The organism is Metabacillus sp. 84 (genome assembly GCF_050107715.1).
Lineage (GTDB): Bacteria > Bacillota > Bacilli > Bacillales > Bacillaceae > Metabacillus_B.
In genome coordinates, this window is record NZ_JBNILN010000005.1 from 112403 (window position 1) to 227745 (window position 115343).

Here is a 115343-nt window from a genome sequence, read left to right on the forward strand (position 1 = left end):
GAACGGACAACTTTCCAAATATCCGCGTTGTTGCCGCTTGTCAGCTGATTCATGATGGGCTCATCAGCATGGACCAGGGCGAGCTGATGAACCTTGGTGACCGCTTTTGAGCTGAACGTTTTGGCTAATTCTTTAAAGCTCACAAGACCGGATACTGGAAAGCTCATTCGCTGAGTGTCCAGAACGACCGACCCTTTACCTTTTATCTTTTGGATATGGCCGTTTTGGGCAAGCAGGTTAAGCGCTTTGCGGATTGTTTCCCTGGAAGCTTCGTATTTTTCGGATAAGACGTTTTCGGAAGGAAGAACGTCGCCCGGATTCAGGGGGCCCTCTTGAATTGTTTCGAGCAGCTCCTGATACACCACTTGATATTTTGTTTTTGCCATCCTCTTCACCATTTTCTAATTTTTCTGTTTGGTTAGATGATAAACGATGGATTCATATGGCCGCAATGAAATTTTTTCAGCAAAAGCCGGACTGTCCTCATAATTTGTGATCAGCGTTTCTGCTGTGAACCCTTCATACGAAAGACTGGATGGCAGCTCGAACATCGTTTCTTTTCCATAAAAGTTGTTGATGCACAGCAGCTTTTCGTCTTCAGTATTACGGACATAGGCAAAAATGTCAGGATGGTCCTCTAAAATAAGCTGGTAGTCTCCGTCTGTAATTATGTCCTTCTCTTTGCGGAGACGATTCAGCTTTTGATAATGATAAAAAACAGATTCTTTGTCCTTTACCGCAGCTTCGGCATTGATCTCTTCGTAGTTCGCTGCAGCTGGAATCCATGGGGTTCCAGTAGTAAAACCTGCATGCTGTTCTTTGTTCCATTGAACGGGTGTACGGGAATTATCTCTTGATTTACTTTTCAGGATTTCCAGAATTTCTTCCTCACTGCGGCCTTCCTGCAGCATAATCTTGTGCATATTCAAAGATTCTACATCGCGATATTGACTGATATGCTCAAATTTAGGGTTGGTCATTCCGAACTCTTCGCCCTGATAGATGTACGGGGTTCCCTGCATCAAATGGATAACAGTTGCAAGCATTTTAGCTGATTCCGTGCGGTACTCGCCGTCGTTTCCATAGCGGGATACGATTCTTGGCTGGTCATGGTTGCACCAGAATAGAGCATTCCAGCCTCCGCCTGCGTTCATTTTGACCTGCCACTCAGATAAAATGTCTTTAAGCTTTAGAAAATCAAAATCCGCGAGTGCCCATTTTTCTCCGTTCGGATAATCCACCTTCAAATGGTGGAAGTTGAAGGTCATGCTGAGCTCCGTGCCCTCTTCATTCGAATAGCGGATACAGTGGTCAATGGTAGTAGAGGACATCTCTCCAACGGTCATCACGTCATATTTTGAGAATACTTCCCGGTTCATTTCCTGCATGTATTCATGAACCCGGGGACCGTCTGTATAGAAACGGCGGCCGTCTCCAGGAGCGATGGAGCCATCATCATCAGGGAAATCCTGATTTTTCGAGATGAGATTAATGACGTCCAAACGGAACCCATCCACCCCTTTATCAAACCAGAAATTCATCATGCTATACACATCTTTGCGAAGCTTTTCATTCTCCCAGTTCAGATCAGCCTGCGTCACGTCGAATAGATGGAGGTAGTTCTCGCCTGTAGCTTCGTCCAGCTGCCATGCAGATCCTCCGAATTTGGACACCCAGTTTGTCGGTGCGCTTCCATCTTCCTTGGACTCCTTCCAGATGTAATAATCCCGGTAAGGACTGTCTTTTGATTCGGCAGCTTTTTTGAACCATTCGTGCTCTGTGGATGTATGGTTGACTACAATGTCCATAATAATTTTCAAATCCCGCTTATGAGCCTCTTCCAGCAAACGGTCGAAATCCTCCATTGTGCCATATTCGTGGTGAATGCTGTAGTAATCACTTATATCGTATCCATTGTCCTTTTGCGGGGATGAATAGATCGGGGTCAGCCAGACAACGTCCACTCCAAGTTCCTTCAAGTAATCTAGCTTTTCTATGATGCCCTGAATGTCGCCCGTCCCATTTCCTGTCGTATCGTTAAAGCTTTTCGGATAAATCTGATATACGGTCGATTTTTTCCACCACGGATGTTTCATTTGTATGCACCACCATCAGTAAATTTTGTTGTAACCATAAGGTAAGGATGAAAAAAGCGAAAGGGACAATTGCTTGTCCCTTCCGTTTATTTTGCTTTTTTTGCTCTTGCCATGATGTACGTTAACACAAATGGAACCACTAGGGTAATGAGTACACCAATTCCAAATGACAGCCAATATTCTTTATCAATGGAAAGGAACGCAGGCAGCCCGCCTACTCCGATAGAAAAGGCTTTAACGCTGTTAATGCTGATAATAAGACCGCCGATAGCAGATGCGATTATGGCTGCGATGAACGGATAGCGGTATCGCAAGTTTACTCCGAACATCGCAGGCTCCGTTACTCCGAGATAAGCGGAAAGTGCTGCCGTACCGGCCAGTCCTTTTTGTTTCTCATCCTTTGTCACAAGCATCATGGCAAGGGCAGCGGAACCTTGCGCGATATTGGAAAGCGCAAGCATCGGCCATAAAAATGTTCCGCCGGCTGCTGCAAGCTGAAGGTCAACCGCAAGGAACGTATGATGCATCCCGGTGATAACCAGTACAGCATATAACCCGCCGTAAAGCAGTCCGCCTAATGCGGCAAAGTTCGCAAAAAGTGCAATAACGCCATCTGTTAAAAGATTTCCAAGAGCGAACGTCAACGGACCAATCGCAATAAACGAGGCAAAACCGGTAACCAATAGAGTAACAGGCGGTACGATCAGCATTTGAATGCTGTCGGGCACGCGTTTCGTCAGGAACTTTTCAATCACGGCAAGGAGATACGATGCGACTAAAATCGGGAGAACCTGGCCTTGATATCCAATTTTTTCAACGGTCAGACCAAAAATGTTCCATGCCGGTATTTCCTTCGTGTCCCCGTAAGCATAAGCACTAAGCAGGTCAGGGTGAACTAGCATTAAACCCAGGACAATACCAAGAAGAGGACTGCCCCCAAACCTTTTTACTGCCGACCACCCGATTAAAGCCGGCAAAAAGGTAAAGGCGGTATTGGCTATTAAGCTGATAATGCTTGCAAGATCCGCCCATTGCGGATAGACCACAATCAGCGGGTCATCAAAGAAAATCCCTTTTCCGGTAAGCAAGTTATTAATCCCAAGCAGCAAACCTGCGGTTACGATTGCAGGCAGGATCGGAATGAAAATGTCTGCCAGCATTTTGACAGCTCTCTGAAGCGGATTTAAATTTTTTTCAGAAGCTGTCTTCACCTCTTCTTTGGACGCTTCGCCAATGCCTGTTTGTTCAGCCATTTCGCTGTATACCTTATTAACCGTTCCCTGTCCGATGACGACCTGAAATTGTCCATTCGTTGAAAAAGATCCTTTAACGACATCGATACTTTCTAATTTTTCTTTATCTACTTTACTCTCATCCTTCAGAGCAAAGCGCAGCCTTGTTACACAGTGTGTGGCAGCTGAAATGTTTTCCTTGCCGCCGATTGCCTCAACAATCTCCTTTGCAGATTGCTTATGGTTGCTCATACCTTTCCCTCCCGTAATCGTTTTCAATATATGAGTTCTTTATCCATAGAGTGAGCTTTTAGCAGGATATTAATCCGCTTACATTCTTATTGTAACCTGTATGTACAAGTTACAATTTCATTATAAACATGTCTGTACACGTTTTCAAGAAAAATGCAAAAAAAATAAGCAGTTCACTGTCTGCTTATTTTTCCCCTGGATACAGCTGCTCATGCTCTGGTTCAAGATGAATGAGCACTTCCATCTTCTCGAATTGGCTGTGAATGTCCGCTTCAATCCGGTCGCAAAGCTCATGCGCCGATTCTATACTCATTCCGGACGGCACGACGAGGTGGAAATCCACATAATTTTCCGGACCGGCCTGACGTGTTCTGAAATCATGAAATTCAATATACTGATCGCTGTAAGAATTCACAATACGGATAACCTGCTGCTCATCCTCTGCAGAAAGCCGGGCATCCAGAAGCGGCGGAAAGGATTCTCTCATCAGTTTAAAGGCCTCGGTCATAATGTAAATAGCAAGGACAATTCCGATAAGCGGATCGAGGAAATACCAATCTGTCAGACTTACTAGCAGCAAGCTCACCGCAACTCCGAGTGATGTATACACATCCGTGAGCAAATGCAGCGCGTTGGATTTCATTGCTACTGAATTCGTTTTTTTCGCTATATTCCCTACAACCCTTGAAACCACGAGATTAATTGCAGCACCCAGGACCATAACCCCGATTCCAAGAAGAGGAAGATGAACAGGCTCTGGGTGTAACAGCTTGTGTACACATTCATAAATGATCCAGATGCCTGCGACGAAAATGAGCAGCGTTTCAATCGTGCCTGATACATTCTCTACCTTCCCATGTCCATAAGGGTGTTCTTTATCGGCAGGCCGGTTTGACAGCCTGACAGAAAAAAAGGCAATGAGTGAGGCGAGAAGGTCCAGGGACGAATGTATGGCTTCAGAGAGAACCGCTACTGACCCTGTAACGATTCCGACCGCTATTTTTAAAAGAACAATAAATGAATTGCTGATTACAGAAAGAAAAGCAATTTTAGGTGCATTCATCAAGTGACCTCCGTTTTTAATCCTGCTTTATCCTACCAGATCAAATTCGTGTGGGTCTACAGCAACCTTTTTTGAAGGTTACACGAATATGGGAGGTGTGTAAAAAAGTTTTCTGCAGCCAATATTAATGGGTTGTTACAATTTGTAAGATTTCTTAGCATAAAAAATCATACGGATGATGAGGAGGAGACTTTGGATAAATGAGTTTTGGAGCGGATCTGATCCAGTCTCTGACCGCCATCGCTGCTGCTATCGCATCGATTGAATGGGCAGATTCGGCTGCCTCTTCCGGAATCCCGTAAATGCTTTGCCGGGCGAACCAATTTACAACATAGGTTCTTGATTCAGCAGCGTTTTTATACAGGAGTCCGTGCTCTTTTTCACCGTCGTTTAGTCTTGTGAGTAAAGCTGAGCCCGGATGAACCTCAGCCATTTTAAGATTGGTCCCCATCCCCTCCAAAAGAGAAGCTACTTTCAGCCCCCTCACCGTCAAATACACCATCCTGGTCAATGTGGGCGGCATGATGGAGCTGGAGCGCAAACCATGCCTGGCCATTTCTTTCCTGAACCATTTATCAGAAGGCCTGTCCCCTCCGCCGTCATTATATGAAAGCGGAGCATCCAATCCGACAGCGAGTGAAGAACCATCCGTCTTTTCTGCAAGCTCTAAAATATTTGCATCACTCAAACCAGTTTGCAGCTCTTCAAGATGCATGGTTTCCCCCTCCAGCCTGAAAAGGGCGGCGGCTGTATCCTTATGGTTTGATGGACCGGACAAATCAACCCCCATAATAAACATTTTCTGCACCTCCTAATTCGACATGTTTCCCGTGGAACAACCTAAAAAATTCAAATTGTGCGTCCTTTCGCCGGAGGGCGGATCTGCCCGATAAAAAAGACAGATGCACTTAGCGCAATCTGCCTGGTTGGCCCTTTAACCGGCGTTCTATCTTTTGTTTGTAAAGTGCTGATGCAGGTGAAGAGAAAGCATTCCGTTTTTCAAGCAATTTTTCCAGTTCATATTCACGCTTAGAACGTCTTGCTGAAAGCTTTTCCCGCTCTTCGTTATCAGAGGAATTCTTCATGAGGTCATCTATGGTCATAAGTTCCTTCTTCAAATCCGTTTCCGAGAGCATGCCTGCGTTTTTCAGCATTTTGTATGCCATGCGAAGGTTTTCAGGCACACTTGAAAGGTCCTCTAAAACCAGCGGCTTTCCCAATCCATTCAGGTTCTGAAACTCCCCATCTTTAATCGCTCTTTTAATTTTATCCTCGGAAACAATTGCAGAAAAATCCATCCCCAGCTCTCCCCTCTGTTACCTTATTTCATTTATATAATCAGGGTAATCTGTAATCATCCCATCGACTTCCATCTTTTTTAGAAAAGACACTGCCTCTCTGTTTCTTACTGTATAGGGTGTCGTTTTCATTCCAAGAGCGTGGATTTTTTGAACAAGGGCGCGCGAAACCAGCTTTTTGCTGGGATTAAGAAAATGTGCATATTCAGATATATCCCTAAGCATCGCGGAAGAAATTCCAAGCGGACGGAATTTCATCAGGACTCCTATTTTTACATCGGGCAAAATCCGGTGCATGTTCTTCATCGACTCCTGCTCGAAAGACTGGACTACCTTGTCTGCAAGGGGATATTTCGCTAACTCAGCCGCTGTCTGCTGCTCGATCCCCGGATACAAAGAGGGACTTTTCAGTTCAATCAGCATACCAGCCTTCCCGTTGTACCGGTCGAGCACCTGTGAAAAAGTCAAAATGCGCTCCCCTTTAAATTCAGGTGAAAACCAGCTGCCCGCATCCAGTTTTAACAGCTCCGCTGCCTTCCTGTCACGGACCTCACCGCTTCCGTCAGTCGTCCTCTCCACGTTCGTATCATGAATTACGACCAGCACGCCGTCTCTGGAACGCTGCACATCAAAATCTAAATAATCGGCTCCCATTTTTATTCCTAAATCAAAGGATGCTTTCGTATTTTCCGGCGCATACCCTGACGCTCCCCGGTGAGCAATATTCAGCATTCCCGGTACCCCCTCCCATAGGGTTTCTAAGCCATTACAGGACCTGGATTGAACAGACCGGTGCCTGTATCAGCCTGTCCTGCTCTATTTTCATCATAAGATGAATAAGTCGAATAATCAATTCTGTGCGGGTTTACCAACCGATTGCTAAGCTTCCTGCCCGCTGCATATATCAGCCTAAGCGGCTGCGCCCATTCTTCAGCCGTCATATTTCTTATGAGCTTGCCATATGAATTTATAAACTGGCATTGAAGGGGGACAAGTTAGTGAGTATGGAGGAAAAAGCAGCCCGGTACCGGAAGATTTCTTTGCAGATTAAGGAGCTTGAGTCAGAGCAAAACCAGCTTAAAGAAGAGCTGAACGCTTATTTAGATGGCCGTTTCGGGGAAAATCAGAAGGGTAAAATGGAATTGGGAGAGTACGTGGTCCAGCGGCAGATCCGGTCTCTTGAAACCTATGCAGAGGATACCCTCATTGCCAGATTGGAAGCATTGAAGCTTGAAGACTGTATTCGAACAGTGAAGAAGCCGGATAAAGACAAAATCGAGGCTGCCTTAACCCTTGGGCTGGTGTCAGGGGATGACCTTAAAGATTGTATTAAACAAAAAATGTCTAAAGTGCTGATTATTAAAGAAAAATAGGTTTCCTGCCGGGTCTTACGAAGATCCGGCATTTTCGTATACATAAATTATTTTTGAAGGACTTTTCCGGTCTATTTTTCCAGTGTGCCGTGAGTCTTTGTCCTTAAATATGTTTTCAATATAAATCTTTTGGTTTGAATTTCTTCTGATTTGGTTATTTAAACAGTACGCTTTGAGCGAGATTAACTTGAACAGAAGGAGAGAACAACATGAGTGCAGGGAATCTCTGGTTTACACTTTTAACTTGTGCTTTATTTATGGGAATTGTTGCTTGGATTTCATATAAAAAATCCAAAGACAATGTAGGGGATTCCAACGGATATTTTCTTGCCGGAAGAGGCTTGAACGGAACATTCATTGCTGGTTCACTCTTGCTCACGAATTTGTCTGCCGAACAGCTCGTCGGATTGAACGGACAGGCTTACCGCACAAATTTAACGAATATGGCCTGGGAGGTTACAGCTGCCATCCCCATTATTATAATGGCGCTTTACCTATTGCCTAAATACCTGGGCGGAAACTTCACGACCCTTCCCGAATTTTTGAGTAAACGCTTTGATGAAGGCGTTCGATTGTATACAGTTATTTTATTTATGCTCGGCTACATATTGGTTACGAGTCCATCCATGCTTTATTCAGGCGCAATTGCTGTTCTTAAGCTGTTTGATGTTCCAGCCATTTTCGGCATCAGCTATGAACAATCCATCTGGGTGATTGTATGGGGGATTGGGATCATAGGAGCCGTTTATGCGATCTTCGGAGGACTGAAGGCGGTAGCAATCTCGGATACTCTGAACGGAATCGGATTGCTGGTTATCGGTGCCCTCGTCCCAATACTGGGTTTCATCGCACTTGGAGGCGGAAACTTTCTTGACGGCATCAAAGAAATCTCTACGAACCATTCAGAGAAATTGAACGCAATCGGCGGTCCGGAAGATTCAGTGCCATTTGGTACGATTTTTACCGGGATGATCATTGCCAACCTATTCTACTGGGCCTCTAATCAGTACGTCATTCAGCGTACGCTTGGAGCTCAAAACCTGGCTGAAGGGCAAAAAGGAGTAATCATCTCTGGGTTTTATAAGCTTCTGATTCCTCTTTTCATGATGGTACCGGGTGTCATTGTGTTCCATCAGTATGGAAATTCGCTCGAGTCTGTTGACCTTGCTTATCCTACCCTGATTGCAGAGGTACTGCCTACATGGCTTTCCGGTATTTTCCTTGCCGTCCTGCTTGGTGCAGTATTCAGTTCTTTTAACTCTCTATTAAACAGTGCGGCTACGATGCTTGCCCTTGATGTTTATAAAGCCCGTTTCAACCCGAAGGTCAGCGATAAAAAGCTCATCATGGTAAGCCAGTGGTTTGGTACATTCCTTGCACTTGTTACACTGTTTATCGCACCGCTTTTAATGTACGCACCAAACGGACTTTGGGATTTAATCCGTAAATTCACCGGATTTTTCAACGTTCCGATTATCGCTATTGTCTTAATCGGTGTTCTTACAAAATATGTGCCGGCTATCGCATGTAAAGTCATTATCGTCTTTCACGTCATTGCCTATTACATGCTCATCTGGGGAACCGATCAGCTATTCGGCTTTAAATGGGATATCAATTTCATTTACATCTATGCCGTCCTGTTTGCAGCAGAAGTAGCGATCATGCTTATGTTTGGTGTCTGGAAGCCAAGATCCACCCCATATGAATTTAAATCAAGGTCCGCTGTAGACATGGTGCCCTGGAAATATGCACTTTCTACATCCACCTTACTGATTGCTCTCGTTGTGATGACATACATTGTCTTCTCACCGCTTGGCCTGGCTTATGAACAAGCGATTGTGTCTCCTTACTTCTGGCCATCCATGTTTGGAGTAGCCGCCCTTGCCGTCTTCTTTATGGTCTGGTCAGTGAAGTTCTGGAATTCCCGCTATGCAGATTATGTGGCCAAGCAGCAGATGAACATTAAGGATATAAAAAAGAGAGCAAGGCTTGTACCGAAAGTAGAAACAAACTTTGTTAAATATAGAAAACAGGAAGTTTAATGCGTACCCCTTCTGTTCACTAATGCAGAAGGGGGTTTTTTATGAGTTCCTATCCCATGAATTTCTCCTCATTCAAAAAACTCCATATGCTCTTTTTCCTCTCTATAATAATCCAGCCGGTCCTGAAGAGTGCCCGTATGAAATTCAAATTTATGACCATCCGGATCTGTAAAATAGATGGATGTTTTATCTCTTTCATCTCTCGTTCTCCCCGAGAGAATCGTGACACCGAGTTGTTTAAGCTTCTCAAGCATGTTTTCTGCATCTTTTTCTTCTATTGAAAAGGCTGTATGGGTATAGGACAGATGAATGTCTGACCTTGGAATATTTTTTTCTTCATTGAGAGCGAGCCAGATCCCGTTCAAATCGAAATAGGCAGTTGTTTTTCCTTTCATCAATAGCTTTGCGTTTAATACGTTTTCATAGAAAGATATCGATCTCTTCAGATCTGAAACGGAATAAAGCAAATGATTGATTCCCGAAATCTTCATGTCCTTCCCCCTTTTACTTGCAGCATAATTTATTTCTATATAACCGTTCATGTTCCCTTCTTTTCAGGTTATGATTAGGGAGTGACTTTACAGGAATTGGGGATAAGGCCATGAAGATTAAAGAATGGGATTTTAACTTAAAGGTACGGCTTTTCGGGGAAGCGATGATGAATCTTACATTTTGGATGTTCTTTCCTTTCCTTGCTATATATTTTTCTGACGAATTCGGCAAGGAGATGGCCGGACTGTTTTTAATAGCGGCACAGGTATTCTCCGTTTTCGCTAACCTTCTTGGCGGATACAGCGCTGACCGTTTCGGGCGGAAGAAGATGATGGTCCTGTCGGCAGCCGGCCAGGGTATTTCCTTTATCGTTTTTGGAATTGCCGTGGCTCCCGCTGTAGATCTGCCATCACTTGCTTTCGTTTGTTTTGCGCTTGCAGGGGTATTCGGTGCTCTGTACTGGCCTGCGAGTCAGGCTATGATTGCAGACGTCGTCGCTGAGAAAGACCGTAGCGACGTGTTCGCCGTTTTCTATACGTCTCTGAATATAGCGGTTGTGCTTGGACCGATACTTGGAAGCATTTTTTATGTCCATTATAAGGTGCAGCTTCTGGTTGTGGCCGGGCTTGTCTGTTTTCTTGCATCTTTCATCCTGCAGAGGTGGACAAGGGAAACGGCGCCGCTTGTTCTTTCGACTTCTGCAGATCCGGAAAAGTTAAAATGGTATAAAGCGGTCAGCGGGCAAATGAAAGACTATGGAATCATCTTCCGCGACCGCACGTTCCTCCTCTATATCCTGGCGGGAATACTCGCGGCACAGACGTTCATGCAGCTGGATTTGCTCTTTCCTGTTTACATTAAGGAAGTCATCGAAAAGGAGACACTCTTTACCCTTTCGGATTGGACCTTATCTGTGAACGGTGAACAGTCTTTTGGAATGGTTCTGTCTGAAAACGGTCTGCTTGTCGCAGTATTCACCATCTCCATTACCCGGTGGATGACCAAATACAGAGAACGGAACGTTTTTATCCTTTCCTCCATTTTTTATGCCTTTTCCATCCTTTGGTTCGGTCAAATGGCGAGTACAGCCGGTTTTCTCGGTGCAATGGCGCTCTTCACATTTGCTGAGCTGATGACTGCAGGGCTTCAGCAGAGCTTTATTTCAAAAATGGCCCCTGAAGCCATGCGCGGACAGTATTTTGCTGCGGCGAGCCTCCGGTTTACAATCGGAAGAACGATCGCACCTATTTCTATACCGATGACTGTCTGGTTCGGATTTGACCTGACCTTTTTCATCCTCTGCCTGCTTGCGCTGCTGAGCGCCGCTCTATATTATGTCATGTTCCAGCGGTATGACGGCCCATCCGTAAATAGAGCAAAAGTAAGGGCATAGGCTATTAACCGGAACATTGGCATTCTCCTCCATTCTTATATATAGTAGAACGTGAGAAGATATACGGGAGGCTGTTCATTATGCTAAACGAATGGTTTAAGAAAGGCTTAACGAAAGAAGCCTATATTCAAAGAATGAGTGTGCATAAGGAAAACCTGCTTCATATCTACAACAGCTTTCAAATGAAAGAAGAAGACCGAGTGTTTCTGCAGACTCTTCAACAGGAAAACCTTCGTGCAATTATACTGACAGCTGACTGGTGCGGCGATGCGATGATGAACTTGCCGATTCTCATGAGGCTTTCCGGAGAGGCACTTATTGAAACACGCTACCTGAACAGGGACGATAATCTGGAGCTTATGGATCACTATTTAACAAACGGGACAGCCCGCTCTATCCCAATCGTTATTTTGATTAATGAAAATGGAGAAGAGACAGCAAGATGGGGACCGCGTACGGAAACTGTCCAGAATTGGGTAGATGAACAAAAGCAATACCTTCCGGACAAAGAAGCTCCGGAATTTAAAGAATTATTCGCTGTCTTCGCTGAAAATGTATCCAGGCGTTTTACTTCTGACACTGAATTTTGGGCAGACGTTAAAAATGATGTCATTGAAACCATAAAGAATCGCATTCAATAAGGAGGCGGTATCCGTGAAAACGAAACTGCTGGTGCATGGTCATGTTCAAGGAGTCGGTTTCAGGTATTATGCACAGACGAAGGCTATTCAAAGGAATATTAAAGGCTGGGCCAAAAACATGGACAATGGTTCCGTTGAAATTGTGGCAGCCGGCGAAAACCAGCAAGTGGAAGCATTCATTGGTGAAATGGAAAAAGGGAGTCCGCTGGCGAAGGTAGAAGAGATTGAGCAGATTGAATACGAAACGGAAGAAGCGTTCAGCGCATTTGATATTAAATACTAGACGAAAGACTGGTCTGCTATCCTATACATGATAGCAGACCAGTCTTTATTTGGAATAATAAGGAATTATACCCTTCCTTCATTTTCGAAAAATGTGTAGGATGAAATAGGTGCATGTGTTTACTAATCTCCTGCACAGGGTAATTACTATCGGGTTGGATTTATTAAGAAGCCGGGCAGCATGCTGTTGACTAGGAGCCGAAAAAACAGTAAAGTGTTAAAGTTGATTTCATTTTTGTAAATTATGAATGGATTCAGCTGATGCTCTGTAAAAAAACTGTAAGGTTTTCATGTATTTTTTGTTGAGATTTGGTTAAGAATTGGCTGAAGGGGTTTCGTTCGCAGGATTTAAAGATATATATTAGGAAATAAGATTAAAAATTAACTGTTATTGGGAATTTTTAGTTCTTATTCATGTGAATGCAATTCTTCACCTTATGCCTGAACGATTGAGGCAAGGTAAGAAAGAGGAGACTCATGATCAAATTAAAATTAGAGAATCTATTAGCATGGATTAAAGCTTACCATTTAGAGATTGGCGTTGGGCTTTGCTTCCTTCTCCCGCCGGTCGGAATTTTATGGCTTGTTGTTATTGGCTGGAATCACTTGAATCACGTTGTGTACAGGAGAGCTCCTTTTACACTGAATCTGACTTCATTCTTTTTCCTCTGCCTCCTTGTTTCATCAGCGGGAGCGAGCATCGTTCAGCAAAATGGAACTTATTTGCTGATTGTTGCACTGATTGCCGGATATTTAGGATTGTATCTATATATTAAAGAAACCTTAACGCTGGCGTTGTTTCAGCGATATAAACGAATCGTAATTGCAGGCGGGTTCTATTTATTCCTGTCGGGTCTTATGCTAAAGGAACACCCGGTAAACGGTCTGCTCGCCTTTTTAACCGGAACCCAGTTTATTGGCGGCTCGGCAGATAACAGTGAAGCCAGGCTGTTCGGAAGTGCGTACAATCCGAATTTCACCGCCTTCCTGCTGCTGCTGACCTTTGCTTTCGTGATCACCAGCATGCTCGGCCATATGAAAAACAAGGAACATCAGCTGCTCCTTTATCAAATTCCATTAATTCTCGTCATTGCTGCAGCGATCTTCCAAACAGGCTCACGTTCCGGAGTTGCAACGATGTTTATTATGACTTTGTTTTTGGTCATTAAACTTAACCCAAAGCTTGGAATAACCTGTTTAGGAATGCTTTTCGCAGTGAGAGATCAGCTGATTGCCCTCATTCCCCGGACTGAAGTAATCGACCACTCTGCTCTGGCCAGAAAAGAAATATGGCTGAACAGTTTAAGCATCTGGAAGGATAACACTTATTTTGGGACAACACCTCTTGGATTCTATGACTCCTACCTTGAGCTATCAGGGAAAGGTGTACCGCATGCCCATAATATGTTTCTGGCCTTTTTTGCCGAATACGGCACCATTGGAGGCTTAGCATTCCTGCTGCTGGCTGCCGGAATTGCCTTTAAATTTTGCTGCCTGTATTTTATGGAATCTAAAAGAAAACAGCTATTAAACCTATTTATGATTTCCATTCCGATTATTTTCCTTACCGGAATCCTGGATCATCCGCTCGTTTCACCACAAACGGCACTCATTGCCGTCATTCTTCTGGCAAGCTGGGACCGCTACACAGAGCCGGTTCATGTTCTGCAGAAATCGGTTGCCTACATCAAACGGGCATATCTGCGAATCAGCCTGCAGACCGATAATTCACACAACGTATCGAAGACCCAGAAGAATAAAAGCAAATATTAAAAAAAGCTTGCCGCTCTAAGTCGGCAAGTTTTTTTAGTTCCTTCAGGCTTTAATAACACGAGTAAGAGGGCCATACTCTGCAGGCAGGTCAGTTCTGCGCTGCGGCAGGACGCCGCGTCTTTAGCAGAACTTCCTTCGCAAGGCGCCTCTGCTTTTCTTTTTGTCCAGCTCCGGCGCCTAGCCCCTCGAGGTCATAAGCCTCTTCCCCTGCGAAAGGAAAAACACCTTTCTTCGGAGGCCTGCAGGAGGCAGGTCAGTTCTGCGTTGCGGCAGGACGCCGCGTCTTTAGCAGAACTTCCTCCGCAAGGCGCCTCCGCTTTTCTTTTTGTCCAGCTCCGGCGCCTAGCCCCTCGAGGTCATAAGCCTCTTCCCCTGCGAAAGGAAAAACACCTTTCTTCGGTGAAGATTCTTATGCTTGTCGGGGCTGAGCAAGGCGCCTCCGCTTTTCTATTAATAAGGGCTTTTTTGGTAAAAGTAGTTTGGTGTTTTAATTTCATTGTTGTAGTTTTTATGAAAAATATGTGTTGTTGCCGGAGATACAGGCGGGATGAGCCAGGTCCAGTCCCCTGTTACTTCTCTGCCGCTGCTCTCCTCTCTCTCCTCGAACCTTTTAAACTGCGAAGCGGCTGTGTGGTGATCAACGATGCTGACGCCTGCTTCTTTAAAGGAGTGCAGCACAGCTGCATTGAGTTCAACGAGAGCCCGGTCTTTCCAAAGTGTAGAATTAAGCTCTGTGCTGAGCCCCATTATCGATGCCACTTTCGGCAGCATATTGTACCGTCCCTCATCTGCCAGGTTTCTGGCTCCGATTTCTGTTCCCATATACCAGCCGTTAAAAGGAGCGGCTCCATATACAATCCCTCCAATTTCAAGGCTCATATCCGATATGATTGGAACCCCGTACCATTTCAAATACAGATCTTCAATCGCCGGAATTTCGGGGTGCCGTATGGGAACTTCCATAATTAGTGATTCCGGGATGGAGAACATTTTTGGTTTCCCTCCGCCTGCGGAGATGACTAGCGGAAGAACCTCAAAATCTGTTTCCTTCCCTTCCCAGCCGAGCTTTTGGCAAACCTTTGTAAATGGAATGGAGGCCGGGTCTCCGATTCTCCCGCCTGCCTTTTCATATCCTGCATAGCGGATCAGCTGATGATTCCAGATTCGGATTCTGTCATGCTCCTTTATTTTTTGCTTGAAGATGGTGATGACAGGTCTGATTTTACCGCCGTTGGAAGCATATTCGATATGGCGGAAGAGTGCTTCTGCCACTTGCTCCTCTGTCTCAAGGCTGCGCTCATCTATAACATGGAGGGATTGCCAAAAAAGCCGGCCTATGCAGCGGTTACTGTTTCGCCATGCCATCCTCGCTCCATATTCCAGTTCTTCCTCAGTGTGTTCATACTCTCCCGTTTTCACAATTTCTTCTTTTATACTGATCAGCCGATTCTCAATTTTATCTTGTTTCTCCAGTTCGTTATAACTGTTATAAATGAATTCCTTTGCCTTCAGGAACAGGTCATTTGCTTCTGTCACAGCTGTCCTCCTATAAGTCATACTAGACTTTTAACCACTTTAACAATAGTAGAAATGATTCACAATGTCCAACAGAACAATCAGGAAAAATCATCCATAAACCTTAGAGGACGGAGCATTCACCCGTTTTACCTCTCCGCATATCGGGTAATTTCGAGAGTGTAACTAAAAAGGAGGCTTTCGAACCATGAGTAATCAGATTACCTATACAAAACATTATATAAACGGTGAATGGGTTGAGGGATCCAGCGAAAAAACAATCCAAAATCAAAATCCATATACTGGAGACCTTCTTCTTGAAATTCGTTCAGCTGATAAGAATGACCTCGACCGGGCCTATACAGCTGCAAAAGATGCCCAGAAGGATTGGGCTGCAACCCTGCCGGGGGAACGTCGTGCAGTTCTTGAGAAGGTCGCACAGCAGCTGAATGACCGCAAAGAGGAAATTATTGACTGGCTTATAAAAGAGTCAGGCAGTACTCGGGTAAAAGCAGAGGCTGAATGGTCTGCAACATTAAATATCGTGAAGGAATCCGCAAGCTTCCCGTACCGGATGGAAGGCAAAATCCTTCCTTCTAATATCCCCGGAAAAGAGAACAGGGTCTACCGCTCACCTAAAGGTGTTGTAGGTGTAATCGGACCGTGGAATTTCCCGCTGCATCTGGCTATGAGATCTGTGGCGCCCGCTCTTGCTGCAGGAAATACGGTTGTTTTGAAGCCATCTTCGGATACTCTTGTTACCTCCGGATTTTTGCTTGCTGATTTATTTGAAAAAGCAGAGCTTCCAAAAGGCGTTTTGAATGTGGTTGCGGGCAGGGGCTCTGAAATTGGTGATGAATTTGTCCTTCATCCGATTCCTAAAGTAATTTCCTTTACAGGTTCAACCGAGGTTGGGCAGCACATTGCTGAGCTCGCAGGGAAGGGCTTGAAGGAAACTGCTCTTGAACTGGGCGGAAACAACGTGATGGTTGTATTGGAGGATGCCGATCTTGATCAGGCGGTGGACGCAGCAATTTTCGGGAAATTCCTTCATCAAGGGCAAATATGCATGGCTCTTAACCGGATCATTGCGGTAGAAGAGATTTATGATGAATTCGCGGAAAAATTTGCAGAGAAAGCCAAAAAGCTTGCTGCAGGAAATCCCGAAGAAGCAAAAACAGCTGTTGGACCATTAATAAACGAGGAAGCATTAGTACGCATACAGAAGGATGTCGAAAAAAGCATTGAGATGGGAGCGAAGACGCTTGTTTCCGGAAAAACAAATGGAAATGTTCTTCACCCAATCGTTCTCGGAGAAGTAACAAGTGATATGCCGATTGCTAAAAATGAAATTTTTGGCCCTGTCGCACCGCTACTTAGAGCAAAAGACGAAGCCGAAGCTATCGAGATTGCCAATAACTCTCCATATGGCTTAAGCGGTTCTGTTTTCTCAGGTGACCTGCACCGCGGTGTGCAAGTTGCAAAAGAAATTGAAACCGGTATGATTCACGTGAACGACCAATCTGTAAATGATGAAGCCCATGTTGCCTTCGGAGGCGAAAAGCACTCCGGCATCGGCCGTTTTGGCGGCGAATGGGCGATTGAGAAATTCACGACGGTTAAATGGATCGGGGTCATGGAAAAACCAAGAGAATTTCCATTCTGATCAACCGAGCCGCTTGATTCCCTAACCTTACCGGATGAGGAAAGCGATGCATGACTTCTACACGGGGAATGCATTATAGCCAATCCATCCCCTTTACCCAGTAAATGTGCTCTAAGCTATTAGCTTAGAGCACATTTTTATTTTCTGTCTTATTTAGGGTCTGATCGGCTGGCAGGGCTGGCAGGCAGGGTGTGCCCGGGCGCTTTCCACTGATGGCGGAAGCAAAACTGCCTCCGGCCCCCACTCTGCTAAAGCACTAAACCTCCGTCCCCGTTCAGAGCAAAGCCTTGCCGTATAAGAGATTCCAGAGTATCCTCTCTGTCCCCGAAAAGAAGAAAAATCGGGGACGGAGGATTCCTCCGTCCCCAATTATGTTAACTAGCCATCATCTGTCACCAAAACAGCAGAAGCGTTGGGGGAGTAAGGATCATTCTTTTCTGCCTCCGGCCCCTAATGCTTTACCGCAACGGGGGTCGGAGGCACCAAGCAACGCATTTCGTAGCGCCTCCCCCTCTCATACCTCAGGTCGGAGCCGCCACCGCTGAGAAACAGCGCCCCGGCTGCTGACCGAAACCCGGAAGCATCCGAGGCGCACTTGTTAAATCAGCCTCTTAAAGCTTCTTTAACCGTTCAGCCAGCGCTTCAGCAGCCGCTTTTCCTGAAAGAAATGCGCTTTCAAACCTTGTTCTTCCAGCCGGGTCATCTTGGTGCAGAAAAGCATCTCCGGCAATCAGCAAAGGATGCTTGTTTTCAAGCTCGATAAAAGGCTGGTAAATGGGGCGAACCGCTTCCGCAAATCTCCACCTCTTCAGCTGAACCGCTGCAATGTTCTCAGGATGGACGAAGGGTTCCGCCCGTTTAAGGATCTCTGCTATCACCTCTTCTGAAGGCTGGTCGTACCAGTTACGAGACCACTCCCCAGTCATATAAATACTGGCAATCGGCTCAGCAGAAATTCCTTTAAGTGAATGATCCGCTATTCTTTCCAGTCCATCCGGAAGGCTTTGGTCAATATGGCCTTCGTCTCCTATAATAAGTGATTCCTTTAAGGTTACCAGCGCTACAAAGCTTGGATTAAATTTTATGCTTTTTAACCTGTCTCCAGGATCCACCCCGCTTTCCTCCAGCAGCTCGATAGCCTGGGGCGCAGGAGTGGTCATAATCAATGCTTCTGACCGGATTTTCCCGCCTTCCTCAGTAACCAGCACATACCCATTTTCAGCTTCCTGAATACGGATCACCTTTGTTTCGGTTTTCACATCGAATTGTTCTGCGAGCTTTTTGGCGAGACTGTTCATCCCTTCAACCCCTGTGTATCTTGGATATGGGTCCCCGAACCACTTTTTAATCCAGCCTTGCTCAAGCCATAGGGCGGCCTCTTCCTTCAAAGCCTCTGTACGGACCGTGAAAAATTGGGCCCCATGATCTGCCTTGCCTTTTCCGATTCTTCTCGTAGCAAGCCGCCCGCCTGCACTCCGTCCCTTGTCCAGCAGCAAAACATCAGAAAATCCTTGTTCTTTTAACACCTTTGCAGCCGTCAGCCCAGACAGCCCTGCTCCAATAATCACGATTCTCAAACGTCATCCCTCCCTGCTTCCACTTTACCGTTAAAAGCCCGGAGCGGCCAAATTGAATAGGCTCCGAAAAGGTGTATTCTTTGAAGAAGTAAGCGCATGATGATAGGGTAGAAATAGTAGAAGCATATTTTAAGGAGGAATGAGACATGGAAACAACCACTCAAAAACAAATTGAGCTAGCTCAGCGTCCGAATGGAATGCCTGACAAGGATACGTTTCGATTTACAGAGGCAAGCGTGCCGGAACCAAACCAGGGTGAAGTCCTGATCCGCACCCTGTACTTATCAGTGGATCCATACATGAGAGGCCGTATGCAGGATACGAAATCGTATGTTGAACCATTCCCTTTAAATGAGGTCATTCATGGCGGCGCTGTCGGTGAAGTTGTTCAGTCCAAGGCAGACGGCTTCAGCCGCGGCGATACCGTAGTCGGAATGCTGGGCTGGCAGGAGTATTCAGCTGTACCGGCTAAGGCTATTCGTAAAATCGACCCTGATATCGCTCCTGTTACAACTGCCCTGGGAGTGCTCGGCATGCCGGGTCTTACAGCATACTTCGGTCTGCTTCACATCGGCCAGCCTCAGGAAGGCGAGACTGTTGTTGTATCCGGTGCAGCAGGGGCAGTCGGTTCCATTGTTGGACAAATTGCAAAAATTAAAGGAGCACGAGTGGTAGGAATTGCGGGTACAGATGAGAAAACGCAATACCTGAAAGAACTCGGCTTTGATGAAACCATCAACTACAAAACCGATCATGTCGAGCAGGCACTTGAAAAAGCTTGCCCGCATGGAATTGATGTGTATTTTGATAACGTCGGCGGTGAAATTTCGGATGCTGTCTACAGCCAGCTGAATAAATTTGCCCGCGTGCCGATTTGCGGAGCCATTTCTTCTTACAATAAAGCAGGCGAAGATTTGGGCCCCCGGGTTCAAACGAAGCTGATCAGGTCAAGTGCGCTGATGAAAGGCTTTGTTGTAGGAGATTATTCTGACCGGTTTGAAGAAGGCTCACGTCAGCTTGGAGCATGGGTTCAAAATGGAAGCCTGAAATACGAGGAAACCATTGTAGAAGGATTTGAAAATATTCCCGAGGCATTTCTTGGGTTATTTAAAGGCTCCAATCTAGGTAAACAGCTGGTTAAGGTCGCGGACCCGCTTTACGCAAACCTATAATTCGTCCAACCCCCTTTACGCATTCATGCTAAAGGGGGTTTTTTAACTGTGGCGGTCAAATTCTTTATTTCCCCGAGCACCGGCATCGCTTCCATTTCCGCTTGCGTTACTCTGCTCCAAACGATTCCCGTTGGCTTCGCCACAGTTGAACCCGTCTTGCTTATACCTGATTCTGTGGCGATCCAGTCTGCGGTCAAGTCAAATTCTTCAACCGGAATAGGATCCTCCACTATCTGTCTGCTGTGGACGGTGGTGATGACGGGAACTTCCCGATTGCCCAGCTCCCGGATGATTGCATATTCCCTGTCGGCATATCCCTCTCCTTTGCCAAGACGCCTGCCGTCCTGCGTCATCGCAACCGAACCAACCACAATCAGGTCAATGGGCGGCAATTCGGATAGGGGAAGAAGCTGGCCGTATTCTTTTATATGACTCAGGCTTGCAGCTCTCCTTTCCTCTCCGGCAGGCACCCATTCCGGCTTTACCTGGATGAAACCTGCTTTCAATCTCGGGGTTGGGACGAGAAGAATTTTCCCGTCCTTCAGCACCTGCGCCCTTAGCGGCAGCTGGGGAGCATCAGGGTTGACCTTGACTGTTTTTGCATCTTTATATTCCTTCATTTCGATGACAAAGGATGCAGCTTGTTCAGCCCCCTTGAAGTTTGGAATTCTTCCTTTAAGCGGAAACGGGAACCGGCCGAGTTTTTCATCCTCCAGCCTATTCCATACTTTTTCCCGTATTTCATTTTTCTTTGTCATTGTTTCGCATCTCCTAATCTGGATTTTTTCAGAAATCGCTCTTATTCGGGATGAGCCAGGCCCAGTCCGCTAAATTTCTTTCCTCCGGGCAATTTTTCCCGGGAAATAATCAAATAGTGCCGGGATTCTGCTTTGTTTTTCCCCAAATTCTATCTTTTTTTCCTTCCGCCTCTCCCTTTCGCATATCATGAGGTTTCGTTATAATCGGAGGGAGAGTAAAAAAATAGAATCCACTGAATTTAAGGCTTTGTTTAACACCTGTTGATTGGAGTGGAAGGCATGAGACTCCGTGCTAGGAGCAGCGGGAAAGGTCAGACCCCGCAGGCGCAAAACGGCGGGGAGGCTCACCGCCCTTATATTAGCGAATGCCTGCTAACTGCAATCAACAGCTGAGTTTAACAGAGCTTAATATAAAAGGAAAAGGTGTATGCGATGAGTGTATTATCAGTAAAAAACCTCAGCCATGGTTTTGGCGACCGGGCTATCTTCAATGATGTATCCTTCCGGCTGCTAAAGGGTGAACATATCGGATTGATCGGTGCTAACGGGGAAGGAAAGTCCACCTTCATGAATATTATTACCGGAAAGCTCGAACCGGATGAGGGCAAAGTCGAATGGTCAAAAAAAGTGCGAGTCGGATATCTTGATCAGCACACAAACCTGGAGAACGGACAGACAATGCGTAAAGTGCTGCAGGGCGCATTCCAGTACTTGTTTGATATAGAGGCTGAAATGAACAGCATCTATGATAAGATGGGCAGCGCCTCTCCGGAAGAGCTGGAAAAGCTTCTTGAGGAGGTAGGTGTTCTTCAGGATACGTTAACGAACAATGATTTCTACATCATTGATTCAAAAGTTGAAGAGGTCGCACGCGGTCTCGGACTGACCGATATCGGGCTTGAGCGAAATGTTCAGGATCTGAGCGGCGGACAGCGGACAAAGGTCCTGCTCGCCAAGCTTTTATTAGAAAAACCGGACATTCTCTTATTGGATGAGCCTACAAACTACCTGGATGAGCAGCACATTGAGTGGCTGAAGCGGTATCTTCAGGAATACGAGAATGCCTTTATTCTAATATCTCATGACATTCCCTTTTTAAATAGTGTAATCAATTTGATTTATCATATGGAAAACCAGGAATTGAACCGCTATGTCGGCGATTATGAGAATTTCCAAAAAGTCTATGAAGTAAAAAAACAGCAGCTGGAATCCGCCTTTAAAAAGCAGCAGGCTGAAATTGCGGATCTCAAGGACTTTGTCGCCCGCAACAAGGCACGTGTTTCTACAAGGAATATGGCAATGTCCCGCCAGAAGAAGCTTGATAAAATGGATGTCATCGAACTCGCTGCCGAAAAGCCAAAGCCTCAATTTCATTTCAAAGAATCCCGTGCCGCGGGCAGGGTCATTTTTGAAACGAAGGATTTAGTGATCGGGTATAACGAGCCTCTCTCAAGGCCTCTGAAATTGAGAATGGAACGGGGCCAGAAGATTGCCCTTGTCGGAGCAAACGGAATCGGGAAAACCACCTTGCTCCGCAGCATATTAGGTGAAATTAAACCGATTGGCGGCGAAGTGGAGCGCGGGGATTACCTTCAAATCGGCTACTTCGAGCAGGAGATCAAGACGAGCAATTACAATACGTGTATAGAGGAAGTGTGGAATGAATTCCCTTCCCTTAACCAGTCAGAGGTTCGTGCCGCCCTGGCAAAATGCGGGCTTACTACTAAACACATCGAAAGCAAGATTGAAGTGCTAAGCGGAGGAGAGAAAGCGAAGGTACGCTTCTGCAAGCTGATGAATAATGAAAGCAACCTGCTCGTACTGGATGAGCCGACCAATCATTTGGACATCGATGCTAAGGAAGAGCTGAAACGGGCTCTGAACGCATACAAAGGAAGCATTTTGATGATTTCTCATGAGCCTGAATTCTATCAAGGGCTGGCGACAGAAGTATGGAATTGTGAAGACTGGACCACAAAGGTGTTTTAATGTCGTGCAAGCTACAGGCTCAATGAAACTACCTAATATAAAGGAGACCCTGTCCGGTCTCCTTTTATAATTCTCCCTTTTTCATCATTTTTTTCACATCGCGTGCTCTGTTTAAAATCTGCTCTTTTTCTTCCTCGTCCAATTTCCCGAGATTTTTATAGTTAAATTTCATCCGCATATTGCCAGAAAGCTTTTCCTCATGCCGGCTCAGAAAGTCATAGTAAAGGGAATTGAACGGGCAGGCATCCTCCCCGGATTTCTTTTTAACGCTATAGCGGCAGCTTCCGCAGTAATCACTCATCTTATTGATGTAGTTTCCTGACGAAACATAAGGCTTTGTAGAAATTAATCCATCGTCTGCGTAAAGGGCCATTCCGAGAACGTTCGGCAGGACTACCCAGTCATATGCGTCAATGTATACCTCATTGAACCAGTCCGAAACCTGCTTTGGTTTTATTCCTGCAAGATTTGCAAAGTTCCCAAGAACCATCAGCCTCTGAATATGGTGGCTGTAGCCATTATTCTGTATGCTTTTTACAGATTGATGGACGCAATTCATGTTTGTCTCCCCATCCCAATAAAACTCAGGCAGCGGAAGCTGGTGCCGCAGGGCGTTACCCTTTTCATAGCCGGGCATTTTTTTCAAATAGACAGCCCGCATGTATTCCCGCCAGCCAAGAACCTGTCTGATAAACCCTTCCACAGCGGCAAGCGGCGCATCCCCATCACGGAAGGCCTTTTCTGCACGTTCGATCACTTTCATCGGCTGAAGGAGTCCGATATTAAGAGAGCCTGATATCAGAGAATGGGACATAAACGGATCATCTTCCAACATTGCATCCTGATAGTCTCCAAATGTCTTAAGTCTATATTTTACAAAATGCTCGAATACCTCTTCTGCCTTTTTTCTGGTGACAGGCCAGTCAAATCCATCAAGTGTTCCAAAATGGTCTTTATAGGTATCTTCCACTTTTCGGATCACATCTTTTGTGATTTGATCCTGCCTGGTGGATTTAGGCTTTTTAAAATTCAGTCCTTTTTTCGGAGGCTTGCGATTTTCCTGGTCATAGCTCCATTTCCCGCCCTCAGGATTATCACCGTCCATCAATACGTTAAACCGTTTCCTGAGCTCGCGGTATATGGGATCCAGCCTCCACTCCTTTTCACGATCGAGCAAGCTGTCCCAGTCCTTCTCCTTTGTTAAAAAAAGAGCTTCCTCTTCTAAAAAGGCAACGTCAGTCTTCTGATCGTTTTTCCACTTTTTCAGTATTTTTCTCATCCGATGATCGGCAGGGAGATGAACAATTACCTCATCCGGTTCATGCTGACTTTTATGCTCTTCCCAGCCCTTTTCAAAGGATTCAGATTCCCGATAATCCACCTTATAGCCTTTATCGCGGAGCTCCTCCGCAAAATGCCTCATCGCAGAAAAAAGAAGAACAAGCTTCTGTTTGTGGTAGTTTTGCCATTGACTGCGCGAGTCTGCTTCAATCATTAAGATGATGTCCTCCTCAGGATTCATCTGTTTAATACCCTCCATCTCCGGCGTCAGCTGGTGGCCAAATATCCAGATTGTTTTCATAGATTGTCCCTCCTGTCTTCAACCCCATTCCTGCTTGAAGGAGCTTTGAAACGGAAATAAGCATATTGGAGGGAAGGAAAAATTTTTCTTTACTCATTTGCTCACACCTATTAAAATAAAACAGCCGAGGGGGTGCAGCAATTGGATAAGATCGCTTTTCTTCTGGCTGCAATGCTCGTATTCTTAACGGCTTGCAGCTCTGAACAAAAAGAAATTGAAGCTTATATGGATTTAGTTACAAAGTGGAACACCGAGGAGTTTGAAATCATCAAAGATTATGAGGAAGCTTATTCGGATGAAACGACCACAAAGAAGGAATATTTGGAGATTCTAGACAAAACGCTCAGCCGCTACCCGGATTTTCTTAAAACGGCCGAAGCCTATCGTCCACAAACAGAACAGCTTCAGACGCTCCATGCCATATATACAGATTCATTAAGGAATTATTATGAATCCATGGTGCTTGACCGCGCTTACGGGAAACCAGATCAAGAAGATCAGGCGGAAATGGATAAAAAGTTCAGTTCCTATCTTGAGGAATCGGCCATGCTGGCTGAAAAATTTGAATCTGAGCTTGAAAAAACAGCTTCTATGTACAATATTGAGCTGGAGTGGGAAGAAATCCAGTAAACGCAAAAACCATTGGTTAAACTGAAATCACAGATGCAGCGAAACTGGATTCCTCCTCACTTACTTCATATTCTTTATCTTATTCAAACATTGAGATTTCAGGGTCTAGATCACAACAGTGAACAAGCATAGCATGCAATTGTCCCCTATGGTGATAAACGTGTGCGGCTATCTCTAATAGCCATTCATATCTCGTATAAGTCAAACCCCAATACGCAGTCGTTTCCGCTAAAAGTTCTTCATCGGACAGATTCATATAATTATTTTTTAATGCTTTAAAATTCGCAGTTAAACCTTCTTTTATCAAATTCAACGTTTTATACGATACCCCAGAATAGAACCGTTTCATCTCCTCTTCTGTTGCTTCATTGGAAATATGCCAGTCGGCTTCACAAATTACAGCTATGTGCTCCAGCAATTCTCCTATTGATTGCTTGCCTGCGGTAGGTCTCTTATGCAGATTTTCTTCATGCAATTTTCCTAGGATTTCAGTAATTGAATGGACAGCAAATTCAGTTTGATGCAATACACTTTTACAATTCACTCCCGTTGCCCCTCCACTGAATTTCATCAAAACCCTATAGGTCAGCCGCAGCTGGCTGAATCTCTTCATCAAGCTCATCTGCAATGAATAGTACATGTTTCAGAATGTTAAAAAAGCAGTCCTCTTTTGTTTTGAATGGGACTGCTTTTTGGCTTATTCATTTGCACCTTAATCATCCATCGGGTTTCATAAAATCTGGACAAAGCTTCCATTCCCATCAATAGGTGTATATTATACAAGATAGGTTTTAATCGCCTTCGGAAGAGTACTGACAGATGGAGCGTCCAGTTCCTCTCCGGATTGATTCATTGCTTTTACGTGGGCAGGCGTCAACCCGGTAAATACAGGTTCAACCCCCATCAGTCTGAATTCCGCAAAGAGCTTTCCCAGTTCTTTTATTCCGTTTTCAGTAAGTGAACCGATCCCGTGAAAATCAAGAATGGCATGTTCGAAATCCTCTTCAAAAAGATTGTTCAGCAGCCTTGACCGGTTTCTTATGATTAAGTCCGCCTCCAGATTCCCAAACAGCGGGATCAGCACCAGCTTGGGCGACAATGTGATGGCAGGACCGGAGAGCTCGGTGATTTTATCCAGCGATTTTTCTAATGCTTCCTTTTGAAACAGCAGCTCCATATCCGTTTCCGCGAGCCGCTTTTGCTGTTCGCTCACTTTTGAAACAAGTTCCTTCATATGAAGGTCCTGCGGGTGGCAAATGATGTGGCCTTCTCCGTCGACCCAATTAACCGAGAGCCTGAACGTTGCTACCGGCTCACGCAAGGTTTGAAGAGCGACCTCCGCCTCCTTCTTCCCGTAGCCCGTTAACAATTTTTCTGCTTTTACACGGCTTCCATCGTCAGCAAGGTCCAGGAACAAGGTGCCTTCTTTGAACGAAAAAAGATTCCTTGCTTCATGAGAGAAGTCAAGGATCTCAAGCTGGCGGTTTATTTTAAAGTAGACTATAGGCAAATGACTGCTATTTGACAACTCGTTTTCCTCCAGCGTGTTCCAACTGGAACCATTCTGACAGCATTGTTAATGAAGGGATGAACTTTGTCCTTTCAGAACCGTACTGAGTGAAATCATGAGTAGCCAGGAGCCGTCCGCCAAGTAAAACCGCAGGCTTTGTGCGGATGGATTCCAGTCTGTGAATGTATTCTTTAAGAAGCCCGACCCTGTAGTTCAGACTGAAAGAGATTCCGATCACATCCGGTTCCCATTTTTCTGCAGCCGAAAGCGCATATTCCAGAGGAAGATTAGGACCTAAAAACTTCGTGTCCCATCCATTTTCTTCAAAAAGAATATGGACCATTTTCAAACCAATAAAATGGTCCTCCTCCTGTACACATAAAAACAGTGCCTTGGACTGTTCATCTGATTTTGGTTTTTTTTCTCTCATGTAGTGCTGATATTTCGATAATATATAATCGCATGTAGATGTAGCCAAATGCTCATCTGCAACTGTAACTTCGTTATTTTCCCAAAGCACCCCTACATGACGCATTGCATTGGTAAAGAATTTCTCGAATAGATCAAGAGTGGAAGTCCCTGCGTCCATTTGGTGCTGGACCATTTCCCATACAGCTTCATGGTCTCCCTCAAGAAGTCTGTAAGCCATTTTTTCAGGAGTTTTCATCGTCTCACCCCTTGCTGGTAGATTCTCTGTCTCCTACCCTACCATCTTTTCTTCAATTGCACGAATAAAAGAGGCTGGTAAATATATCAACGTCTTTATAAGATGATACCATTTATATAGAAAAAACTGAATGTATACCTTTTGGCAAAGAGATTATGATGGTTTAATTGGATTTGGATTGCTCGATTTCCTCCAGAATCAGGGACAGCTCCGTCCAGCGGTCCATAGAATATTCCAGCTTCTCCTCCGCGGATTTTTGCTCTTCCATCAGCTTTTGTATTTTGCCGAAATCACTGCCTGCTTGATCAATGCTCTTCCGGATGTCTGAAAGCTTCTCTTCGAGTTCCGCAATCTGATCTTCAAGCCCGTCCCACTCCTGCTGCTCTTTATAGGAAAGCTTTTTCCGGGCAGTTTTAGCAGAATGTACGGGCTCAGATGGCTTTGCCTCTTTTTTTACGGCTGGCTGCTGCTTTCGTTCTTCCATGTATTCTGAATAGTTTCCAAAAAACTTTTCAATTTCTCCTTGTCCTTTAAATACAAACAGCTGGTCAATGACGCGGTCAAGAAAATACCTGTCATGGGATACGGTGATGACGACTCCGGGAAAATGATCTAAATACTCCTCGAGAACTCCAAGTGTCTGGGTATCCAGGTCATTCGTCGGCTCATCCAGGAATAAAACGTTCGGCTCCTGCATCAGGACCGTCAAAAGATACAGGCGTCTCCGCTCTCCCCCGGAAAGCTTGCGGATATATGTGTACTGCATGGACCTCGGAAATAAGAAACGTTCCAGCATTTGCTCTGCTGTAATAGCCGTCCCATCTGCCGTATGAACAATTTCCGCTGTTTCCTTAATGTAATCAATCATCCGCAGGTTTTCATCCATGTCTGAATGATCCTGTGTATAATAACCGATCTTTACTGTTTCCCCCGTTTCAATCATCCCGCTGTCCGGCTTTATTTTTCCGGCCAGCATATTTAAAAGGGTGGTCTTTCCGGTTCCGTTTGGTCCGATTAGGCCGAGTCTGTCCCCCGGTACGACGAGATAGCTGAAATCCCGGACAAGCTGCTGATCTCCGAAGCTTTTGCTTACATCCGTAAGCTCGATGACTTTCTTGCCGAGTCTGGTGCTTCCAAGAGCAAATTGAAGGTCATGCCTGGATGTATCAAACTTCTGGCCTTTCATTTCCTCTACCCGCTGGACGCGTGCCTTTTGCTTCGTTGTTCTTGCTTTCGCTCCTCTTCGAAGCCAGGCAAGCTCGCGTCTGAGGGTGTTTTGATGCTTTTGTTCACTCTGCGCTTCCTGTTCTTCCCGCTCAGCCTTTTTTTCCAAAAACATTTCATAGTTTCCTTCATATATAAAGAGCTTCCCTTTATCCAGCTCAAATATTTGGCTCGTCACGCGGTTGAGAAAATACCGGTCATGCGTCACGACGATAAATGATCCTTTATATTGACCGAGGAATGCTTCCAGCCATTCAATGGTATCCTGGTCAAGATGGTTAGTCGGCTCATCAAGAATAAGCAGATTGGCTGGCTGGATTAATGCCTTTGCAATTGCAACCCGCTTTTTTTGCCCGCCAGACAGCTCTTTGATTTTTCGTGAATAATCGGAAATCCCCAATCGGGTCAGGACGGTTTTAGCTGTGGTGATCGCATCCCACGCATTTAGCCCATCCACTGTTTGCTGCACTTTCATCAGTTCAGACTGATAAGCTTCGTTTTCGGGATGGCTTTCAAGCAGCACGAGAGCTTTTTCATAGTCCCTCATCCCCTTCATGATCGCCGCGTCCCCCTGATAAATCTGATCCAGAACGCTTAGCTCTTCATTCAGCTCCGGCGTTTGGGGCAAATATTCGATATGAAACTGATTGGCATGGAGCATGGTACCGGATTCAGCGGTTTCCAACCCCGCCAGGTATTTGAGAAGCGTCGATTTTCCAGTACCGTTTACTCCAATCAGACCAATTCTCTGCTTTTCTGAAATGGAAAAAGAAAGGTGGTCAAACAGCACCTTTTCTCCATATGTCTTATAAAGATTTTCAACTGATAACATGCTCATATCCGATCAACCTTTAGTTTTTATTGGAATCCTTTTTAATCCATCTGCTGATTCCCCATCAGCATTATTATCCGGAAGCTCTTATGCACTCCGGCTGTCAGCCGGCACGGTAAAGTTTTTATTTCAGTTTCAGCTTCGCCAGGGCGTCTGCTAATGCATTATTGGAAAACTCATCATCCTGTTTTTTCATATAATTTGCAACTTCTTTTTTGGATACTTTATGATTTTTTTCCTTCTGTTTCCTTTCGTTGAAAGCCGAAAGCTTCTCACGGTGGCCGCATACACACATAAACATTTGGCCTTCCCCTTCGCCCCGCAGCTCCAGCCGTTTATGGCATTTAGGACAACGGGCGTTGGTCGTCTTTGAAATGTTCTTCCTGTTCCCGCATTCGCGGTCCTGGCATACGAGCATTTTCCCCTTTTTCCCTTTTACTTCAAGCATCAGCTTGCCGCAATCCGGACATTTCGTTCCTGTCACATTATCATGCTTGAATTTTTGGCCGCTGTTTTTTATATCGGTCACGACTTTACCGGCGTACGTTTTCATCTCTGTAATAAACCGGTCTTTCGGAAGCTTCCCTTTAGCAATCGCAGCAAGCTTTTGCTCCCACTCGGCCGTGAGTACCGGCGACTTAAGCTCTTCCGGCACTAATCCGAGCAGCTGCTTCCCTTTAGATGTAACGGCAAGGTTCTTCCCGCGTTTCTCGATGACAAATGAGCTAAAGAGCTTTTCTATTATATCTGCACGGGTAGCTACTGTCCCGAGACCCCCGGTTTCCCCTATCGTTTTGATCAGTTCCTTGTTTTCACCGGCCATAAATTTCGCCGGATTTTCCATTGCTGATAAAAGGGTTCCTTCGTTAAACCGTTCAGGCGGCTTTGTTTCTCCGGTCGTTTGAGTCAGCTTCGGTTCAAAGCGGTCGCCCTCTTTAACAAGCGGGACATCTGAAACGGATTCTGTGTCCGAATCTTTTCCCGCTGCTTCTTTCCAGCCCATAGTAAGGACCCTGTTTCCTTTTGCGGCAAACTCTTCTCCGCCGATATCGGCCAGGATGGAGGTTTGCTCATATTCATACGGATCGGACAGAACAGCAAGGAACCGCCTTACAATCAAATCGTATATGTTTCGCTCCTGGCTGGTAAGTGAAGATAAGAGCGGTGTCTCTTCAGTCGGAATGATGGCATGGTGGTCGGAAACCTTGGCATCGTCCACAAACGATTTGCCTGCCTTGATTCCTTTTCTTAAAATTGCCGCTGCATATGGTGCGTACGGTTTCACCTCACATGCTTTCACCCTGTCTTGAAGGGTTGAAACCATATCGGATGACAAATACCTTGAATCGGTTCGGGGATACGTAACGGCTTTATGCTGCTCATACAGCTTTTGCATAATGGAAAGCGTCTGCTTGGCAGAGTATTCAAACCGTGTATAGGCATCCCTCTGAAGCTCGGTTAAATCGTACAGCGGAGGTGCAAAGCTTTTTTTCTTTGTCCGTTTAACCTCTTGAATAACAGCCTGTTTATTTTGGAGCTGCTGCAGAAGGCGGTCGGCCTGTATTTTATCAAACATTCTATTTTCATTCGTTTTTTTATGCCGCCATGTCAATTTCAGCCCATCCATGCCTGAAGCTGATAGACCGTAAAAGGTTTTGGGCTGAAACTGGCTGATCTCTTCTTCACGCTTTGCAATCATCGCCAGGGTGGGTGTCTGAACCCGCCCGCAGGAAAGCTGGGCATTAAACTTTGTTGTCAGCGCACGTGTGGCATTGATTCCTACAAACCAATCCGCTTCAGAACGTGCAACAGCTGAATGATAAAGGTACTCATACTCTTTTCCGTCCTTTAGGTTTTTAAATCCCTGACGGATTGCCTGGTCTGTGACGGATGAGATCCACAGGCGCTTCAGCGGTTTATTCACCTTCGCTTTTTCAAGGATCCAGCGCGCCACGAGCTCCCCCTCACGGCCGGCATCAGTTGCAATCACGATTTCCTTCACATCACCGCGTGTTAAAAGGGACTTTACCGCATGATATTGCTTGCTGCTTTGCTTAATTACGGTCAGCTTTAATTGTTCCGGCATAATCGGCAGCTCATGTAAATCCCACGACTTATATTTTTGATCATACGCTTCCGGATCCGCAAGCGTCACCAAATGTCCAAGCGCCCATGTCACAATATACTGGCCGCCCTCCAAGAATCCATTCCCTTTCCGTTCCGCCTTCAGTACACGTGCAATATCCCTCGCTACAGACGGCTTCTCAGCTAATACCACTGTTTTACTCATTTTAACATCCTTTCAGGCAGCATGAATCGTTGCCTTTCTTTATATAAATCGCATCATTCCGCGCGAAAATAACCTTCTTACAGTTTATCAGAAAATGGGGAGGGTGCAAGAAATGGGGGCCTGGCCCGTAATCCACCGGACGTTATAATCCGCCTTCGCATATCCGTTACTCTTAATGGAAGTTCTCCCATCCGCCAATAAAACCTCAATAAAGAAAAAAGACCCCTGCAAAGGGTCCTCATTCCAATACTATCTCTTTCTTCCATTCCTTCTTCGTTCTTCTTCGCTAAGGATATTTCCGCCGTATAGAACGTTCGGCTCAAGCTTAAGACCGAGCTTGCCCGCGTATTGTTTAAGTTCACGCTCTTCTCTTTCTGTCACAAGAGAGATGACGGTTCCGCTCGCGGATGACCCAAGTCTGCCTGTACGGCCGGAACGGTGTACAAATTGGTCGATGTCTTCCGGGAAGTCCAGGTGGATGACTTGTTCAAGATTTTGGATGTCCAGCCCTCTTGCTGCGACGTCTGTTGCAATCAGCAAAGGCGTGTCACCTTTCCTGAACTTCTTCAAGGCGGCTTCCCGATCCGTTTTCCCGCTTTCGCTGTGCAGGATGCTTACCGGCATGCGATTGTAGGCCAGTTTTTCGGCTGCCACATTTACGCTCCCGATGTCCTTCATAAAAGCAAGCGTCTTAACCGGGGCAGCTCTCATGATTTTTTCCAGAGCTTTCAGCTTGTCGCGCTGTTCACTGACAATATAAAGGTGGCGCACCTCTGATTTGATGGCTTCTTCCCGGGCTATATTGATTTTCACCGGTTCCTTCATCATCGCTCCGGCAAGCTCCTCGGTTTTCGTCGAAAGAGTAGCCGAGAACAGCAGCAGCTGGCGGTCCCGCTGAGTGCTTTTAATGATCTCCTCGATGATCTTCATATGCTCCGGCACAAGAAGCTGATCCCCCTCATCCAAAACAATCGTTTTTACTTCGTGCATTTTAAGTTTCTTCATTTTTATCAGCTCATGCACCTTGCCGGGTGTACCTGTAATGATGTGAGGATTCTTTTTCAGCTTCTCAAGCTGACGCTTCGGATTTGCACCTCCAATAAAAGAGGCGGTTCTTAATTCGCTTCCTTTAATCCATTCCTGGATAACGGCATGAATCTGCATGACGAGCTCATGAGAGGAGGCCAGTATAACAGCCTGGGGCTGCTTGCCTTCCGGGTTCAGCCTCTCCAAAACGGGGAGGAGATACGCCAGTGTTTTGCCGCTGCCGGTCGGAGATTTTGCCAGAACATCTTTATTTTCCATAATCGGCTCAGCCGATTGTGCTTGAACGGTTGTAGGAGCAGGAAAAGCAGAATGCTTCCACGCTTCCTGTATAAACTGCTGGAATGTTTGTATATACGATGCTTGGGACATTCCTTCAACACCTTTTCTGTTAGTTATTTTCGATCATTCAACATTGTAAATAATAGCATCAATTCAGCAGAAAAGCCATGACGCGCCCTATCTGTTGATTTCAGCAAAAAAGCATGCTAGAATAACTTACGAACGGTCGTAAGGAGAGTGAAGCCATGAAAGCAGATGAGTTAAAGCAAAAGGCACTGATTGTTTTTTCACAGCACGGGTATGAAGGAGCATCTCTTTCTTTAATCGCAGAGGAAGCAGGAATCAAAAAACAATCCATCTACTCTCATTATAAGAGTAAGGATGATCTGTTTCTTCAAACAGCGGAGGACGTGTTTCAGCATGAAATGGACCATGCCATTGCCAGTCTTAAAACAAAATCAGCCGAAGATATACATTCCAGGCTATATGCATATCTGACGGATTGCATGGAAAGATACGAAAAAAATGCGGAAACAAAATTTTGGCTCCGTACAGCCTTCTTCCCCCCGGAACATATGTATAAAGAGCTGATGACACAAGTATATAATCATTTGGATGTTCTTGAAGCCGCACTTTTCGAGCTGTTTGAGGGTGCTCGGATAGTTACAGATTCCAGACAGGCCGCGATTGCGTATTTAGGTGTGCTGGACAGCTTGTTTGTTGAAATGCTTTACGGAGGGAAAGACCGCAGTCAAAAAAGACTGGATGCATCATGGAGCATTTTTTGGAAGGGAATTCATTAGGAGGGATTTACATGAATTTTGGAAGGGAATTCATTAGGAGGGATTTACATGAATCGATATTGGATCTATGTCGTACTGGCCAGTTTTTTTGAAGTAGGCTGGGTAATTGGATTAAAGCACTCAGATAATGGGCTGGAATGGACTGGAACGATTATTGGCATTATCGTGAGCTTTGGAGTTATGCTTCTTGCTGCTTCCAAGCTTCCAGTCGGTACGGTTTATGCCGTATTCGTTGGACTTGGCACAGCAGGAACCGTTTTAGCGGAAATCATCTTCTTTAATCAGCCGGTAGAGCCCTTAAAGCTTTTAATGATTGGGATTTTACTTGTCGGAGTTATCGGACTTAAGATGGTCACTGATGATACGAAAGGAGAGACAGGCTGATGGCATGGATTGCTGTAGTATTTGCCGGATTGTTTGAAATGCTTGGAGTTGTTTCAATGAACAGGCTCACAAGAAAGCGTTCGATTGTAAATATGCTATTCTTTGCAGGAGCCTTTTCTGCAAGCTTCCTTCTCCTTTCAATCGCCATGAAGTCACTCCCTATGGGGACAGCGTACGCGATCTGGACCGGCATCGGCGCAGCCGGCGGTGCCGTTATGGGCATGATCCTGTACGGCGAGTCCAAGGAGTGGAAAAGGATTCTTTTTATCGCTTTGATCCTTGGGTCTACTATTGGTTTAAAGCTGATTGCCTGATGGCAGGCTGGAAGGTTTTTGAGAATAGAGAGCAGGGTTCCGCAGATGGGACCCTGTTTTCTTTTTCATTGAATCGTTTGGATGGAAGGGGATGTGGATAGTGGATATTTGGCTGAGAGTATTCAGGTACAGGTGCAGTTCTGTCCGTTGAGTTAGGATACGCTCGGCCGGCAGTGGTTCTGGTTTGGGTTTGGTTCCGGATATTTGGCTCGGGTGCTGGTTCCGGGTATTTGGCTCGGGTGCTGGTTCCGGGTGCTGGTTCCGGTTTCAATAATAGCTCTGGTTCTGGATTCCGGCTCTTTTAATCGTTCTGGTCCGATAATGGTCTGGTTCGCCTCCGACCCCCGATGCGTTAAAGCACCGGGGGCTGGAGGCACTAGTTCATTATTCTTACTCTCTCAACGCTTTTGACACCTAGGGGACGGAGGATAACCAGTTGCTATAATCGGGGTCGGAGGCAGCCTCCGACCCCTTTTTTCTGTATTTTCGGGGACAGAGGGAACCATCTCCAGTGCCTTGTCCTGCAAGGTTTCAAACTGCATAGGGACAGAGGTTTAATGCTTTAGCAAAGCGGGGGTCGGAGGTACCGGAGCTTTAATGCTGTAAAGAAACCGGGGACAGAGATACGGTGCTGTCAGCCCTTATGTACCGCGGATCGGCGGAGCTGGTGCCGAAGCTTTCGTGCGGCAGTGAAAGTGGGGTCAGGCGCGGTGCCTGGCCCGCACTGCTTTAACGCGGTGCGGGTCAGAGACCAGCACTAGTAAACCCTTGCGGCACAGCGGATAGGAGAGATGGTGCCAGAGCTTTAGCTCTTTAGCAAAGTGAGGGACAGACCCCAGCAGCGGACCGCAAAGCCCCGAGCGAGTGCGGCAGCTTTCATTTTGCGATGGGCAATTTTACGGTAGCCGTCGTTCCTTTTCCTTGTTGGCTGGAAAAGTGGATGGAGCCTTTATGCCGTTTGATGATGCTGAAGCAGACAGCAAGACCAAGTCCGGTCCCTTTTTCCTTAGTGGAATAAAAGGGTTCCCCGAGCTTTGCAAGCCTCTCTTTTTCCATTCCTGAACCATTATCCTTAATGGTAATTACGGCGCAGTTATCTTTTACGAAAAGCTTTATGGCAACAAAACCTGCCTGCGGAATGGCTTCAATGCTGTTTTTAACCAAATTCAAAAAGACCTGTTTAATTTGATTTTGATCACAGCAAATTTGTAGAAGGTGTTCCTGTTCCGCTTCAAGGCTGATCATGACGTTTTTCATATTTGCTTCGCCTTCGATCAGTGCAATGACATGCCTGATTATGAAATGCACATTTTCCTTATTAAAATGGACATCCTGCTTTTTGCCAAGGGCCAGCATTTCACCGGAAATAAGGTTGATGCGGTCGATTTCGGACATCATGATGCTCAGGTGCTGGTCATCCACTTGTTTGGAGGCAGACATCAGCTGGACGAACCCCTTAAGAGAGGTAAGCGGATTTCTGATTTCATGAGCAACAGATGCAGCCAGTTCTCCGATGATCGACATTTTTTCAGTTGTGATCATCAGTTCTTCGCTGGCTTTAAACTCGGTGATGTCCCTTGCGATTCCAAAAACACCCTGTATCTCTCCATCTACAATCATAGGGAGCAGGGAGCAGCGGAGAATGCGTTTCTGGTTCAGACGGGTGTTTACCGTGAGTTCGAATTTTTGAGGATTCCCTTCCAGGACTTTTTCAAACAGATCTTTCGCTTTTCTCTGTTCATCCATTTTAATGAAATCCACCGCGCTCCTGCCTTTTAAAGAGGATTCCTTCCATCCGATTATCATCTCGCCTTCAGGATTAAGCGCCATAAGCCTCCCGCAGCAATCCGCTTCAAATACGCCATCGGGGTTGTGGTGGAAGAGAGACCGGTAGTGTTCATTGCTCCGTTCAAGCTCCCGTTCCTTTTGCTTAAGCTTTTCTTTTGACCGGATAAATTCCCTTGTGCTCCTATGTACGAGTGCATACAAACAAACACTTGTAATAAAAATGTACATCCAGCCTTTATATTGCTGGAAAAAGCTGTATAAATGCAAATCTTTTCTGGCTATAAGCAAGGAAAGATAGTCTGTACTGAAAATCCAGATAACTCCTATAATGAGGTAAATTAGTGCAATTTTAAGTGCAATTTTTCTGGAGGGTTCCATAACCGGCCACCTACTATTATTTTCTTCTACTATTGTAACGAAAAGTCTGCTGGATGTGTGAAAAACCTTTTGGTAAAAGATTGCATTCTATTCTTTGCTCTTATTCCCATTTGTTTTAAATGCATTTCACGATAAAATAGTTTTAGAAACCTATCTATAACGGGTACATCATTTACATGAGGATTGACCGAGGAGGACCTATCACTTGAATGGAATTATCTTATTTGCTGTTGCTGCATTTTTATTAATGACTTTTCGTCTCATTACGGTTGTCCGCATGAAAAATGCCCCGAAAGGCAATAAACGAATGGCTTGGCTGCTTTACGGGATCGGAATTGGAGCGCTGGCAGGAGCTGTGCTTGTGCTGCTGAATACGGTTTCTGTTGCTCCTTAATAAAGAGATTGATAAAACCCAGCTGCTGATTTCCGGTGCAGGCTTTTGCTTATCAATGGGCTGGGAAGCTCCTCTAAGCTTTGCGCTTGCGGGTCCCATCCGTTCTGCTTCTCTCTCTCAGGAGGATTGCACCTTCCGCTCCAATCAGCAGGACTTACTAACAAAACCCATTAAAAAGAGCGGATCACTGGGATCCGCTCCTTTTTGATGACGTTATTTTGCGAATACATGGTCGCCGATTGTTGTGGTCACTTCTTTTCCGTTAAGAAAGCTTGAGCTGGCTTTATCAGGATTATAGAAGTAAAGAGCACCTTTGCTGATGCTGGAATAAGAGATTGCTTCATTGACCGCATCTTTTGATTCCTGGCTGGCAGGATTATTGATTTGGCCGTTTGCTACCGGTGAAAATTGCCCCGGTTCGTTGATTACCTCATTTACACTGTCGGGGAATTTATCACTTTCCACGCGGTTCATAACAACAGTGGCTACCGCTACTTTTCCTTCATAGGACTCACCCTTGGCTTCAGCCTCTACAAGGCGGGCCATTAACTCTTTATCTGCATCGGATACCGCGTATTCAGCACCCTTTACATCTTCTGCGCCTGCTACAGGAACCTGAAGGGTTTCACCTGTGTAAATCATATTATCTGAACGGCTGTTGGCTTCCTTCAGTGCATCAATTGAAACGCCGTATTCTTGTCCGATTTTATAATAAGAATCACCTTGTTGGACCTTGTAACTTTCAGCACTTGCTGCGTTCGCTTGCCCAGCAAAAGTAAGAGCTCCAATTGCAATGCTTGAGGATAATACTAGACCTTTGGCTTTCATATTTGTTTCCTCCCTTTGTGTTTGCTCCTAAACAACCCTAACAGAAAAAAAATATGGTTTCAAAGGATATGTATTCCCTGAAAAGAGTTTCATAGGCAATCTATCCACTTCTCGCCAACTCACGTACAGATTCTTTACTATTTCAAACTTATTCGGCTTATTTGATTGATTTTCGTCCAAAAAGGAGATAAAATACTTACTTAGGTAAATAAATGAGGTGAAAAAATGGAGGATTCTAGGAATATCATCCATAATCTGCATCAGCTCGTAAGGTACTTATCAAAGGAATCGAATGCCCGCCTTCAGGACCATGGAATTTACAGTGCCCAATGGTCTATTTTATATTGTCTGATCCGGTTCGGACCCATGTCGCAAACCGAAATTTGGCGTTACATGAACGTGGAAGCCCCAACCGTCACAAGAACGATTGCCAGATTAGAAGAAACCGGCTGGGTTAAACGGGAGCCCGGGGCCGATAAGCGGGAAAGAATTGTTTCATTAACGGCTGATGCGGAGGGAAAGCTTGGCAGCATCAAAGAAACGATGATTTCATTCGAAGAGGAAATGCTGCAGTATTTGGATGAGAATGAACGCCGTACATTAAGCCGTCTGCTCCAAAAAATCGGCAGCTGACAAATCATAGGGAATCCATCACGATTGGGCCCGTTTCTTCCAAAAAATTGACCGTATTAAAGGAGGTTCAACATGACTGCATCCACAAGTAAAGCTCCTATATGGACAAAAAGCTTTATCAGTAATTTTATCATTAACTTTTTTATTTTCATGACGTTTTATGCCCTGCTTACTGCTCTGCCTATCTATGTTGTAGAGGATTTAAACAGGTCAAATGCCGAGGCCGGACTGGTCATTACCGTATTCATGCTTTCCGCCATTCTAGTCCGTCCTGTCTGGGGAAAGCTTCTCGAACGGTTCGGGAAAAAAATCTGCCTGATCATCGGGATGATTTTGTTTATGCTCACCACTGTTGTCTATGTATGGGTTGATCAATTTGCAAGCTTGCTTGTCCTGCGATTCATTCACGGCATTTGGTTCAGTGTCATTACAACGGCAACCGGTGCGATAGCAGCTGATATTATTCCGAAAGAGCGGCGTGGAGAAGGATTGGGATATCATGCGATGTCAATGAATCTCGCCGTAGTTTTCGGTCCTTTTCTTGCGTTAACGCTTCTTCAGTTCACAACATTTACCGTCTTGTTCGTTCTTTTCACTGTCTTGGCTGTAGCGGGGGTACTGTTCAGCTTTGTTATCAAAGTGGAACATTCCGTACCGCCTGCTGCTGCACGTAAATTTACAGCCTCTGATTTGCTCGAGAGATCAGTGATACCGATAGCGGTGATTGGCGGCCTGATTGCATTTTCTTATTCAGGCATTATTTCCTTTATCTCCATCTATGCCAAAAGCTTGGGACTTACCCAGGCAGCAAGCTACTTCTTCGTTGTATTTGCTGTGGTCATGCTGTTATCAAGACCATTTGTAGGCAGGCTCTTCGACCGGAAAGGCCCTGCTATTGTCATGATTCCCTCTTTTATCGTTTTTGCAGCCGGGATGCTGCTGCTCAGCTTCACCGATACAGCTTGGATGCTGCTCATGTCAGGCGCACTGATCGGACTTGGATACGGCTCTCTCGTTCCCTGTTTCCAGACGCTCGCTATTCAAAGAGCCCATCCATCAAGGAGCGGACATGCCACTTCCACCTTCTTTACGTTCTTTGATATAGGTATAGCAGGAGGCTCCTATATTCTAGGCATGCTCGCAACCGACTTAGGCTACTCAAGCCTGTATTTATACGCCTCAGGGCTAATCATTCTTACCCTGTTTATCTTTACAGCTGTAACGCGGAAAAAACAGACAAGCTATCTGCCTCAGGATCACGCCTCCTGAAGAGAAAAGACCAAATCTTTGCGGATTTGGTCTTTTTTTATGTTAATTGGCCGCCTCCAGCTGCAGCTGCTTTTCCGCAAGCTTGCGGTATAAAGAATGGCTTTTCAGTAATTCCTCGTGTCTCCCCTGTCCTGTTAATTTCCCGTTTTCCAGGATGAGAATCTGATCGGCATCAACGACTGTGGATAACCTGTGGGCAATCACAAAGGTAGTTCTGCCTGTCATTAGATTTTTCAGCGCCTGCTGGACTAGAACCTCCGATTCGCTGTCGAGATTGGACGTAGCTTCATCGAGCAGAAGCAGCGACGGATTTTTTAAAATGGCCCTCGCAATCGCAATCCGCTGTTTTTGCCCTCCGGAAAGCTTGACCCCTCTTTCTCCTACCTCAGTTTCATAGCGGTCGGACATTTTTTCAATAAACTCCGCTGCATTCGCAAGCTCTGCCGCCTGCTTGACCTCTTCGTCCTGAACCTCACCCTCGATTCCGTAGCAAATATTATCCCGGATCGACCCCGACATAATAGGACTGTCCTGGGAAACATAGCCGATCTGCCTTCTCCAGCTTCGCAAATCAAAGCTGCTGATGTCCTGTCCCCCTATCTTCACACTGCCCTTTACCGGCTTATAAAACCGTTCGATCAGCGAAAAAATGGTGGTTTTCCCGCCGCCGCTCGGTCCGACCAGTGCCACCGTCCTGCTTGGAGAAACGGTAAAGGATAAGTCCGTTAATATCGGTTTATCCTCTGAATAACTGAAATGTATATGTTCAAACCGAAGCTCTTTATTTAAGACATCCGCTTTCTCAGCCCCATTCTCTTCGGCATTCATAGTAAAGAGCTCCTGAATTCTGTCTGTCGCGCCCATCGCTTTTTGAAAGGCCGTGAAAAAGGAGGCAAGCTGGGTAAATGGAACAATAATCTGAAACACGTAAATGATAATGGCAACAAGGGTTCCTGCCGATAAATCCCCTGTTGCAACTCTCACACCTCCGTAGCCGATTAAAATAACAAGGACAATCATCATGATTGTTGTCATGAACGGCGAAATGATTGCCTGAATTTTGGCTTCCCGGAGTCCGAGCTTAAACAGGTTCCCGATTCCATTCTTTCCTTTTCCTTCCTCAACATCTTCCCCGCTGTAAGCTTTGACAAGCCTGACTTCGCCGAGCACACGGCCCAAATCCCCGCTAAATGAAGCCATCCCATCCTGTGTCGCCTTTGAAATTCTATATATTTTCGTCCCCATCGGCCAGAGCAGCAGCATAGAGAGCGGAATGACCGCGAGCATGATGGACGTCATCTTCCAGTCCAGCATGAACAGGATAACGACCGAACCGGCTATTGCGATAATCCCTGAAATGAATGTTACAAGGTGGTTCGTAATCAATGTCTTGATTGTATCGGTATCCTGGGTAATGCGGCTCATCGTTTCTCCGGACTGGTGCTGGTCGAAATAAGAAACCGGCAGCAGCAGAATGTGGCTCCACAGCTGTTCGCGGATTCCTTTCACAATGGCTTCCCCTATGTACATCAGCATATAGTAGGAAAAACCGGCGCCAACGGACTGCAGCACGAACGCTCCTATTAAAAGAACAATTACATTGGAACTTAGTGAGGCAGCTCCTGCCTGGTCCACCAAATCCTTGGTGAAGATCGGCACAATCAGTCCAGCCCCTGTTTCAAGCAGGCTCAGGAACAGCACCGCCGCTATCATCCATGCTGAAGGCCGGTGTTTTTTCAGCAGTCTGATAAACGCATTAAGCTGATGTTTTTCAATTCTTTCCGTTTGTTCTTTCATGATTCAGTCCCCTTTTTTTCTCCCTTTGATTCACTCCAGTAAAATTCAAAGGCCCTTGCGATTAGCTTTTCCTCCTCTTCGGTGAACGGAGAAGCTGCAGGTATTTCTTCTTGAGCAATCGCTTCAAGCCGATCCCAGTTCTGGCCAAGATAAGTATGTTTGGTCATCATCTCCTCTTCCCCAAGCATTCCGGACAGGAGACGTAAACATTCCCTGATTAACATCTGAATTTCGTTTGATTCAGGGGTATACTCCTGCAGGGAATCCTTCATTTCCTGGAAAAGCAGCACGGTCTTTTTATGTAGAATCAGCCACTCTTCTTCTGAAAAAGTTTCCAAGCGGGCAGCGTATTTCTCTGGAAAATGAGTTTTTACCCACTCCATATGCTCATCTTCCTTTTGTATGCTTTCAATTACAAACGCAAGAATCTGAAGATTGGGCCGCTTCTCTTCTTCTAAAAGGGTAAGAGCATGATCCAGTGAGAGAATAACCCGGCTTATATGGCTCTGCTTATGCTTCATCAATTCCCTCTGCATTTCGAGGGATGATTTCAAATCACCGTCAGCCGCTGTCAGCAGTTTACGTATTTGTTTCAGGCTGAAGTCAAGAAACTTAAGTGAAAGAATCTGCTGGAGAATGACCAAGTCTTCATCCTTATAATACCTTCTGCCGGACTCGCTCACATAGCTCGGCTTCAGCAGCTTCTGCTGATCATAGTAGCGAAGCGTTCTTATCGTAACACTTGTCTTTTTGGCAAATTGTCCGATCGTGTACACTGGGATAACCTCCTTATGCCTCATTATATATCCTGACGTTACGTTAGAATCAACTTCTTATGCAGAAAATGGTATACTATTGCTCGAGGTGATCATGTATGTCAAAAAGCAAAGCCAGGAAGCAGCGGGAACACACAATCCGAAATCATGGATCCGATACGGCAAAGCTAAGAGGAGCCGCCCCCGACTACAGCTTGCATGAGCGAAAAACAATGACAAAGCAGGAAAAATGGAAGAAAACCTATTCAAAGCATAAAAAGCGATCCCTTCACGGAGCCAGTGATGAAGGAATCGCTTTTTTGTTTAGCCGGAGGACAGGTGTGAAAAGTTGGCGAATCTTGTCGTTTGGCCCGTATTTGGACAAAGTTGGCCCGTATCCGGGTAAACCTGGCCCGTATTTGGACGAAGTTGGCCCGTATCCGGGTAAACCTGGCCCGTATTTGGACGAAGTTGGCCCGTATCCGGGTAAACCTGGCCCGTATTCCTGCTAAGTTGGCCCGTATCCGGCTCTAGTCGGCCCGTATCCAACTCCACATTGACACCGAGTGGCTCCGTGTGTGCCTCTGTTTCACTTTTTTCCATCTATCTGACCGCTTTTCTGTCCGTTCCCGCTGAAAACCGCGACTGCTTTCCCACCCGCCAGTTCACAAAAAAAGCCAACCACCCATCGGGTCATTGGCCAATTCGGTTATCCTGTTCGAATTCGATCCAATTTTCGGACCAGTTTTCGATTTCCTTCAGTATAGGTTTAAGCGCTTGGCCTTTTGCTGTCAGCGAATATTCAATGCGTACAGGGGTTTCAGGGATAATGGTGCGCGTGACCACACCGTTTTGCTCAAGATCTTTGAGCCTGTCTGACAATACTCTTCCGCTTATGGAGGTAGATGCTTCCAGGACACTAAATCGTTTCGGACCATCGAGCAGCTGATGAATGATCAAGCCTGTCCATCTTTTGCCGAGCATTTTTATTGCCTGCTCAAACCGGGGACATATGTGTAAATGTTCCATTTTCATCACTCCCACCCTCATTATAGCGCAGGATTACTAAAAATAAAAAAGTTACATTTTACAACCAGCTTTTTTTCAGCAGAAGTCTTCATAGCCGGTCATTTGTATACTAAAGGGTCTATCTTGGTTTAGTCATGGGGCATCAAGGAAACACCTCCTATAAGGGGGGGCTTGATTTAAATGACCATAATAGCCGTGCTGCTTGTATCCTTGGGTTTGGTTCTTTCTCCGGTGATCGGATTTGTTTATCCATATTGGAGGGAAATTCAGGGAGAAGAAGATTTATCAGAAAAGCAGTTGTTTGGCGTTCGCGCTTTAGGAATAGGGGTATTGCTTCTCACGGTAATCATCGGACAATTCCTGCTTCAGCTATAAGCTGCCGAACAGCATTAAAGCCAATGGTTCATTCATGCGGTTCCGGAAATTGGATTCATCTGCTTGGATAAAATGGGCAAGCTATTAGTGAAAATCCGGAAAGGGGAATGTGTATGGCCTTATTTGACAAGCTTTTCAGTAATGAAAATAATGATAGCGCAGGGAAGAAAGACTTTCTGGCAGCGGTTGAGGAAAGGCGATCCTACTATGCCATCAGCAAAGATCCCGTTGGCCCGGACGATAGGATTAAAGAAGTGGTCGAACATGCTGTCAAGCACACACCTTCTTCCTTTAACTCCCAGAGCGCGCGGGTTGTGGTCCTTTTGGGAGAACAGCATAGCAAGCTCTGGAGCACCATCACGACAGAGGCGCTGAGAAAGGTTGTTCCTTCAGGCCAGTTCAGCCCGACAGAAGAAAAATTAGAAGGCTTCGCAAACGGCTATGGCACGGTATTATATTTCGAAGATCAAGCCGTGATTGAGTCTCTTCAGCAGCAATACCCTCTTTACCGTGAAAACTTCCATACATGGTCCGAGCAGTCCTCCGGCATGCTGCAGTTTGTCATATGGACAGCACTGGAGCTGGAAGGGTACGGGGCCTCTCTTCAGCATTACAACCCATTAATTGATGAAGCGGTTCAGAAAGAGTGGAAGCTTCCGGCAGGCTGGAAGCTGATTGCTCAAATGCCTTTCGGTAAGCCTGTATCGCCCCCTGGACCTAAAGAATTCAAACCGCTCGGGGAACGTGTACAGTTTCATAAATGACTTGGGAACCTGACGAATATTAACGGCCCGCGAGGCCGTTTTATTTATATATCCGTATGAATTTCTCTCCATTTACAGACAAGCTCTGTCCTGTGATAAAGGACCGTTCATGAGACGCCAGATATATGGCGCCACAGATCTCCTCCGCTCCTTTTACCTGCATCCTGACATCTTCCCAATTTGCAACATCTGCCTGAATGGCAGCTGCAGAACCCCCTGCAGCGCGAATTTCCTTTGCTGCCTGCACGGCCTGTACAGTATTCCTGTGATAATTCCCGGCGGCGAATGCTCCTTCTTCAGCAAGGGCATACAAATGGCAGCACCGAGCCCGCGTCACCCCCGGTAACGATAGCTAACTGATTTTTAATACTCAAATTAATGCCCTCCTTTTCCAGTATATTACTCAATAGAAAATCAGCATTATTGTGATGGAAAAAGCAGTGTGATAGGCTGATACTTGAAGTCTTCTGAAAGAAGGGAACCCGGTGAAAAACGCTCGCATTTATTTTACTCTAGTCGGCATTATGCTCTTGTGGGGATTTAATGTCCCTCTTCTAAAAATTATTGTCGGAACATTTCCTCCCGTCACGATTACCTCGTTACGGATTTTCACAGCAAGTATTTGTGTTTTTATCATGCTTTATTTTCTAAAACTTCTCCGGAGGCCCACTCTCCGTGAAACAGGTTTGATTATCGGATGCGGCTTATTGAACGTAGTGGCCCATCATTATTTTTTGTCGATCGGCCTTTCCATTACCAGCTCGACAAATGGCGGCCTCATTTTAGGGCTTGGCCCCATTCTGGTGGCCATTCTGTCGATTATTTTTCTTAACAAGAAATTAACGGTCATCCGCCTTACCGGCTTCCTGCTCGGTCTAGCCGGTGTTTCTTTTACCGTTATAGCCGGCGGGAAGGGCATCAGTGCCGTGAACGCCGGAGATGTATCCATTTTTTTCTCCATCCTTACCCAGGCATTCAGCTTTGTGATTATTAATAAATCCTGCAAAAATATGGACCCGAGACTGCTGACCGGTTATATGCTCTTTTTCGGATCGATCGTTCTTTTTGTCATCTCTCTTTTCACAGAGAAAGACGGCCTTTCCTCCCTTGCCGGCGGAAATCCGAAAGTATGGACAGCCTTTTTCCTATCCGCCGTATTTGCGACAGCCATTGGGCATATGACGTACAATTATGCCATCGGCCAGGTTGGAGCGGCAGAGTCCGCTATTTTTATGAATCTCAATACTCTTTTTGCTCTTGCCGGTTCGGTTCTCATTTTAAACGAGACCGTTTACCCTTCCCACCTGATCGGATTGCTCCTGATCATATCAGGTGTTATTTTAGGGTCAGGCGCTTACGAAGACTTGAGATCGAGATTGAGACGCAAGCATAGCCATTCTGCACAATAGGACAAAATTTTTGAGAATCAATGCATATAAAATTATGATGGAAAAAGAACAAGCTGAAGGAGGCAATACCATGGGGCAATCACTGCAAGGGAAAATAGCCTTAATTACAGGGGCAGGCCGGGGAATCGGGCGTGCCGCAGCCCTTCATCTCGCAAAAGAAGGGGTTCATGTAGGACTGCTCGGAAGAACAGAAGAACATCTTAAAAAGACTGCTGAAGAAGCCCGGGCATTAGGTGTAAAAGCGTATTACGCTTCTGCCGACGTGGCATCCAATGAGTCTGTGAAAAGAGCTGCGGCACAGCTTGAAGAGAATCTTGGTTCCATTGATATTCTCATTAACAACGCAGGCATTGCAAAATTCGGCGGCTTTCTTGAGCTTGCGCCGGAGGATTGGGAAAACGTGATCCAAGTAAATCTGCTTGGCTCTTACTATGTTACACGGGCTGTCCTGCCGGGCATGATTGAACGGAAAGCGGGGGACATTATCAACATCTCCTCCACCGCCGGCCAAAAAGGGGCGCCAGTTACAAGTGCCTACAGCGCTTCTAAATTCGGATTGCTTGGCTTGACAGAGTCACTTGCGATGGAAGTCCGCAAACATAACATCCGTGTTTCCGCCCTTACGCCAAGCACCGTTGCAACGGATCTTGCCATTGATAACAATCTGACGGACGGAAATCCAGACAAAGTCATGCAGGCTGAAGACATTGCGGAATATATCGTCGCCCAGCTCAAGCTCAATAACAGGACATTTATCAAATCAGCAGGGCTATGGTCTACGAATCCTTAATTGAAGCAGTCTGAAAAGTCCTGCTGCAATATGAAAAATCCCCGGTATGATGCCGGGGATTTCTTTGTACATCCTTTTAGTTCTTAAAGTATTAGGGGAACTCCTTCAGAAACAGAGTCTTGCCGGTGAGCAGCCCCCAAGCGGGAATCAGCCAGAGTAAAGGAAACCGGACTCGCCTGACAACTTCTTTGATCCTGAATGAGAGCTCCCATGAAGAATTCAGGAATTCCTTTTACGCCCGCCGCCATCTACTGTCAGTTCAATAATGGCAATTAAAGAGGCCGCGATTACTTGAGTGATCGTGTTTATATGTATAGATTGCATAACCATGCTTAGAAAAGAGAAGATAGACCATGTAACAATGAAGCTTGCCAGAAATTTAACAAACCTGGCAGCAAGACCATTTATGGCCGTTTTTGAAAGCAAGACAACAAATACCTTATTCACTATATCCCCTGCCAAACCAAGGAGAAAGTAAAAAATCACAAACTGAACCAGCGAGGACAGAGAATCATAGTGAACTCCTGCCAGATTGAAAATACCGGCTATCCCAAAAAAATAGGCAGCAAATACAAATACAATCGTAAGAATCACGATTAATGATAGCGCGGTCACAACAAAAATCTTAATACCTGCCGTTTCTTCTCTAAACGGCTTATCATCATGTTCCAGCATCATCCACCCCTATAATAGATATATCTTCCATCTTACCATGCAGCCAGGGTTATTTTGCACCCGTACAAATAACGATTCTTTTCCATAACAGCTTTTGAAAAAAAAGGAAAAGATCCCCCCTGCAAATCCTGGTTTAAAATTCCCTTTATTGCATTTTGTCGGATGCCCCATTCAAAAGTCCTGTTTTCTATTATTATTCTATGTTAGTTTTTTCTTTTTATAATATAGCCTTTTTCGTGAAAACCCTTTAAAATGCGTAGTTTCAGCTTATATGAACTGCCAGGTGTTCAAAAATTCAAACCTAATATTACTAGATGAAATGTTTTTGTAACATAAATAGAAACTATTTGATACACGATTGTCATATAAATCTAGTAATATTAGCCATCATATACATAAAGGGGACTAGGACTTTTGAAGAAGTTTATTTTGACAGTCAGTGCAGGTATGTTCTTGTCGTTTGGAATCTCAGCCGGTGCCTCCGCAGCCACATATTCCGTCAGATCAGGTGATTCTCTTTGGAAGATTGGTCAGAAGCATAATGTTACTGTGAGCCAGCTTAAATCATGGAACAGCTTGAAATCAGACTTGATTAGAGTGAACCAAAAGTTGACAATTTCACCGGCTTCCGCGAAAGCTTCTGTAAAACCGGCTTCCGCAAAACCCGGATCAAGCTATACCATTAAATCCGGGGACACTCTTTCAAGAATTGCTAAAACGTATAAAACGTCCGTCAGCCAGCTGAAAAAATGGAACGGCTTAAAATCTGATACAATCTACGTGAACCAAAAGCTGATTGTTTCCGCTTCTGCTTCAAAACCGGCCGTTAAACCAGCTTCTGTTAAACCAGTTGCCGTAAAATCCGGATCAAGCTATTCTGTTAAATCCGGAGACACTCTTTCAAGAATTGCTAAAGCCTATAAAACGTCCGTCAGCCAGCTGAAAAAATGGAACGGCTTAAAATCTGATACAATCTACGTTAATCAGATGCTGATTGTTTCCGCTTCTGATTCAAAACCGGCCGTTAAACCAGCAGCATCCAAACCAGCAGCAAAACCGGCGGCAAAACAATCATATAAAACGATGACTGTGACAGCAACTGCTTATACAGCCAGCTGCAAAGGCTGCAGCGGGATCACCGCTACAGGCATTAACCTAAAGAAAAATCCGAATGCAAAAGTGATTTCCGTAGATCCTAAACAAATTCCGCTTGGTTCTAAAGTTTATGTGCCAGGTTATGGAACGGCAATTGCAGGTGATACCGGCGGTGCCATCAAAAACGGTAAAATCGATATTTTCCTATCTTCCCGCAGCGCAGCTCTTAAATGGGGCGTTAAGAAAGTAACGATTAAAGTCTACAACTAAAAAACACTGGCTGCAAAACAAAAAGGAGCAGGTCCCATGGGATCTGCTCTTTTCATTTCAGAGGTATAATGGCGGAACTATTCAGTCAGCTGACCTGTTCTTCTTTTTTATAGATAATTAATGTATGGCCATCCCCATAAGCAAAACGGAGATCGTGCCCGATGCGGTTCAACGCAGGAATCAGGGTATTGTGATACTCTTCCTCTTTTATATCTTTAAAGTGCAGCCTTAATGCCTTGTTAATTCGGACATCAAGGTCCAGCTGCTCTGAATCCTCGATAGAAGCCCGAAGAAAATTTGGATTAAGGATAAAATATTCGTGAATATCATATAAGACCACATGCAGATTGCTCATTGGATTTCCTCCTATCCATCATTAGCTTATTTATTCCCAATAGCGGAGGACGCTATACAGGAAAGTAGTTGGCTAGAAAGGATCGTAAGTTCCAGCATTTTCTTTGGCTGTGTAAGGAAGTGAAATTTTCACCGTGGTTCCTATACCAGGCTGGCTTTTGTAAACGGTTTTGCCTTCCATTGCATCAATGATTCCAAGGGATACCATCGTACCAAGTCCTGTGCCTTTTTCTTTTGTTGAATAATACAGGCTGCCGAGCTTTGCCAGCTGCTCTTTCGTCATCCCTATGCCGGTATCGGCTACGGTAATTTCTGCTTTTTCTCCTTCCACTGACAGCAAAATGGCTACAGATCCACTCTCGGGAGTAGCTTCTATTGCATTTTTAATAAGGTTGATCATAGCCTGCCGCAGCTGGTTCCTGTCTGTTTCCAGAATAATTTTTGTTTCAGCCTGACAGGTTAATGTAACTCCCTTTTTTAGTGCCAGAGGGTTCAGAAGCTGTCTAACATCCTTCAGGAAATTGCTCAGCTCAAAGGTTTCCACTATCTCTAATTGTGGCTTGGCAAAGTTCAAATAGCTGCTGATAATGGATTCAGCTCTGTCCAGCTCACTTAATATGAGAGGCAGATAGGGCAGGTTTCCTTTTTTATCATCTGCTTTTATAAGCTGTAAAAACCCTTTTACAACTGTAAGCGGGTTCCTGACTTCATGTGCTATAGATGCTGCCATTTCACCCAGCGTATTCAGTTTTTCAGCTCTGAAGATTTCCTCCTGGAGCCTGTTCCTTTCAATGCTCGCTTCATGCAATAGTGCGGCAAATCCCGAGCCGAGCATTTGTATAGCCCCAAGGATGAAGATAAAATAGCTGACTTCCGCTGTATAAACGATGTCTGCATTCGAGGCAGTCATGTAGCTTAAAACAACTCCCTGCTGGATAATCACCGCCCAGAAAGCTGCTAAGACCGCCCACATCACTCTTTGCCATTTCTTTTCCGTTTTGTTAAAGCTTTTGCCGGCGAGCATGGGACCCGCAGCCGAAAGAATGGCTATTAAATAGCCGTACAGCAAGGCATCTCCGCCTACAAAGGGTCTCATAATAAAGATAGCAGCCAGTACAATAAACCCGCTGTGCAGCCCGCCGTAAAGAAAAGCAAGCACTAAAGGAACATATCGGAGATCCCAAAAAAACCCAAGACCTTCATAGGCAAACAAAATACAAAGAGCAGCTGAAAAGCCATGGAGGATTCCAATCAAGTACGAAGTTCTTCCAATGGAACGTTCAGAGAAAAAAACACTGTGGATCTGGATAGGAGCAAGAACAATCAGAACGTGCAGTAATAATTTTTCTACGATCATAATCTCTACCCCGCAGCTATTTTTTTATTAAATACGACATCTATTTCCATTATCCCTCTTTCAGGCAGGTATTTTTGTCGATTTTATAACCAGGCACTTCTTTTCATCCGCAGCGTATCGTAATGCATAAGCCTGATTAAGCGGGGTGGTGGATCAAGTATATGTGGAGAAGAAAACCATTTTACAATAACAAACTGGCCGAATTTTTACTTCATATGTGTGTGTATGCCTATCGCCAGTATATCAATAATGGGCCAGTAGAAATCGTACCCGGCTTTCAGTTAGTTAAGGCCTTTAAAGCCTCAAGCATCGGTGTACCCGAATGGTTTGGATTTATCCTGGAATCAGATGATGCAGCGGTGATTGCTTTTCGCGGTACGCAATCAGATGAAGACTGGATAGCTAATGCTGCCATCCGACAATCCCCTTACCTTTATCATCCCGGCGCAGGTCAGGTTCACCGGGGCTTTCAGTCAATCTATTCCACATGCAGAGATGAAATTTTAAAAGCGTATGAAGGCATATCGAAAAAAAAGAACCTGTTTATTACGGGCCATAGCCTTGGCGGTGCTTTAGCCGTTCTTCATGCGGCTGATGCAGCAGCAAACTCAGGATTCCGATCCATTGTCATGTACAGCTACGGCGCTCCACGGGTTGGAGACGGTTTGTTTGCGTCCGTATATGACCGGCTTGTACCGAATAGCATTCGCTTTGTTAATAAGACAGACATTGTTCCAAAGCTCCCGCCTATTATCGTTTACAATCCCATTAACCACTCCAAATCCTTTTACCAGCATGTTCAAACGTCCTATCCCTTCACTATTGATTCAGGCTCCATTTCGGCAAACCATATGCCCGGCACCTACTTCACGGGATTAGAGAGTTTGAATCGGCTCATCTATATGTAAAGAAAGCTGGTCTTCATTTTTTTCTCATAAGTAACGCACTTATTGCCTCAGTGAACCGGAGAGCATCAAAATGTGCTGAAGGAAAGTCAGAAATGCAAAAGGTTATTCTGAATCCTCATACATCTAAGCACCACCCTTCTTAATCGGGTAAGACCCGCGTCCCCTGCATCGGTCCTTCAGTCTATGTCCCTGTCCCGCTAAAATGTCCATGAAAAAACCCCCTTATCCAGAAAGGGGGGGGGGCAGTTTATTGAGCGGCCAGGACATCCGCGAATTCTTTAGCGTATTGCGGGAGATCCGGAGGCCTGCGGCTCGAGACGATGTGGCCGTCTGTAATGACTGCCGTGTCATGCCAGATTGCACCTGCATTGGTCATGTCATCTTTTATTCCAGGTGTGCTCGTGACGTTTCGGCCCTTCAGAACTCCTGCGGAGATGAGAACCCAGCCGGCATGGCAAATCTGTCCGATTGGTTTCTCATTCTGGTCCATGTGACGGACCATGTCCAATACTTCCGGGTAGCGGCGAAGCTTGTCCGGAGACCAGCCTCCGGGTACAAGGATCGCATCGTAGTCTTCAGGTTTTACATCAGAGAAAGCAATATCCGACGTAACGGGAATACCGTACTTTCCTTTGAAGGTTTGATCTGCTTTTTCACCAGCGATATGAACCGTTGCTCCTTCTTCTCTTAAGCGCAGAACCGGATACCAAAGTTCAAGATCTTCAAATTCATCACTTGCAAGCTGAATAATTTTTTTGTTTTCTAGACGCAATTAAAACACCTCCGGATTTAAGTATATCACGGAGGTAGCTATGAGCTGCACTGTTTGGATCGCAAGCCTTATGTCGTCCAATCAATCATCATTCTTATTGGCTGCATTTCTCAATCTGCGGATGATGGAAGCAATGACGCTGATCTCATCCTGAGAAACAGGTTGTCCATCAATTATGAGGTCATACTTAACGAATAGATGCTTGGATTGAAGATCGATCACTTCTTTATTTCGCTTTTGGGAAACGAGCAGATCACTAATCTCGACGTTGTATACCTCTGCAATCCTTTTTAATAATGAAATAGAGGGTACATAGAGACCCCGCTCTATTTTCGAAAGATTGCTGTAGTCATAGTTCACTTTTTTGGCAAGGCTTTGAAGGGTATCGCCATTGCATTTTCGCACTTCCTTAATACGGTTTTCCATAATAGGCACAACCTCACTTCTACCCTATTGTACCCATTGCATACGCTTGAGTGAATATTCGAATACTCATTTGGGTATACTAGAAAAATTTTTTTGTGTTTTTGGTCACAAAGACCAATTAGGTGAATAGGATAGTGCTGAGGACACCTTTTTTAGGGTAACCTCATCTCACTTCTTCTTCGCTCTGCTTTTTGAGGGTTTTGCTCTTCATTAAAGATAGAATAGCAGCGTTGTGCCGGGCCGGGAACTGCATTCCAGGACAGCTGCAGCATCAAAAAAAAGAACAGGACCGGGCGCTTTTATTTGCCCACCGGCTCCTGTTCTTTTGTGTGATCTTGTAAAAGTGGACTTGCACGGAAAATTGCCGGAACTGTTTTCCTCCCGAACCAGTTTGCAGCATGTTCCAGCCATACAATCATCCTATTCATTGATTTTTCCTCCGCCTCATCGTATTTGCTAATCTATTCCCTCATCCGCTCATTCTTAAGCCTATGAGAAAGCTTTAGCTAATATCCTCAGACGATTGATGCAATTGATAATAAGCTCTTCTACACCGGATCAGTTCTTCATGTGAGCCTTTTTCGATAATTTCCCCATGATCCAGGACGATAATTTGATCAGCCTGACGGATTGTGTTCAGCCTGTGGGCAATGACGAAGCTCGTCCTTCCTTCCATGAGCGTTCTTAAAGCATCCTGAATTTTCAGCTCCGTGATCGTATCAATGCTGCTTGTAGCTTCATCCAGTACGAGAATAACCGGATCAGACAGAAGGGCTCTTGCGATTGACAGAAGCTGCCTTTGCCCCTGGCTGATTCCGCTTCCTTCGTGTTTAAGGACCGTATCATACTTTTGTGGAAGCTTCATGATAAAAGAGTGGGCGTTAGCCTGTCTTGCTGCTTCCACTACCTCCTGGTCGGATGCATGAAGACGCCCGTAGCGGATGTTTTCACGAATGGTCCCTTCAAATAAGAAAGGATCCTGAAGAACAAAGCCCATATTCTTCCTTAAGTCTGCCCTTCTGATTTTGGTGATGTCCTCTCCATCCATTAAAATCGTCCCCTCCGTCGGGTCGTAAAAGCGTGAGAGCAGGTTAATGACCGTTGTTTTTCCCGCACCCGTTGCACCGACGAAAGCTATCATTTCTCCTTTTTCCGCCTGGAAATTTACGTCTTTGAGAGTCGTTTCACCTTCAGTATAACCAAAGGAAACACCGCGGAAGGCTACGTCTCCTCTTGTAATTCCATTTGTGAGATCCTTGCTGCCGTCTTCCCTTTCTTCTTTTTCATCCATAATTTCAAACACGCGCTCTGCACCTGCGACCGCTGACAAAATTGTATTAAACTGGTTGGCAAGGTCATTGAGCGGCCGCGTAAACTGCCTCGAGTACTCAATAAAGATGACAATGGTGCCAATTGTAATCCAGCCTTTGATAGCCATGAAGCCTCCTGCGGCTGCAATGATTGCAAAGCTTAGGTTGTTTAGAACGTTCATGAGCTTAGGGATGAAACCAGAGTAGGTCTGCGCCCAGAACCCTGCTTCGCGCAGTCTTAAGCTCCGGTCCAGAAACTCCTCCGTAACCCGGTCTTCCTGGGAAAAAGCCTTAACAATTTTCTGGCCGGAGAAGGTTTCTTCAATATATCCATTCAATGCTCCAAGATGCTTTTGCTGTTCTTTAAATTTTTTGCCGGTTCGCTTTGTAATCCATTTCATTCCGAACAGCATGAGCGGAATGATGGTCATTGCCAATGCTGTAAGCAAGGGGCTGAGGATGAGCATAAAAATTACAGTCCCTATCAGAGTCAGTACGCTTGACAGGATTTGAATAACGGAACTGTTCAGTGTTTGGCTGACGTTATCCATATCATTTGTAATCCGGCTCATCAGCTCGCCATGCTGCCGTTTATCAAAAAAGGCAATCGGCAGTTTTTGAACATGCTGAAAGAGCTGTACTCTCATTTTGTAAACCGCCTGCTGGGCGATGCCGGCCATCCAGAAATTCTGAAGCCACGAAGAAATGGAAAACCCTGCGTACACTAGAATCAGCAGGAACAGCTGGCGGGTAAGGCCATTTGTTTGCAAAGGAACGATAAACCGGTCAATTGTCTGTCCAATCAGATAAGGTCCAAGCAGCCCGAGCGCTGAGCTTGCAAAAATCATGAAAACAACAAGGGTGAGCAGTCCTTTGTTTCCATCCATATAACTCCATATTCTTTTAACTACTCCCGGCCAATTGTCAGGCCGCTTCTGTTTGGTTCCTTGAAGCTGATGGCTAGAGGGCCTCATAAACGTGCTCCCCCTTCATTTGAGACTCCCAGATCTGTCTGTATATACCGGAGGATTCAAGCAGCTCTGAGTGAGTGCCGGCATCCTTGAGCTCTCCTTCCTCCAAAAGAAGGATCTGATCCGCTTCTGAAGCTGTACTGATTTTCTGAGTGATGAGAAAAGTGGTACAGGAATAGGATTTCAGTGCTTTTAGCAGCCTGCCTTCCGTATTCATGTCAAGAGCGCTCGTGCTGTCATCCAGAAGCAGAATCGCAGGTGTTCGGATTAATGCTCTCGCAATAGACAGCCTCTGCTTTTGCCCTCCGGAAAGGTTGACGCCTTTTTGTCCGACCACTGTGTCATATCCAAGCGGCAGATTCTCAATAGTATCGTGGATCTGGGCATCTTTAGACGCTTGTATAATTTGATCCATCGTTGCTTCAGGGCAGCCCCACGCAATATTTTCGCGGACCGTTCCCGTAAATAAAACAGCTTCCTGCGGAACATACCCGATTTGGTTTCGTAAATCCTTCAGCCGGAACTCTTTTACATTTTTACCGTCAAGAAATACATCCCCTTCCTCTGCTTCATAAAGTCTGGGAATAAGCTGAAAGAGGGTCGATTTACCGGATCCGGTTGCCCCCATTAGCGCGGTCGCTGTCCCCTTTTCAGCACGCAAGCTGATCTCATGCAGAACCGGGGCTTCACTGCCCGGATAGGAGAACGTAACCTTTTTGAATTCCACACTCCCCTCCTCTAGCTGAGGGAGGGATTCAGTTTGAGGAGCCTCTTTGAGATGAGGCTCTGTTTCCAATACTTCTGAGACGCGGTGAGAAGAAGCCTTTGTTCTGGAAAAAGCCATGATAATAAAGGAAAACATCGAAATGGCCGCTGTAATTCTTAAAGAATAGTTCACGACCGCCACCACTTCCCCGACTTTGGCTCCGCCGCTGCTAGCCTCTGAAACACCAAACCAAAGGATTGCGATAATACCGGCATTCATCACAAAATAAAGAATGGGCATGGTCATTTCAATCAGGCGCAATACCGAGGTGGTCCGCTTTCTCAATTCTTCTGTAGCGCTTGTAAAGCGGCGGATTTCGTATCCAGAGTTTAAAAAAGCTTTAATGATGCGCATTCCTGCCAGATTTTCTTTCATGACCCCATTCACGTTATCGAGCCGTTCCTGAACGAGGCGGAACATCGCGCCCCCGGCCTTCAGCACCCATAAAAGAAAGAAAATAAGCACAGGAATAGCGAACACCAGGATGAGGGCCAGTTTCACATTGACAATCAAGGCCATCACTGTTCCCCCGATGACAAGGAGCGGGGCCCTGAGCATTATACGCAGACTCATAAAAACAGTCATCTGGATGGTATTAACGTCATTCGTTACTCTCGTAATTAAAGAAGAAGGCTGGAATTCATCAAGGTTGGAAAAGGAGAAGGACTGCACTTTTTGAAATAAGCTGCTCCGAAGATCGTAAGCAAATCCCTGGCTTACCTTGCTTGCCAGAAAAGAATTGGCCACACCTGCTGCGAAAGCAAAAACCGACATGGCGAGAAGCACGCCTCCCCAAAACCAGATGACCCCCAAATCTTTCTGCAAAATCCCCTGGTCAATCATCCGGGCAATAATAAGAGGCTGGAGCAATTCTACCGCAAGCTCTGTCAGCATAAGACCAAGTGCAAGGCCAGCAGGCAGCCGGTACGGTTTTAAATACGAAAACACCCTGTTCATGGTATCCCTTCTCTATGTATGGATTGTTCTTTCTATCATATCCTTATGCAGGAAATAATTTAATTATTTTGATTGGAAAATGGGCTGGAATCTGAAATACAGCAAGGGGGCTGAGCAATCGGCCCACCCCCGCAAGTTATTCTCCCAGGCCTTTCAGCTGCCTGCTTTTTTTAATAAAAACAAATGCACCGATTCCAATTCCATACACAACGATCTCTGCAGTAATCAGGTTGACCATTCCTGCCTGATAAAGGCCTGGAAAAAAGTCGATGAGCGCATGAATCAATATGGCGCCAAATATCCAGCCATATTTTTTGTTTTTAACGGCATAGAGGACCAGCAGGGATAGAGCAATCTGAATGAAGAAAGCAGCGGCCCTTTCCAAGCCTCCCATAAATGCCACAGGGAAAGTAAGCCCCGTTAACGCACCTGTCAGCTGCTGGATGACCTCCGGCGGCAGGCTTGCACCCATCGTTTCCTCAAGCCTGCCCGAATTTTGCAGAAGAGCCAGAGATATGAGCTGGATGCTTCCGAGAGTTCCGATTAAAAGCGCTTCAACTCCTCCGTGGCCCAAACCATAGGCAAGACCGTCCTTTCGCTCCTGATACATTTTCAGCACCCATGCAAAAGCGATAAACCGGCCCATTTCCTCGAAAAATCCTGCGGACAGGCCGCCATATATAGCAAACAGGATCGGCTGATCGACTATAGCGGAGGTCGATTCATTCGTTACTAGAATAAATTGGTTAACAGCACCGCCCAAAACATTAGAAAACACAAAAAATATCAGGATCCCAATTAAGACAGGACGGAAGGCAATCCGGTATTTTTTCCTTAGAAGGATGTATCCTGCAACTGGAAGGATGATGGAGATGATCATTTGAAATACAAGGCCAATAATGGCGGATTGTGATACCATGCGGACTTCCTCTTTTCTCTATTTTATCTGATGTTTATTTTACCATACTTTAAATTATCCAAATATTGAATGAAGATTAGAATGCACTCGGAAAAAGCTGGGAGGTCTTAAGGAGGGATGCTCTTATGGGAATAGCAATCGTTATGATCATGATCCCATTCTTCATTTTCGCTGCCGTTTTATCGAAAGGGAAAGGAGCTTTTCTGATTGCAGGCTATTATACAATGTCTGAAAGTGAAAAGGCTCAATATGACGAAGCAGCCTTGTGCAGGTTTATGGGAAAAGTGATGTACAGTGTCAGCTTTTGCCTGGCGCTGATGGCATTAGGGGAGATGCTGGAGATGGACGCTTTGCTTGGTGCAGGTGTTATTCTCTTAGCAGCTTTGATCATTTTTTTATTCGTATACTCAAATACATCCAATCGATTTAAAAGAACCCATTAATTTGGAACAGGGCAAGCGTAAAGAGCAGACTCCCAACCGGGAGTCTGCTCACCTTATTTCGCTTCTTCTTTTGCTGCCGATTCCACTCTTGTTCTTAAATCGTCCATGTTACGTCCAAGAAACATTTTCCCATTGACGAAAAGGGTTGGAGTTGATGTTACGCCAAGCTGTATAGCGAGGGCATCATCTTCATTGGCGGCAAGCTTACCTTCTTTATTTTCATAACTCTCAATCACCTTGTCCACATCTTCCTTCCCAGCCATCGTGCTTAGAAGATTTGTCAGGTAATCTTTTTTGTAGATATCCTTGTTTTCAGCTTCAGGATCTGACGGCTGAGCATCATAGAGCGCCTTATGGAATTCCCAAAACGTATCGTTGCCAAGCTCCAGATAGACGCTCTCCGCGAACTCTGCAGAACGGTAGGAGTCAACATTGATAAACGGATGCTGAAAAAAGAAAAACTGCACTTTTCCGGTTTGAATCAATTCCTCGTCGATCTGTTTAAAAAATGTGTCGTTAAACCCTTTACAGGCCGGGCATTTGTAATCGCCAAATTCAATTATTTTCACCGGGGCATCCTTATCTCCCAGGTACGGTTCATTTTCATAGGAAATGATGCCGGGATTGCTCAATGCTGACCGGTTATAGCCAACAAACAGCCCGCCGATTAGGATGGCCAGCAGGATGACAAATAAAAGCCCGAAAACAAAAGGTTTTTGAGAAAATGTATTCTTTTGCTCTTTTTCCATATACTCACTTCCTATTTCTTCATTTCATGTGAAAATCTCTTGCCTGCGTGTTACAGTCATACTCATTTTACAACACTCATCCCCCTGCTAAGCCAAAAGTTATGGCGAGAAAATGAACTTTCCCTGCCAGCCCTTTTACCTTCCCCGCTCCTTATTCAGCCGGTTAAGCTGAGTTTGCCTGATCGCCTGGTTGATCACCTCTGAAAATACGAGTCCGATGGCGATGGAGCCGGAAACCATAAAAGCTTTAGCTGCAAGACTTAAAGCGAGATCATAATTATTCTGGACAAAATTGCGCATTGCGTCATAAGCCATCCCTCCGGGGACAAGAGGGATGACACCGGCTACACTGAAAATGATTACAGGCGTTTTATATATTTTTGAGAAGACCTGGCCTGTTACCGCAATAACAAAAGACGCCACCACTGTAGAAAATACCGTATCATACCGGCTCTCAACCATGACATAGTAGATAATCCACCCAAGCATCCCTACGAATCCGCATTTGACCAGGGATTTTCTCGGTGCATTAAAAATCATGCCGAATGCTGCTGAGGCAATAAAGCTTGTAATGAGCTGTTCAATCATGAAGGATCCTCCTATCCGGCAAAAATGGAAAAGACGAGTGCAATACCGGAACCGATGGCAAAGGCGGTAAGAAAAGCCTCTGCTCCTTTAGAGAGCCCCGAAATAAGATGACCGGCCATCAGGTCCCTCACTGCATTCGTAATCAGAAGTCCGGGTACGAGCGGCATGACGGAGCCGATGATAATCTTGTCCACCTGATGGCCAATCCCGGCGTTAACAAACAGGAAAGCAAGGAGGCCGATAATAAAAGACGCAAGGAACTCTGAGAAAAATTTAATCGGTACAAGCCTGTGAAAATAAATCAGGCTGATAAATCCTGCTCCTCCGGCTGCTATAGCGGGCAGAAAATCCCCCCACTGCCCCATAAACATAATAAGAAAGCAGCCGCTCGCGACAGCGGCCGCGGCAGACTGAAGCCAGAATGGATACGTGTGTCCTGCTTTTTCAACGCTTTTCAATTCAGTGTAGGCATCGTCTGCATTGAGCTCGCCGCTGCTGATCTTTCTGGAGATGGCATTTACGAGGGCGACTTTTTCCAGGTCTGTTGTTCTTTCCGCAATCCGAATCAGTTTCGTCTTCGTCGGCTCTCTCCCTTCCACAGAAAAAATAATTCCTGTCGGTGTTACATAGCTGTGAGAAAGACGGAAACCGAAAGCGGAAGCCATACGGGTCATCGTATCTTCTACCCGATAGGTTTCCGCGCCGCTTTGAAGCATTATTTTCCCGGCGAGCAGGCAGACATCCATAATTTCATATGTAAAGGTCATTTGTTTATCCATAGCATTCTCCCAGCTTTGTCAATGTCGAAACAACTCTAGTGTAGCTGAAAAAAACAATCCGGACAATTTTAAGCTATATCCGTATTTTCGGGAAATCAAGTCTACAGCGCAGTACAAAGAATAAATGACGAGTAAATCGTTTTGAATTGACAGCTGCTCCATAGGAGACGGATGGGTGCCAGAGCCTACAAAGCTTAAGCTGACGGAGATTACCCATTGAAGCAAACATTAGTATTTTAACCTTCATGGAAGCCTGACTATACGAGACGATAAAGATCAGACATCTTCAGCGGGCGGCCTCAGTAATGTTATATCCATCCCCTTTCCGCCCAATTCAAGCTGTCAGCCCGGTGAGGAAAAAAGAAATAACAAGGAAGCCATTGACAACCTTCCTCTGGTTGCATGAGAATTAAAGGAAGAATGACTCATCCAGCAAGGAGATTTTTATGGAAACTAAAGCTAAGGCTCTCTACCAATATCTTGTCGACACTGCTCCTGAATTTACAGAAGTATGGTACACACATCAAACGGTCAAGCCGGGCTCTGACTACTCTTCCGATGCCCCGGAGCAGATAGTGGAGAAAATAAAAGAGCAAAACACCAATTACGTGAGGCTTGTTGCCAAATCCCTTGATCAGACAGAGGAAGAAATGAAGGAAAGCATTAGAGAATGGACGAAGAAAACCGCCGCCGACCGGGCGCAATCCAGGACTTCAATTGGAGAAGTCACCCGCAACTTCGGAGTTTTCCGCCGCGTATTCTGGCAGTTCATCGAGCGTTTTGCAAAAGAAACAAGTCTCCCAATCATGATCCAGGATCTTTTCTATTGGGAAAAAAAGCTGAACACCAGTCTTGATTATGTCATCGAATCTTTTACGAAGCAATTCATGAAAATCATGATTACCCGGCTTGAAGCGCAGTCCTCTCTCATTAAAGAGCTGAGCGCACCTGTCATTGAACTGCATGATCATATCGGACTTCTGCCAATTATCGGCGATATTGACACAGCAAGAGCAAAAAACATTCTTGAATCTGCCTTGGAACAAAGCATTGATTTAAGAATAACGGTCCTCATTCTTGACCTTTCCGGCGTCGTGACCGTTGATACGATGGTGGCAAAAGAAATTTTTCAGCTCGTAGAAGCACTCAGGCTGATTGGCGTTGAAACGGTTATAAGCGGGATTCGGCCCGAGGTCGCCCAGACAGCTATCCAGCTTGGCATTGACTTTTCCGGAATTAAAACAGAAAGCACTCTTCAAAAAGCAGTCAGAAAAATGGCCAGTGTATAGGAAAAGCAAAAGCCATCCGGTGAGGATGGCTTTTGTTCCGTTTTAAAGGCCGGAGTCATGGCGTAAATGGTGTTTAAAAATGCAGAAAAATGACTTTTCGATGATATTCTTAGCAACCCCAAAGCCATGCAGACCGATGGCTGCTTTTAGCCCGGGCCAGGCTTTATTAAGAGACGGTCTCTTTGCTCAGCAGCTCATTCAGCTCTCCCGGCGGCAGCGGCGGGCAAAAATAAAAGCCTTGAATAGACGGGCATCGCAGCTCGTCAAGAAAATCAAGCTGCTCTCTCGTTTCTACCCCTTCGGCGACAATTTCGAGGTCAAGGTCTCTTGCCATAGAAATAATGCTCGATAAAATCGCGTTGCTCTGTTTGCTGCTGTTGATTTTTTTGATAAAGGACCTGTCGATTTTCAGCACATCGATTGGCAGCTCCTGCAAATAACTTAACGAGCTGTACCCTGTACCGAAGTCGTCGAGACTGATTTTGATGCCGAGCGCTTTCAGCTCATTCAGCTTCTGAATCGTTTGTTCTTTATTTTCAATCATCGCACTTTCAGTAATTTCAATTTCTGCATATTCCGGGTTCAAGCCGGTCTCTTTTAAAACATTCTTTACCGTTTGAACAATCTCTTCATCATAAAAATGGTAATGGGAAAAGTTTACAGCCACCCTCTGCAAAGGATAGCCTCTTTCCCTCCACTCTTTCATCTGCAGAAAGGCGTTTTTCAGCACAAATTTTTCGAGCAATCGAATCAGCCCTGTTTTTTCGGCTATCGGGATAAAAACACCGGGAGATACCGGGCCGAGTTCAGGATGGGTCCATCTCACAAGCGCTTCCGCACTGTTGAAGCCTCTTTTTTCAAGACTGAACTTAGGCTGGTAATGCAGGGTCAATTCTTCGTTTTGAATCGCTTTTCTCAATTCATTTTCCATATAAAGCCCGCGGTGATAATGTTCGTTCAGCTCATTTGAAAAGATGATTTGTTCCCCGGGCTGCTTGCTTTTCGCTACATGAAGCGCCATGCTCGCATATTTGAACACTTCCTCATGATTGCTGCTGTGCAGAGGATAAGCTGCTGCGCCGGATGCTGCATTCAAATTAACTGATATTTCTTTATAGCAAACCGGCTTCTCCAGTGCTTGAAGGAAGGATCGATCGATTTTTGGGGGCTTCTTCCCATATAACACGATGGAAAAGACACCTTTATCTGTGCATCCGATCAGCGAACCCTCCGGCATGCAGCTTTTCACCCTTTCGGAAGCCGCTTTGATCACTTCATCTTCAGCATTTTCCCCATACAGCTCCTGAATGCTTAGAAGGTTTACTATACATAAAGACAAAAGCGTATAAGGCCTTTCTGTCTCCTTCAATAAAGTCTTAAACCGTTTCTCGTTCGGCAAACCGGTGAGATCGTCAAAGTAGGCAAGCTTTTGTATCATCTCTTCTGCTGTTTTAATTTCCGATATATCTTTTAAAATGGCATAAAGACCTGTCACTTTCCCGCCGGCGTTAATGGATATTATAGAGGCGATAGCGGTAATGGATGCTCCATTCTTTTTCATTACACTGACTTCTGCAGAAAACGCTTGACCGGCAATTGCTTTCGATACATTAAATCCAGAAATTTCCTTAGGCTTCCCGAGAAGAGTATAGCTTTCACCCTGAAGCTCTTCTTCGGAATAGCCTGTCAGCAAGGCTGCCGCCCGATTGCATCCGGTTATGATGCCGGCTGCATCAAGAGTAAAAACCGCATCCAGGTTATTCTGATAGAGCGAAGCATACTCTTCATTTTTTACATTAAGCTTCCGGAACGAATAATAGGAAGGAACAAACTCAAGTGCTGCCATTGAAATAAGCCCTACCGTATAAGGGAGCAGAACAAGCGGCTGATGCTGATCACCGATTGAAAGGACGGACAAAATGACCATGTACGGAAATACGGACAGGGCGCACCCAATCAGCACGCTTCCGCTGATGCTCCAATAAAATGCAGCCCGGTTTGATTCCTCATCCAGAATAAGGAACAGAAGCTGGGCTCCTGAAAAAACGGTACCGGTCATAATGGTCGCACACATAACGATAAGAAGGACATTCCACTCCATCTGATCTTCGTAAACCGGGTAGAATCCCGCATAATCCGCTGCAAGCAGGGCGATAGTCAGATAGACGCAGACTTTTGAATAGTGCCTTGCATTTCGCCTTCCTGCTTTTCTCCCGTCGATAAAATGCAGCAAAAGGTAAACGAGGAAAATAAAAACCGGCAAATACACCCCGTTTGTCAGATCAGGGCTAACCGAAAATCGCAAAGAGGTGTAAAATAGAATTTGAGTTATCCAGAACATCAGCCCAATTGCGGCGGATACGAGAATTTTTTCTGAATTGGAAGTCTGGGGATGGTTCTTAAGTTTAATGGAATAAGCAAGAATTCCGAAAACACTGATCATACTAATGATTGCACATGCTCCATAGACGACTGGATCTACAAAGCTTCCAATATGACTTACCCGATTCGGATCCACTGGCCATCTCCCTTTTCTCTCTTAATTTAAGCAGAGCCTGCTTAAAGCAAGGGTTATGTATTAGTTATCGGGCTGTTTAGATGTAATTTTTAGCTTTTAAGGAAAATATTTCACAGGAGGATGTATTATGAGTGAAGAAATAAACAATCACGCAGATGAAAAGCCGAAAGGCAAAATGTCGCTGCAGGAAGCGATGAAGCAAAGACTGGCAGTTAAGAAGAAAGAACAAGCCGGCGGACAGGCTGATAACGGTCTCGTAAAATCCACGAAGAAAATGACGAGCCAGCAAACAAAGAAACCAAATAATCAGCGCCGGCGTACCGGGGTCTGACCATGGATGGCCGTCAAAGAATCCATATTAAACCAGGTATCCGGGTAAATATTGTCCTGAAGGCCGATCAGCGCACAGGCAGGCTGACAGAAGGCAAGGTAAAGGATATTCTCACCAACTCTGCGAACCACCCCCACGGAATCAAGGTAAGGCTTGAGGATGGACAGGTTGGCCGTGTGCAGGAGATTTTGGAAAACTAAAAAAGGCTGTCCCCGCTGAACAGGTTGGGGCAGCCTTTTTGCTTTTAAGCTTATACATCTAGACTAGTGTGAGACGATGAACCTGATCTGTCCGTTACCTCGTTCCATACCGCCGGTAGCCTGGCTTTTTCTCCCCGTATTTCCCCATTGGCCTGCGGGAGAGAGCGGTTTTCAGGTAGGAAGCGCCTTCTTCATTTTTGCATTGAAGCAGAGCATGGAGCTGCATGACGTCATCGAGCGCCCGGTGCGTCTGTGAGGCCCCCAGTCCATGCTGCCTTATCAGATAGAGCAATTTGGATTGAAAAAAACCATACTCCTTCCACGGGATATGCCGGACACTGCAATGCCAGCGAAGATCGGCCGCTTCCGGATACATAGCGCAGACAAAGCTTCTGTCAAAGGAAGCATTATGAGCGAGGGCAAAGTCCGCCTTGCTGAACGCTTCCAGGACCCGATCATCCTGAAAAGCCTGTCCTTCTACCGCTTCGAACGGAATGCCATGAATTCTGTATGCCTGCTCATAGTTTGCAAGAGCCCCCGGTCCTTTCGGTTCCCTCAAATACGAATGCTCCTCTTCTATTCCAAGGAATTCATCATTCGACTGGTGATAACGAAAAAGGATGATTCCAATTTCAATCATTTCATCCTGCCTGGGTGATAGCCCTGTTGTTTCGACATCTACAATCATGCCGGTCAATATGTCCTTATTTCCAATCAACTGAATCCCTCTTTCTGTTAACGTTTCTATTCATCTTAAATACGATTCCCGGTTTTCTCCAGCTTCTGTGTGTTTTTTCAGAGCCGGGTTGGGGAAAGGGGTTATTATTGAGTACAAGGAGGCCATTTGATGACCATTTTTTCCAGTGATGCGTTAAAAAACCAGCACATTCTTATTACAGGCGCTACCGGCGGCATCGGATACGAAACAGCAAAGGCGTGCGCTGAAGCCGGTGCCAATCTCACAATAACCGGCAGAGATGAAGATAAGCTCGCAGCGCTTAAAGGGGACTGCGAAGAATTAAATCCCGGTGTCTCGATCCTGCTGTTCAGCGCGGACCTTGATGCAGCGGATGAGCGGGACAGCCTTTTGGATGCAGCTGTTTCCGAAAACGGTCCGGTCACAGGGCTTGTCAACGGTGCCGGGATTGCAGGAGGCGGTCCCCTTGAAGAGCTGACAGAAGAGGATTTAAGGCGGATTATGGAGCTTAACTTCACCTCAACTGTCCTGTTTACTCAATTGGTCTACAGACATATGCTCGTGTCAGGGCGCGGGGCTGTCGTCAATGTTTCCTCTTTATCCGGCATAAGAGGAACCCACGGAAACAGCGCATATGCAGGGTCTAAATTTGCCCTCATCGGATTCACCCAGTCTTTTGCAGTGGAAGCCATTGAGCACGGAATCCGCGTAAATGCGGTCTGCCCGGGATATGTAGATACGAAAATGGGTCGTGCAAGCATCGGGCGAAAAGGTGAAAAAACAGGCCGCACCTATGAAGAACAGCTGAAACAGGCGGAAGCCTCCATCCCCTCAGGGAGAATCAGTACACCAGAGGAAGTGGCAGCTGCTATTGTCTTTCTGCTGACCGATGCAGCAGCCAATATCGTTGGTGAATCCGTGAAAATTTCAGGCGGAAGTGTGATGTAGCATTTTTTATCCGTTCGATGCCTTTTGCATCGTTTGGAGAATGCCCATATAAGCTTTTGCCTCCTGTGCCATCCCCATTTCCTTATAGGTTTTCGACAGCCATTGCACAGGTTCGGGGTTAGAAGGATTTAATTCCATTTCCCAGCTGAAGCAGTCAATCGCTTTTTGATATTGCTTCATTTCATGATAAAGACGTCCAAGAGCGAGCTGCTGTTCCGGGTCATCCTGGTAGGCAGCCATTTTTTTGAAGTTTTCCGTCATTAGAGACGGAATCGGATGCAGCCAGTTCAGGACTGCAGCAAAATCCTGATGCTTCAGCATGTTCGGTATGATTATTTTTAACATCCGTCCGCATTCCCTCTGATCCTCCATGCTCAGTATAAATTGCTGGAGCTTTTCCTCATCAAGCTTTTTATAATCAAAGGCAGGGTCTGACAGCAGAGTGATCAGCTGCTCTGCCCGGCATTCATCAGAATCCATCAGCACAGCAGCGGCATCCTCCAGCCTGCCATCGCTCATCAGCGCTTCAACCAGATCCTGTCTCGCCTTCGCGTCCCTCATTAATCCGCGGCAGGAGTCCCATAAAATGACGGCCCGCTCACTTGCTGTGAACCGGGCTGCCAGAAGCTTCGAAAACTCCTCATACAATTCAGGCGCCGGCTCCTTTTCATTTTTAAAATAATGAATATACTGCGCAGCCTGATCCATCCAGCGTTTTTGCTCAGCCAGCAATTTCTGAAGGCTTTTGAAAGAGGCTTTTCCTTTCTTCATACAAAGCACCTCAGCGTGCAGCGGGTCGGCCGTTTTCATTTCTGAAAAAGAACCCTCGTATATGAGCCTGTATTTCAAATAGTCCATATGCTGGGATAATTCATGAGCCCATTGATTTTTCGGATCCGCATCCAAAAGGGTGATCAGAACCTGATAAGCCATACGAAACTGTCCGCTTCTGCGGTATTGGAAGAAGAAAGACTTCGCTGCTTCTGTAATTTTCTCTTTTGAAACAAAGGAGTCAAAATGCGATAGAATATAAACCGTTTCCTGGGGAGTAAGCTGCTTGGACAGCGTTTTAAACAGCTGGGTCACCGTTCTCAGCTGCAGTGTCTGCGAGGGCGTAAAGAGTGCATCAATCAGAGGATGGGGAGCATCAACTACAATTCCCTTCCGGAATGCTTTGCTTAGCATAGAACCTTTTTTTATAGAAGTATACTTTCCAGTCAGAAACTGATTTTGATAAAAGAACAAGTAGCAGGTGCCTTTTTCCGGGTGGGATGCTTCAGCAATTCTCATCCGGTTGTAGAAAGCCAGTCTTTTGATAGGAAGCTGGTATGGCTTTTCTCCGCTTTGAGCAATCGTCGCATGTTCAATGTGTCCGCCCAATTGAATCCCTCCATATGTTCTTTTCTTTAAGTTTAACACTAAATAGGCAATTCCACAGAATAAAAGAACAAACACCCTGAAGAATATAGGCCGTTTCAGACGATGGAGCCGGACGAAAACACGCGAGCCTGACCTGTATGTGCTCTCTTCCTGTTTTTTAAATCCAAACGATTTTCATAAAGAAAACCCCCGGTATACCGGGGGTTTTCACTCATCAGGATTTTAGGACACTTCAGCGATCGGCCTCCTGACTCATGCGAGACAATGGATGGCTCACCTAGCGGGTGCCGAGGAGCATCCATTCGTACTGGCGCAGACGCAGTTCAAATAAGGTCAGAGACTCCTTGAAGGTACTTAAATGGTTTTTCATATCCAGCAATTTGCTTTGTTTAGCTGAAATGGCGGTATGAGTTTCTTCAACCGTCTGCTTCAGGACACTGAACGGATGGCTGAAGAAAATGGTAACATCCCGGTCAATGCCTTTTTCAAACACATCAAACGGAAGGAGGAACTTAGAGATGATATCTTCTGTCAGCTCAGAGTAATCCTCATTTTCAATATATTGTGTATATCGGTTAACCATCATTGTTTTGTTTTGTGCAATGGCATTAATGAGCTTTCCGGCACTTTTCAGAAGAAGCTGGGAAGGTGTATGACGCATCAGAATATTGACTTCATCAAGCTGGAAGCCGCTTGTCATGCGCTGTACATCCCGCCTCCAGTCATCTGCAATTTTAAAGTCACATGATAGCTCGACTCTGTCTGATTCAAACAGCTTATTAAAGCCGCTGCTCATTTCATCAAGGTGGGCCTGGCTCACCTTCAGTTCATCATGTGAGGAGGAGATCCATTCGTGAAGTGAATCCCGGTACATAGGCAGGACGGTATCATCGATGTAAATTTTAATCCGGCTGTTCATCTCTTCATTCAGCTGCAGATGAATTTTGCCAAAGTCACTGTCCTCCCTCACAAGCTTAGCGCAGCTGCGGAGCATTTCCGGAATTTTCATCCTCATATCCTGCCTGATTTCTTCTTTCACTGTATGGAAATAGCGGCGGATTTCCACTGTTTTTTCCTTTTCCAGATCTTCAAGCTGATGAATCGCCCCATTCAGCTTTGAAACCATGTCCTCATTCCAGACTATGGATTTCTCTAGGGAGCGCTCATGCTCCAGACGAGTATCCAGCAGATTGGTTATCGTCGTGCGAATGACAAAGAGAAGCTTCGCCACTCTGTCATCGAGTCTCGCCGGGCTGAAGTTCTTTTCAATAAAATCATCAAACAGCTCCAGCTGACGGCTGCTCTTATAATGAGAGGAGTAAGCGAACACCTTAGCCTCAGGGAAAACGGTGTGAATCCTCTCCTCGGTATCAAGGAGCACCCTGTTTGCTTCTTCCTCTCCATACACCGTATCCATTTTGTTCAGCAGGAAGTGAATCGGCATATCGGGTGCAAGATCTCTGATTCTCAGAAGGAATTCAGACTCCTGCGCAGTGAATGGCGCGTTGGCAGATAGAATAAAAAGCATGCTGTCCGCCAGATTAATATAATGATGGACTTCATTTCTTCCGCCTAATCTGCTATTAAACCCGGGGGAATCAATCATCGTCATCCCATGCCTGCTCAGAAATTCCGAGGGCAGTCTGTATTCAATAAAACGGTCATTTGCTGTAAGGCCGCCGGGTTCCCGTATTGCCTTCACTTCGCTGATTTCTGTTTCTGGATGTTCTCTTACAATGACAACGGTCGAGCTCTCCTCGCCCAGCACCGGTTCATCCAGGACGGAATTAATGAAAGACGATTTGCCTGAGCTTGCGGCGCCTGCAACGAGAAGATGCCGTGTATGTAAATCAAGGAGCTCCTGCACCATCCAATTTGACTGATCACCGATTTCCACCTCATTCTCAAGGCTCCACCTCTTCACGGAATCAAACAGCTCGAGACTCTCCTCAAGTCCGGCTGTTATGTTCTGTTTCCAGCTGACCAGATTTTCCGCCCGGTAAACCTGTTCAGCTGATATGCTTTCAGGGAAAAGATCATTCCAGGCAAGCACGGCAGCCGCTGAAAGAATGGCATGATTCGCTTCAGACATGCTAAGCCAGTTAACCAGAAAGCCGGGCAGAACCTTCGACAGCTCTTTTACCGAATATGCGCCGCCCGTCAGCTGAAGGTATGTCTCCTCATGACGCTTGGACAGCTTCCTCCAGGAGTGGGACTGCTCGCCATCAAGAGACTGGTAAACGTTATTAACATTCATCAGCCAAGGCATGTAAGAGGGTTGTCCCTCATACGAATGCCATAATGAGAGCACAAGCTCTTCAAAATGAGGCGGGCTCACATGATACATGGCGGCAAGAACTTCATTAAAATAAGACGGTTCAAATCGGTTTGTATATCCGTTCGTTATGTACGCCTGCAAAACTTCCGCCCAATCAAGAGATTGCGTTCGGATGGTTTCATTTGCAGCAAGCTCTACAGCATTTTCCCAATCCTGATGCTCCTCAAAAAATGCCCGCGCAATCAAGGCGATATTTTGATAATCGGGATCAAGCGCCACCGCTTTTTTAATAGACAGAACGGCTGCATCCTGCTTTTCCTGCTGCAGATAGAGCGAAAACAGCTGCAGGGCAACCTCAATCTTTAATACAAGACTGTCCGTTTCAATGCTCTTATACAAATCCAGAGCTGCCGCTTCCATCCCAAGCTCCATATAAGCATCGGCCATGTTTTTCCTGGCCCACTGATCCAGTTCGCTGGTAATGTGCTCCCACTTAAAGATCGCAGCTTCATAATCCTTATGGTGAAAATAAACTTCACCCTGGGCAAAACGGATATCCGATGCATCCCCGTCTTCCTTCTGATGCTCATCAAGGAGCAGGCTTCCAAGCACCTGAACAGGGTGTTCCCCTGACTCAGGGGCCAGTAACTCATAAAAGGTTTTCTTGCTTAACTTCGTTTCTGCAGTCATGGTCGGCCTCCAAATAATAGAGTATATATATGTAAATTCCCCGTCTATAGTCCCGTTACACCTAATGGGTATCTAATTTCATATTTTAACAGAGTTTTTTGCCGGGTTATTGCAAAAGGATGTCAGTTTCAATACAGATTAGACACAAACGTAAAATTAGAGGATTCATTTCCCATGGGTTTTTATGGTAGAGTAATAAAAAACCGCAAGCTTTTGTCTAAATAAGAGAAATCCATTCAATTACATTAAGCTTGGGGATGAAACCTTTATCCCAAACTCGCCGGTCTTCGGCTTTTATTTGGACAAGCACATAACAGCGAAATTCTATCTGCAGGAGGAAACATGCACATTGTTCAAAATCGGTTTGCCGCCACTTTTCACATCATTCTTCTTATTGTCTCGATCAGCGCCGCTGCATCCATTTTGCTGACCGACCCGAAACTTGAGTCCCAGCTTCTTCAGTTTATGGCAGCATGCATCATCGGAGGCGGAAGCACATTAAAGCTGTACCGGGCACATACAGCCAAATCAGGAAAAAAGTCAGATGAGCCCCGCTCACTCTGACTTTTTTTAGTCCTCATCCTTTACATCCGGATCTTCCGGCAGCGGCTCACTCTTCCACTCATCAAGCTGCTTCTTCGCCTTCTCCAGCTGATCCAAATGCCCGTTAAACTGCTCCTTATTGATCAAATAAACCTTCCCGTCAAACAAATACCGGATCCGGTTTTGGTGAATCAGGGTCTCGACATAGGTCTCCGGAAGGGAAAGATACTCAGCCGTTTCTTTAATCGTTAAATACACACGAAATTCCTCCTCTATACGGATGATTATAACGAAAGAGGGGATGATGGGTAAACAAGGGGACGCCAGGTTATTATTGGCGCAGGACCCGAATGGGATTTTGTTGGTTATTGTCCTCCGTATTTTGGTTTTATTGTCCGTACTTTGGTTTTATTGTCCGTATTTTGGTTTTATTGTCCGTATTTTGGATTTATTGTCCGTACTTTGGTTTTATTGTCCGTACTTTTGTTTTATTGTCCGTATTTTGATTTTATTGTCCGTACTTTTGTTTTATTGCCCTCCGTATTTTAGTTTTATTGTCCGTACTTTGATTTTATTGTCCGTACTTTTGTTTTATTGTCCGTATTTTGATTTTATTGTCCGTACTTTGGTTTTATTGTCCGTACTAACGCAGATAAAGACTTTTCGAGATAATTCGACATTAATAGACAACGCCTTCGCCCCGCGTAACGATTACATTCCAAACCGCCACACAACATACAGATGCGCGAACCAACGTCCTTGCTCATACTAAATGTTTACAAATCCTCTTTTTCATACTATAATATCTACTTTCGAACGTGGTTCGAGATCCTCCCACGAAAAAAAACTAAGGAGTAGAGAAAATGAATATCCGAACACTCGCAGCTAATGGGATTTTGGCTGCCATTTATATTGTTGTGACCACCCTTGTTCAGCCAATCGCATTCTCAAATATACAGTTTCGCATTCCTGAGATGCTGAACCATTTAGTCGTTTTTAATAAAAAGTACATTTTTGGAATTGTGCTTGGAGTTTTTATTTCCAATATGCTTTGGTCGCCAATGAAGGCATACGATGTGATATTCGGAACTGGCCAGTCGGTTATTGCTCTTCTTATAACGATCGCAGCTGCAAAATATATCAAAAACACATGGGCTTTGATGGCTGTAAACACGCTTGTGTTTACATTTACGATGTTTATCATAGCCTGGGAGCTGCATTTGGCTCTCGGCTTCCCGTTCTGGATTACATGGGCTGTAACAGCTGTCGGTGAATTTGCAGTGATGGCTGCCGGAATGCCGATTATCTATGCTTTGAACAAACGGCTTAAGTTTGAAAAACACGCTTAAGCCCTCTGGATGAAATCTCTATGATTTCATCCTTTTTTATTTCAAATTTCCAGGATATCCCGCTTCCTTGCAGAATAACCTCCATAAAGGAGGGGAACCGCTATGGAGATCCGCATTCTAGATGTGAATGACGCATTTGTTTTTCAAACACTCCGACTGAAAGGCTTAATAACAGAGCCAGAAGCATTCGGCTCCACCTTTGACAGAGAAGAGCGGTATTCACTGGAAACAGTCGCTCGAAGGCTGAAGCCCACTGACAGCAAGTTCACACTGGGAGCTTTTGACGAAAACCATTCTCTGGCTGGAATGGTCACTTTCATTCGGGGAGAGAGCCCTAAAACCGCTCATATAGGAAATGTATACGGCATGTACATAGAACCTGTTCACCGCAGACAAGGCTTGGGAAAAGCACTGCTGCTGGACCTTCTAAAAAAAGCAGGCAAAGAGAATGTGGAGCAAATCCATTTATCCGTTGTTTCTGGGAACGCAGCCGCCAAAAATCTATATAAATCTATGGGGTTTAAAACCTATGGGGTGGAGAAACATGCGTTAAAGTTTAATGGGAAGTATTATGACGAAGACTTAATGGTCTTATTTTTGCGCACATGAACTTGACAAATACAGGATCCGATTGCCCGATTGAGACCGATAAATATCCAAAACCGGCTGACAAATATCGGAATACGGCCGATATACGGGGCTCTAAACGATAAAACGCCCAAATCGTTAAGTACATGAAAATCCAGCTAATCATAAAAGCTTGCCGGCCGATTTGTCTCCCAAATCGGCCGGTCAGTCTCAATTCATATGAACAATCCGCTTGACCGGTCCATTTTGCTTATGTTCATCTGTTTTATCCATCAAATTCAGCAGGTGCCTTTTGTATAGATACATCACAATGATGTGGATTTTTGCCTGAGACAGCCTGTAAATAATCCATGGCAGGGAAGGGCGGTATTCATGAATGGCGATGATGCACTCCTGTGTATCAGGAATCTGCCTGAATTCTATCCTTCCCCTGCCGCCTTCCACGATTTCAGCGAATGATCCGCCGGTGATATAGTAAAGGGCCCGGTTTGAAGAGCTTCGATCCGGTGCGTAGCTAAGTTCCATAATGGGCTTCTCCCATCCAAAAAGGTAAAACCGGCTCACGCGGCTGCTGTCAGCTTCTACCCTAAGAAACGGCCGCGCCAGTTTTGACAGCCAGTTCATATAATGGTCTCCGGCCCAATCGGCATCTTTTCCTTCTGGAAGCAAGATGCGCTGCACAGAGCGGACATCTGCAATGCCCGATTGTTTAGAGGATGAAGATTTGGAACTTTTTTGTTCCTTCTTTTCTTTTTCCTCCTCGTCAAGAGCATACTTCGCCGCTTCTTTAAACGGCGTCCGGCCATAGCTGATTTCATCGTCCATGTTTTCTTTTTGGGCTACCATTGGATGCTTCAGGCTCTCAATTAGCGGATAGGCAATGGATTTTGGAGATTGGGTAATCAGACTCACCCATAATCTTGAGAGGGTTACCGTCATAAATGGGACATCAAACGTTCGCGTATTCCTTCCCATAACTTCGGCGGTCTGAATCATCATCTCTTTGTAGGTCATGACTTCTGGTCCGCCTACGTCAATGGATTTTCCGGATAATCGCTTATTTCCAATGCTTTTTTTCAGTGCTGTCAGGACATCCTTCAAGGCGATTGGATGAGTTTTCGTTCTTGTCCATTTAGGCAAAAGCATGGCGGGCAGACGTTTGACCAGCTTGGTAAGAATGGGAAACGAGGATCCCTTCGGACCGACAATGAGTCCTGCACGGATTGTCGTTACCGGTGTGCCGTATGCACCAAGCACCTTCTCAACCTCAAGCCTGCTCTCAAGATGCCTGGACAGTTCTTCTGTATCTTCAGGAATGATTCCGCTCATGTAAATTATTTGTTTAATGCCATTTTTCTTGGCAGCCCGGGCAAAATTGTCGGCAAGAATTAAATCCATATCCTCAAATTTAGCCTGCGTCAGTTTGGCAGAAGGCATCATTGAATGAACGAGGTAGACAGCATAGTCCGCTCCTTCCAATCCCTTCTCAGCAGAATCCAATGAATACAAATCACAGGAACGCCATTCTACATGATCGCTATTCTCCCGTGAATCCCCGTTTCTGGACAGGGCGATGACGTCTGAGTATCCGGTAAGCTTTTGCAGCAAATTATTCCCTATATATCCGCTTGCCCCTGTAAGGGCGATTACTTCGCGTTTTTCCATAGTTAACAACTCCAGTCCTGAAGAAATCAGTATATGGTCTTTTTATTCCTTCAACACGGTTCCGGTAAACGTTGGGAGAACATTGGAAAATCTTTATTTTCTCAAAGAAGAATTCAGAGACGATTCCATTTTTTTCATGTACGAGTAAATGCTGAACCAAATAATAAAGTAGACAATGACGAAGCTAACGAAAGCAATGACTGCGCCAAACCATGTTAAAGGGAACCATCCCGAAAAAACGGCCACTGTAAAATAGGCAGCAACGGAAAGAGTGAAGTGAATGACCATCTGTTTCAGAAGGCTCCATTTTTCGAACTCAAAGATGAGGGATGAAACCCCGAAGTAGATTCCGACCACCATACTCCCAAGCATATGCTTCCATAGCCCGGTTACGGTTATGCTGACATCCATCCCCATAAAAACACTTAATGCCGCAAAGGTAAACAAGCTTGAGAAGCCTAGTCCAGTTAAGGATCTCTTCACTATTTGAATCATCATTTCTTCATTCCTCCAGTCAGTTTATCTTTTACTGCGGCTACAAAGTTACGGGATACATATTCTTTTCGGCCGCTGTAAAAATAGACACATAGATTCCCATTAAAGGAAAGTTCAAACTTTTCAATGGCCTTCAGATTTCCTATGACTGATTTTGAAAACCGTGTGAACTGGCTGGATTCCAGCAATGCTTCTACTTCATAAAGCTTCATTTTCAACTCGATCCGCCCGTTTGCTGTTACGGCATAGTTCTTTCTCTTTTCAGAGAATACATAATCAACATTCTCCGGCTTCAGCAAAATCGTTTGCTCATCTTTCATTCCAATGAGCCGCTCAGGTCTTGGTGATTTCATACGTTTCATGAGCTCTTCAAGCTCGTCTGTCCACTCCTTTGCCTGAATTGTAATCAGTGTTTCTTCTATTTCCTCATTGATATTTACATGAACTTTCATCGCAGCACCCCTGATTCCTTTCTTAACTGAATTATGTACTCTAAACGCTTTTTTTCTATTAAAAGTAGCATAAGATGCCTAAAAATGGGGATGTGAAGTTCATTTCCTTTCATAAAACAAATGCGAGCTGCAGCCTGCGATGGCTTCGTCTTTGCGAAGCCCCGTCTGTCCCAATGCTCTTAGCCCGGATTTCCCCGCCATTAACAGGTATTTAACAAAGCCTTGATAAAAAAAAGAACAGCAATCCGCTTAAGGATTCTGTTCTTATATACTATAGCAGTCCATCCGCTTCCATTTGATCCTTTTGATCCGTAAGGGTTGTTTCGAGGGAGCGGTAATCCATTCCCAGATCGCGGACGCTTTTGCTGTGGTCGAATTTCGCTTCAAATCCGACATTTCTGGACACATACGGACGTGTGAGGCCAATTTTTGGTGCTATAAGCCATAGCAGCGGCTTTGGAACTTCACCTTTTGGAAGCTTGTATTGGTGCGGATAGTTTTTCTCAAGAAGCTTTGCCATATCGAGCAGGCTGGCTTCTTCATTGGAGATCAAGTAGCGGCCGGAAGCAGTGTTTGTAAAGGCAGCGAGCTTATGGGCTTTAGCGACATCTCTCACATCTACTGTCCCGTTGATTAAACGGGGAACTCCGGTTTTATACTTACCTTTTAATAGATCGAGAATAGTGGCAATGCTTGTAGAATCCTTCCTTTTTGCAAGGGACGGCCCAAGTATAAAGGTTGGATTGATGGTTACGAGGTCCCAGCGGTCTTGCTCTCCGGCAAGCCTCCACGCTTCTTTTTCGGCTGCTGTTTTTGAGAAGCTGTACGGCTGGTGGGCTGGTGAGCTTGTCGTATTCCAGTCTCTTTCGGTAAAAGCCGGTTTCCCGTTCATATCCGCGTTGTCTCCAAACACGGCAACTGCACTGCTTGTCAGAACGACCCTTCTTACGGAAGGAGCCTTGTTGACAGAAGACAGAACGTTTCGGGTCCCTTCCAGCGCGGGTTTGATTAAATCTTTGTTCGCATCCCTGAAGCCGCTGATGAAAAACGGGGAGGCGGTGTGAAACACATACTCACACCCTTCAACCGCTTCATCAAAGCTGCCTTCTCTTAATAAATTGGCCTGATAGACTTGGAGTGTGCCCGGGGACGTTTTTTCTACTTCAAGTAGGTGGGCGTACTGAATGGTTCTCGATTGGTCACGGACGGTAATACGCACTTCATGCCCTTCCTGAAGCAGTTCTTTCACAAGCCACGCTGCAACGTATCCCGTTCCTCCGGTGACTAATACGGTTTTCTTATTCATGTTTAAATCCTCTTTCTTTTTTAATTGAACGTTCATTCAATGAATCATTATAGACGTATCGCTTCCCAGCATGCTTCTGTTACTTTTTCTATAAGCTCTGGCGTTATGCTCAGCATACCTGCTGCATGCTGTTTCGCCAGGGAAACAGCTACATCCAGTGTCAGCGCAATGATGACAGGATCGGGAAGAGGCTTGATCATTTGCTCATGCTTTGCCTTGTTGAATACATTCATGATCGGCTTATAATAAATCATAACAGCCTTCTGGATTTCCAGCTTGTTATACGGAGACTGCAAAAACTGCTCCATGAACATGACTTCATCCGGTATGCGGACGGAAACTTCAATGGTTCTTTTCACCAGGTGCCGGATCTGATCTCTCAGGGGCTGATCCTCATTGATGCCTTGCACAATCCATTGGGAAAAGTCCTTTTTGACCCTCATGTATAATTCATCGATCAGTTCATTCTTATTGCCGAAATAATGATAAATAATTCCTGCACTTACTCCTGCCTTCCGGGCGACCTTTGACATGGACGTCCCGTGAAAGCCATGTTCTGAAATCAGTTCAAGTGTTGCTTTAAGAATGGAGGCTTGTTTTCCTTCTATCAATTCCAACGAATCAAAAACCCCCTCTTAATTGAATGTTCGTTCAATATTTTACTTGAAGCCGAACATTCTGTCCAATTGATGGCCGAAAGACCTCTTGGATATGGGAAAAGAATACCCCGGAGTTTTCTTCCTCCGGGGTACATGCCTTAGAGTCCTTTGCCTCCGAGCGGCTTAAGAGCAGTGATTCTGTCCATATCAGCAATAATGGGCCTTGCCTGTTTTATCAGCATCTGGGTGGCTTCATTTCCAAGAGAAGCCTGATGTGCTTCTTCATTACTCCAAACTTCATAGATATAGACGCTTTCCCGTTCATCCTCTGCCAAGCTGACGACATACAGCTCGCAGCCAGGCAATTCATTCATAGCTTCGGCGGCTTCCAGCAAAATAGCCGCAAGCTCCTCCCGCTTTCCTTCCTTTGCTGTCAGCCTGCCATATAATCCGAATTTCCCCATCTTACTCCCCTGCTTTCTCCATTCGTTTTTTGGTTAAAAAAGCTTTGATCATAAAATAGCTTATCTCTTCCGGAAGCAATTCTTTAATCGGCTTCAGTTGATTCGCTCCCGCTTCCTGAACTGCCTGCTCGAGCGTGATTTCATAGGAAGGCGGCACCAACTCTTCATAATGCAGTCCTCCTTCTTCGGCTTCAAGACACTTTAGCAGGTGATTTTCAATGGTCTGAATGGAAAGGCTTCTTTCTTCCGCTATTTCTTTAAACGTTTTTCCTTCCTGGTAAAGCTTTAACGATTCAAGGTGGGAATTGGGTACCGGCTTCGATGATGCTTTTACTGCCGCAGGTCCCGCTGGCTCTCCGCTGCCTTCGTATTCCGGATACGCTTCCTGGAATTCTAGGATCGCTTTCAGAAATGCTTTCCCGTATTTTGCGGCTTTGTGCTGCCCAACACCGGATACCGCTAGGAATGCCTCTTCTGTCAGAGGCTGCTTTACACACATGTCCTTAAGGGCCGTATCCGAGAAAATGACAAACGGCGGAACGTTTTCCTTCTCAGCAAGGGTCTTTCTGACGGTACGGAGCTCTTCAAACAGCGGATCCCCTGCAGCGACCTGTCTCGTCTGTACGGCTTCCTTGCGCCGAACGGACGTATTTCCGAGCAGCACTTCCTTTCCTGCCGGGTTGACGTAGATGAGCGGATACGCGCCGTGCTCTACCCCAATCAGATCCTGGGATATAAGAAATTCGATAAAGGACGTCGTTTCTTTTGCACTCTTATCCTTCATGATTCCGTAAGTTGGAAGCCGGTTTAAGCCGAGCTCTGTTATTTTCTTATTTTTGGAACCTGTCAGCACCTGGGCTGTAAGTGCCTTCCCAAACCGGTTCTGTCCCATTCGGATGATGCAGGAAAGCACCATCTGCGCTTCCTTCGTTACATCCCGGCTTTCCCGTGAGTCCGTACAGTTGCCGCAGCGTCCGCATGGCTCCATGTCCATTTCGCTGAAGTACTGAACTATTTTGCGCTGCAGGCAGCTTTCGGTATGACAGTAATCCACCATAAGCTGAAGCTTCTCAAGCTCCTGCGGCATTCGCATTCTGTCACTGGACTGGTCAATTAAGAACCTCTGCACCTGAACATCCTGAGGAGAGTAAAGCAGGATGCATTCACTGTCAAGACCGTCCCGTCCCGCACGCCCAGCTTCCTGATAGTAGCTTTCCATGTTCTTGGGAAGCTGGTAGTGAACGACGTACCGGATGTTGGATTTATCAATTCCCATTCCAAAGGCGGAAGTAGCCACCATGACCGTTGTCCTGTCCAGCAGAAAGTCCTCCTGCCCGCTTATTCGGTCTTCATCGTTCATCCCGGCGTGGTACTTGGATACCCGGATTCCGCTCTTGTTTAAATGATCATGGAGCTGATCAACGTTTTTCCTAGTCGCAGCGTAAATAATGCCTGATTCTTTTTCATTTTTTTTCAGAAATTCCTTCAGAAACCGGAGACGGTCCTGACCTTTGATCACGGAAAAAGACAGGTTCTCTCTCGCAAACCCTGTGAGAATGGAGTATTTTTCATCTATTTTAAGAGAGCGGCAAATATCCTCGCGAACCTTCGGAGTGGCAGTAGCGGTTAAAGCCATCACGGCCGGTTTCTTCGGAAGCTGCGATATCATGCGCTGGATGCGCTGGTAGCTGGGCCGGAAATCGTGGCCCCACTGGGATATACAGTGCGCTTCATCTACCGCGGTAAACGGGATATCAATCTTTTTTAGCTGGCTCATAAAGTCATAGCTCTCGAGTCTTTCAGGAGCAATATAAAGAAGCCGGTACTCTCCATTTTTCGCACCCTTCATCCTTTCATAAACCTCAGATGCGGACAGCGAGCTGTTAATATAAGCAGCCGGAATACCTGCCTGGAGCAAGGCATCGACCTGATCCTTCATAAGGGAGATCAGCGGGGATATGACAATCGTCGTTCCCTCCATCATTAATGCAGGGATCTGATAGCATATCGATTTCCCGCCCCCAGTCGGCATGACACACAGTGTATCGTTTCCTGCAAGGATCGAGGCAATCGCCTCTTCCTGCCCTTTCCGGAACGACGTATAGCCGTAATGCTTTTCAAGCAAAGCTTCCGCCTGCTGCAGCATTGTAATCATCCTCTCTCCAATTCTTCTTACTCTATTATAAAAGGAGCCGCCCCATCACGCAAAAAGAAGAAAATGAGATTTAACAGGAAATAACCGCAAAGTTTGCGTTGAAAAAAATGCCAAAATCAACTAAACTAGCTTTAGTAAAATAGTACTAAAAGGAGAATCGCCATGTACTGCAAAAGCTGCGGAACAGCCATTACTGAACGCTCTAAATTTTGCCCAAACTGCGGAAAGCCATTACGAAACAACCCCTCCAAGCTGCTGATTCTGCTTACGGTCTCTCTTTTTCTCTGTGCAGGTGTTTTCACTGCCCTCTATCTGGAACTGACTAAAGCTGCCCCTGCAGCAAAAGAAGTTCAGGTGAAAGAAAAGATTCAGCCGAAGAAAACAGTCAAAACTGAAGAAGTTAAAAAGACAGCCACAAAACAAGAAACCCCCGCTGAAGAAAAAAAAGCAGCAATCAAGCCTCCAAAAGAACCATCTCAAATTATCAAAGATGCACAGCCGAAGGTTTTTACAATCGTAAGTGATTATTCACAGGGCTCCGGATTTCTCATAAACAGCCAAGGCGATATTTTGACTAACGCCCATGTAGCGGAGGGCAGCCTGAATGTAACGATCCGCGATTATGAAGGAAACGAACATAGCGGAAAAGTAATCGGCTACAGCAATGATACGGATATTGCTGTAATCAGAGCTTCAAGCCTGGCCGGAAGAACGCCACTCGGCCTTGAACAAGAGAAACCTTCTAAGCTCGGGGATGAAGTCATTGCCCTTGGCAGTCCGCAAGGCTTTGAAAACACAGCTACAATCGGAAACATCAGCGGCATTGACCGCTCTTTTACAATTGAGCCCCATACGTATGATGGAATTTATCAAATCTCCGCTCCTATTGCACCAGGGAGCAGCGGCGGACCGCTCCTGGATATGAAAACGGAGAAGGCTGTCGCCATCAATTCTGCAAGGCATGATACCGAAGCAACAATCGGTTTCAGCATTCCGCTTTACAAGGTAATGCCTATCATTAACGGCTGGGTCAGCAGCCCTATGTCTGAAGAATCCATCTCCAGTCTTTTTTACAATGACGAAGGCCTGTACTTTTATGAAGATCTATACGATGACAGCGAATATTACTTCGACGGCGGAGACTACAGCGATGAATATGAGGACTACAGCTACGAAGAGTACGAAGAATTTCCTTATGAAGATTACGAGTGGGAAGATCCTTATATCGAAGAGCCGGATGCAGACGTTCCGGAACATGATTATGAAGAACCTATTACCGAGGAAGGCAGCGAAATTCCTGCCCCGGATATCGCTGATGAGAACAGCGGCAGTGAATCAGAGCAGCAAGAGGAATCTCCGGAAGAACTGCCTGAACAGGATCTCCAGCTGGAAGAACCTGCCCTTGAGGTCCCGGAAGCTGAAACTCAAACTCCCTGATGCTTGCGGACTTTGTGACTCTCTAAAAGAAGGATGGACTGACGCAATCTTAAAGGTGCTGCGAGCCTGGCTCGGAGCACTTTTTTCTATACGCAGGTCCCTTGCACTTCCATTAACTTCTCCGCTTTTTGAGGCGCCATTCCTTCCTTTTCCAGCCACCCATTCCGGACTTCATTCAACTTTGCCCGCAGGCATTCTTTTTTAAGAAGGAAAATGACTCCTTTTGTCGAATACCCTTCTTAAACTAATTATTCAGAAAGTAATAGAGGGACTATTCTGCGAAATGAGGAGAAATATGGAACGAACATTGCTCGAATCTCATAAGAAACGTCTAATCTCTTTTTTTGAGGAACGGCAGTCTGTCTTTTTGGAGGAATGGCAGCAGACGATCTTCATCGGTCAAGTAGATCCTCACAAGGAAAAAGTGAAGGAGAACGGCGAAAATATGTACCTTTTAATCAAACATGCCATCGGCAGCGGCTTGTCGGAGGAGGAAATAAAAGGACTCGCCTTTAAAGTCGCAAGCGAACGCCTCGAAGCCAATATCAATATCGGAGATTTCGTATATAATGTAAACGCCGGAAGGAGCATCATCATTCGGAACATCTTCAAATCGGAAATACCTGTTAAAGACCTGGAATTCTTTATCAGCCATATCAATCAGCAATTCGATTTGTTCTGCTACCATGCTGTTACAAAATACACGAACTTAAAAAACCTGGAATTAAGCGAGAAAAACACGTATATTCATGAGAATCATAAGGACAAGCTTGCGCTGCTCGGACAGATGTCCTCAAGCTTTGTACATGAATTCCGCAATCCGCTTACTTCTGTCATGGGCTTTATTAAGCTTTTAAAAAATGATTACCCTCAATTCGAGTACCTTGATATTATCAACCATGAGCTCAATCAGCTGAACTTCCGGATTACCCAGTTTCTCCATACATCCAAAGCTGAGTTTAACGGGACGGAAAAAGAAGAAACATCCATAGCTAAGCTTTTTGAAGACATCCGCGAGCTTACCTACCCGAGTATTGTAGATACCGATGTGAATGTCATCAGCCGGATGAATGAAGATCTGGTAATATCAACATACCGTGAAGAATTAAAGCAGGTATTGCTTAACCTCTTTATGAACTCAATCGATGCCCTTAAGCACAAGGAAAAACCGCGCAATCTGTTAATCAATGCGTATATGGAACATCAGCAGGGCGTCATTTCAATATCCAATAACGGCCCGGCCATTCCGGCTGAAAATATTAAAACCATTTTTGAACCTTTTTTTACGACAAAGGAACTCGGTACAGGAATTGGGCTGTTTGTATGCAAAAAAATCGTGGAAAAACACGGGGGTTCCATTGTTTGTGAATCTAATGAGGAACAAACAACCTTCTTTATCTTTCTTCCTGCCTTATCACAGGAAGCATAAAAAAATCGAGAGAAATCATCATTCCTGCTTTCCGCTCGATTTTTCATTGTTTTATTTTTTCCGTTTCTCAGCAGCAGACAGGCCTTGTTCTGCAGTCAGTCTATGCAATTGGCCCTCCTTCTGCAGTTTCAGCGAATCTGCCGCATCGCGCTTCAGCTTTTGCCCGGTTTCTTTCAGCCTGGCTTTTTCCTCAATCATGCTCATCTGTTTCTTCGTACCTCCCGCTTTTTCCTCTTTCAGCATAGTAGAGGCCATGGTTACCTGGCTTTTCCAAAGCGGGATGGACGTCAGGACGGAGGATTGAATTTTTTCCACAAGCATTTCGTTCGTCTTCTGAATCATGCGGATTTGCGGGGCTGCCTGAAGAGTCATTTCCCTGCTTATTTTCAAATCATACAGTCTTCGGTCGAGCCTCTCGGCAAAGCGGCGGACTGTTTCCTCCTTTTCCTTGCTCCCTATGCTCCCAAGGCTTTCCGCCCCTTGCTGCAAAGAAGGGATTATCTTCTTTTGGAGCTCATCCAGCTTCCATTCGGCAGCAGCTATATATACGTTCAACTCTCCATGGAATTCTTTATTTTGCTCATAAAGATTCTCAAGCATCGCATTGTCTGAAAGCAATATCTGTTTGCTGTTTTCAAGCTTTAGCACCACCCGGTCCATTTGCGCGCTCATTTTATGATACCGGGAAATCAGTTCGGATGCAGAACGCTGGTTTCGAGCGAATATCCGCCTCAATATTCCAGAAGACCGGGCTGGTTCGGGGTCTGCCTCCTCGAGCTTTCTCATCAGGTCCTCCATAATGACTCCGGCGCCTCCCCGGTCTTTCTCCTTCACATACTGCATCAGCCTATCGGATAAAGAGAGCAGCTTGGATTGAGCAGGAACGCCAAAGGAAGCAACCTCTTCCTCCATCCCCGGATTAATGGATTCAGCCGCCTCCCGAATTCTCTGAAGCTCTTTTTCTGAGAATGAACCGTGCAGCGTCATTTTAAATCCTTCGCCTGATTGATGGATTTTTTTGCAACATCCATTTCAAATTTGAGCTCACTGACATCATCCTTAAGAATAAGGTACAAATCTTCTTCAATGGTAAAGAGCAGCTCTTTAAGGGTTCGGTTTGACTCCTTTAAGGAGGAACTGATTTCACTGTTCTTTTTAGGCTGGGAGGATAAAAATGCAAATCGTTCGGTCAGTTCAACGGCAGAGTCCAAATGCTTGTAGAAAAACGGCTCTGCCCGGTAAAAACGCTTTGGATCCTTTTCAGCAAGACGGTAAATCTTTTTGACAACACGCAGCAAATCGACGCGCTGTTTTAATTGAGAGATGCTGCGGACAGAGAATAATGCCCGGCTAAGACGGTCAATTTTCCGTTTAGCTTCTTTAAGATTTTTCTGTATATAACGGTACTCGCTCCTTGAAAGCTCGTGTTTTTTCAAATATCGTGAGTGGACAATTGCAGCAGCTGTTCCATACGCAGCAGCTCCGCCAAGCAGGGAAATCCCTGAAGCAGAAAGGTACGGCTGGGATAGAGGGAAAAAGCTAACCAGCCAAACGGCAGTTGTGACAGGCATAGCAGTAAAAAATCCGGCAGCATGCGGAATAAACCGATTCATCTATAATCGACTCCTGACCTAAGATCTTAATCTTCCTACGGATGGGAACGCTTTCCGGTTTCATCTTTCTTATATTCATCGTACATGATTTGCCTCTGTACTTCCATAGACCTGAAATGTACCGGATTTTAAGACCTGAGGCTTATATTTGCCATTATAGTCAGGATTCACCTGCATCATGCCCCTGTTATATAATTAGATGATACATAGTTCAGGAGGGATTAATTTGATAATAAGACCAGAGAAGCACGAGTTTCATCCTCACTATCAGCCTTATATAGATCTTATTCCATCCGGAGACCTTATTATGATCCTGGAGCAGCAGATAGAGGAAACCCTCAGACTTCTTGAAGGCTTAACGGAAGCAGAAGGAGTGCGTCACTATGCCTCCGGTAAATGGACTGTTAAAGAAGTCATTGGCCATATCGCGGATACCGAGCGCATAATGGCTTATCGGCTCCTCGTCATCTGCCGCGGTGAGCAGCACGAGTTTCGAGGCTATAATGACGAAAGCTATGTGAAGCAAGCAGGTTTCAATGAGCAAACCATGGCCTGGCATATGAAGAATCTCCTAGCTGTGCGGCAGGCAACAATTATGTTAATGAAAGGGCTGCAAAGCAGTGCGTGGACCCTGACCGGGAGAGCAAATGGTTCTTCAGTAACCGTCCTTGCTCTGGCAGCCATCATCGCGGGACATGAGAGGCATCATGTAAAGATTTTAAGAGATCGATATCTGTAAGGGAACAGCTGAATGGAAGAACGGAATGGTTCTTCGGAGTCAGCTTTTTAGCCTCCTCCCAATAACGCAGGCGATTTGGATATCAGCTTTACTGGTTATCGTAACGATACGCCGGCTAGCCAGACGAATAACGGCTCCCGGTATAACTTCACAAACGACTTGATAAATGCTATAGGCATCGTCAATCTCTTAAATTGTAGTTTATTGGAAATGCAGCGGGGATGTGTAATTTATTACTAACATTGTTGTCCTTAGAGCCGAAAATTCCGTTAAAAAACAGCATATATAACAATAAAACCGAACTATTACGATGCTCTATACCAGAGTTTCAAATAATAGTTCGGTTTATTTATTAGCCGGAAACCTTTAAAATTCCTGGGGATGAACGAGTTCTGAAGCCAATTTACACTCTTAAATTTCCGTCCTCAAATCCCACAGCTCGGGAAAAAAGCGCTGATCGAGCACTTTCCTCAAATAGTTGACGCCGGACGACCCTCCAGTCCCCTGCTTGAAGCCGATAATCCGTTCCACGGTTTTCATATGGCGGAACCGCCACTGCTGGAGCCAGTCTTCGATATCGACAAGTTTTTCGGCAAGCTGGTACAAGTTCCAGTATCGATCAGTATGCCGGTAGACAGTGAGCCAGGCTGCCTGTACGGAGTCATCCTTCTGATAGGGCTTTGAGTAATCGCGGCTGAGAACGTCCTGATTAATCGATAAACCTGCTTTTGCAAGAGCCTGAATCGCAGCATCATAAAGCCCCGGCTCCCGGTATGCCTTAGCCAGCCGGGCATGCAGCTCCTGGTCCTTTTCATAAATTTTCAGGACGTGCGGGATCTTGTAACCGAGGGCGAACTCGATCAGACGGTATTGATAAGACTGAAACCCTGATGCCTGCCCGAGCTTTTCACGGAACTCCATGTACTCGGACGGTGTCAGCGTTGAGAGGACATCCCACGCCTGGATAATTTGAGATTGCGTCTTAGACACTCTGGCCAGCTGCTTAAAGGCTGTCGGCAAATCCTCCTTTACAACCGCGGCAATTGAGGATTCCAGTTCGTGCAGGATGAGCTTCATCCAGAGCTCGCTCACCTGATGGATGATAATGAACAGCATTTCATCGTGATGATCGGACAGCCTCACCTGTCCCCCTAAAATTTTATCCAGATGTAAATATTCCCCGTAGGTCATGCTGTTTCGAAAGTCGGTATGGATTGCTTTTTCCGTATCAGCAGCCTGTTCATGATTCTTCATTCAACCCCTCCTCTTCTGCGGATAACGGCCCGCACCGGACTTCCGTCAGCCCCCTCAATCAGGAGCGGAAGCGCAATGAGTTCGTAGTCTCCCGGGTTAATTTTTTCAAGCACGAGGTTTTCAAGAATCTGGACCCCGTTCTCATAAAGCGCATGATGGGCAGCCATGTCCCTGCTGTCCAGCTGGTCGACAGACGGTACCTCCACCCCGATGAGGCAAATTCCTTTTTCCTTGAGATACGGTCCGCAATCTGGGTGAATGGCGGTGATTTTCTCCGGAAAAACTCCGGGATTGCTCCTGACGGCTGTTTTCAGAAGCAGCCTTTCGGCACCGTCCAGATGAAAGCGGCTTAATGCTTCTTTATTGATTATACTTTCAGCTGAAACATCGATCACTCTGGCCTGGCCGATAAAACAGTGGATGTCGAGCTCGCTGATTTTGGGTCCGCTGTCCAAGAAATGAAACGGGGCATCCGCATGTGTCCCGGTATGGAGGCTTGTGGTAATTTTCCCTATGTTGACAGAACCCGTTTGCTGTTTGGTAAAGGCTGTTGTATAGGAAAAGGGGGTATCCCCAGGCCAATGTCCGATTGTTGGGCCTAGCGGCTGGGTAATGTCCATCCACGTCATTTACGCCACCACTCCCCGCTTATTTTCAAATTTTTTGTAGGTTTCTTCCTTCATGATGGCTTTGAGCTTTTGAACCATAAGCCATATTTCCTCAAATGTATTGTATAAGGCCACCGGTGCCAAACGAATTCCACTTGGAGCACGGAAATCAGGAATCATTTTTTCCTCTTTTAATGCCTTGCAGATCCTGGCTGCCTCCGCATGCTCAATGAAAAGATGGCCTCCCCTCGTTTCGTCCTCCGGATTGCGGATCGTGAATCCAAAATCGGCCAGCTCATGACTGATTACATCCATCATGTACCCTGTCATCTTTAAGGATTTCCTGCGCACAGCCTCTATTCCCGCCTCATTAAACATTGCGAGGGAGCCAAGCAGCGGGGCCATGCTTAGGATATTCGGCGTCCCCATTTGGTAAGCACCGGCATGGTCTGCTGGTGTAAGCTCATGAGCCATGTCAAACTGCTTGGATTTATCCGAACTAAACCAGCCGGCAAGACCCGGCGTTGCTCCAAAATGCTGTTTGTTCACGTAAAGCGCTCCGACCGCACCCGGTCCCCCATTTAAATGCTTATAGGTGCACCAAAAAGCAAAGTCTGTCTTCCACTCTGAAAGACTATGAGGAATGGACCCGACAGAGTGGCATAGATCAAAGCCTATCAGAATTCCGCGCTTATGAGCTTCCGCTGTCAGTCTATCCATAGGGAGAATTTGGCCGCTGCGGTACTGGACACCTGATAAAATGACCATCGCGACATCCTCAGTCATCGCTGAAATAAGATCCTCAGCTTCCAGCGTATGCCCATCCCGGCTTTTGACTTTCACGAGATGGGTCTCCGGGTCATAGCCCTTTAACCGCAGCTGACTCTGCAGAGCATACACGTCAGTCGGAAAGGTGATATCGTCCGTAACTATTTTTGTCCTTTTCCCTGAGGGCTTGTAAAAAGTAGAAACAAGCTGGTGCAGGTTAGCGGTCGCAGACCCTGTTACGATCACTTCCTCCGGAGACGCGCCAATTAGCGGAGCCATTTGCTCCCCAAGCTGCTCCGGCAGATAAAACCATGGGTGTTCCCCCTCTGTCCAGCCATCGATACCGAACGTTTTCCAAGATTCAAGGACAGAATGGACCGTCCTCTCTGAACGTTTTGACAGCAAGCCAAGAGAGTTGCCGTCCAAATAGATGGTTCCTTCGTTTATGTAAAATTCATTCCGGAAGCAGGCGAGCGGATCCGACTGATCCAAAGTACGGGCATATTCAAGCGAAAAACGATCAAGCTGTGCGGCCATTTTTGTACCGTCCTTTCCAGGTTGAGTCTACTAGAATTATATTTTAGAAATGAGAGCGCTGTCAAAGGGAGGGGGGAGGGCTCTGACTGGGGATGGAGAATATGTGCGAAAATTTGATTTAGCAGCGGAAATTTGATTATTATTGCAAAATCTTAATTCTATTGACTTGCCGGCAAACCCCTCTTCCTTCACCCGCAGCAAAAAGCGGCCTCCCCAGGAAGACCGCCAGCTGCTGTTCAATTAGACGATTTCACGATCCCAGTGACGGTGCACCGAAATCGCTTTTTCGAACGCTGCAGCGAATTGATCCGAAGGCTGTCCGCTGACCACGCCAGGCATATTCGCCATTTCCTGAGCCTCAATCCACTTCTCGCCTTCATGAGTGGCGCCGATTGGTTTAAAATGCTCAAATGCTTCCTGAAGAAAGGCAGCAGCTTCGCGGTAGAATCGCTTGCTTACATCATTTCCGCCAACTGCATAGATTGCATCAAATAAGACGGAGTCGCTTGTTAAAAAGGTATGTTCAACTTTAAGCTCCGTTCCATCCGTGGCTTTCAGCTTCCCAAGCTTGTTGCTCACGATTTCAGGCTGGATGCCGGCAGCCTTCAGCTTTTCCAGAATCGCTCCGACTTCCGCTCCATTAAACCCGTCATCCACGAGTACTCCAACCTTGCGGGTAGCCGGACTTTTCACCGTATTTTCCTGGCTTAAAGCCGGAGACGATTTCGTTACCTGGGATCCGCCCTGCTGAGGAGGCTCCACTCCGATGTTTTCTGCAAAGCCTTGAGCAAGCTCCAGGCTTACATTTGAGAACATGTCAACAACCTGCTTCTGAACGGATTCGCTTTTCACTTTACCAAGCTCAAAGCTGAACGCATCGATCAAATGCTGTTTTTCAGGCTTGCTCATGCTATTCCAGAAGAGAGCAGCCTGAGAGAAATGATCCTTAAAGCTATCGCTTCTCGCCCGGACTTTATAGCCCTCCACTCTTTCCTGATAGTGAGCATAGCCGCCCTCTTCCACACTTGCAGGAGCCGGTGTGTTCGCTGCAAGGGAATTTTTATGATAGGCAACCTGGCCGCGGTTTATTGTATGCCTGCCATAGCCATCACGCTGATTGTTGAAAAACGGACAGACCGGCCGATTGATCGGCAGTTCATGGAAATTGGGACCGCCAAGACGGATTAGCTGGGTATCGGTATAGGAAAACAATCGTCCCTGAAGCAATGGATCGTTGGAAAAATCGATGCCGGGAACAACATGGCCCGGATGGAACGCCACCTGCTCCGTCTCTGCAAACACGTTGTCCACATTGCGGTTCAACGTCATTTTCCCAATCATTTTAACCGGGATCTCTTCCTCCGGCCAAAGCTTCGTCGCATCTAATATATCAAAATCAAATTTGAATTCTTCCTCTTCCCCGATCATCTGAACACCAAGCTCATATTCCGGGTAATCGCCATTTTCAATGGAATCATAGAGATCCCGGCGATGGAAATCCGGATCCTTGCCGTTGATTTTCTGTGCTTCATCCCATACAAGTGAATGCGTGCCGAGAACAGGCTTCCAATGGAATTTAACAAATCTCGATTTTCCTTCTTCATTTACAAACCGGAACGTATGAACACCGAAGCCTTCCATCATGCGCAGGCTTCTAGGAATCGCACGGTCGGACATCGTCCACATGACCATGTGCGCTGCTTCCTGGTTGTTGGCGACAAAATCCCAGAATGTATCATGAGCCGAAGCAGCCTGGGGAATTTCATTATGAGGCTCAGGCTTTACTGCGTGGATTAAATCCGGGAACTTAATTGCATCCTGAATAAAAAACACCGGAATGTTGTTTCCTACCAAATCATAATTGCCCTCTTCTGTATAAAACTTCGTCGCAAACCCCCGGGCGTCACGGACCGTTTCAGCTGAACCGCGGGAACCTGCGACGGTTGAAAACCGGACAAACACAGGGGTTTTAACGGATGGATCCTGTAAAAACCCTGCGCGGGTATATTCTTTCATAGACTCATAGACCTGAAATTCACCATGAGCCGCAAAGCCGCGCGCATGGACGATCCGCTCTGGTATCCGCTCGTGGTCAAAATGCGTCATTTTTTCACGAAAATGGAAATCCTCCAGAAGCGTAGGTCCGCGTTCTCCAGCCTTAAGTGAAAACTCATCCTCCGAAACCTTGAGTCCCTGATTTGTTGTTAGCTTTTTGCCTTCATCATCAACCCGGTACTGCTCCAGCTGTTCATCCTTGCGATTGCTCAAATTTGCCACCCCTTTAGGTAAGTATGTAAAAAAATGCGTTTTATACAGTACCCTTTGCCGGGAGAGGGGAAACAGGGAATTTTTCGTAAAGGGGGCCCTTATTGGGGGTTCGAATGGCTTTGAACCCGTCCCATACGGAGTTCTAGAGAGATGGCGGCAGGCGAATACGGTCGAATTGTGTCGAAAAGTCGATATCTTCTTCAATTCGGTCGATATATATATAAAATAGCCGATATATTCTTATTTCGGTCGATATATTGTCCGAATCGGCTGATAAACTCTCAAAATAGCCGATATCCTCTTCTGTAGGGCCCCACCGCGCCCTCTAATACCTCACTCCTGACCATTTAGGGACACTGCTCTACATTTTACTGAGTTTCCTAATAAAAAACTCGTCCTTCACACTCAAAGGACGAGTTTGGGCCGGTCATTCCCACTTAAATGTATAACTTGCCACAATAAATGCTCCTACAAGCCAGCATCCAAGGATGAGCGCTTCGCTCCCGAGTGTCATAAACGAGGCTCCGACGTTCATTACTTCTCTCAAGGCATGAGAAAGATGGGAGATCGGCAGCGCGTAGACGATCGGCTGCAGAAAATCCGGCATATCCTGAATAGGGAAAAAGACACCCCCGAGAAAGAGCATTGGGAAGGACAGGAAGCCCGCAATGGGTGCAGCGCTTTCCGGTGTTTTCGCAATTCCTGCAATGATAAAGCCAACAGCCATGAAGGCGAGTGTTCCCAAAATGACGAAGCCGACCAGCACCAGCCAGGAGCCGCGGACTTCGACGCCAAAAACGAGCTGGCCGATTAAAAGGACAAGCAGCGCCTGCAGACCATTCAAAAACAGGCGGGCCGTTATCTGGGCAGCAATGAATGTGGAGGCTTTCAGCGTCGTTCCCTGCATCCTTCTCAAAATGCCGCGTTCTCTCCAGGCTGCAATCTGCCCGGCTACTCCGTTCATATTGTTGCTCATAATCATCATGGCAACGATTCCCGGTACAAGGAAGTCAATGTATTTCAGGTTTAGTGTTTCGACTCCTTTTGGTTCTGTTACGATAACCGGTTTGTAGTCCGCCTGCTCTTTGCTGATCTGGTCGACTGCGCCGTTTACAAGCTGTAGGCCTATTTGGGAAACGTTTGCGTTCGTTTCATCATAGTAAACCGGAAGCTTGAAAGGGGCGCCCTGGCCAAGTTTTTCCCCATACCCATCAGGTATGACAATCGCAATCTGCAGGTTCCCGTTTTTCACTTCATTAAATGCTTTTTCTTCATCTGTTTCTTTTTCCGTTTTCATTGCGTCGTTTTTCTGTAAAGCTTCCATAAATGCTTTTGATTCAGCGGATTGGTCTTTATCTATTACACCGACTGCAACGGACATGCCTCCCCCATTTCCAAGGAAAGATCCGAGCATCACCATGAGGAAAATCGGAAAGGCGAGTGTCCAAAACAAGACCTGCCGGTTCCGGATAAAAATCCGCAGCTGGGTTAACGTTAATTGCCAATAAGCCTTCATGCCTCCCTTAAACTCCTTCCCGTCATATGTATAAAGACATCCTCAAGCGTTGCGGTCCGAATCTGCAGATCAGCAAGCTTCAAGCCGCGTTCATCAGCCCTCTGGATAAGGCTTGTCAGCGTTGCCTGCAGCTGATCGGTGTATAGGATGGTCGCATCCTTCTGAGATCCCACCTGTTTCACACCTTCAATCCGATCGAGGTCCAGTTCGGCCCCCTCTTCTTCAAAACGAAACTCCACTGCGTTCTCGGAATGAAGGCTGCGAACAAGCTCCTCAGGAGTGTCAAGCGCAATCAGATTTCCCTGATCCATTATGGCAATCCGGTCACAGAGTACATGTGCTTCATCCATATAATGAGTCGTCAGCACAACCGTCTTTCCCTTTTCCTTCAATTTAAAAATAATATCCCATAACGTTCTTCTCGCCTGCGGATCCAATCCGGTTGTCGGTTCATCCAGGAAAATGATCCACGGATCATGGACGAGCGCCAAAGCAATCGCAAGCCGCTGCTTCTGGCCTCCTGAAAGGCTTTTAATCCGGCTGTTCGTTTTATCTGTCAGCAGCATGTCTTTAATTAATGGCTCAATCGGAATGTGTTTTTTATAAAAACTCGCATACAAATGAAGAATCTCTTCCACCGTCAAGAGCTCAAAAAGCGTTGTGGACTGAAGCTGCACCCCAATGACTTCCTTCACGTTTTTCAAATCCCGTACCACATCAAATCCGCCTATATCCGCTGCCCCGCGATCCGGCTTCCGGAGCCCGACGAGCATTTCAAGCGTTGTCGTTTTTCCTGCCCCATTCGGACCGAGAACGCCGAAAACTTCTCCCTTATGCACTTCAAATGTTATTCCATTCACAGCCGTGAAATCCCCGTACGTTTTCACGAGGTCCTTTACGCTGATGATTGATTCCTCCATTTTTCACACTCCAAAATGGGACAGTTTTTTGCTGCCCCGAAGATCTTTTCATAGATAAGTATTCTTTCTTATATCGGCTTATCCCTCTATTTTTTATTTTTCAACGACATCCCTTTTTCGTGAAGCGCTTCCTGAATCAGTCCAATTGCTTTTGGCCCCATTCCATGAAGGGTTGACAGCTCTGCTTCACTGACTCCGTTCAGCTGTTCGAGTATTGTATACCCTGCTCCTTCAAGAGCTCTTACTGCTGGTTTGCCAATCCTCGGGAATTCCTTCTCCTGACTCATTGTACAGTCTCCTTTCCTTTATCTGTTCTAAAAGCATCTTCAGGAACTTATTAAAAGCCGGGGCTATTTCCGTATAAATCCACGAATGGTCCGTGTAATCTTCTGTCACCTTTAAAACCGGGGGATCTTTTTTTGTATGACGATAATCAAGGACTATCCAGTTATGATAATCACTCCAGAGCGGGACGATCCCTTCCGGAAGAGCTGCCTCATGGAAAGCCTCTCTTAATGAAAGCATGCTTGGATCATCGTTCATCATGTGAATCGGGTAAATGCCGGGGAGGGAATCTTTTTCTCCTTTATCAGGAAGCACAAAATTCGGATAAGCGAGACTGCCTCCATTCCTGATTTCCATCAGCTGAATGAGCTCCCGAGGAAGCTTAACTTTTAATAGATCTTCCGCCTCTTTCAGTACCTGATCGTTGAATGGGTAAACAGGTTCGGAATGACACCCATTCTCTATCCAGAAATTTTGTCCGTGGTAATATTCTATAAGCATTCAGCCACGCCCCTTTCCCTTACTATAATTCAAAAAGAGCCGGGCAGTTAGTATTTTTTAGCCTTTTAAGGTTTGGTGTTCTGGCTGGCTTCCGCTTCATTCACCCGGACATATATCCTTTAGATCGATACGATTATACAAAGAAAACCCCCGGTATGCTTCAAGCTAAACCAGGAGTTTTCCATTCCGCTATTCTCTTTCAGCCGGACTTTTTCAGACAGCAGCCTTCATCCTTTACTTCCGAATCTTTATCATTTCATCTGCTACAAACTGCACAGAGGTCCCGACGATCACCTGTATGCTGTTGGCACCGACAATATTAATCCCGGGCACACCGGTCGATTTGATTTTTGCCTGATCAACCGCCTTCATGTCCTTCACTTCAATGCGGAGACGGGTCACACAGTTATCAATGGACGTGACGTTTTCGTCTCCGCCCAGTCCTTCGTAAATGCGTGCTGCCTGGATGGCAAATTTGTTTCCTGCTGCAGCTTCTGCAGATGGAGCTGCCTCGGCAACCGCTCCTTCCAGTTCCTCATCATCCTCACGGCCAGGTGTCTTGAAATTAAATTTGGTAATCAGGAAGCGGAAAACGAAATAATAGACAGCTGCAAATGCAAGTCCCTGAATAAGCAGCATATAAGGAAGGTTCGCCAGCGGCAGCGTGGAACTTAATAAAAAGTCAATCAATCCCGCACTAAAGCCGAAGCCTGCTGTCCATTGAAACAGGGACGCAATCGCCAGGGAAATCCCAGTCAATGCCGCGTGGACGAGATAAAGAGCAGGTGCTGCAAACATGAACGCAAACTCAATCGGCTCCGTAACCCCTGTTAAAAATGCAGCAAAACCGGCCGCAAGCATTAGAGAAGCGACTTGCTTTTTCTTCTTCGTTTTAGCGGTATGATACATAGCAAGCGCCGCAGCCGGAAGCCCGAACATCATCACCGGGAAAAAGCCCGCCTGATACATGCCGGTTACACCCTTCGTCCCTTCCCCGGACCAGAAATTTCCGATATCATTAATCCCGGCAACATCAAACCAAAACACAGAGTTCAGCGCATGATGAAGTCCGAGCGGGATGAGCAAACGGTTAAAGAACCCATAGAGTCCGGCCCCAATGAACCCTAGATCACTTATGGATTTACCGAATGAAACCAGTCCGGAATACACAACCGGCCAAACAAATAAAAGCACCAAAGAAATGACAAGCATCGACAATGCCGACATAATCGGCGCCAGCCGCCGTCCGCTGAAAAAGGCAAGGGCATCAATCAGCTTCACCTGGCTGAATCGATTATACATAATAGACGCTATAAGTCCGGATAAAATCCCGATAAAAGCATTATCAATTTTTCCAAAGGCAGCATTCACTTCCTCAGGAGGAATGCTCTGAAGCATCGCGACAGAATCGGCTGATAAAACAGTCGTTACAACGAGGAATGCTACAAGTCCGCTTAAAGCCGCCGCCCCGTCCCGGTCCCTCGACATTCCCAAAGCAATTCCGACCGCAAACAAAATTCCCAAATGGTCAAGGATTGCCCCTCCGCCCTTAATCAGAAACGCTGCGATCTGGTTACCTGCTCCCCATCCATCGTGATCAATCCAGTATCCTACACCAAGCAAGATTGCCGCAACCGGCAGGACAGCAACCGGAAGCATCAATGACCGGCCTATTCTCTGCAAATATTTCATCATGCTCCTTCTCCCCCTATTCTTCTCTATTGTTTGTTATCGCATGATCCTCCACTTTCTCCCTCTAACCTGTAAGCTTTTGTCCCACCCCCTTATCAGACTATGCTTAAGGTTTATACCATTATGTAAGCGTATACATATTTTATCATATTAATCTTTACGTTTTCGGAATACGGAGAGAAAGTCCTGAAAAAAAGATCCGGCCTGTATTTTTCAGGAGGTTTTCATGAGGTGGTCTCCAGTTTGCCGGCCGGGTTGTCCTTACGGAACAAACGGCCCTCGCTGATCGTTTCCTGCGTTTTTATCTTTTATCGCCACGTTTTTCCCCGATATCATTACCCTCCCGTTTGGAAGTCATCGCCGCAATTCACCTGTCGGACTGGCGGCAGCGGCCTTTTAGAGAATAGGAAACTCAATGAGGCTGCTTCAAATCCATCTTCTAAGCTGAAAGACAAAGATTGTCATCACTGTACTTAAAGAAACGAAAATACGAATAAGACTATTTAGGGAAATCACCCCAGAAATAAAAAGCGTAAGCAAACTAGTCAAAGCGTACAAAGGAATTCATGCTTTTAATACAACTACAGTAATAATGAGAGAGAACATGGAAATAAACGAAAACGAAGAAATAACAGAGATGACATCCTGACAGGTTGTGAACCAGTAAATGTATTTTTTTCTTTTCGTACGTTCTCCTCATCAAATTGTTCTAATTGCTTACCCATCATAGAATGAGAAAGGGAGCCGCTTCCATTTATTGTCTTAGGCTGGACACCAAAAAAGCCAGGAAAAACAAAATGTCTCTCCTGGCCCGGATTACCCTTCCGTTCTATATCGGTCATGCGCCGGACTGAAAATGTCCTCGCTCGTTTCCCGTACAATTGAAAAATTGTCAACGTTATAATGCCCGTGGAGCACCTGATTGTGATGCTGAATAATCTGTTCCCCTGTTAATACAGCCGAATCCCTGGTGGAATGCCCATCTTTAACGAGCGTTACATCAAATCCTGAGACGGTTGCGGTTCTCACTGCAGTGTCAACGCAATGCTCAGTCTGGCACCCCATAATGACGAGGTGCTGAGTCTCTTTTACTTGCAAATACTGCAGTAAGGGGGTGCCGTAAAAGGAATTGGTCGCTTGTTTATCAAAGACGGCAGCTTGGTCGGGCACGCGAATTGCCGGATGAATGTCAAAGCCCGGACTTTCCCCCTCGGCTACATCCTTATCCCGGATGAAAATAAGGTCGATGCCCAGCTGCTCTGCTTTTCCAATGAGAGTGTTTATGTTCTTCAGCAGGATCTCTTTGTTAACCACACTTTTCTCGTTCTCATTTCCTTCAATTAGTTCTGCTTGGGCATCAATGATTACTAGTGCTTGCTTCACTGGGCAGACCCCCTCTTTTAAGAGATTCACAGAAGCTGATTTCTATATAGAACCCAGTTTCTCCTTCAATTGCAGCCGGTTATCTTTTATTTTATCAAAGTACTTTGTAAACTCAGACTCACCTGAATAGGAAATATACAGGTAATCCTTGGACCGGGTCATCCCGATGTAAAGAAGAGAGACTTCTCTTTCTTTGTTTTTCTCCAGAGCAAACGGCATGTTTTCAGCATTCACGACAAAGACCGCCTGGAAATCAAGGCCTTTGCTGCTATCGATCGTACTGATCATAACTCTCTCCTGTTCTTTCTCATATCCTCTTTTGCTGTCGGCATTTTCCGTCAGCCAGAAATTTGGGATGCCTGCGGCTTTTAATTCCTGCTGTATTGTTTCAATGATATTCTGGTTAAATGTTCGTTTCACCCGATAGAGAATAAGCATTTCGGAATATGGCACACCTTTTTCAGCATGCAGTCTTTTCATCAGCTTCGCAGCATGTCCCATTTCCTCTTTTAAATTCCTGCATTTAGCAATAATCGGCTCTGGCCCTTTTCTTCTCGTACTTTGCGGGGATATGATTTCTTCTCCCTCGATGGAGCCTTTCACCACTTTATTTTTCAGCGCCGAATGATTTTGGTAAAAGTTCCAGGCGAACTTTACAATCTGGGCTGTATTCCGGTAATTAATGGAGAGAATTTTAGACCGGCCCTGGAAGCTCAAACCCGTGTCCTGTACATAGGAACGCTTCCGGGAGTAAATGTTTTGAACGCGGTCTTCGACCAACAGGAGCATTTGAGTATCCGGATTTAGCATAGAACTTGCAAGCGCGAGCCATTCCGGTTCAAAGTCCTGCCCTTCATCGATCAGGATGGCATCATATGCAGGAAGAATGGTCTCCCCCGCTGCAAGCTTTTGCGTAAACATAGGAATTTGTTTTTCACTGATCTTCAGTTCCTGCTTCAGCCATGCATGAAAATTGTACACTTCGATATTTTTCATAACACTGTCATTAGATGCGCTGATCTGGTCAAAATCAAACAAGCTATCCGGCTCATTCATTTTAGCCTGAATCATATGGCGAATTTCCTGTGCAAGGGAGATGTTGTAGCACAGCACAAGTATTTTCCAGTCAGGATGCTGCTTGGATAGATACTTTGCTCTCGCAGATAAAATCAACGTTTTTCCGCTTCCTGCAACTCCGCGGATCAGACGGTTTTTATCCCCAATCTGCCTCGCCAGATTCTCCTGATGCAGATCCATCGTCTTGATCTCATGCAAGGATAGAAGGAGCTGGTCCTGATAGGGAACAGGTGCTTTAAACTCTGCGCTGATTCGCACTTCAGGGAATAAATGATAGCGGATAGCATCAATCTCTTCTTTACCTAGAGGTTCTTTCAGGCGAAAAGGTACGACAAACATTCCCATAATTTTTTCAATGAGATTCTCCTCAGAAAACCCCTCTTTGTCCGGATCGATTTCGTCCCTGGTAAGCACTAGATTCGGGTCACAAACCGAGTATAGGCTTTCCCTTACAAAGAAATCCTGCTTTAGTCTAGTAAAAACCGCCCCATATCCAGTCGGAAACTTTAATTTAAAGCGGTAGGGACCTTCCGTTTGGATTAAGTTCTTATCCTTTTGAAGCGCATTTGTAATATGGAACATATAGTCCCTTGCCTGTTTAAGCGGGCTCTTAACAGAGGCCTGTTCTCCTTTAGTGTTTACAATCGTCCAAGTATCTGTGTTTACTTGAAAAATAGTCGACTGTGTATAATCCTTAACTTCAAGAACCACTAACCCAAGGTCCGGCCCGATAATAACAAAGTCCGGGTGCCTCCCATGTATTTCTGGTTCATAATAAACGATATAGTCATCAGGAAGGTATGTCTTCAAGGTCGTAAATAAAAGCCTCTCACCGGCTGTGGCAGTTGATCGGATCGTTTCGGGTACGGTATAAGCCAATGCATTTCACCCCAGCATAATCAATAGTTACATTTATCATATACCATTTTAACCAGTAATTGTCGTTTATTGTAAAAATTAAGCCAAGTTTTGGATACCGTTAAAAAGAAAGCCGGTAAATGATAAATTTTTCAGCGGGATTTAGTTCATAGAGCTCGGGTACATACACTTCCTCTTTCAATTCATAGGCTGTCTGGTTTTCTAAAAAAAGGATGTATTCCTCAGATGGATAATACAGGACTAGCTCCGTTTCCCTTGGCGAATTCTCCACAGATACCAAGATATTATTCACGATTTTAATAAACACCTGAATTGAGAACGGATTAAAAAAGTAGAAGCGGTTATCTTCTTCAGTGATTTGATACTCTTCTGCCAGGCAGCAATGAAATTGGATGCTGCCTTTGTTTTTTTTCGTTTTCTTCCCATAGCGCTCCAGATTTTCCAGCGCGTTTTTATATAAGCCTTCATTCATTTCGATTCCGGTGACGGCCGCGTTAAAATGATAATGAATATAGAAAATCAGCCGGCCCATCCCGCAGCCGAAGTCGACAACGTGATCGCTGCTTTCAAGCTGATAATACTCAAATAATGCATCCAGTGCCCGATATGGGGTAGGCTCGTAGCGATGATAATGGTAATGGACGGCTTGAAGGATTTCTTTTTGATTTCTACCGGTTTTTACATTCATGATGTGATCATAGTACGCTTCCTTCATCGGGTCACTCCTATTAAACCTTAGTTCCCATATTATCTCCCTGGATTGCCCTCAATGCAATGAACGTCCACTGCCTTGGGAGTGTTTATTTTAAAGGATTCAGACCGATATCTTAAAAAAATTCTTCGTCTCGGTAAACATAAGGAGGTTCCCGGAAGGCATCAATTATTGCCTGTACAAATCGAATGATGATAAATTTCTACTTCATAACTGCAGTCACCTTATGGAGAAGTCTGCACCATTATTCCGCTTCGGATGGAGGAGCAGAGCCGATTGCGACCATTCCGCTGGATTCCTTTTCTGGAGATGCAGCGGTTATAGGGGTTTTTTCACTTTGGGGATTGTCCCAGCTGATTGTTGGACTTATGTGGGGTGACCCTGTTTCGCTACAAGTCACTCATCCCGCTCATGTATGCACTTCTCGTCGTGGAATACACTGGCCGGCTGCATATGGAAGCTTTAGACCGATTCCTGCTGCTGGGACCGCGCCAGGAGGGGTCGTGACTTTGCCTATGATTCTGATCGGAAATCTCATGCTCGTTTTGTCCATTTGTGAACGCAAGGCACTTAAGGAAAACAGTGAGCTTGAGGAGCAGCAGCTTACAGAGACTTCGGCACTGCGGATTTTGTCGATTTTCCTCGAAAAGTCGATATATAAAAATAATGGCCGATATAACCGAATAATGGCCGATATCCTGAAAAAATAGCCGATATCTATAAAACTTGACCGATAAATTGAAAAAATGGCCGATAACCTTTCTCAGTCCCTTAAAAACAGTCTGCAAAAAGCAAGACAGAGACTCATATTGGGTTCCAGTGAGTGAATCGCAATGCCAAATATGTAAACTACGTATTTAGTCGTTTAATAGGCTCTCAAACTGCCTCAATTCCTCCTCAGCCGGTGCTCAACCGATAATGTCCCCATGCTTTTTCAGCGCCTGGTTCCTTTTTTCTGTGAGACTGACATGAAACACCCGCTTATCCTCCATGGATTGCACCTTTTTGACATACCCCATTTGTACCGCAGGATTCCCTAGCTGGTGCACTGCATCGATGGAATGTTGAATGTGAGTTTTGAGGTCCTCTCTTTTACTTCTTAAGGTATTCCTACAGATTCCAAATGAAGCCATTGGAATCTGTATTTCATCCACCTGCTAAATAATAAAAAAACAAGCTCCACTAATTTCAGGAGCTTTCCACCTTCGGCAAAAGAATAACAATTTCCGTGCCACTGCCTTTTTCGCTGAACACGCTAATTTTCCCTTTAAAGGAGCGGACAATCTGAAAACTTACCATCATTCCAAGTCCTGTTCCATTTTCTTTTAAAGAATAGAACGGAGAACCAAGCCTGTCGATTTGTTCCTGGGTCATGCCGATTCCATAGTCCTTAATAACAATCCTGATCTTTTCATCATCCTCAGCCGAACAGGTAACCACGACGATTCCGCCATCTGGCATGGACTCGATCGCATTCTTTAGGATATTGATAAAAGACTGATTCAATTTTTGCGGATTAGCATAAATCCAGCAGTGATCAGGAATATCCGTTTTCATTTCAACATTATGAGTAAGCGAGTAGCTTTGAAGAATATTGATTGCACGCTGCAACTGAAGACCTGCGTTCATCCTCACACTTGTATCCATTAATGGTTTTCCGAAGGCTAGAAAATCATTTATGATTTCATTTGCCCGGTCCAATTCTTCAATGGATATTTGAAGATATTCCCTCTTTTTATCAGGCAAGTCCGGTTCATGTAAAAGCTGCAGAAAGCCCCGGGTAACCTGCATAGGGTTCCGGATTTCATGGGCAAAAACACTAGCCAGCTCACTTATTACCCTCAGTTTTTCAGCATTCAGCATTTCCGACCGGAGCTGGTGAATCTCCCTGACTGTCTCATATAAGACAGTGAGAAACCACGCAGACCCAACGGCAAAAACAAGATAAATCAATTGCACTTGAAGATCATTGATGGAAAAACCCCTTAGCAATCCGAATAGGACAGAGCCAATTAGGCTGTAATATAAGGAAAGCCCCACTGCAATTTTAATCCTCTTATCCTTCTTCGCAGCTGCAAACGATTTTTGGAAATACAAGAGGGCCGGCAGCGCGAACAGTAAAACCAGAACAGTATTGTAGAATCCTAAACTGATTCCAAAAGAGAGCCGGTAAAGGATGATGAGGGCTGATAAGAATAGAGATGTCCAAAAGCCGCCATATAAACTCCCGAATAACAGAGGAATGATTCTTAAATCCAGTCGGGCATTTTGGCCAAAATAGACCGGGTAAGTCATGCAGCATAGAATGGATATCCCCCATAAAACAGCCATGATTATCTTTCTGTTCCTATCACTCTTTATTTTTTCTGTAACAATCATAAAATAAGAAAAAATAGGAATGACCATGAGGGTAAGCTGAAATAAGAAATCCTTTATTATACTCATATCGGGACCTTCTCCATTCGTTATATAGGAACAATAGTCTATGAAAGTTTCATACAACTAAGCTGAGGATATATCAATAAGGCTGATTTACAGGAAGCTGCGCATCAGGATAATCCTGAGGGCTGGCCCCTGAAGATCCTGCTGCACTTTAAAGTTATCACAATTTTCCGTCTGGCAATACTATCAGGGAGGGATTTATTTTCAACTCTCTCATTTTCCTTCATATAGAACACATAAATTCGACTTCCTTTTCACAGCAAAATAAAAAAGCATAGAATGCATTCCATGCTTCTTAAAGCCACTACCTCACGTATTCTTCCACACCGCAGCATATTTCTTTTGATACTTGATGTCTTCCTCTTTTGCGATCAGGCCGTGGGCTGATTGTTTGATCTCTTCTCTTTTGACTTCATCATATAAAAGCCTGAGGCCTTGAATGATATCAAACCGGATCAGTGTGTGGTTTTTTTCTTCCCTGCAGCTTGTAAACCGGTCAGTAAAGTGCTCCAGAACTAACCTTTGCTGCTCTTTGCCGGCCAGCCCTACTCTCCAAATGACCTGGAGGCTGTGCCTGGCCGTAACAAATTTCGGATCCTTCGCTGCTTCCCACAGCCTTGAAAAATCACGGAGCATTCTTTTTTCCGGATCACTGATGGCCAGGCGGGCAAGGAACTGGGCAGCACGGGACCTGCTGTGAGGATCAGGGCTGGATAGATCCTGCAGCAGCTGTTCCCAGACTTCATATGCCCAGTCCACTTCTTTTTCTGTCTCGGACAGCAGATTCTGATAGGCAGCGTATTGAACTTCCTTGTCCTTTGACTTTAAATCATGAAAATACTTCTGGATGGATACGTCCATCTGATCATCACCTGCCTGTATACGTTTGCAAAAACACTTTCGCCGGTCACCGCAAACCCATTTCCCTCTTTCTAATCAGTATACCATTCAGGCTGTCCCCGCGGCTTTCGCTTATCTTTCCATCATCTATCGAATCTACCTATACCTTCTTTCCCTTCTATGAATACAGTAAAGAGACATGTAGTCATAAAATACACAACATGGGGAAGTTAGAACATGAAAATCATTTGTTTCGGTGATAGTTTGACAAGGGGCGTCTCTTTTGTGAAGGGAAGGCTAAGAATCATACGCAGGAATTACCCCCACTATCTGGAGGAAACCCTTCTCTCTTCTGGAAAACCACCACGGACCGTCATCAATAAAGGGGTGTTCAACGATGACTCCGACTCTCTATTGAAACGGCTGGAAAAAGATGTGCTTGAAGAAGAGCCCGATTACGCCATCATCGGGATTGGAGGGAACGATTGCAATTTTGATTGGAAGGAGGTGACAAAGAATCCGGAGGCCGAACATCTGCCCATCGTACCGCTCAGCCGGTACCTTAGCAATGTAAACATGATGATAAGCAGACTGCAGGAAGCCGGAATCACTCCAATCATCCTAACCCTTCCTCCGCTGGATCCCGTTCGCTACTATTATTATTTATACAATCAATACGGAAGCTCAATCGGCCACCTGATCAGTTTAAAGGGCGGCATGGAATATTGGCATGGCATGTATAACCTCCGCTTAATCGAGCTTGCCCAAGAAAGGAAGGCTGCGGTTATAGATGTCAGGACAGCATTATATCAAGCGGGGCCTCTTTCTGAACTTATCAGCGAGGACGGCATCCACTTAACATCAGCGGGGTATAAAGTCGTTGGGAGGGAGATTGCGAAGTTTTTTAATGGCAATCCACAGTAAACATTTTTGAGATGACCTCAATAATTCATATAAAAATAGACCTCAGGCATAGAGGTCTATTTGCTGGTGAAAAAATTATGCATTACTTAGTGCAGCTTCCTTTAGTTCTGACTGAATCGTATCGTAGTAAGGTTTGTCGCGGAAACGCTTCATATCTCCAACGACAAAAAACTTTTCCTTCGCTCTCGTTACAGCGACATTAAGCAAGTTCGGCTTTGAGCATGACCAGTCAGCAGCACCTTCAGAATTTTCATCCGTTCCACAGACGAAGTAGACTACATCCGCTTCTTTTCCCTGAAAAGTATGAACCGTTCCAACTGAACGCTTCAGCCACTCTTTTATTTCCTTCTCCTCATAATCCTTTAGCAGGCGTTCTTTTATAACTCTTTTCAAATTATTCTTTACTGCTGTGAAAGGAGTGATAATATACACTTCTGGACTCTTGCCCTTTTCCCAGTGTTCAAAAACCCTTTCAGCAACCAAAACACCTTGCTCTCGGACGTATTGTTTGTCAACAGCGTTCCCTTTGCAATCGAGCCAGTATCCTTGCCCGTTATCTTCTGTTTCTGCTGCCAGCACCATTTTTTCTTGATAGGCAATTTTATTCGCTATCGTAAACATAGGATTCAGGCACCTTCTATGAACCCATAATGGTGTGCCGATCCAGTTCCCGTCTTTAAACGTTCCATATGGATTGGCCTGGTCTGCCAGCACTTGAACCGATGAGGAATACCCTGCGTATTTCTCATCCACCTGATAAATCTTTCGAATATCAGCTAAGATGGTTTTATCCGTTGTGACAACAGGCTCGATTTGAATAGGGTCTCCAACTGCTATCACCTGCCTGGATCTCCAAATTACCCCCGCAGCCTGCTGAGGACTTGCTTGTCCAGCTTCATCTATGAACAAGTAGCCAATTCGATCTGAGCCGATCCCTCTATACATGTTTCCTGCGCTCGCAAAGGTCGTACTTATTACCGGGGTAATAAAATGCAAGGTTTGCCACATCTCATCCATCAAATCCAGATCATCTTTTGTATTAAGGTCTAATTCTTTGCGGTTAAACAGGACCCTCACCATTGAACGGACTTGATTATAATTTAATGCCAGAAAGATTTTATGGACCTTGAGCGCTTTAATAAAAAGCAGGCCTCTCTTGAGCAACAAATCATTTGTCAGCCAAGGTGTTGTGTTTTGACGAAACGCATAGGCACCGGGATCCCAGTAGGAATCGTCAGACAGTACCACACCTTGGTTCTTGTAATTGGAAAATGCCTGTTGATACACTATCTGTTTCCTGCTAAGTGATTCAACCTTTTTCTCCAGGCTTGACACTGTACTTTCCAAACTACACTTTTGCTTTTCTTTCGCTTCCATCTCTTCCAATACATTCAACAGGCCAGCCCTAATTGATGTTTTTTGGGTTGTCTCTTTTCCAAGCAGGCGCTGAAACAATCCTTCCTTAGGAATCAGATCAAGCTTCTTATATAATACATTTTGTTCTTTGGACAGCTTTTCAATTTGCAGGTCCATTTCAAGAAGAGCATTTTTTGATGTGGTCAGCTCCTCTTCCAGTTTATCTCGATCATTATTATCCCTGTTGGCCTTATAAAAGAGCTGGCTGAATTCCTGCAGTTCTGCCTTTTCTTGCTCAATGTCAGCTAACAGATCCTTAAACTCTTTAACTGCTTCATTCCAGGAATTTTCCTTCAGTGTTTTGCGATAGGAATCTAATTGAGAGATAAATGTTTTTCCATTTTTCCCTGTCGGATCGAATAGAGCACTCGCATATTTATCAATGTTGCTGCTTCTGCCTAAAGCAGCAGAGAATAAGCCCCACACATCATTACTGTCTATTAAAAGCTCGGAAGTCTCAGGAAACAGGTTCAGCATCTCTGCTTCTTGCCTGTAGGTTTGTTCAAAGTCATTGAGTGTTTTAATCTTATCCTCAGATTTAATGAATCTTATCATATTCTTCTTCTCTGGAAGTTCTTTCGAAATATTTTCTACTGCTCCATTGTTGCTTGATGCGACTACAATGGAGTAATTTTTTAATGTATTGCTTACTTTATAGGTTTGCAGCGGATAATTATTCAGTTGAATTTTGCGGTCTTTAATAAAAGCCTCTGAGGGATCTCTGTATTTAACCATCTCTTTTGTTCGTTTGACGATAATATTTGCGATAACATCCTTTAATAGAGTCGTTTTCCCCGTGCCTGGAGGTCCATTTACGGAATGGATGGGCTGACTGCCGTTCAAAATCTGATTAACCGCTGACTGCTGCATTAAATACAACCGATGCTCGACCGGAGAAGGCCATCTAGCGGGAGGAAGATTTTTTGGCTGGAGAACTTCCTCTAAATATGCCCTATTTTCATCAATATCCTGCCGTTCAGTTGTACCCGTTAAAAAGGCTGTAAGAGCTTCATTCAAGCGATCTTCTTTAAGCAGGTTCTCTAAATCTTCTAAGTACATACTCGTAGAATTCAAGTTATTGGGCTTTTGACCTTCCTTGAAAATGGACAGTTCAACATAAATCTTTCTTTCATCTGAAAGGAACATAAAATCTTTCTCAAGCATTTCTATGAATTGATCCAGGCTTTCTTTAGTAACTCCATTTAAAAATAGCCGCTGTGCCTCTTCATTTACATCAGCAATAACACTGCGATAAATTTCACTTAAATGCTTGTAATCGATCGCTTTGCCTTTTTCCATGTTAGAAAGGACATGAACCAATAGCGGGATAAAAGCAGATTCCTTCTCAAATTCGCCATTCTGTCCCACCTTAATTGAACAGCTATAAAACTTATTAGGTTCTTTATTGATTACTTCCTCATTACTGTTAAAATAGGTGCGAAAGGATTCAATCATCTTATATTTTGGAAAAATATTAAAATAGACCTTAAAATCCCATTGGTGATTTTTTTTAATTCCTATTTCTTCTGTATGATTCCAATTAAGCCGCTCAAGATCCAAAGGAACAGTTTTAGATACTTTTTTCTTATCAATAAATAAATGCTCAGATAAATGTTCATCCAATTTAGGCAGTTCACCAGGATTTAATGACTCAATCAGATGCCAGGATTGCAAAATACGTGAGGTGTCCATTCATTCTCCTCCAACAGTTTCTTATTCCATCTTTACCAGATCTTTCTTTCTAAATTTTAACATAGCTGTATAATAGATTCGTTATGAACTTTCATTCCAGTTTCAAGAAAGGGAGGAATCATTATGACAAACATACCGAAAAATTTCCTATGGGGCGGAGCATTAGCTGCTCACCAGTTTGAAGGCGGATGGAATGAAGGCGGCAAAGGACCGAGCGTGGTGGATGTGATGACGGCGGGTGCCCATGGCGTCCCAAGGAAAATCACCGACACAATTGAAGAAAATGAGTTTTATCCGAATCATGAAGCCATTGACTTTTATCATCATTATAAAGAAGACATCGCCCTGTTTAGTGAAATGGGCTTAAAATGCCTGCGCACATCGATTGCCTGGAGCCGGATTTTTCCTAAGGGAGACGAACCGGAACCGAATGAAGAAGGCTTGCAGTTTTATGATGATGTATTCGATGAACTTCTTAAATACGGTATCGAACCGGTAATTACACTCTCCCACTTTGAAATGCCGCTTCATTTGGCAAGAGAATACGGCGGCTTCCGAAACCGGAAAATGGTCGATTTCTTCGCAAAATTCGCAGAGGTCTGCTTTAAACGGTACAAAAACAAAGTGAAGTACTGGATGACCTTTAACGAAATTAACAATAAGATGGACGTTAACAATCCGCTGTTCCTCTGGACCAATTCAGGCGTTCAAGTAGAGCCGGGTGAAAACGCGAAAGAGATCATGTACATTGCCGGCCATCACGAGCTGCTGGCGAGCGCCCTTGCTGTAGCAAAAGGAAAAGAAATCAACCCCGACTTCCAAATTGGTGCGATGGTTTCTCATGTCCCGATCTACCCGTATTCCTCAAATCCGGAAGACATCATGCTCGCTGAAGAAACGATGAGACAGCGTTATTTCTTCCCGGATGTACATGTCCGCGGGTATTATCCAAGCTATGCCTTGAAAGAATTTGAACGCGAGGGCTACCAAATTCCGATTAAAGAAGGCGATGACGACATCCTGAAAAACGGAACCGTTGATTATTTAGGCTTCAGCTATTACATGTCCACCACCGTCAAAAGTGATGTCGTTCAGGACAATGCGGGGGATATCGTAAACGGCGGCTTGCCAAACGGTGTCGAAAACCCGTACATCAAATCAAGCGACTGGGGCTGGGCCATTGATCCAACCGGATTGCGGTACACGTTAAACCGGTTCTATGACCGCTACCAAATTCCGTTGTTTATCGTAGAAAATGGATTCGGCGCCGTCGATACGGTAGAAGAAGACGGCACCATCCATGATGACACAAGAATTGAATACTTGAAATCCCACATTGAAGCTCTAGAAAAAGCGATAACATACGACGGCGTAGACCTGATGGGCTACACACCATGGGGCATCATTGACATCGTCTCCTTTACAACTGGCGAAATGAAAAAACGATACGGAATGATTTATGTAGACCGGGATAATGAGGGCAATGGAACGATGAAGCGGCTTAAGAAGGATTCGTTTTACTGGTACAAAAAAGTAATGGAAGACAACGGAATCAAAAAGTAAATGGAAAGCAGGAACCGGAGATGGTTCCTGCTTTTTTAGCAGAAAGGCTGATACTGACCGTTAAAATCCTTCGGCAATTGAATTCTTATTATTTTAGCAGTGCCCCTTTTGTTGCCGGACCCGCTATTCCATCTACAGCAAGTCCCCTTGCACTTTGGAATTTTTTCACGGCTGCTTCTGTGGCAGGCCCGAAAATCCCATCTACGCCCTTTGTCGAGAATCCCTTTGCCGTAAGGCGCTGCTGCAATTCAGAGACAGCCGCCCCCCGGCTTCCTCTTTTTAAATTCCCGCTCTTTTTCAAAGCTGAGTCATTAGAGGGCTTCGTCTGAGCAGGTGGTGAGCTTTTCAGCGCTCCCCATACTTGCGGTCCGGCAATTCCATCCACGGTTAACCCCCGGGCTTTTTGAAAGCTCAAGACCGCTCTTTCTGTATTTGAACCGAATATTCCGTCAATGCCATTCGTTCGGTAGCCAATACCGGTTAATTTACGCTGCAGGTCCGAGACGGCCGCTCCCCGGCTTCCCTTTTTCAAAAGCGGATAGGCTGAGCCCGGCGACTCTCCGCCGCTTAATGCCCCATACATTTTCCCGAGCGAACTAAACGATTTTCCAGAAGTGGTAATAACAACAGGTGTGTTAATCGGAACCTGGTTATACAGCCACTCCACCTCATGATCATACATTCTGACGCAGCCGCTGGATACATACCCGCCAATGGATGCAGGGTTGCTGTTGCCATGAATGGCATACGTCGTCCCCCAAGTTCCCCGCGCATTCAGGCCAAGCCACCTGTTCCCGAGTGGATTTCTCGGATCCCCGCCTGGAATCCCCTTGGAATAATAAGGTCTGTTGACAATTTTATTTACCACTTTAAATTTCCCTTCAGGTGTAAGAGACTGGCTCCTCCCTGTACCGACCTTAAACACTTTTCTCAGACTGCCATTTTCAAAATAGCCCAGCTGGTTGACTGCCTTGTTAATAATGATAATTTTGCCGGCTGCAGCATTGGCCGGTTCACCGGCAAGAAAGAAAAGAATGAGCAAACTGCTGAAAAAAACGAGACACTTCTTTGCCAAAAGCCTCCGCCCCCTATTTCCGAATTATGGACCATTTAACTATATGCAGGGAAAGTTTGGGCAATATCACCAAACAGCCAACTTACACAATTCAATTAAAAAGCGACATGAAATAGAGGATTATAGGGCATTGTGAAGAGATTTGAAGATAAGTATTTATTCTTTTCAGCAGGAAATTAGCCTCTGCTTATAAAAAATTAAGAGTAGTAAAAACGAAAGGCGGCTGATGAAGAATGAGTCCTGATTTAACATTGCAGCAAATTGCCGAGGGAATTCCAAAATCTGTCCTAAACGCGACAGACAAGGATTTAGAAGGTTTTCAAAAAATAATGGAAGAAACCATTAAATTACGGGAAAGCCACAAAAATCTGCAAAAGCTGATCCGGAGCTACTCAACTTCTGTGATTCAGAGGTCGTGACTTAGCATAGGGCTATAGGAATTGGCCTTAGTTAGAGACACTTCACTCTAAAAAGCAGTTAAGCAGAAAAAGTAAATTCCAGCCATATCATCAGCATTCAAAAAGGTATTGGATTTTTAATCCAATACCTTAATTGTGTTTATGGTTTTATTTTTGTCTCTTCTGCAATGTTGATTTCTCCAACTTCTCTATAGAAGAAGTCTTATTCCCAAATATCTTTTAATGTCCAGTACGTTAAGCCGCTTACCTGAGCATTTCCATCTTCGGCAAACAATTCAATGCCCAGTCTTTCTTCTTTAGGATAAATACGGCTAGTCATCACTGCCTGCCCTTCATTCGCAAAAATTTCAATTGACGATCGGTCGATAAAGAACCGCAGGGATAGGCGGCCATCGGCTTGAAGAACTGTACTTCTGATCCCATCCTCCCCTTTCCCGGATTTGGAGCAATCCAGCACAAGCTTCTGTTCATGGATTTGATATTTGATGGTTGTTACCTCTTCGTTTACTCCACGGATGTGGATCCCTGCAGTCTTAGCATCCGTTTTAGAAAGGTCAAAATCGGCTCTTACTTCAATGAGGTCCTCTTTCGTTTCAATAAAAAATTGTCCGGAGACGGTTTGATCCACACACACATGATGCTCAGCTTCCCGAAGCAGCTCGAGTTCCTGAACAGGACTCATTTGGATTTTGCCGTTTTTTCCTGCAGTCAGTTCACGGGGAAGTGTCAGCGCACCGGCCCATCCATCCTCCTTGGTTGGCATGTCTGATTCCCACATGTCCATCCATCCAATCGCAATCCGGCGGCCCTTATCATCAAGGAACGTTTGAACCGCGTAGAAATCATGACCATGGTCCAGCTCATTGAAGGACCCATGCTCGAATTCATTTGTTTCGTAATTGTAAGCTCCGGTGAGGTAACCGGTCTGGAATAAATTTTTGCAGGAGTCCCCTTGGGCATCCATTCCTTGAGGAGAGAACAGCAAGACGTGCTTGCCGCCGAGTTCAAAAAAATCCGGGCATTCCCACATGTATCCGAGTGTTCCATCGCTTTCAGCCAAAACACCGATGTATTCCCATTCTCTTAAATCCTTTGATTTATACAAAACAACTTTCCCGGTTTCCTCTTTTCTCGTCCCTAAAACCATATACCAATATTCCTCATGCTTCCACACTTTCGGATCACGGAAATGTCCGGAGCCTTCAGCCGGAATTTCAGAGATAACCGGATTTAACGGTTCTTTTGTAAAATGAATTCCGTCTGTTGAGGTGGCAATGCATTGAGATTGGTCCAAAATGTCTTTTTCACGGTCAATAAACAAGTTTCCGGTATAAATCAAGGTGAGTACGCCGTCATCATCCACTGCACTTCCAGAAAAACATCCGCCTTTTTCATATTCTTCGGTTGGAGCAAGAGCAATTGGCAAGTGGTCCCAGTGAACCAGATCCTTGCTTTTCACGTGGCCCCAGTGCATGGGTCCCCAATTTTCATCATACGGGTGATGCTGATAAAAAACATGGTACTCTCCATTGTATTGAATCAATCCATTCGGATCATTGATCCAATTGGCTGGAGCCATAATGTGGTAGCCCAGTCTAAAACGCCCGTTTACTTTTGATTTTGCTTTCTGGAGCGCTTCCTCCGCTTGCTGAAGTTCATTCATTGTTAACATGGATAAACCCTCCTATATTACCTTTTGTAATTTTCTTGTATGATTGGTTAGTTTCTCTTTAGAGTTTACAAGAGTAAACATGGATAGAACAGTGAAGAAGAGAACGAATACTCCCATGATCAGGTACGATTGGCGGAAGCCGATCTGATCGTATAATGATCCCGCTAACGGCGATAGAATGGAAGCTCCCACCTGTGAGGCAAATTGGAAGCCAACCAAGTAAAGAATGGATGAAAGTCTTGTATCAAAGTTTGCTGCCAGGTACTTGAAGATGGCAATCAGCATAATCGGCAATTCTAATGCGTGAATGAGCTTCATGGATGAAATTCCGATCGGCTCGAACACAAGACCAGATCCGATGATCCTAAAGGCCATCAGGAAGCCCGCAAGGATTAAGCTTCTTTTAGCCCCAAGTCTGTTTACAATCGCTGGAGCCAGAAACATCATTCCCGCTTCCAGGAATACTTGGAATGAATTCAAATAGCCAAATACCTGATTCCCCATCGCCTCTGTTGGGAATAAGGATGAATAATAGATCGGAAACTGCTGGTCATAAACGGAATATACGCAAGTAACTCCGATTACGTAAAGCATCAGGAGCCAGAAGTCTTTTAAGAGAAACAGCTGTCCCACATCCTTCAGCGTAACAGACTCCGCTCTTTCAACCTCCGAATTTGTCATTTCCACCTTAATTGAAACGATGATTGCTACTAGTATAACGGCCGATGCAGAAGCGATCCAAAAGTTGATAGCAGGGTCAATGTTGTACAATTGTCCCGCAAAAAAAGTAGCGGCTGCCCAGCCTAATGAACCCCACATCCTTGATCTTCCATATTCAAATTGATATTTCCGGCTGATCTTTTCGATATAGGACTCGATTGCCCCTATCCCTGCAAGAAAGGCTGCGCCCAGATAAATTCCCCCGACAGCCGCCCCAAGTAAGACATTGTATTGCAGGAGAGGGCCATATACATAAATATAGAAAGGGCCCACGAATACAAGCATCATGCTGATTACGAATAGAATGTTTTTCTTCAGCCCGATTTTATCCGAAATATATCCATATAACGGCTGCATGCACAGAGCAAAGATAGCGTTTACAGAAAAGACAATACCGGTTTCAGCCCCGTTGAGATTGATCTCCTGTCCAAGCCAAATGGAAAACAGAGAATAACTCGATGACCAAGTGAAAAAGAAAAAGAAAAAATATGCACTTAGCTTAACGTAAAGACCCTTTGAACCCTTCATATTCATTTCCCCTTTTAACTATTTAGTAAAATATGAAAGCACTTTCAACATCATCTTATGTCAAGCGCTTTCATATGTCAACCGGTTGACATAGATTAATATAAAAAAACACCGCTTCATGCGATGCTTCAGACCGTGTTTCCCCTTAACAGCTCTACCGGAAGCTTTGTTTCAAGGGGAATATCAGCAAATTCTCCTTCAATTTCTTTCATAAGAATGTCCATAGCCGTTTTTCCTATTTGAGGAATAGGCTGCTTGATTGTAGATAATCCCGGCATTAAAATCCGCACAGTCTCCGTACCATCATAGCCGATCACCTTCACATCACCAGGGATATCTTTGCTGTAATTCCGGGCTTCATTTATAACGGCAGCAGCAAACAAATCATTTGTCGCAAATACACCGTCCACTTCAGGGCATTTACTAAACATTTTCCTGACCACTGCCTGTTGGCTTTCCTGATTAAACACTTCAGGAATTTCATAAATGATCGGGGCTCTCCCGTGCTTCTCCATTAAATCAATATACGCTCTTCTTCGCAATCTGGCAGGTGTTTCTAATTCTCCGGCCCCATCTATTAAAACAATGCACTTACACCCATTTGCAATCAGCAGATCTGTTGCCTTCTTTCCGCCTTCGTAGTTATCAGAGCTCACAACCGGAATGGTCTCTGAAAGGTACCGGTCAATGGCCACAACGGCCAGGCCCTGTTTATGGTAATCAAGGATTCCCCGATTATGTGTCCCGACGATAATCCCATCCACTTGATTTCTCAGCAGCATTTCCAAATATTTTTCCTCTTTATCCATCTGATTCAGACTATTGCACAGCAGCACTTTGTAGCCCAAGGAGGCACTGATGCTTTCAATATGATAGGTAAGCTCACCAAAAAAAGGATTTGCAGTCGTAGGCAAGATCAGACCTATTATGTTCGATCTTTTATTGAAAAGCGAACGGGCCACATCATTTGGAAAATAATTCAATTCATTCATTGCCTTTTGAACTTTATCTTTCGTTTCGCTGCTTATATAGCCCCGATTATTCATCACCCTGGATACTGTAGTGGGTGAAACACCCGCCAATTTTGCCACATCTTCAATTTTAGGTTTCATCCCTTAATCCTCCTGCGAACCTGTAAGGCTATGTGTATATTAATCAGAAAGCGTTGCCAATTTTACTTTAAAGGCTGGAAATCCATCTGCATAAACAGTCGCTTTCCCCCGTACAAAAGCAATCGGCCTTTCCGGGAACATCAATGGCTAGCAAGATGCGCCATCATATTCTTCCATAATCTTTAGAACTATTATATCATTTTTACCTTCAGTTTCTAAGGTGATTAGGAGAACTTAACAAGGTTTGGATTGCTTCATTTTTCAAGAAACAGTTATATGCTCCCCCACATACTAAAAAATTTGAAAGAACCAGTTTTGACTACAGGATGCGCCACACACCTCTCCCATGCTTTTTTCAGGAAGGTATTTTATAATGAGGACAGTGATAATAGAAAGGTTGGCGTCATAATGACTCAAAATATAAAATTAACATCCCTATCAACGAAAGGCGGCTGCGGCTGCAAAATCGGACCAGCTGATCTGCAGGAGGTTATCCGCACTCTTCCCCCTGCCGTACCGAACCCTGATTTGCTTGTCGGCCTCGACACGAGTGACGATGCCGGTGTGTACCGTCTGACGGACGAGCTTGCGATTGTTCAGACGCTTGATTTCTTCACCCCGATCGTTGACGATCCGTATTCCTTCGGCCAGGTGGCAGCTGCGAACGCGATCAGCGACATTTATGCGATGGGAGGCACACCGCTTACGGCCCTGAATATCGTTGCTTTCCCGATCGCAGATCTGGACAAGCAGATTCTCGCTGACATCCTCCGCGGTGCAGGCGATAAGCTGAAAGAAGCCGGTGCAACGCTTGTCGGCGGACATTCCATCGAGGATAAAGAACCAAAATTCGGTTTGGCAGTAACCGGAACGGTCCATCCTGATAAAGTACGTGCCAATGCTGGTGCAAAACCAGGTGACAAATTGATTTTAACGAAGCCGATCGGTGTCGGCATCCTGACTTCTTCCCTAAAGAGAGATTTGTTGAATGAAGAAGAAATTGCCCGTGTCACAGAAGTGATGGCGACGCTGAATAAAACAGCAGCCGAAACGATGGCACAATATGACGTGCACGCGTGCACCGATGTAACAGGCTTCGGGCTGCTCGGCCACACATCTGAAATGGCAAAAGGGAGCAAAGCGGGCATCCGGATTGCAAAAGAGGCGGTCCCTGTTCTCCCGAGAGTGCGGGAGCTAGCCGAGCAAGGCGTCATTCCGGGCGGAACGAAAAACAACTTCGCTCATCTGCAGGGAGACGTAACCTTCCCGGAGAGCATGGATCAGATTGATCAATACATTTTGTGTGACGCAGTGACGTCCGGCGGGCTGCTCATTTCCGTGGCAGGCAGCGAAGCAGATGCTTTACTGAAGGATCTGCTCGATGCAGGCGTGGAAGCGGCCATAGTCGGAGACGTTACAGCCGATCATCCGGGGCACATCACGGTTTCGGAGAAGCTTTAACGGGAGAAGGGCGGAATTACGGTGTTTCAGGACTTACATGTTGATCAGTTATTAGAGATGCAAAACGAAAAGAAAATCACGGCGGTGGATGTCCGATCCCCGTCTGAATACAGAGAAGCAACCATTCCGGGGGCCTTGAACATTCCCCTTTTTAATGATGAAGAACGTGCCGAGATCGGCACCATCTATA

Annotated in this window: 108 protein-coding genes and 1 riboswitch (2 of these 109 running past the window's edge); of the genes, 40 read left to right on the forward strand and 68 right to left on the reverse strand. The window is 45.3% G+C overall.

Annotated elements, in window-relative coordinates; translation table 11 throughout:
• The 7 genes from treR to ACQCV8_RS11240 all read right to left on the reverse strand — a co-directional run.
• Positions 1 to 386, reverse strand: partial view of a trehalose operon repressor gene (treR, locus tag ACQCV8_RS11210; protein ID WP_426844717.1) — the 5' portion only. 334 nt of this gene lie to the left of the window's left edge; the window shows 386 of its 720 coding nt (coding positions 1-386); it begins with the start codon at positions 384 to 386; its stop codon lies off the left edge, out of view.
• 15 nt (positions 387 to 401) lie between these two features.
• Positions 402 to 2096, reverse strand: a complete 1695-nt coding sequence (gene treC / locus ACQCV8_RS11215) for an alpha,alpha-phosphotrehalase (RefSeq protein ID WP_426844718.1) — start codon at positions 2094 to 2096, stop codon at positions 402 to 404.
• Positions 2097 to 2182: 86 nt separating this feature from the next.
• The gene (treP, locus tag ACQCV8_RS11220; RefSeq protein ID WP_426844719.1) at positions 2183 to 3580 is read right to left on the reverse strand and encodes a PTS system trehalose-specific EIIBC component; all 1398 of its coding nucleotides are present in this window, start codon (positions 3578 to 3580) and stop codon (positions 2183 to 2185) included.
• Positions 3581 to 3764: 184 nt separating this feature from the next.
• Entirely contained in the window at positions 3765 to 4643 is an 879-nt protein-coding gene (locus ACQCV8_RS11225) for a cation diffusion facilitator family transporter (RefSeq protein WP_426844720.1), read from the reverse strand.
• A gap of 154 nt (positions 4644 to 4797) precedes the next feature.
• Complete coding sequence (locus ACQCV8_RS11230; RefSeq protein WP_426844721.1) at positions 4798 to 5442, reverse strand: DUF429 domain-containing protein; 645 nt, start codon at positions 5440 to 5442, stop codon at positions 4798 to 4800.
• A gap of 109 nt (positions 5443 to 5551) precedes the next feature.
• The gene (locus tag ACQCV8_RS11235) at positions 5552 to 5941 is read right to left on the reverse strand and encodes a DUF1992 domain-containing protein (protein WP_426844722.1); all 390 of its coding nucleotides are present in this window, start codon (positions 5939 to 5941) and stop codon (positions 5552 to 5554) included.
• Between the two features lie 18 nt (positions 5942 to 5959).
• Complete coding sequence (locus tag ACQCV8_RS11240; RefSeq protein WP_426844723.1) at positions 5960 to 6673, reverse strand: glycerophosphodiester phosphodiesterase; 714 nt, start codon at positions 6671 to 6673, stop codon at positions 5960 to 5962.
• Between the two features lie 266 nt (positions 6674 to 6939).
• Between ACQCV8_RS11240 and ACQCV8_RS11245 the strand changes: the two genes are divergently transcribed.
• Together ACQCV8_RS11245 and ACQCV8_RS11250 are read left to right on the forward strand one after the other, a co-directional pair.
• Positions 6940 to 7314, forward strand: a complete 375-nt coding sequence (locus tag ACQCV8_RS11245) for a hypothetical protein (RefSeq protein ID WP_426844724.1) — start codon at positions 6940 to 6942, stop codon at positions 7312 to 7314.
• A gap of 209 nt (positions 7315 to 7523) precedes the next feature.
• Entirely contained in the window at positions 7524 to 9356 is a 1833-nt protein-coding gene (locus tag ACQCV8_RS11250; protein ID WP_426844725.1) for a solute:sodium symporter family transporter, read from the forward strand.
• A gap of 68 nt (positions 9357 to 9424) precedes the next feature.
• Here the strand turns inward: ACQCV8_RS11250 and fosB are convergent, their stop codons facing one another.
• Complete coding sequence (gene fosB / locus ACQCV8_RS11255) at positions 9425 to 9847, reverse strand: metallothiol transferase FosB (RefSeq protein WP_426844726.1); 423 nt, start codon at positions 9845 to 9847, stop codon at positions 9425 to 9427.
• Between the two features lie 110 nt (positions 9848 to 9957).
• Between fosB and ACQCV8_RS11260 the strand changes: the two genes are divergently transcribed.
• The 4 genes from ACQCV8_RS11260 (at position 9958) to ACQCV8_RS11275 (ending at position 13937) form a co-directional block, all read left to right on the forward strand.
• Positions 9958 to 11241, forward strand: coding sequence for an MDR family MFS transporter (locus tag ACQCV8_RS11260; protein WP_426844727.1), 1284 nt, complete (start codon positions 9958 to 9960; stop codon positions 11239 to 11241).
• Positions 11242 to 11321: 80 nt separating this feature from the next.
• Positions 11322 to 11882 carry a thioredoxin family protein gene (locus ACQCV8_RS11265; RefSeq protein ID WP_426844728.1) on the forward strand — a complete coding sequence of 187 codons (561 nt, stop codon included), beginning with the start codon at positions 11322 to 11324 and terminating at the stop codon, positions 11880 to 11882.
• Between the two features lie 13 nt (positions 11883 to 11895).
• A complete protein-coding gene (yccX, locus tag ACQCV8_RS11270) occupies positions 11896 to 12165 on the forward strand; it encodes an acylphosphatase (RefSeq protein WP_426844729.1) in 270 nt (89 codons plus the stop codon).
• Positions 12166 to 12641: 476 nt separating this feature from the next.
• The gene (locus ACQCV8_RS11275; RefSeq protein WP_426844730.1) at positions 12642 to 13937 is read left to right on the forward strand and encodes an O-antigen ligase family protein; all 1296 of its coding nucleotides are present in this window, start codon (positions 12642 to 12644) and stop codon (positions 13935 to 13937) included.
• A gap of 450 nt (positions 13938 to 14387) precedes the next feature.
• Here the strand turns inward: ACQCV8_RS11275 and ACQCV8_RS11280 are convergent, their stop codons facing one another.
• The gene (locus tag ACQCV8_RS11280; RefSeq protein WP_426844731.1) at positions 14388 to 15494 is read right to left on the reverse strand and encodes a nitric oxide synthase oxygenase; all 1107 of its coding nucleotides are present in this window, start codon (positions 15492 to 15494) and stop codon (positions 14388 to 14390) included.
• Positions 15495 to 15660: 166 nt separating this feature from the next.
• Here ACQCV8_RS11280 and ACQCV8_RS11285 point away from each other — a divergent pair, with 166 nt between their 5' ends.
• Positions 15661 to 17118, forward strand: coding sequence for an aldehyde dehydrogenase family protein (locus tag ACQCV8_RS11285; RefSeq protein WP_426844732.1), 1458 nt, complete (start codon positions 15661 to 15663; stop codon positions 17116 to 17118).
• 611 nt (positions 17119 to 17729) lie between these two features.
• Here the strand turns inward: ACQCV8_RS11285 and ACQCV8_RS11290 are convergent.
• On the reverse strand, positions 17730 to 18686 hold the full coding sequence (locus ACQCV8_RS11290; protein WP_426844904.1) for an NAD(P)/FAD-dependent oxidoreductase: 957 nt from the start codon (positions 18684 to 18686) through the stop codon (positions 17730 to 17732).
• A gap of 155 nt (positions 18687 to 18841) precedes the next feature.
• Here ACQCV8_RS11290 and ACQCV8_RS11295 point away from each other — a divergent pair, with 155 nt between their 5' ends.
• Entirely contained in the window at positions 18842 to 19867 is a 1026-nt protein-coding gene (locus ACQCV8_RS11295; RefSeq protein WP_426844733.1) for an NADP-dependent oxidoreductase, read from the forward strand.
• 23 nt (positions 19868 to 19890) lie between these two features.
• Here the strand turns inward: ACQCV8_RS11295 and ACQCV8_RS11300 are convergent, their stop codons facing one another.
• Positions 19891 to 20625: a 5-formyltetrahydrofolate cyclo-ligase gene (locus ACQCV8_RS11300; RefSeq protein WP_426844734.1), complete on the reverse strand. Its 735-nt coding sequence runs from the start codon at positions 20623 to 20625 to the stop codon at positions 19891 to 19893.
• Positions 20626 to 21057: 432 nt separating this feature from the next.
• Here ACQCV8_RS11300 and ACQCV8_RS11305 point away from each other — a divergent pair, with 432 nt between their 5' ends.
• Positions 21058 to 22614 (forward strand): ABC-F family ATP-binding cassette domain-containing protein, encoded by a 1557-nt coding sequence (locus ACQCV8_RS11305; protein WP_426844735.1) that lies wholly within the window; start codon positions 21058 to 21060, stop codon positions 22612 to 22614.
• Between the two features lie 64 nt (positions 22615 to 22678).
• Here ACQCV8_RS11305 and ACQCV8_RS11310 read toward each other — a convergent pair whose 3' ends face one another.
• A complete protein-coding gene (locus ACQCV8_RS11310) occupies positions 22679 to 24196 on the reverse strand; it encodes a cryptochrome/photolyase family protein (protein ID WP_426844736.1) in 1518 nt (505 codons plus the stop codon).
• Positions 24197 to 24337: 141 nt separating this feature from the next.
• On the opposite strand from ACQCV8_RS11310, the gene ACQCV8_RS11315 reads away from it, so the two are divergent.
• The gene (locus tag ACQCV8_RS11315; RefSeq protein WP_426844737.1) at positions 24338 to 24826 is read left to right on the forward strand and encodes a hypothetical protein; all 489 of its coding nucleotides are present in this window, start codon (positions 24338 to 24340) and stop codon (positions 24824 to 24826) included.
• A gap of 79 nt (positions 24827 to 24905) precedes the next feature.
• Here the strand turns inward: ACQCV8_RS11315 and ACQCV8_RS11320 are convergent, their stop codons facing one another.
• The 6 genes from ACQCV8_RS11320 to ACQCV8_RS11345 all read right to left on the reverse strand — a co-directional run bounded on the left by ACQCV8_RS11320 (position 24906) and on the right by ACQCV8_RS11345 (position 32765).
• Positions 24906 to 25370 carry a DinB family protein gene (locus ACQCV8_RS11320; RefSeq protein WP_426844905.1) on the reverse strand — a complete coding sequence of 155 codons (465 nt, stop codon included), beginning with the start codon at positions 25368 to 25370 and terminating at the stop codon, positions 24906 to 24908.
• 231 nt (positions 25371 to 25601) lie between these two features.
• A complete protein-coding gene (locus ACQCV8_RS11325; protein WP_426844738.1) occupies positions 25602 to 26354 on the reverse strand; it encodes an STAS domain-containing protein in 753 nt (250 codons plus the stop codon).
• Positions 26344 to 27003, reverse strand: a complete 660-nt coding sequence (locus ACQCV8_RS11330) for a cobalamin B12-binding domain-containing protein (RefSeq protein ID WP_426844739.1) — start codon at positions 27001 to 27003, stop codon at positions 26344 to 26346. Before ACQCV8_RS11330 ends, ACQCV8_RS11325 begins: the two co-directional genes overlap by 11 nt.
• 163 nt (positions 27004 to 27166) lie before the next feature.
• Positions 27167 to 29065 carry an ABC-F family ATP-binding cassette domain-containing protein gene (locus tag ACQCV8_RS11335; RefSeq protein WP_426844740.1) on the reverse strand — a complete coding sequence of 633 codons (1899 nt, stop codon included), beginning with the start codon at positions 29063 to 29065 and terminating at the stop codon, positions 27167 to 27169.
• A 118-nt stretch (positions 29066 to 29183) separates the two neighbouring features.
• Positions 29184 to 31349, reverse strand: coding sequence for a DNA topoisomerase III (locus ACQCV8_RS11340; protein WP_426844741.1), 2166 nt, complete (start codon positions 31347 to 31349; stop codon positions 29184 to 29186).
• A 249-nt stretch (positions 31350 to 31598) separates the two neighbouring features.
• Entirely contained in the window at positions 31599 to 32765 is a 1167-nt protein-coding gene (locus ACQCV8_RS11345; RefSeq protein WP_426844742.1) for a DEAD/DEAH box helicase, read from the reverse strand.
• A 155-nt stretch (positions 32766 to 32920) separates the two neighbouring features.
• On the opposite strand from ACQCV8_RS11345, the gene ACQCV8_RS11350 reads away from it, so the two are divergent.
• From ACQCV8_RS11350 to ACQCV8_RS11360, 3 genes are read left to right on the forward strand one after another with little or no spacing between them, the layout of a single operon-like run.
• On the forward strand, positions 32921 to 33478 hold the full coding sequence (locus ACQCV8_RS11350) for a TetR/AcrR family transcriptional regulator (protein WP_426844743.1): 558 nt from the start codon (positions 32921 to 32923) through the stop codon (positions 33476 to 33478).
• 48 nt (positions 33479 to 33526) lie between these two features.
• The gene (locus tag ACQCV8_RS11355; RefSeq protein ID WP_426844744.1) at positions 33527 to 33862 is read left to right on the forward strand and encodes a DMT family transporter; all 336 of its coding nucleotides are present in this window, start codon (positions 33527 to 33529) and stop codon (positions 33860 to 33862) included.
• On the forward strand, positions 33862 to 34176 hold the full coding sequence (locus ACQCV8_RS11360) for a DMT family transporter (RefSeq protein WP_426844745.1): 315 nt from the start codon (positions 33862 to 33864) through the stop codon (positions 34174 to 34176). The genes ACQCV8_RS11355 and ACQCV8_RS11360 overlap by 1 nt, the downstream gene beginning before the upstream one ends.
• Positions 34177 to 35052: 876 nt before the next feature.
• Here the strand turns inward: ACQCV8_RS11360 and ACQCV8_RS11365 are convergent.
• A complete protein-coding gene (locus tag ACQCV8_RS11365) occupies positions 35053 to 36342 on the reverse strand; it encodes an ATP-binding protein (protein WP_426844746.1) in 1290 nt (429 codons plus the stop codon).
• Between the two features lie 205 nt (positions 36343 to 36547).
• Here ACQCV8_RS11365 and ACQCV8_RS11370 point away from each other — a divergent pair, with 205 nt between their 5' ends.
• A complete protein-coding gene (locus ACQCV8_RS11370) occupies positions 36548 to 36736 on the forward strand; it encodes a hypothetical protein (protein ID WP_426844747.1) in 189 nt (62 codons plus the stop codon).
• A 213-nt stretch (positions 36737 to 36949) separates the two neighbouring features.
• Here ACQCV8_RS11370 and ACQCV8_RS11375 read toward each other — a convergent pair whose 3' ends face one another.
• The gene (locus ACQCV8_RS11375; protein ID WP_426844748.1) at positions 36950 to 37564 is read right to left on the reverse strand and encodes a cell wall hydrolase; all 615 of its coding nucleotides are present in this window, start codon (positions 37562 to 37564) and stop codon (positions 36950 to 36952) included.
• 225 nt (positions 37565 to 37789) lie between these two features.
• On the opposite strand from ACQCV8_RS11375, the gene ACQCV8_RS11380 reads away from it, so the two are divergent.
• The gene (locus ACQCV8_RS11380; RefSeq protein WP_426844749.1) at positions 37790 to 38197 is read left to right on the forward strand and encodes a MarR family winged helix-turn-helix transcriptional regulator; all 408 of its coding nucleotides are present in this window, start codon (positions 37790 to 37792) and stop codon (positions 38195 to 38197) included.
• A 72-nt stretch (positions 38198 to 38269) separates the two neighbouring features.
• Positions 38270 to 39466, forward strand: a complete 1197-nt coding sequence (locus ACQCV8_RS11385; protein ID WP_426844750.1) for an MFS transporter — start codon at positions 38270 to 38272, stop codon at positions 39464 to 39466.
• 42 nt (positions 39467 to 39508) lie between these two features.
• Here the strand turns inward: ACQCV8_RS11385 and ACQCV8_RS11390 are convergent, their stop codons facing one another.
• Positions 39509 to 41263, reverse strand: a complete 1755-nt coding sequence (locus tag ACQCV8_RS11390) for an ABC transporter ATP-binding protein (RefSeq protein WP_426844751.1) — start codon at positions 41261 to 41263, stop codon at positions 39509 to 39511.
• Complete coding sequence (locus ACQCV8_RS11395; RefSeq protein ID WP_426844752.1) at positions 41260 to 42039, reverse strand: MerR family transcriptional regulator; 780 nt, start codon at positions 42037 to 42039, stop codon at positions 41260 to 41262. Before ACQCV8_RS11395 ends, ACQCV8_RS11390 begins: the two co-directional genes overlap by 4 nt.
• Before the next feature lie 98 nt (positions 42040 to 42137).
• Between ACQCV8_RS11395 and ACQCV8_RS11400 the strand changes: the two genes are divergently transcribed.
• Entirely contained in the window at positions 42138 to 42530 is a 393-nt protein-coding gene (locus ACQCV8_RS11400) for a hypothetical protein (RefSeq protein WP_426844753.1), read from the forward strand.
• 181 nt (positions 42531 to 42711) lie between these two features.
• On the opposite strand, the gene ACQCV8_RS11405 is transcribed toward ACQCV8_RS11400, so the two are convergent.
• A complete protein-coding gene (locus ACQCV8_RS11405) occupies positions 42712 to 43047 on the reverse strand; it encodes a winged helix-turn-helix transcriptional regulator (protein ID WP_426844754.1) in 336 nt (111 codons plus the stop codon).
• A gap of 180 nt (positions 43048 to 43227) precedes the next feature.
• Here ACQCV8_RS11405 and ACQCV8_RS11410 point away from each other — a divergent pair, with 180 nt between their 5' ends.
• The 4 genes from ACQCV8_RS11410 to ACQCV8_RS11425 all read left to right on the forward strand — a co-directional run bounded on the left by ACQCV8_RS11410 (position 43228) and on the right by ACQCV8_RS11425 (position 46385).
• On the forward strand, positions 43228 to 43422 hold the full coding sequence (locus ACQCV8_RS11410) for a hypothetical protein (protein ID WP_426844755.1): 195 nt from the start codon (positions 43228 to 43230) through the stop codon (positions 43420 to 43422).
• Between the two features lie 113 nt (positions 43423 to 43535).
• Positions 43536 to 44186: a nitroreductase family protein gene (locus ACQCV8_RS11415; RefSeq protein WP_426844756.1), complete on the forward strand. Its 651-nt coding sequence runs from the start codon at positions 43536 to 43538 to the stop codon at positions 44184 to 44186.
• 485 nt (positions 44187 to 44671) lie between these two features.
• Positions 44672 to 45595, forward strand: a complete 924-nt coding sequence (locus tag ACQCV8_RS11420) for a DMT family transporter (RefSeq protein ID WP_426844757.1) — start codon at positions 44672 to 44674, stop codon at positions 45593 to 45595.
• Positions 45596 to 45665: 70 nt separating this feature from the next.
• Positions 45666 to 46385 (forward strand): 3-ketoacyl-ACP reductase, encoded by a 720-nt coding sequence (locus ACQCV8_RS11425; RefSeq protein ID WP_426844758.1) that lies wholly within the window; start codon positions 45666 to 45668, stop codon positions 46383 to 46385.
• 219 nt (positions 46386 to 46604) lie between these two features.
• Here the strand turns inward: ACQCV8_RS11425 and ACQCV8_RS11430 are convergent, their stop codons facing one another.
• On the reverse strand, positions 46605 to 47060 hold the full coding sequence (locus ACQCV8_RS11430) for a YrvL family regulatory protein (RefSeq protein WP_426844759.1): 456 nt from the start codon (positions 47058 to 47060) through the stop codon (positions 46605 to 46607).
• Between the two features lie 414 nt (positions 47061 to 47474).
• On the opposite strand from ACQCV8_RS11430, the gene ACQCV8_RS11435 reads away from it, so the two are divergent.
• Positions 47475 to 48425, forward strand: a complete 951-nt coding sequence (locus tag ACQCV8_RS11435) for a LysM peptidoglycan-binding domain-containing protein (RefSeq protein ID WP_426844760.1) — start codon at positions 47475 to 47477, stop codon at positions 48423 to 48425.
• An 85-nt stretch (positions 48426 to 48510) separates the two neighbouring features.
• Here the strand turns inward: ACQCV8_RS11435 and ACQCV8_RS11440 are convergent, their stop codons facing one another.
• On the reverse strand, positions 48511 to 48780 hold the full coding sequence (locus tag ACQCV8_RS11440) for a hypothetical protein (protein ID WP_426844761.1): 270 nt from the start codon (positions 48778 to 48780) through the stop codon (positions 48511 to 48513).
• Between the two features lie 72 nt (positions 48781 to 48852).
• Entirely contained in the window at positions 48853 to 50136 is a 1284-nt protein-coding gene (locus tag ACQCV8_RS11445) for an ATP-binding protein (protein WP_426844762.1), read from the reverse strand.
• A gap of 161 nt (positions 50137 to 50297) precedes the next feature.
• Between ACQCV8_RS11445 and ACQCV8_RS11450 the strand changes: the two genes are divergently transcribed.
• On the forward strand, positions 50298 to 51044 hold the full coding sequence (locus tag ACQCV8_RS11450) for a lipase family protein (protein ID WP_426844763.1): 747 nt from the start codon (positions 50298 to 50300) through the stop codon (positions 51042 to 51044).
• A 247-nt stretch (positions 51045 to 51291) separates the two neighbouring features.
• Here ACQCV8_RS11450 and ACQCV8_RS11455 read toward each other — a convergent pair whose 3' ends face one another.
• From ACQCV8_RS11455 to ACQCV8_RS11480, 6 genes are all read right to left on the reverse strand, one after another.
• Positions 51292 to 51816 carry a type 1 glutamine amidotransferase domain-containing protein gene (locus ACQCV8_RS11455; RefSeq protein WP_426844764.1) on the reverse strand — a complete coding sequence of 175 codons (525 nt, stop codon included), beginning with the start codon at positions 51814 to 51816 and terminating at the stop codon, positions 51292 to 51294.
• Between the two features lie 81 nt (positions 51817 to 51897).
• Positions 51898 to 52242 (reverse strand): helix-turn-helix transcriptional regulator, encoded by a 345-nt coding sequence (locus ACQCV8_RS11460; RefSeq protein WP_426844765.1) that lies wholly within the window; start codon positions 52240 to 52242, stop codon positions 51898 to 51900.
• Positions 52243 to 52541: 299 nt separating this feature from the next.
• Positions 52542 to 52670 carry a hypothetical protein gene (locus tag ACQCV8_RS11465; RefSeq protein ID WP_426844766.1) on the reverse strand — a complete coding sequence of 43 codons (129 nt, stop codon included), beginning with the start codon at positions 52668 to 52670 and terminating at the stop codon, positions 52542 to 52544.
• 74 nt (positions 52671 to 52744) lie between these two features.
• Positions 52745 to 54526: an ABC transporter ATP-binding protein gene (locus ACQCV8_RS11470; protein WP_426844767.1), complete on the reverse strand. Its 1782-nt coding sequence runs from the start codon at positions 54524 to 54526 to the stop codon at positions 52745 to 52747.
• Complete coding sequence (locus ACQCV8_RS11475; protein WP_426844768.1) at positions 54513 to 56246, reverse strand: ABC transporter ATP-binding protein; 1734 nt, start codon at positions 56244 to 56246, stop codon at positions 54513 to 54515. The genes ACQCV8_RS11470 and ACQCV8_RS11475 overlap by 14 nt, the downstream gene beginning before the upstream one ends.
• Before the next feature lie 136 nt (positions 56247 to 56382).
• Positions 56383 to 57165: a YhfC family intramembrane metalloprotease gene (locus ACQCV8_RS11480; RefSeq protein ID WP_426844769.1), complete on the reverse strand. Its 783-nt coding sequence runs from the start codon at positions 57163 to 57165 to the stop codon at positions 56383 to 56385.
• Between the two features lie 125 nt (positions 57166 to 57290).
• Between ACQCV8_RS11480 and ACQCV8_RS11485 the strand changes: the two genes are divergently transcribed.
• Positions 57291 to 57608: a DUF3784 domain-containing protein gene (locus ACQCV8_RS11485; protein WP_426844770.1), complete on the forward strand. Its 318-nt coding sequence runs from the start codon at positions 57291 to 57293 to the stop codon at positions 57606 to 57608.
• A gap of 53 nt (positions 57609 to 57661) precedes the next feature.
• Here the strand turns inward: ACQCV8_RS11485 and ACQCV8_RS11490 are convergent, their stop codons facing one another.
• The 3 genes from ACQCV8_RS11490 to ACQCV8_RS11500 form a co-directional block, all read right to left on the reverse strand.
• The gene (locus ACQCV8_RS11490) at positions 57662 to 58357 is read right to left on the reverse strand and encodes a DsbA family protein (protein WP_426844771.1); all 696 of its coding nucleotides are present in this window, start codon (positions 58355 to 58357) and stop codon (positions 57662 to 57664) included.
• Between the two features lie 135 nt (positions 58358 to 58492).
• Entirely contained in the window at positions 58493 to 58945 is a 453-nt protein-coding gene (locus ACQCV8_RS11495) for a threonine/serine exporter family protein (protein ID WP_426844772.1), read from the reverse strand.
• Positions 58946 to 58956: 11 nt separating this feature from the next.
• On the reverse strand, positions 58957 to 59724 hold the full coding sequence (locus tag ACQCV8_RS11500; protein ID WP_426844773.1) for a threonine/serine exporter family protein: 768 nt from the start codon (positions 59722 to 59724) through the stop codon (positions 58957 to 58959).
• A gap of 446 nt (positions 59725 to 60170) precedes the next feature.
• On the opposite strand from ACQCV8_RS11500, the gene ACQCV8_RS11505 reads away from it, so the two are divergent.
• On the forward strand, positions 60171 to 61013 hold the full coding sequence (locus ACQCV8_RS11505) for an STAS domain-containing protein (RefSeq protein ID WP_426844774.1): 843 nt from the start codon (positions 60171 to 60173) through the stop codon (positions 61011 to 61013).
• Between the two features lie 166 nt (positions 61014 to 61179).
• On the opposite strand, the gene ACQCV8_RS11510 is transcribed toward ACQCV8_RS11505, so the two are convergent.
• Positions 61180 to 63531, reverse strand: a complete 2352-nt coding sequence (locus ACQCV8_RS11510; protein WP_426844775.1) for a sensor domain-containing protein — start codon at positions 63529 to 63531, stop codon at positions 61180 to 61182.
• 127 nt (positions 63532 to 63658) lie between these two features.
• On the opposite strand from ACQCV8_RS11510, the gene ACQCV8_RS11515 reads away from it, so the two are divergent.
• Complete coding sequence (locus ACQCV8_RS11515) at positions 63659 to 63862, forward strand: hypothetical protein (RefSeq protein ID WP_426844776.1); 204 nt, start codon at positions 63659 to 63661, stop codon at positions 63860 to 63862.
• 2 nt (positions 63863 to 63864) lie between these two features.
• Positions 63865 to 64062 carry a YwbE family protein gene (locus ACQCV8_RS11520; RefSeq protein WP_426844777.1) on the forward strand — a complete coding sequence of 66 codons (198 nt, stop codon included), beginning with the start codon at positions 63865 to 63867 and terminating at the stop codon, positions 64060 to 64062.
• Positions 64063 to 64156: 94 nt separating this feature from the next.
• Here the strand turns inward: ACQCV8_RS11520 and ACQCV8_RS11525 are convergent, their stop codons facing one another.
• Positions 64157 to 64780, reverse strand: a complete 624-nt coding sequence (locus tag ACQCV8_RS11525) for an exonuclease domain-containing protein (protein WP_426844778.1) — start codon at positions 64778 to 64780, stop codon at positions 64157 to 64159.
• A gap of 129 nt (positions 64781 to 64909) precedes the next feature.
• On the opposite strand from ACQCV8_RS11525, the gene ACQCV8_RS11530 reads away from it, so the two are divergent.
• Positions 64910 to 65707: an SDR family NAD(P)-dependent oxidoreductase gene (locus tag ACQCV8_RS11530; RefSeq protein ID WP_426844779.1), complete on the forward strand. Its 798-nt coding sequence runs from the start codon at positions 64910 to 64912 to the stop codon at positions 65705 to 65707.
• 6 nt (positions 65708 to 65713) lie between these two features.
• On the opposite strand, the gene ACQCV8_RS11535 is transcribed toward ACQCV8_RS11530, so the two are convergent.
• On the reverse strand, positions 65714 to 67087 hold the full coding sequence (locus tag ACQCV8_RS11535; RefSeq protein WP_426844780.1) for a tetratricopeptide repeat protein: 1374 nt from the start codon (positions 67085 to 67087) through the stop codon (positions 65714 to 65716).
• A 277-nt stretch (positions 67088 to 67364) separates the two neighbouring features.
• Positions 67365 to 70055, reverse strand: coding sequence for a dynamin family protein (locus ACQCV8_RS11540; RefSeq protein ID WP_426844781.1), 2691 nt, complete (start codon positions 70053 to 70055; stop codon positions 67365 to 67367).
• 342 nt (positions 70056 to 70397) lie between these two features.
• On the opposite strand from ACQCV8_RS11540, the gene ACQCV8_RS11545 reads away from it, so the two are divergent.
• Positions 70398 to 70619 (forward strand): hypothetical protein, encoded by a 222-nt coding sequence (locus ACQCV8_RS11545; protein ID WP_426844782.1) that lies wholly within the window; start codon positions 70398 to 70400, stop codon positions 70617 to 70619.
• A gap of 6 nt (positions 70620 to 70625) precedes the next feature.
• Here ACQCV8_RS11545 and ACQCV8_RS11550 read toward each other — a convergent pair whose 3' ends face one another.
• Complete coding sequence (locus ACQCV8_RS11550; RefSeq protein WP_426844783.1) at positions 70626 to 70856, reverse strand: excisionase family DNA-binding protein; 231 nt, start codon at positions 70854 to 70856, stop codon at positions 70626 to 70628.
• 554 nt (positions 70857 to 71410) lie between these two features.
• Positions 71411 to 71455: riboswitch (PreQ1 riboswitch) on the forward strand.
• 6 nt (positions 71456 to 71461) lie between these two features.
• Between ACQCV8_RS11550 and ACQCV8_RS11555 the strand changes: the two genes are divergently transcribed.
• Positions 71462 to 71947: a QueT transporter family protein gene (locus tag ACQCV8_RS11555; protein WP_426844784.1), complete on the forward strand. Its 486-nt coding sequence runs from the start codon at positions 71462 to 71464 to the stop codon at positions 71945 to 71947.
• A gap of 102 nt (positions 71948 to 72049) precedes the next feature.
• Positions 72050 to 72556 carry a GNAT family N-acetyltransferase gene (locus tag ACQCV8_RS11560; RefSeq protein ID WP_426844785.1) on the forward strand — a complete coding sequence of 169 codons (507 nt, stop codon included), beginning with the start codon at positions 72050 to 72052 and terminating at the stop codon, positions 72554 to 72556.
• 189 nt (positions 72557 to 72745) lie between these two features.
• Here ACQCV8_RS11560 and ACQCV8_RS11565 read toward each other — a convergent pair whose 3' ends face one another.
• From ACQCV8_RS11565 to recQ, 7 genes are all read right to left on the reverse strand, one after another.
• The gene (locus tag ACQCV8_RS11565; RefSeq protein ID WP_426844786.1) at positions 72746 to 74200 is read right to left on the reverse strand and encodes an NAD(P)H-binding protein; all 1455 of its coding nucleotides are present in this window, start codon (positions 74198 to 74200) and stop codon (positions 72746 to 72748) included.
• A gap of 93 nt (positions 74201 to 74293) precedes the next feature.
• Complete coding sequence (locus ACQCV8_RS11570) at positions 74294 to 74698, reverse strand: DUF3021 domain-containing protein (RefSeq protein WP_426844787.1); 405 nt, start codon at positions 74696 to 74698, stop codon at positions 74294 to 74296.
• Entirely contained in the window at positions 74695 to 75147 is a 453-nt protein-coding gene (locus tag ACQCV8_RS11575) for a LytTR family DNA-binding domain-containing protein (protein ID WP_426844788.1), read from the reverse strand. Before ACQCV8_RS11575 ends, ACQCV8_RS11570 begins: the two co-directional genes overlap by 4 nt.
• Before the next feature lie 271 nt (positions 75148 to 75418).
• Positions 75419 to 76453 (reverse strand): SDR family oxidoreductase, encoded by a 1035-nt coding sequence (locus ACQCV8_RS11580; RefSeq protein ID WP_426844789.1) that lies wholly within the window; start codon positions 76451 to 76453, stop codon positions 75419 to 75421.
• Positions 76454 to 76500: 47 nt separating this feature from the next.
• A complete protein-coding gene (locus ACQCV8_RS11585; RefSeq protein ID WP_426844790.1) occupies positions 76501 to 77070 on the reverse strand; it encodes a TetR/AcrR family transcriptional regulator in 570 nt (189 codons plus the stop codon).
• A gap of 140 nt (positions 77071 to 77210) precedes the next feature.
• Positions 77211 to 77516 (reverse strand): putative quinol monooxygenase, encoded by a 306-nt coding sequence (locus ACQCV8_RS11590; RefSeq protein ID WP_426844791.1) that lies wholly within the window; start codon positions 77514 to 77516, stop codon positions 77211 to 77213.
• Position 77517: 1 nt separating this feature from the next.
• A complete protein-coding gene (gene recQ / locus ACQCV8_RS11595; RefSeq protein ID WP_426844906.1) occupies positions 77518 to 79662 on the reverse strand; it encodes a DNA helicase RecQ in 2145 nt (714 codons plus the stop codon).
• Positions 79663 to 79833: 171 nt separating this feature from the next.
• Here recQ and ACQCV8_RS11600 point away from each other — a divergent pair, with 171 nt between their 5' ends.
• Both ACQCV8_RS11600 and ACQCV8_RS11605 read left to right on the forward strand, forming a co-directional pair.
• Positions 79834 to 81108 carry a trypsin-like peptidase domain-containing protein gene (locus ACQCV8_RS11600; protein ID WP_426844792.1) on the forward strand — a complete coding sequence of 425 codons (1275 nt, stop codon included), beginning with the start codon at positions 79834 to 79836 and terminating at the stop codon, positions 81106 to 81108.
• 295 nt (positions 81109 to 81403) lie between these two features.
• Positions 81404 to 82537, forward strand: coding sequence for a histidine kinase N-terminal domain-containing protein (locus ACQCV8_RS11605; protein WP_426844793.1), 1134 nt, complete (start codon positions 81404 to 81406; stop codon positions 82535 to 82537).
• Between the two features lie 51 nt (positions 82538 to 82588).
• Here ACQCV8_RS11605 and ACQCV8_RS11610 read toward each other — a convergent pair whose 3' ends face one another.
• Both ACQCV8_RS11610 and ACQCV8_RS11615 read right to left on the reverse strand, forming a co-directional pair.
• Entirely contained in the window at positions 82589 to 83524 is a 936-nt protein-coding gene (locus tag ACQCV8_RS11610; protein WP_426844794.1) for a toxic anion resistance protein, read from the reverse strand.
• Positions 83521 to 84150, reverse strand: a complete 630-nt coding sequence (locus ACQCV8_RS11615; protein WP_426844795.1) for a 5-bromo-4-chloroindolyl phosphate hydrolysis family protein — start codon at positions 84148 to 84150, stop codon at positions 83521 to 83523. Before ACQCV8_RS11615 ends, ACQCV8_RS11610 begins: the two co-directional genes overlap by 4 nt.
• Positions 84151 to 84349: 199 nt before the next feature.
• On the opposite strand from ACQCV8_RS11615, the gene ACQCV8_RS11620 reads away from it, so the two are divergent.
• Positions 84350 to 84889, forward strand: a complete 540-nt coding sequence (locus ACQCV8_RS11620; RefSeq protein ID WP_426844796.1) for a DinB family protein — start codon at positions 84350 to 84352, stop codon at positions 84887 to 84889.
• A gap of 411 nt (positions 84890 to 85300) precedes the next feature.
• Here ACQCV8_RS11620 and kynA read toward each other — a convergent pair whose 3' ends face one another.
• From kynA to ACQCV8_RS11680, 12 genes are all read right to left on the reverse strand, one after another.
• A complete protein-coding gene (gene kynA, locus ACQCV8_RS11625) occupies positions 85301 to 86143 on the reverse strand; it encodes a tryptophan 2,3-dioxygenase (RefSeq protein ID WP_426844797.1) in 843 nt (280 codons plus the stop codon).
• The gene (gene kynB, locus ACQCV8_RS11630) at positions 86140 to 86772 is read right to left on the reverse strand and encodes an arylformamidase (RefSeq protein ID WP_426844798.1); all 633 of its coding nucleotides are present in this window, start codon (positions 86770 to 86772) and stop codon (positions 86140 to 86142) included. Before kynB ends, kynA begins: the two co-directional genes overlap by 4 nt.
• Positions 86773 to 88056 (reverse strand): kynureninase, encoded by a 1284-nt coding sequence (gene kynU / locus ACQCV8_RS11635; RefSeq protein WP_426844799.1) that lies wholly within the window; start codon positions 88054 to 88056, stop codon positions 86773 to 86775.
• Between the two features lie 240 nt (positions 88057 to 88296).
• Entirely contained in the window at positions 88297 to 90324 is a 2028-nt protein-coding gene (locus tag ACQCV8_RS11640; RefSeq protein WP_426844800.1) for a catalase, read from the reverse strand.
• Between the two features lie 427 nt (positions 90325 to 90751).
• A complete protein-coding gene (locus ACQCV8_RS11645) occupies positions 90752 to 91840 on the reverse strand; it encodes an ABC transporter permease (RefSeq protein WP_426844801.1) in 1089 nt (362 codons plus the stop codon).
• Positions 91837 to 92760 (reverse strand): ABC transporter ATP-binding protein, encoded by a 924-nt coding sequence (locus ACQCV8_RS11650; RefSeq protein WP_426844802.1) that lies wholly within the window; start codon positions 92758 to 92760, stop codon positions 91837 to 91839. The genes ACQCV8_RS11645 and ACQCV8_RS11650 overlap by 4 nt, the downstream gene beginning before the upstream one ends.
• 86 nt (positions 92761 to 92846) lie before the next feature.
• Entirely contained in the window at positions 92847 to 93047 is a 201-nt protein-coding gene (locus tag ACQCV8_RS11655) for a DNA-binding protein (RefSeq protein WP_426844803.1), read from the reverse strand.
• Positions 92992 to 93546: an SMI1/KNR4 family protein gene (locus ACQCV8_RS11660; protein ID WP_426844804.1), complete on the reverse strand. Its 555-nt coding sequence runs from the start codon at positions 93544 to 93546 to the stop codon at positions 92992 to 92994. The genes ACQCV8_RS11655 and ACQCV8_RS11660 overlap by 56 nt, the downstream gene beginning before the upstream one ends.
• A gap of 234 nt (positions 93547 to 93780) precedes the next feature.
• Positions 93781 to 95241, reverse strand: a complete 1461-nt coding sequence (gene nagE / locus ACQCV8_RS11665) for an N-acetylglucosamine-specific PTS transporter subunit IIBC (protein WP_426844805.1) — start codon at positions 95239 to 95241, stop codon at positions 93781 to 93783.
• 813 nt (positions 95242 to 96054) lie between these two features.
• Positions 96055 to 96621: a cysteine hydrolase family protein gene (locus tag ACQCV8_RS11670; RefSeq protein ID WP_426844806.1), complete on the reverse strand. Its 567-nt coding sequence runs from the start codon at positions 96619 to 96621 to the stop codon at positions 96055 to 96057.
• Positions 96622 to 96663: 42 nt separating this feature from the next.
• Positions 96664 to 98577, reverse strand: coding sequence for a 3'-5' exonuclease (locus ACQCV8_RS11675; RefSeq protein ID WP_426844807.1), 1914 nt, complete (start codon positions 98575 to 98577; stop codon positions 96664 to 96666).
• 100 nt (positions 98578 to 98677) lie between these two features.
• Positions 98678 to 99292, reverse strand: coding sequence for a methyltransferase domain-containing protein (locus tag ACQCV8_RS11680; RefSeq protein WP_426844808.1), 615 nt, complete (start codon positions 99290 to 99292; stop codon positions 98678 to 98680).
• Between the two features lie 506 nt (positions 99293 to 99798).
• On the opposite strand from ACQCV8_RS11680, the gene ACQCV8_RS11685 reads away from it, so the two are divergent.
• On the forward strand, positions 99799 to 99999 hold the full coding sequence (locus tag ACQCV8_RS11685) for a hypothetical protein (protein WP_426844809.1): 201 nt from the start codon (positions 99799 to 99801) through the stop codon (positions 99997 to 99999).
• Between the two features lie 478 nt (positions 100000 to 100477).
• On the opposite strand, the gene ACQCV8_RS11690 is transcribed toward ACQCV8_RS11685, so the two are convergent.
• Entirely contained in the window at positions 100478 to 101734 is a 1257-nt protein-coding gene (locus tag ACQCV8_RS11690) for an ATP-binding protein (RefSeq protein WP_426844810.1), read from the reverse strand.
• A gap of 306 nt (positions 101735 to 102040) precedes the next feature.
• Positions 102041 to 102592 (reverse strand): hypothetical protein, encoded by a 552-nt coding sequence (locus ACQCV8_RS11695; RefSeq protein WP_426844811.1) that lies wholly within the window; start codon positions 102590 to 102592, stop codon positions 102041 to 102043.
• Between the two features lie 216 nt (positions 102593 to 102808).
• Here ACQCV8_RS11695 and ACQCV8_RS11700 point away from each other — a divergent pair, with 216 nt between their 5' ends.
• A complete protein-coding gene (locus ACQCV8_RS11700) occupies positions 102809 to 103495 on the forward strand; it encodes an SGNH/GDSL hydrolase family protein (protein WP_426844812.1) in 687 nt (228 codons plus the stop codon).
• Between the two features lie 75 nt (positions 103496 to 103570).
• On the opposite strand, the gene ACQCV8_RS11705 is transcribed toward ACQCV8_RS11700, so the two are convergent.
• A complete protein-coding gene (locus tag ACQCV8_RS11705) occupies positions 103571 to 106603 on the reverse strand; it encodes an AAA domain-containing protein (RefSeq protein ID WP_426844813.1) in 3033 nt (1010 codons plus the stop codon).
• Between the two features lie 123 nt (positions 106604 to 106726).
• On the opposite strand from ACQCV8_RS11705, the gene bglA reads away from it, so the two are divergent.
• Positions 106727 to 108166, forward strand: coding sequence for a 6-phospho-beta-glucosidase BglA (bglA, locus tag ACQCV8_RS11710; protein ID WP_426844814.1), 1440 nt, complete (start codon positions 106727 to 106729; stop codon positions 108164 to 108166).
• Between the two features lie 88 nt (positions 108167 to 108254).
• On the opposite strand, the gene ACQCV8_RS11715 is transcribed toward bglA, so the two are convergent.
• Positions 108255 to 109241, reverse strand: coding sequence for a L,D-transpeptidase family protein (locus ACQCV8_RS11715; protein ID WP_426844815.1), 987 nt, complete (start codon positions 109239 to 109241; stop codon positions 108255 to 108257).
• Between the two features lie 233 nt (positions 109242 to 109474).
• Here ACQCV8_RS11715 and ACQCV8_RS11720 point away from each other — a divergent pair, with 233 nt between their 5' ends.
• Positions 109475 to 109660 carry a hypothetical protein gene (locus tag ACQCV8_RS11720; protein ID WP_426844816.1) on the forward strand — a complete coding sequence of 62 codons (186 nt, stop codon included), beginning with the start codon at positions 109475 to 109477 and terminating at the stop codon, positions 109658 to 109660.
• Positions 109661 to 109862: 202 nt separating this feature from the next.
• Here the strand turns inward: ACQCV8_RS11720 and ACQCV8_RS11725 are convergent, their stop codons facing one another.
• From ACQCV8_RS11725 to ACQCV8_RS11735, 3 genes are all read right to left on the reverse strand, one after another.
• Positions 109863 to 111323 (reverse strand): glycoside hydrolase family 32 protein, encoded by a 1461-nt coding sequence (locus ACQCV8_RS11725; RefSeq protein ID WP_426844907.1) that lies wholly within the window; start codon positions 111321 to 111323, stop codon positions 109863 to 109865.
• Positions 111324 to 111344: 21 nt separating this feature from the next.
• Positions 111345 to 112580, reverse strand: a complete 1236-nt coding sequence (locus ACQCV8_RS11730) for an MFS transporter (RefSeq protein ID WP_426844817.1) — start codon at positions 112578 to 112580, stop codon at positions 111345 to 111347.
• A gap of 128 nt (positions 112581 to 112708) precedes the next feature.
• Positions 112709 to 113692, reverse strand: a complete 984-nt coding sequence (locus ACQCV8_RS11735) for a LacI family DNA-binding transcriptional regulator (protein WP_426844818.1) — start codon at positions 113690 to 113692, stop codon at positions 112709 to 112711.
• Between the two features lie 408 nt (positions 113693 to 114100).
• Between ACQCV8_RS11735 and selD the strand changes: the two genes are divergently transcribed.
• Positions 114101 to 115153, forward strand: a complete 1053-nt coding sequence (gene selD / locus ACQCV8_RS11740; protein WP_426844819.1) for a selenide, water dikinase SelD — start codon at positions 114101 to 114103, stop codon at positions 115151 to 115153.
• A 21-nt stretch (positions 115154 to 115174) separates the two neighbouring features.
• On the forward strand, positions 115175 to 115343 hold the start of the coding sequence (gene mnmH / locus ACQCV8_RS11745; protein WP_426844820.1) for a tRNA 2-selenouridine(34) synthase MnmH. The gene runs 872 nt beyond the window's last position; only the first 169 of its 1041 coding nucleotides appear in the window; the start codon lies at positions 115175 to 115177; its stop codon lies off the right edge, out of view.

Bases quoted from the DNA above. Each gene is read 5' to 3' on its own strand.
- treC (WP_426844718.1), bottom strand. From the start codon at position 2,096: ATGAAACATCCGTGGTGGAAAAAATCGACCGTATATCAGATTTATCCG.
- treP (WP_426844719.1), bottom strand. From the start codon at position 3,580: ATGAGCAACCATAAGCAATCTGCAAAGGAGATTGTTGAGGCAATCGGC.
- ACQCV8_RS11225 (WP_426844720.1), bottom strand. From the start codon at position 4,643: ATGAATGCACCTAAAATTGCTTTTCTTTCTGTAATCAGCAATTCATTT.
- ACQCV8_RS11230 (WP_426844721.1), bottom strand. From the start codon at position 5,442: ATGTTTATTATGGGGGTTGATTTGTCCGGTCCATCAAACCATAAGGAT.
- ACQCV8_RS11235 (WP_426844722.1), bottom strand. From the start codon at position 5,941: ATGGATTTTTCTGCAATTGTTTCCGAGGATAAAATTAAAAGAGCGATT.
- ACQCV8_RS11240 (WP_426844723.1), bottom strand. From the start codon at position 6,673: ATGCTGAATATTGCTCACCGGGGAGCGTCAGGGTATGCGCCGGAAAAT.
- ACQCV8_RS11250 (WP_426844725.1), top strand. From the start codon at position 7,524: ATGAGTGCAGGGAATCTCTGGTTTACACTTTTAACTTGTGCTTTATTT.
- fosB (WP_426844726.1), bottom strand. From the start codon at position 9,847: ATGAAGATTTCGGGAATCAATCATTTGCTTTATTCCGTTTCAGATCTG.
- ACQCV8_RS11260 (WP_426844727.1), top strand. From the start codon at position 9,958: ATGAAGATTAAAGAATGGGATTTTAACTTAAAGGTACGGCTTTTCGGG.
- ACQCV8_RS11265 (WP_426844728.1), top strand. From the start codon at position 11,322: ATGCTAAACGAATGGTTTAAGAAAGGCTTAACGAAAGAAGCCTATATT.
- ACQCV8_RS11275 (WP_426844730.1), top strand. From the start codon at position 12,642: ATGATCAAATTAAAATTAGAGAATCTATTAGCATGGATTAAAGCTTAC.
- ACQCV8_RS11280 (WP_426844731.1), bottom strand. From the start codon at position 15,494: ATGACTTATAGGAGGACAGCTGTGACAGAAGCAAATGACCTGTTCCTG.
- ACQCV8_RS11285 (WP_426844732.1), top strand. From the start codon at position 15,661: ATGAGTAATCAGATTACCTATACAAAACATTATATAAACGGTGAATGG.
- ACQCV8_RS11295 (WP_426844733.1), top strand. From the start codon at position 18,842: ATGGAAACAACCACTCAAAAACAAATTGAGCTAGCTCAGCGTCCGAAT.
- ACQCV8_RS11300 (WP_426844734.1), bottom strand. From the start codon at position 20,625: ATGACAAAGAAAAATGAAATACGGGAAAAAGTATGGAATAGGCTGGAG.
- ACQCV8_RS11305 (WP_426844735.1), top strand. From the start codon at position 21,058: ATGAGTGTATTATCAGTAAAAAACCTCAGCCATGGTTTTGGCGACCGG.
- ACQCV8_RS11310 (WP_426844736.1), bottom strand. From the start codon at position 24,196: ATGAAAACAATCTGGATATTTGGCCACCAGCTGACGCCGGAGATGGAG.
- ACQCV8_RS11330 (WP_426844739.1), bottom strand. From the start codon at position 27,003: ATGAAAACTCCTGAAAAAATGGCTTACAGACTTCTTGAGGGAGACCAT.
- ACQCV8_RS11335 (WP_426844740.1), bottom strand. From the start codon at position 29,065: ATGAGCATGTTATCAGTTGAAAATCTTTATAAGACATATGGAGAAAAG.
- ACQCV8_RS11340 (WP_426844741.1), bottom strand. From the start codon at position 31,349: ATGAGTAAAACAGTGGTATTAGCTGAGAAGCCGTCTGTAGCGAGGGAT.
- ACQCV8_RS11345 (WP_426844742.1), bottom strand. From the start codon at position 32,765: ATGTCCCAAGCATCGTATATACAAACATTCCAGCAGTTTATACAGGAA.
- ACQCV8_RS11350 (WP_426844743.1), top strand. From the start codon at position 32,921: ATGAAAGCAGATGAGTTAAAGCAAAAGGCACTGATTGTTTTTTCACAG.
- ACQCV8_RS11355 (WP_426844744.1), top strand. From the start codon at position 33,527: ATGAATCGATATTGGATCTATGTCGTACTGGCCAGTTTTTTTGAAGTA.
- ACQCV8_RS11360 (WP_426844745.1), top strand. From the start codon at position 33,862: ATGGCATGGATTGCTGTAGTATTTGCCGGATTGTTTGAAATGCTTGGA.
- ACQCV8_RS11365 (WP_426844746.1), bottom strand. From the start codon at position 36,342: ATGGAACCCTCCAGAAAAATTGCACTTAAAATTGCACTAATTTACCTC.
- ACQCV8_RS11375 (WP_426844748.1), bottom strand. From the start codon at position 37,564: ATGAAAGCCAAAGGTCTAGTATTATCCTCAAGCATTGCAATTGGAGCT.
- ACQCV8_RS11380 (WP_426844749.1), top strand. From the start codon at position 37,790: ATGGAGGATTCTAGGAATATCATCCATAATCTGCATCAGCTCGTAAGG.
- ACQCV8_RS11385 (WP_426844750.1), top strand. From the start codon at position 38,270: ATGACTGCATCCACAAGTAAAGCTCCTATATGGACAAAAAGCTTTATC.
- ACQCV8_RS11390 (WP_426844751.1), bottom strand. From the start codon at position 41,263: ATGAAAGAACAAACGGAAAGAATTGAAAAACATCAGCTTAATGCGTTT.
- ACQCV8_RS11400 (WP_426844753.1), top strand. From the start codon at position 42,138: ATGTCAAAAAGCAAAGCCAGGAAGCAGCGGGAACACACAATCCGAAAT.
- ACQCV8_RS11405 (WP_426844754.1), bottom strand. From the start codon at position 43,047: ATGGAACATTTACACATATGTCCCCGGTTTGAGCAGGCAATAAAAATG.
- ACQCV8_RS11410 (WP_426844755.1), top strand. From the start codon at position 43,228: ATGACCATAATAGCCGTGCTGCTTGTATCCTTGGGTTTGGTTCTTTCT.
- ACQCV8_RS11415 (WP_426844756.1), top strand. From the start codon at position 43,536: ATGGCCTTATTTGACAAGCTTTTCAGTAATGAAAATAATGATAGCGCA.
- ACQCV8_RS11425 (WP_426844758.1), top strand. From the start codon at position 45,666: ATGGGGCAATCACTGCAAGGGAAAATAGCCTTAATTACAGGGGCAGGC.
- ACQCV8_RS11430 (WP_426844759.1), bottom strand. From the start codon at position 47,060: ATGCTGGAACATGATGATAAGCCGTTTAGAGAAGAAACGGCAGGTATT.
- ACQCV8_RS11440 (WP_426844761.1), bottom strand. From the start codon at position 48,780: ATGAGCAATCTGCATGTGGTCTTATATGATATTCACGAATATTTTATC.
- ACQCV8_RS11445 (WP_426844762.1), bottom strand. From the start codon at position 50,136: ATGATCGTAGAAAAATTATTACTGCACGTTCTGATTGTTCTTGCTCCT.
- ACQCV8_RS11450 (WP_426844763.1), top strand. From the start codon at position 50,298: ATGTGGAGAAGAAAACCATTTTACAATAACAAACTGGCCGAATTTTTA.
- ACQCV8_RS11460 (WP_426844765.1), bottom strand. From the start codon at position 52,242: ATGGAAAACCGTATTAAGGAAGTGCGAAAATGCAATGGCGATACCCTT.
- ACQCV8_RS11465 (WP_426844766.1), bottom strand. From the start codon at position 52,670: ATGAATAGGATGATTGTATGGCTGGAACATGCTGCAAACTGGTTCGGG.
- ACQCV8_RS11470 (WP_426844767.1), bottom strand. From the start codon at position 54,526: ATGAGGCCCTCTAGCCATCAGCTTCAAGGAACCAAACAGAAGCGGCCT.
- ACQCV8_RS11475 (WP_426844768.1), bottom strand. From the start codon at position 56,246: ATGAACAGGGTGTTTTCGTATTTAAAACCGTACCGGCTGCCTGCTGGC.
- ACQCV8_RS11480 (WP_426844769.1), bottom strand. From the start codon at position 57,165: ATGGTATCACAATCCGCCATTATTGGCCTTGTATTTCAAATGATCATC.
- ACQCV8_RS11485 (WP_426844770.1), top strand. From the start codon at position 57,291: ATGGGAATAGCAATCGTTATGATCATGATCCCATTCTTCATTTTCGCT.
- ACQCV8_RS11490 (WP_426844771.1), bottom strand. From the start codon at position 58,357: ATGGAAAAAGAGCAAAAGAATACATTTTCTCAAAAACCTTTTGTTTTC.
- ACQCV8_RS11495 (WP_426844772.1), bottom strand. From the start codon at position 58,945: ATGATTGAACAGCTCATTACAAGCTTTATTGCCTCAGCAGCATTCGGC.
- ACQCV8_RS11500 (WP_426844773.1), bottom strand. From the start codon at position 59,724: ATGGATAAACAAATGACCTTTACATATGAAATTATGGATGTCTGCCTG.
- ACQCV8_RS11505 (WP_426844774.1), top strand. From the start codon at position 60,171: ATGGAAACTAAAGCTAAGGCTCTCTACCAATATCTTGTCGACACTGCT.
- ACQCV8_RS11515 (WP_426844776.1), top strand. From the start codon at position 63,659: ATGAGTGAAGAAATAAACAATCACGCAGATGAAAAGCCGAAAGGCAAA.
- ACQCV8_RS11520 (WP_426844777.1), top strand. From the start codon at position 63,865: ATGGATGGCCGTCAAAGAATCCATATTAAACCAGGTATCCGGGTAAAT.
- ACQCV8_RS11530 (WP_426844779.1), top strand. From the start codon at position 64,910: ATGACCATTTTTTCCAGTGATGCGTTAAAAAACCAGCACATTCTTATT.
- ACQCV8_RS11540 (WP_426844781.1), bottom strand. From the start codon at position 70,055: ATGACTGCAGAAACGAAGTTAAGCAAGAAAACCTTTTATGAGTTACTG.
- ACQCV8_RS11545 (WP_426844782.1), top strand. From the start codon at position 70,398: ATGCACATTGTTCAAAATCGGTTTGCCGCCACTTTTCACATCATTCTT.
- ACQCV8_RS11555 (WP_426844784.1), top strand. From the start codon at position 71,462: ATGAATATCCGAACACTCGCAGCTAATGGGATTTTGGCTGCCATTTAT.
- ACQCV8_RS11560 (WP_426844785.1), top strand. From the start codon at position 72,050: ATGGAGATCCGCATTCTAGATGTGAATGACGCATTTGTTTTTCAAACA.
- ACQCV8_RS11565 (WP_426844786.1), bottom strand. From the start codon at position 74,200: ATGGAAAAACGCGAAGTAATCGCCCTTACAGGGGCAAGCGGATATATA.
- ACQCV8_RS11570 (WP_426844787.1), bottom strand. From the start codon at position 74,698: ATGATGATTCAAATAGTGAAGAGATCCTTAACTGGACTAGGCTTCTCA.
- ACQCV8_RS11575 (WP_426844788.1), bottom strand. From the start codon at position 75,147: ATGAAAGTTCATGTAAATATCAATGAGGAAATAGAAGAAACACTGATT.
- ACQCV8_RS11580 (WP_426844789.1), bottom strand. From the start codon at position 76,453: ATGAATAAGAAAACCGTATTAGTCACCGGAGGAACGGGATACGTTGCA.
- ACQCV8_RS11590 (WP_426844791.1), bottom strand. From the start codon at position 77,516: ATGGGGAAATTCGGATTATATGGCAGGCTGACAGCAAAGGAAGGAAAG.
- recQ (WP_426844906.1), bottom strand. From the start codon at position 79,662: ATGCTGCAGCAGGCGGAAGCTTTGCTTGAAAAGCATTACGGCTATACG.
- ACQCV8_RS11600 (WP_426844792.1), top strand. From the start codon at position 79,834: ATGTACTGCAAAAGCTGCGGAACAGCCATTACTGAACGCTCTAAATTT.
- ACQCV8_RS11605 (WP_426844793.1), top strand. From the start codon at position 81,404: ATGGAACGAACATTGCTCGAATCTCATAAGAAACGTCTAATCTCTTTT.
- ACQCV8_RS11610 (WP_426844794.1), bottom strand. From the start codon at position 83,524: ATGACGCTGCACGGTTCATTCTCAGAAAAAGAGCTTCAGAGAATTCGG.
- ACQCV8_RS11615 (WP_426844795.1), bottom strand. From the start codon at position 84,150: ATGAATCGGTTTATTCCGCATGCTGCCGGATTTTTTACTGCTATGCCT.
- ACQCV8_RS11620 (WP_426844796.1), top strand. From the start codon at position 84,350: ATGATACATAGTTCAGGAGGGATTAATTTGATAATAAGACCAGAGAAG.
- kynA (WP_426844797.1), bottom strand. From the start codon at position 86,143: ATGAAGAATCATGAACAGGCTGCTGATACGGAAAAAGCAATCCATACC.
- kynB (WP_426844798.1), bottom strand. From the start codon at position 86,772: ATGACGTGGATGGACATTACCCAGCCGCTAGGCCCAACAATCGGACAT.
- kynU (WP_426844799.1), bottom strand. From the start codon at position 88,056: ATGGCCGCACAGCTTGATCGTTTTTCGCTTGAATATGCCCGTACTTTG.
- ACQCV8_RS11645 (WP_426844801.1), bottom strand. From the start codon at position 91,840: ATGAAGGCTTATTGGCAATTAACGTTAACCCAGCTGCGGATTTTTATC.
- ACQCV8_RS11650 (WP_426844802.1), bottom strand. From the start codon at position 92,760: ATGGAGGAATCAATCATCAGCGTAAAGGACCTCGTGAAAACGTACGGG.
- ACQCV8_RS11655 (WP_426844803.1), bottom strand. From the start codon at position 93,047: ATGAGTCAGGAGAAGGAATTCCCGAGGATTGGCAAACCAGCAGTAAGA.
- ACQCV8_RS11660 (WP_426844804.1), bottom strand. From the start codon at position 93,546: ATGCTTATAGAATATTACCACGGACAAAATTTCTGGATAGAGAATGGG.
- nagE (WP_426844805.1), bottom strand. From the start codon at position 95,241: ATGATGAAATATTTGCAGAGAATAGGCCGGTCATTGATGCTTCCGGTT.
- ACQCV8_RS11680 (WP_426844808.1), bottom strand. From the start codon at position 99,292: ATGAAGGAAGCGTACTATGATCACATCATGAATGTAAAAACCGGTAGA.
- ACQCV8_RS11690 (WP_426844810.1), bottom strand. From the start codon at position 101,734: ATGAGTATAATAAAGGATTTCTTATTTCAGCTTACCCTCATGGTCATT.
- ACQCV8_RS11695 (WP_426844811.1), bottom strand. From the start codon at position 102,592: ATGGACGTATCCATCCAGAAGTATTTTCATGATTTAAAGTCAAAGGAC.
- ACQCV8_RS11700 (WP_426844812.1), top strand. From the start codon at position 102,809: ATGAAAATCATTTGTTTCGGTGATAGTTTGACAAGGGGCGTCTCTTTT.
- ACQCV8_RS11705 (WP_426844813.1), bottom strand. From the start codon at position 106,603: ATGGACACCTCACGTATTTTGCAATCCTGGCATCTGATTGAGTCATTA.
- bglA (WP_426844814.1), top strand. From the start codon at position 106,727: ATGACAAACATACCGAAAAATTTCCTATGGGGCGGAGCATTAGCTGCT.
- ACQCV8_RS11720 (WP_426844816.1), top strand. From the start codon at position 109,475: ATGAGTCCTGATTTAACATTGCAGCAAATTGCCGAGGGAATTCCAAAA.
- ACQCV8_RS11725 (WP_426844907.1), bottom strand. From the start codon at position 111,323: ATGAATGAACTTCAGCAAGCGGAGGAAGCGCTCCAGAAAGCAAAATCA.
- ACQCV8_RS11730 (WP_426844817.1), bottom strand. From the start codon at position 112,580: ATGAAGGGTTCAAAGGGTCTTTACGTTAAGCTAAGTGCATATTTTTTC.
- ACQCV8_RS11735 (WP_426844818.1), bottom strand. From the start codon at position 113,692: ATGAAACCTAAAATTGAAGATGTGGCAAAATTGGCGGGTGTTTCACCC.
- selD (WP_426844819.1), top strand. From the start codon at position 114,101: ATGACTCAAAATATAAAATTAACATCCCTATCAACGAAAGGCGGCTGC.